We start from the raw sequence: 115,343 nt of genomic DNA, 5'->3' as shown, positions 1-115,343 counted from the left end.
CTTTTATATCTGGAATATTTGTCCGCAGCCCTAGAGATAACACCTCCAGCATAATCATGTTTTGATTTAAGAATCATGCAACCTACATAGATATTGTAGACGGGGTCGCTACATGCTTTACCAAAATCTAAACCTAGATTACCAGTAATTTCTTTTTCTGTTTGCATTAATCCAACACAGTTAGAAGAGTTTGGTGTTTTAACGTGGTCCCCACCAGATTCTGTTGCCATAATTACTTTAATCATGAGAGGGTTTACACCAGCTTTTGCTGATTGTTCTTTAATATGCTGATTCCATTGATCAGTACCAGCTACCTTGCCTTTAAGACCGTTTTGGTAGACCCCTCCGTTTAGAAGTTTGTCAGTGTAAACGTCTGGTCCAGTGTATTGAGCAACTGTAGGTAATTCTCCATTGAAGTTTACTCCGGCACCTCCACCTGATGCTGCAACTTCTCCACCGCCATCTTTTGGTTTCTCTTTTTTCTTTTTGAGTGAGAAATCCTGTAGAAACTTCTTACGTTCCGCATATACTTCTTTCGCCGCTTTTATTTTCTTTATATACATTTCTGTGTTATAGGTTTGTTTGTCTTTTTGTGCCATATAGCTACTCCTCCTTATTGTGATAAGCTAACCATTTATTTTGATTTTCGCTATAGTTAACAAAAAAAAAAGAAGAGGCTATGCCTCTCCCTTAATTATTGTGATTGCTGTTTCTTAGCTAATTCATTTAGCTGGTGGGCTTTCTCAGTTTTTGCATATACACCTTCTTCTCCACCTGAGCCAGTAAAGAAGTTAGCTAGTTTTATCAAACTACTACCAAAGAAATCAGATTCCTCTTTACCATCAAAGAACGTTGCATTGAACATGCTATCGTATCGACCTGGTGCATCACCATAAATCATACCTGCATGGTTATTAATACCTGCTGTCAATTCTTTTCCTCTATAAGTTAATGGCATTGCCACAACACATTGAAGATTTTCTTTGAAACGGCGATAGTGTTCAAACAGCATTTCTGTACCAATCCATATTGATGCGTTAACAATAAGTCCGATTGGAGTAAATGAAGCTGCCCCTCGAACAATATTTATGGCACTTTTACCGATCTTTGTTATATCGTCAGAACTTGATAAGACTTTTGCAAATGCAGTCCCCGATTTTAGAATAGCCTGCTTACTTGTGTTCTTAATAAACCCTGTTTTCCCTGCGGCTTTCGCTGCAGCCTTACCTGCATCCTCTCCTACTTCTTTGGTCACTTTTTGAGCTGCCTCTTCGAAGTCTTGTACTAGTTTTTGTTGGAGGGCTTTAACGTCCCCATCCCCTTTTGAAATTATATCATCGAGGGTTTTTAGGATTTTATCCATATCTCCATCACTATTTGCCATCCTTACTGTATGCCTTAAGCCTTTTGTTGAAACCCATTTCCCAACTTTAGCAGGGACACTATTAGATTTTGTAATCCATTTAGTCACGTTTCTTCCGGCTTTATTTGCTGCAGCACGGATTGCAAGTGTAGCGGCAACGGATTGTCCAAAACTCATATACCACTTACTCATTTCAAGAATCACTTGATCGTCATTTACAACCAGTAAATCCGGTTCAATAGAAGTGATAAATCCAGTTTCCATACTGAAGTGATGTGTTACAGACTTAATTAACGCATTTCCTTGTAGGTCGTTAATTTCATCATTAATATACATCATATCATGTGGTTTAGCAGTAGGATCTCCTAGTACTAATAGATTTCCTTTGTACATATCTTTCATACTATCGCGAAGAGTTGAGTGTCCAAAATGTGTCGCCATAACTTCTGAAGTATAGAAGTCTCCAAACTTTGCTACAATATCCGCTTCTACTACTCGTGTTTTCTGTTTGTCATAACGAATATCGGCATCCGCATAAAGTACAGGCGTTTGTTTTCCGTCATAGTTAACAATAACGTTTGTAAAGACATTATCCTCGCTGGCTTTAATATTATTTTCTATAATATCGTAAGCCGACATGTAGAATTTATTTTGCATATATGGTCGTTTTGGTTGAGATGTAAGGTATCTCTTCCATGTTTTATCCGCTGCTTCAAATTCGTATCGAGAACCGTATTCAAATGCACAACGCCAGTACGGTTTCCCGAAGAACAATGTGGAGCGTAATTCGAACGGATGAACAGCAGCAATATAATCCGGAGTAGAATACGTGATAGTTTGGATGATATCCCAAACAGTATTGTTATAAAACTTAATAACTACGTTGTCTTCATCACCTGGGTTGAAAATTTTAAACTTATTATCCCATAGACGCTTCCAGCTAAAGTCTTCAAAGATATTATTTCGCTCTCCATTTGGATGCAACCATTGAGAGAATGTAGGCGTACCGTTTGAGGAATAAATGTTTTGAGCAACTTCTCCATAGTTATCGTTAAACCATACTAGGTTACCCAATGGTTTTGAATCGATGGAACCGTTAGAGTCGAACGGTTGACCAAAATGCATGATCCCTAGAGGGTTGTCTTTAAACAATCGCTCATCAACTATACCATTCATGAAGTCTTTAGCCCAACTTCCTTTCGAACTCATAAGACTACAAATTAAATCTCGTGGTTCGGTTACATTGAATAAGCCATCGTTATTATCCTCAGGGTCTCCAGATACTACGTTACCTAATTCAATTCCATCACCTTGAGCAACAATTTCAATTACATCACCAAGCTCCAATTCTGAAATCGTACCATTAAACACAATTGGTAAATCACTAGCTGTAGCACCATATCCCATTCTTAAATGGATGCGCGCTCCTGTTTCTAGGAAGAGGTTCTTGTGAATTTCGTTTTCCTTTTTATCAATTAAATCTTGAGGAATCTCATTCCAGATGTAGTTGTCCCACCATTTCAGCTGACGGTCTACATAGTCAACATCAGTACGACGAGTTGTTAAGTTCGAATAAACATTAGTCATGGAGATTACTGCTGTATCTGCAGCTATCTTACGAGAACGATGAACGTCTATGCTTTGGATAGCGTTGAATCCGTACATATTGTCCCAGAATTTGTATTTCCCGAAGTAATCACCTTCATGGATAATGAACATTTGGAACCCTGGGAATGCACGAAGCATTCTTCCGCGTTGGTCATGGTATCTTAAGTCATAGAACATTTCTTCATAAAGTACACGTGGATCAACATCGTTATACAAACGCAGGTCTGTAGATTCTGTTGAAGCAGTGGCTGTCTTATCAACATCACGAATTGACTCGTAAAGCTTAGCGGCTTTTTCAAAGATTTTTCGTGAATACTCGTATCCATTCTTATCTTTTTTACTCCCTGCGATTACATCTGTTGCTTTATCAACCGCCTTGCCAGCTTTACCCAAGGTTACAAGATTTACTGGATTCCATTTCCCGAAAAAGTCTACACCTTTCTCCACCCAGCTATCCTGTTTGCTTAGCTCATACAAGAACTTTAGATGCTTCTCATAAGTACTGTACAGTTCTTCCTTGTCCATCTTTTCAAGGTGTTCTTTCATAACCTTCTTGATATTTTTCTTATCAGAATCGACTTTTAATTTATTTGCTTTTAATACTGATAAGTCATAGTATTCAAGATCAAGAAGTTGATCAACGTAGTCATCCTTATTACCACTACCAATAGTAATATATTCTTCCATACTTAACCCTGCTGAACCCTTGTACACATCTTTATTGTACCCACTAAACGTATTAAAAGGCTTAGTCGCGTAATGGTTGAATCGACTCATAACACCGCTTGCCATACTACTACCTTCAATGTCTTTAGTAGTTTTGATTTTCGCGTCCGTTTTTTCATATAGAGCAAACATTGCATCCCAAGGACGAACATAGACTTCATAGTTCTCACAATCTTTGTCTATTTTCTCCAGCTTCTCATAGTGTTCTGCAAGTTGTTTAACTGCTGTTTGTAAATTATATCTCCAGTTATACATTAAGCGTTTCACTTCATCGACCTTCATGTCATTTGAAGAAACGTCTACTTGCGCTAATCCTATACGACCAGTTTTACTTACTGAAGGTGTTTTCCCTTTGTAGTGTTTCCATTGGCTTGTTTTGTCTAAGAATGCTTTCATAAGTGTCATGAAGCGCTCTTTGGTGATTTTCAACTCTGTGTTACGAAAGTCTTTCGTACTAATACGATCCGTTTTTTCAGGTTTTTTAAGTACCTCTTTTTTAATTAGATTATTAATCGTAACAGAGTCGCTAGCTGGTAACTTACTGCGTTTTATTTCAAAACTCACAGAATAAAGATCTTCTGCAGGTTGATAAGAGACTAGCTTTTTAGATTTATCCGCATCTTTTAAGTCCCCACGACACTCTTCAATGAATTCAGGGAAGGAATAATACTTCTTGAAGTACTTATCAACTAAGCTATCAATTTCTTGATAAATAAGTGCTTCATCACCGCTAGGGTTTTTAGAGAAAGTATCATACTCGTTACCACCATCAGGGAAAAGTGCTTTCCATTCTTCCATAGTTGGGAAGGTTTCGTAAGCAAATTTATTATCTTTTTTCTCTGTTAAAAACTTTTGGACGTCTGCATTCTTTACGGATGCCGTGCCACCTTGATCAGCCATAACAGGTCCTGCTGATGTATTTGGAGTATCAGATTTAGCAGCTTCTTGCTCTTTGCCCCATCGGAATACCCAACCAAGAGGTTCTACACCTTCTGTTTCTTGCAGTGCCTTAAGTTTCGCCCAGTCTTCATCAGTTGTATCAAAAAGCTTGTCTGTTGACATATTGCTTGTATAAGCAGCTACACCTGAAGCATCAAACATGTTTACTTGATGGTTCCCCTGATAGCTTGATTCGATCAGCTGTCTTAATGTGTTACCTGTAGAGAAATAAAAGTCAGGGTCTAAATATGTTCCGCCTGTCAAGTTTGGATATTCTTTTGCACCTGCATCTATCTCTGGTAATACAGCGTTAATTTGAGCGTAAGTAGGAAGCTCCATATCTGGATAAACTTCTAACTTATGAAGTCTTGCTTCAATCATACGGTCGTTGGCAAATGCTATTTTATTGATCTTAAGCGTTTCAAGATCCATCTGCTTGCTGTTTCCAGGTAGTGCTGTAAGTTCTTCACGTTGACGCTGTGTTTTATCAAACGCGATACCTTGAAGCATAATTTGATATCTTCCAGGGAAGTTAGGAACTGTGTTTACAGAAATACTTTCAAACATTACATATCGAATACCAAATAATTGAGCAAGGTCATTCTCAATACCGATATATCCATTTGTGATACCTTGATTGTATGTCTTAGCGTAGTAATCAGAAGTTGAAATAAGATTATTGAAATCTCTTGCGCCACTTTCATCCACTTCTAAGATTAAGTCAATATAAGGATCTCCACCACCCATGTATTGGAGGGATGCAGCTTCACTAGATAGAACATGCGCCATGCTAAACTCGTTTGAGAAACGAGCATTCATAGAAATAGGAATAACCTTTCCTGAAATCGGATACTCTTTCATTGGAATTTGACGCTCACTAGCTTCGATAACTCTCATGTATTCATTGAATTCATCTTCATATTTATCTACTTCTTTTTCCATTTCCTTTGCGCCATCTGCAATTTTTTTAAGTGCTTTTATTGCATCATCATCAGCTGGAATAAAGAATTTTTCTTTCTCGTAATACTCCTTAAATTGCTTTTCAAGCTCTTTTTGACTACCTGCATCCGTTAGTTTCTTAAAGATAATAAGACCCTTTTGTTCTTTTCCTTTGTATGCTTTTTTTGAATAATCTACCGGAGGATCTTCATCATAGTAATTGAGCAACGCGGACGCATCTGACCATTCAAATCGAGTCTTAAAGTATAAGCGAGATTGATATGGAATAAAGATTTCGTGATTACGAAGATTAGTAAACGAGCCCTTGTATTTACCATCATAAATTTTAGAGAACAATTCTGCTCCTTCATGTAGAACATTTTCTGCCTCTTCTGTTTTTAATTTGTATTTCTTTTTGAGTTCGTTAACCATGTACCACCAGTTAACATCACCGAAACCTTTTCGGGTGTCGTCAATAATTGTTTCTGGATTCATCTTAGAATCTTTATAGCGTTTATATTGTTCCAAGATTTCGTTAAGAACTTTGCTATCTTCTGTTTTGTTTTTGTAATCCTCGTTCTTATTTTTTAGATTGATTTTTCTCTGCTCTGGAGAATCTGCATTTTTCATGTAATTGATAGCATCCTTACGTGCAGATAGGTAAGTTTCGTCAGCAAGAGTGAATTTGATGTCACTTTTAATTGGGCCTTCTAATCCCTTGAAGAAACGATACTTATCTCCGCGAGGCGCTAGGGACTGATTGTAGTACCATCTTAGCATTGGGTAGTTGATAGAATCGCCCAATGTACTGTGATCCATTAAGTATGCCTCTGAATTAAATTCAACAAGCGTTAATTTAGCAGTTAAAGACTCTGGGAAATTAGGAACCGTTGTTACTTCGATGTCTATTAAAGCTACATCTCGAATACCTAATACGTCATTAATGTAGTAGTTATCAATCGGAACGAATGGTGCTTTAGCGAATTGCCCAAGTAATGGTCTAAGTCCATCCACGTAAAAGTATTTAGCCTCTTCTCCTTTTGCGTATTCTTTCTTCCAAGGTTGTTTCTTACCATTAATTGATTCGATATCGTGAAAATAAAGATCCATGCTTAACGTAGTAAGCGTTTGACCACCGTTAACTAATACAGAAGATTTTGTACGAAGTGTTTTTATTTTGGAGATATTAGCGGTTTTGTTTACCTCAATAGAGATAGGTGGGATTGTAAGAATTACATCCCCGATTCTAACCTTTGAATGTCTTTTTAAGTCATCTATTGTTTTGATACCATTTGTGAAAACAGACAACCTGTCATCATACGGCTCAAAGAAATCTAAGGCATTATGAGTTGGCCCTGTTGTTCCCCCTATATTAATCTCTTCCTGATTAATATTTTCATCATACGGCTCATCACTACCGATATCAGGAGAACCTGCTTCACTATTTGGATCCTGTGATGGAGAAACAGTGCCAGTGTCGTATGCTTTTAATCCTAACTCAACAATCCAATTCAACGGATTAAGAACAGTTAAAGTATTTGCATACTCAAATGGGAAAATACCAAGAGGGATATTTGGGAACTTCTCAGATTTTGTTACTAAAAGAGACTTGTTTACATGTACAAATGGTTTCCCTTCTTGAACCTTGTCCAAAATGATATCAGCACTTTTTTCATTCGTAGCATAGACATCTGCTATGTAGCGACCATAACCAGCGTCTTGTTTAGGTGGATCTCCACTTTTATTGCGGTCAAAATGAATAATCACAAGTGGTTTTTGAGATGCACTTCCTCCTAAGATTGTCTCATTGTATTTATACGCTTCTTCTCCGATTGTGTACATGTCTTGCATTTTAATACCATATGTTTTTCCAAACTTAGCGTTCTTAGGGTCTTTGTATTTCTCTGCCCCTGATTGAGCTTTTTCTGGTGTATCTACACCGTTATATCGAATTGTGACTGATTGATTTACTTTAAAATGTTTAGATAAATAGTCAGATAGCTTTATTAGATTCACATCAATTGTATCACCATCTGTAACTTTCTCTACTCTTCCAACCGCAATGTAGTCTGAAGAAGTAATTGATTCTTCGTGTTTTTCCATCACATTAAATAACCCATTGTTTTCTTCCGGCTTTTGCTGTGCTAATTCTAATGGATTAGAAAGTACGTGTTTTTCATAGTAGAAACGAGCACTTGATAATAGTCTGTGTGAATTATAACCACAATCAATGTAAATGATTTGGTCACGCATCATTGTTACTTCCATTTCTCTATTGTCCTCAATCGAATAGAAACTAATATCTACTGGATAACGAGATACTTTCTTTTCTACCTCCGAAAGAAATATGCTGAATCTTGGACTAGTTGCTATGTTCCCTTTATCACCTACATTAATAAATGTATAGCCTTCGTTTATGTATATACCAACACGCCAAGGCGCATTTTTTCTAACTCTTGTTAGAGAGGTAATTAATATTTTTTCTTTCACTCTGGTCACCTCTTTTTCTGTAGTAAAACAAATGAGAGCTAACAAAATGTTAACTCTCATTTGTCTATTAATATGCATAACCCTTATTCATCGCATTTGCAATAGCACTCTCTAGCCACTTGCTGTCAATTTTTTTCGAATTGTCATTTACGTTAACACTCGTGTTCATTTTGACATTCGACATTGCCATGATTTCATTGTTTATCATCGCTGCTAGGTTATTATGATTCATTCTCTTACTAGCCGATGCCTTTACAGAAATGTTAATGTACTCACCATTTTGATTAGGTGTTATACGGGCTGTAGGAGACCCTAAAGTTTTAGGTGCTACTGGTGCCATTTCTTGCAGGCCCTCTGGTGTCGGTGTACCTTTCATTAGAGCGTTTGTCGCCCATAATTCACCAAATCCTATAGGCCCATCCCCAGTTAAACTTATAGCACTTCCACTGAATGCTTTCTTACCAACAGTCGCAATATCTGATAGTGATTCATTCATCTCATTACGCATTGTATGATGAATTGGCACTGCTTCATTTAAGAAAATTTCTGGCCCAACAGCTCTTCTATTATCCATTACTTCTTCTGCGTTTTGACTTGAACCTTCTGTCTCATTAAATGGTTCTTTTTTTGTTTCTGCCATCATCATAAACGCTGTAGACATTCTCATACGTGTATTGTTTACACTGCTAATTGTAGAAGAAGTAGCACTAGCTAGGATTGATTTTTCTTGTTCGGCCTTACCTATCCCGTGTTCACCATTCTTAACTGTTCCCCAGTCATTATTTACGCCCGTACCTTTAAGTGATTCACGGATTTTTTCATATGCTTTAGCACCATATAGATTTCCAAGAGTGAGGTTCTCAGCGCTATTCTCTGAGAAGAACGCTTCGGAAGCAGTGATTACATCACCCGCTAATTTGTTATTCGCCTTATCAGAAACATGTAGTCTAGTGATATCATTCATCACAGCATTTCTTTGTTTTTCCTCATTTATACCATAATGAGGAAAAAACACTGCTAAATTATCTCTGCTGAAGTTCCCAGAAATACGCTCAACCACACCCTCTTTCGAAGTTGAATTACTAAGATTTGCAACAAGATGAGAAACTTCTCTATTAATTTCCGTTTCTAGAACTCCACGTCGCGTCGCCATATCGCTTGCGGAAAACTTATCTATTGTAAACAAATCATTGTACTCTTCTGTTTTTCTAACAATAGAAGTATAGTTGCCTTTTAATGTATCTAGAAATTCCGTTTTCTCGACGTAATTAACATTACCAGGTAGTTTCATTGAGTTGATATCAAGAAGAGGAATGTATTGATTCGCTGCAAATTCTGGAAGTTTCAAGTATGCTGTTCCTTTTGTGCTAAGTAAGTGTTCTTGAATCTTCTTACCTTTAACACCAGACCCTAAATTAAACTCCATCAATCCAGCATTGATAACAGTTTTGCCGTAATCCTCAACAGTAAAATTTTGGTTGTGACCAAATTTTCGAGGCCTCTCTTCAAATGAATCCTTACTTATATGAAGTACCCCATCTTTCATCTGTGCATTTACATCAGTCATTAACCCCGTACCATCAGACGTGTAATCAATAACTACATCTCCTGTTTTAGGTTCCCAATCATTTTCATAGTTACTAACAAACTTAACCATTTTATTGAATACTTTTTGCTGAGCTTTAATTTCTGGCTTTGTTTGAGAACTATAAACCAACTCATGGATAAAGTTAGCATATATAGAGGATTCTCCCGGAACATATAATCCTGTTCGAATATCAGAATTGTCTAATATACCAATCCCTTTAACCGTGACCTTATCACGGTTAATTCCACCCTGACGATTCCAAGCTTCATGGGCCATTGTGATGTCAGCAAACACTTCACGATTAAGGCCTAATTTATCCATCCACTTAGACGAAAGCTTCTTGCGTCCTTTATAGTCTAGCTGTTTTCCATCTAAACCAAAGTTAGAATCCACTACATACTGACCATCTTTATTAGTCGTTTTAATACCAAGCATTTGTTCAACATCCTTATAGAATGAAGATAAAGCTCTTTCTTCATTAGCATAGTCAGTAGTGATTTTATCATTTGTCACAGAACCACTGAATTGTTGACGAATTTGAGTATCGTAACCACGAATTAATGCTGGTAAGTCAGTAGCTTCTTTCTTTTCCACTTGATAAGAAATCACCTGTTCTACCCCTTCTACGCCGTATAAATCACTCATGATATCACCAAGCATTGGAGTCATAGTAGCACGGAAACCACCCTCAGTTACTACTTTAAATCCGTGTCCTGTTTTACGTTGTCTACCTAATACAAGCGATCTTTTATTAATGTCATCTGTGTCGAATCCAATGATAGATACCGTATCACCTTTCTTAAAACGGCTTTCATCAACAATTTCATTTTTGATATTGTTGATTTCATATTTTCCAAGGGTAAGATGATTCTTCTCATTGAACATAGAATTTATATCAATCTCTAATGGTTTATCAAAAGTAATTCCTTTCTCTTTCCATAAACCTTTTGCAAGACCTTGTTTTTCAGCTTCTTTTTCAATAGCTATTTCAATAGAGTTGTTAAACATTACTTTTTCAGCGTTCATATTAATACGAACCTCGTCCATTCCATCAAAAGCTTTCATTAACTTGTAATCCATAAACGCCAAACCTTCACTAGTAGAAATCATACATTTGTCTAAAGACCCCTTCATTTGACTTGCTTCTACAGGAGTGATTTGTTTTTTAGATTGAGCTGTATCAATCATACACTTGTATTTCATAATAGTGTTAGCATCATTCAGCTTTAATGTAATTTCTTCATTTGTCATATAACCGGTTTGCATTGTAATACCACGAACCTCATTTACATCATCAAGAGCTTTGAATGCAGGTGATGAAATAAAGCTATTTTTCGTGCGGAACGACTGATCTTTACCCGAGTTACGTAACACTCTTGAAGCGACTTCTTGGTCTACTTTTCGGTAGTTAATTGGTTCATTTGGATTTTCTACTGTATGAGCATAGTAGTTACCTAATGCCCTGTAAGTACGAGCATCTGTATTTGTAGTAGCAATAAAACCTTTTGAAGCAGAACGTGTATTAATACCAACCATACTTCCTTTTAATCCAGAAGCACCTTTTGCAAAATTGAGAAGTTCTCCGGCAATAGCGTACCCTTTGGCTCTTTGTCCCATCGCTTCAAAGAATGTGATTCCTTTTTCAATTGCATTTTGAGCAATAATGTCGGCAGAAATACTAAATCCTAATCGGTTAGAATTTGCACGATACCATGACTCTGCATATCCTGTGATATCCCATTTGCTTGAACGGACTTCGTCACTCATAGCTGATTTGATATCAAACGTTCCCTTATCATCGAAGTAGAATTTCCGACTTGCATCAGTAGAAACTGGATCTACTTGCCTTTCAACACGATAACGAAGCCCTTGTCTTATTTGAACAAATGCATTCTTGCTATCTATACTTTCAGCTATCTCAGACAGCTCTTTAGCTTTCTTGGAGTAATCAAGAATCATATTAAGAGCATCTGTTACCGATGTACTATGATAGGCACCTTTTGCACCAATACCTGAACGAATAACAGAAGTTTTTCGGTTTCCGCCGTATTTAACCTTCATATCCTTATCAAAGGATGGAAGCTCAATAGTGAATACTCTAGGGTTTCGAACCAATTCTTCATATGTTCTTACTTCGCTTAAATTCATGATACTCTTCTTACTAGCTAAAATAAGTAGAGGATTACCACCATCCATAAATCGAATTTGAGTGTTGAAGTATTTGCTGTAAGCTGACATGATCTTATCAACAAGTTCTTCATACTTAGCAGCCATACCACTTGTCCTACTAATTATGTCTAGATCATTCATTCCATGTGTACCAAATTTCTTCTCAAACAATTTCTTAATACGGTTATCTTGCTCTTTTAAATATTTCTTTAATGGGCTATTACCATTTAATATTTCATTAGCACTTCTGAATGAACGAGCATTTTCAATACTTTCACGCATAACATTTGGTAGGTTCTTCATCAAACCTTTAATTGCGGTTACACGGCTATCTGTCATCTGATTGGTTACTTCACGAACAAAATTGTCTGTACCCATGTTTTCTACCTTTTCACGAACGAGGTTAGACATTTCATTCAAAGCTATTTCAGTTTTATTTCCCGACATAACTTCCTTCTTCATCTGATTCACAAGATATTTCACATCATTAGAGGCTTTTCTATCTGGTGAAAGTTTGAAGTTATTTATGATTAATTCTTGCAATTCATCAATACGAGCTAACTTATATGACTTTTCCAGATTCCCGATACGATCCCCTCTTCTATCGTTAATATAAGAACGGAAAGAATCTTTAATTGAATTCGTTTCTTTTGCATTAAATATTGTATTGTATTCTTTATCAAAATTAAAATTAAAAAATCTATTCCCCTTAGCAGTTACTTGAGCTTTATTATCTCCTTTCTCATCTAGCTTGCTTTTAATTTGTCGCAGTGCAATTGACTTCTGCTTGTCGCTTAATCCTGAGGCTTTTAGAGTACTAATAGCTGTTCCCCAGACATCTCTTTCTCCCTCTAATCGTGCGACCATATAAGGGAATTTCATAGCTAATTCTTCTGTCCCACCATTTTTGATAATGTATGATCTCCAGTCGAAATCTTCTTCTACACTACCCGCTTTCTCTAGGTAGTTATAGTATTCCTTCATCTTTTCCCATCCATTATTGTCAAACATTCGTTCATATTCACGGAAGGAAGCGTCATGTTTTACTTTTAAGTCACGTAGATTTCTAGAAATTGCATCATCCATTGGCATGAATGAACTATGAATTTGCTGTGCTAATCCCTCCTGCGTTTCGGAAATTAATAAAAGAATTTTACCCTTTACATCTTTAGAATCAAGCCTTAAGCCAAAACCTTTTTTATCTGTACCTGTTAATGCAACATCTTTGAGGAATTCTCGAATTACGAAGTTTTCATTTGAAGGGAGTGACGTGTTTAAATTTCCCCATCGAGGTACTATGCTTTTTCCGTCTTTACCAAGTTTACCCACAAGATTGTATTTGTGCTTATCTTTGTCGAAGGAACTACTTTGATAAGAAAATAATTCCTGACCTAGTTCTAGAGTATTTTTCTTTATTGCTGATGAAGAAAAATCATAAGTAGGAGACTCTTCTGCTCCTTTAATAAATGATTTAATTTTTTGATGAGTAAACCCGGCAATATCAATATTTGCTTGAATATCATCTTTTGCTAAATGATATAGAAATAAAGGGGGATTCCCGTCAATTGCTTCTTTACCGGCTTTAATTTTTCTTTTTGCTAAAAGAGCTTGATAAATATGTTCTTGTCGTAAACTAGCACCGGTTAATGAATATGGATTTTTAACTGTTGCAGAGTATCCATGAAAAAAGTCTAATGAATTTTTCGCTGCATCGTTAAAGAATTTTTTTGTACTTGTGTCCTTTACTATCCCAAGAATAGCTGGTAAATCGTAGTGGTGGATATTGTATCCACCTAATTTTGCATTACTAGACATAATGTGGCCTTGGAAGATAGATAATGCATCTTCAAGTTTTGTACCTTTATAAAACAAGTTGTTTAGACCACGTTCAATTTCTTCTATTGTATTTCTTGTAAAGGCAGTGTCTATAGAAGGAACTCGAGAATGCCCTAATAGAGACATATAGGATTTCCCATTACTTGTAGCACTCTTAAATTTACTTGCATCAGTATACTTAGCTAGATCCAGTAATGTACGATGCATGTCTTGTGAAACTGACATCATCGGATTCTGCTTTAATTTATTAATTTGTTGTTTTAATCGAGCATACACATCTTTTTCAGGAGCGACTGCCATTGAAACAATAGCTCCTTTCTTATTAACAAAGTCTTTTCCATTAAAATTAGTTCCACTAAAAGCTAACTCAGTCATAGCAAATAGATCTAACCCTTTATTACTTCTCATATGTTCAGGTGTACCGATTGCTTCTATATCAAAGAATAATACATGGTCATCACCTTTTAATTTCATAAAAGGGTCTAATGCTCGTTGAGCATTTACATTAAAACTATTCAGAGTACGAGCCAACTCCCAAATACCTAATGTACTAATACGATTATCTTTTGTTAATTCATTATATGTTTGAGCTATTGCGCTTTGTCTGTATTTTGCTGCTGCATGTTCAGTTTGATTTTCTGTTCTAATTTTACCTAAACCGTCTGCTGATTCATAAACGGGTATTAACACCCTGTTTTTAATAGGCACTTTTTTAATATCTTCCATAATACCCTCCTAATAAATAACGGCGCTCGTCTAAAAAGACTGAACGCCGCTTAATGTATTCTAGAATAATGAGGAATGTACCCCTGCATTAAGGCCATCTAAAATTTCATTTTTCACATCTTTCATGATGTCAATGGAAGTATTAATTCCACCTGGTCCTTCACCATAAGAAGTAGTTAATTGGACATCTACATCTGATAGTCCCATTCCTAATAACACATCACGCAAGCGACCGATATTGATCAAACTACTCAAAGGGTGTATTTGGATTTCTTTTTCTCCTGTTTTTTCCGCTCTAGCTTGATCCTTACTCCAATAACCAGAAGTGGTTGGGTTTATCCCCTTCTTCTGCATAACCTTAATTTTTATACCATCGAGATTTGTACTTGCGTTCCATCCAGTCCAATTTTCAGCTGGTAGATAATGAGTATTAAAGTAATCTTCAATATCTTCTTGCTTATCTACTCTAAGCCCCCAACTATCCTGTGAAATTTCTTTTGTGTCCTCAGGAACATACTGTAGAATCTCTTGACCTTCTTTACTGCTAGTCGTCTCAAGGAATTGAGGAATGTATTTTTTCCCTTTTGGTGTTAAGGTTCTCCTTAACGATCTGCGACCAGAGTCTTCAGTCTCACCCATACTATAAAGAGTACCTTCATATTCTTGTCGATACTTAATAGCTAAGGGTATGTACTTACCTGCTTGATTAGTTTCTTTTGTAGACGAAATACCTCCTAATCCATCGGAGAGTTCATCAATTTCTGATTTAACGGCTTCGGTGTCACCATAACCCATTTTTTTAGCCCAGGACAATGTTTTCTTCTTATCTGTTAAGTAACGTTTTAATCCTATGTTATTTCGTCTTCTTCTTGCTGCATCGTCAAAAAACTCTTCTACACTTTCACCTTCTTTACTTTGAGCAAGTTTACTAGATTTCTCATAAAGATCATAATACTTAACGTAACTTAAGCGATTAAAGTGCTGATTAATTTCTCGTTCACCTTCACGCACTTGAGGAACCGCAACATTACCTAATCGAGAAAGAATTCTTCCTGCACCGATAGCTGTCATTTCCTCACCAGTAATGATTGGATTTTGAGAAACAACCGTATTTATCATCGTATTAATCCAACCCTCGTATGGCTGGGGCCAAGGTCCCCAATCTGAATCGTATACTTGGTCTCTCTTATAACTTTCAATCGGTGTACGTTCCTGTAAGAACTTATCGTCTAATATTCCGGCGAAAGGCATCTTAGGAACAATATCATGCGTTAACATTTCAGAATATTTCCCAACGGCTACCATGTTGTTTAAATTAAAAGCCTTTGTAGAAGTGGAGCTACCATCATCGCTAATCTGAAATGGATTCTTCCAAATACGATTACCAATAAGAGCATTAAATGATTGACCTTTACTAGTCTTAAACCCAAAATGTCCATCTTCACTTCTATTCGTATATACAACAGCATCCATTGAGCCATATGTATTATTATTCTTTCGAGCAACAAGGTCTCTAGTAAAACCAATTTTATCTTTTTCACCGAGTTTAAAATACTGCTCCATCCAATAAATAACATCTCGGTTATCTTTCTGAGTTAATTTAACTGGAGTGTCAAACTCTCGAACCATGAACGTATTTGCATCAATAATCTTAGAGCCTGTTCCACTTTTTTCTTGAATATCGGCATTTGAGAACTTCTTGTCATACCAATAATATGTATCTTGATTATCCTGAATCAGCTTTGTAATCTCATCAAACTCTTTATCCATATTTTCTGTAAACCCACCAGATTGACGTAATAACGGAATTTGATGCTTAGCTACTTTGTACTGTCCACTATTAGGATTAGTTTCTGCCAAGATAGGGAATCGGTTAAACATAACGTCGTTTACAAACTCATCAGAACCTATTCCGTCCGAATAATGCTTAACAAGTGTTTCATATACTTTACCAAGAAGTTTTATTTCATTCTTCTGTATTTGATCACTAAGCAATAAATCTGTTGATTCACCTATTATACTAGTCAAACAATCAGACATCTTATTTCGGATTGGTGAATAATAAACTTTGTTAAGGCCACGAGAAACATAACGACGACCAATCCCTGGTAAGGCACTACCATGGTTCGCAACTAAAAAATCATGACGTGGATAAGTCCTTAATATTGATGATACAAGTGTTTTCCCACGCCAGGAATCTTTATACCCAACTCCTGTTTTCGTTAAGAAACCATAGATATTACCTAACTTTGAAGCAGTATAAAATTCCTCTTTAAGAAAATCTGATAACTCATCAATTCGACCAATATCTTCAATATCTTGATTTGAATTTTTTACGTTTGCTAAAGCGTCTCTGTAAGTATGTCTTCCTACTAATCTATCTTTTGAAACAGCTAGTTCTTGCTCAACTAGGGTTGATGCCGCATTGCTAGCATTCATTTTTGTGTTAATCGCTAGATCCCATCCATTATCAATCGCTCCATAATTCTTCAGGTTGTTGATATTAAAATCTGATACAATTTCTTTTTCAACTTTACCTTTATCGTTATTCATAACATCCTCAAGTAATATCTTTGCTTCACGAGGCCTTGCATCAATAGTATGGATATTGTCATACCCCTGAAACTCGGTTAATGTATCTAAACCTTTCATATTCTTTATATCTAATTCAGATAAAATTCTCTTGTTTCTTGCATCCTTCTTCACGACATCCTGCGTAAAGAAGGATGCCTCATTATCTAATGCCCTTAAAGCGAATTGATGGAATGAACGTCGAAGTTTTTCGATTGCAGGGATACGTACTACATCTTCACCAAATGTAGGAATCATAAATTCCATTAAGGTTGGTAGACTTTTCTCAACTGCCGCTTCCCTTAAAGAAATAAACCCCTCAGAGAGATTTATATACTTCCATGTTCCTTTTCCTAATTCTTTAACAGAAGTATCCTCGTATAGTTGCGAGGCATCCCTACCTGTTAACTCTTTTTTATAACCAGAGCGAGCATAAGACTTATCCATACGTGAGAATGTACCGAATTGTGATGACGCTAGATACGATCCTTCATTAATTAAATCTCGCACGCCAGATTCTGTATAAGGAAAAACATTTCCACCAGTATAAAAATGGTCACTATTATTTAATGGATTACGAATATATCCTTCTTGATTCGTTTTAGTTACACTATCAAACCCTTTTTCATCTAAGTTGCTTACGAATCTATGGAATTGCTCTGAATCTACTACCTGTAATTCTTCTTTAGATAGACTAGAATAAAAAGCTTGCCAAGATTTTAAATCCATTGGGCTATTAATAAAGAATGGGACTTTAATACTTTCCTGAAAAGAATCTATTGCTCTAACAGCACCGGCTTTTAAATGTCTGTTATCAATTATTTCACCTGTTTTAGCATGAGTGTATAAATTACTATCAAGAATCATATTTTCAAAGACGAAAGATATTCCCTTTTTACCTAACAATGCATTTAAATCGTCATTGTGTTTATTGTTATCTAAGAATTTTCGTAACTCCCCAGTAACATCAATAGATTTCTCATTTCCTTTTTCATCAATGTCATCAATGATTAACCCATACTTACGCTTGGTAGCTGTATCTAATTTTTCAGCATCTTTTAATGTAGTGTAATTAAAACCTGTTTTCTTTAATCGAGTCATTAATACGTCTGTTTGATTAATTGCATCTTGGATAAATTCATAAGTAGACGCGGTTTCCATTGTCTTAGCTTGAGATAAGATTGTACCTTTATTTTCTTCAAATACTTTTTTAATATCCTGGTACCACTCAAGAGTTTGAAGCATTTGCTTCTGAAATACATTTCGTTGCGTATCGTCTAGGAATTTAACTTTAGGAGCGTATTTTCCATTTTCGAGTTGCTTTATAAAGTCATTAATGTAATCGGCAGGACTATTGAAAATACCTTTATTCTGATTGTGGTATTGGATAAGGGCGTTGAGAATCTTGTCCCCACCATTATTTTTAATAGAAGATAGTTTTAGAAGGTTTTCAAGGATTTTATTTTGACGGAATGATTGAGTAGCTGCGTATTCAAACTTGTTAAAACCCCACATATTTCTTTTGTGGAATTCTTTATAATAACGGTTAACGAATTCGATATTGTTTTGAGCTAGATGATTCTTAAGCATCTGCTTTTTTTTAATATTTCTACGGACATAATTTTCTAATTTTTTATACATCTTTTCCTGTATATTACCATCAAAACCACCGCGTAATTTTCTACTAACATAAGCAGTTTCACCAAGAGCATCAGATTTACCTATCATTGGAAAATTACGATATGCCATTACCCCTCCACCTTTAAGAGAACCTGTTTTTGCTATATTACTAAGCAAATGATTTTTCTCTTTCTCTTCACCCATATAACGTTTATCGGCCATACGTCTTCACCACCTTACGGTTGCTATTGTTGAACTTCTTCTTCACTTAATAATTTTAATCCCCGTATATTTTCTAATAACCATTTAGCTTTGACATAATACTCTGCTGTTTTAGCCATTGTCCATGATTCAATTTCGCTTAATGGAATATCTTGAAATGCTTCTTTTATTATTAATGGAAGTTGATTTTCTGCTTCTTCCATATATTTTTCCCATCTAGCTATCATGATTTTAACTTTTTGAGCCTTTGTATAACCTGACTCCTCTAAGATAGAAAGGCAAAGAATTTCCGGAACACCTGCAAAAATATCTAACGAGTAGTCTTCAATAATTGGCTCTATAACGCAAGTTTTACATATATACTCAGTTCTTTCATAGTCGTCATTGTATACTTCCTGTGCAATTTTCAATTCTTCTTTACTTAATGCACGGAAGAAAAATAGTACATCGCTTATTTCTTGCATGAAGATATGTCCATGTTTCTCATGCCAAATACGCAATTGTTCCTTAAAATCTACCTCTTCTTCATATGTTTCAAATTCAATAGGTAATTCTTTTACCTTGTCATCTAATAAATTAGGATCGATTAGCATGTTGTTTCCTCCCTACAATAAAAATAGGAGGCGATAATACGCCTCCTTAGCTCTTAGCTTAAGCGCATTGCGCCTGTTTTCGCTGCAAACCCTGATTTCTCTAATACCAATTCGTGTAATAGTGTCGGGATACCAGCTTTACCATTTGTCATTTGCATAAATCCATAGTTAGCAGGGAACAGAACTGCTTTTTCACAAATACGCTCTTCTTTATAGAAATTATCTGCATTTGGAATTTTAGCAATATCTTTGTATTCTTTACGCTTAATTGGTCGCCATACAAAAATGTTTTCTTCATCGAATTCAGTCAAGTATACTTCTCCTGCATACATTGACTTCCATTTTTCAAGTTCGTTATAAGTTGGACCACCTGGAAAGATTTCTTGTTCCGCTTTTGAAACGTCATCTTCATCAAATTTGTCTCCTACTTTAACAACCGAAGTTTCTTCTTGAGCATCCTCCGTAAAAGCTTCTTCTTTTTCAAAACGTTTTGCCATTATGCTTCCTCCTCTTTCTCTCACTATTATAAAAATTTAAAGGTTACAATAATTTAGTTATATAAACCTTATAATTAAACTAGTACGCTTTTTGTACATTCCCTGAGATATCTTTTGCTATAAAAGTATATACTTCAGAAATAGGATTCCCGGACGGATCAACTCTTTGTGAAACACCTGTTAGTTGTACCCCAACTATTGTTTGAACGGTCTTGTAGCTTCCTGCTCCTCTAACGGCACAGGGGTTATTTCCGTAAGTTAGTAAGATATTGAAACCATGTTCTTTCAAATTCTTATTTTTTTCATTTTCATTTGTGCTATAAAAGAATGTGTCAGTTTTACGGCTATCTATTAACTTTGAAGAGTTAGAGTTTGTTCCCCACAGTGCATTTTCGTAATCATCTGCTAATGCTTGAAAATTACCTATAAGGTCTTCAACCTTTGTATTCTTATGAGCACTCTGACCATTTTCACCATTAAATTCTGCTAGGCTAAACCACTCATTTTCATCTTTCATTTCAGAACTTAAACTATTAAGTACAGTTTGTAAATAACCAGCTTCTTTGAAGTTAATAGAAAAGGAACCCTGAACCAACCTATTTCCTCTAGCTACCTTATCCCAGGTATAAGAAGCATATCCGTAGATTGGCTCTAATTGTTCTTGCATTGTCCATTCTATTTCTACAATTTCATCTATCCAGTTATCTCCGAAGTAGATTCGGATATCTGTTCCTGAGTAATAATTCGCATAACCCCTTTTAGGTTTACCTGCTGGTGTATAAGCCCCATCACTCATATCTCTTACCACCCTTCATCAAAAACATCTGGTTTCATTGTTTCGATATCTAGTGCAATGAATTCCATTGTGTTTTCTGTAATCATGTCTTCAACTGACATTGTTTGACCTTCGGAGATAAGGTTAATTCCATATATTGCCAATTTCGAAGATTGCCCATATTCATTCATAAAATTAATTGTTATATCAAATGGTGGCAGCTCGTCACTTTTATTAATAGGACAACTGTTTCCATTCGCATTATGATCTTTCATAATTTCGTATAATACATGGCGGTCAAACACTGTGAAAATTAAGCTTCCTGCTACAGTTCTTGCACCACGGACTACACCTTTAGCTGCAATTTGTCCTAAAGCAAATACTGGAGCTGTTGGTCTATACACAGAATAAGAGATTGTTTGTAATTGACCTAGCACTACAGATTTACCACCTTCAGGAGTTACAACAGCAACAATATCTGTACCAGCAAAACTCGTATAAGTCTTCTGATATTTACTACTCATGAAGACACCTGCCTTTCTATTTTTCTATAAACAGAACATAACCACTCGATAATATTTTTGCTACCAAATACAAAAAGAGATGCCGAAGCACCTCTTTAAGTTTTATTATTCTACTTCCCAATCATCTTGTGGGCGCATCTCAACAATATTACGAGCAATGAAAGTACAAGCTTTTTCTGTAGTGTTGTCATCTACACTTAAGCCCATTCCTTCGTTAAGAATCTCTACACCGTAGATTTCCATTTTACTAGCTTGTCCATATTCGTTAAGGAAGTTGATAGTAATATCAAATGGAGGGATTTCATCGATGAAGTTGGCCTTACGTTTTGTCTGCCATCCCTGTACTAAGTCATTACGCTGAGTTAATGCTGCAGCATTTGCATCAGTATCTAACACTTGAGTAGAGGTACTAGCAAGTGCATCCGTTTGGTTTAGGCCATGACGGTGAACAGCAGCTTGTTGCTTAAGATCAAATAGTGCATCACGGTCGAAGATAGTAAATACTAAACTTCCTGCGATACCACGTTTCGTTTACACCGTCTCTTTCGAGATACTTTAACTCTGTTTTACAGACGGACTAGACTATATCTTCAAGTTAATAACACACCTCTAAATACTTTTCTTTTTTCCTTTTTAAAAACAATTTTTAAAATGCTGAGCCATCATGGTGTTATGAAAATTTAAAATTTTGCTTGGGAGTTCTTTTTTATTTCAATCGTTTTATCCGGACAAAGGATGTCTCTTACATCTGAGGCTAACATTCTTGCAATATACCAATATTCTGGTGAATCAATGTTTTTAATAAAGTTACTTTTGTAGTTATATTTTGGTGTGAATTCGCCCATTAAAGCATCGCCATTTTATATGGGCTTTCAACTTGCTCCGCACTAATAAGTCTCATTACCATTTCAGGTAGTACACTCTAGTCGTTGAACCTTCTCCATCCTTTCGGAACAGGAGCTTGGCTGCTGATTGCCCATTATTTCATATGCCATAAATTTATAAATTCATAACATTATTATAATTATCATTTGTTTTTTCAACATTCACGCTTACCATTTCTAGTTACGTTGTAGTAACAAAAGCTTTAGGGGTTTCCAGCAGTTCACGGAGTTTGTCATTCTATGTCACCATAGAAAGGTGGCTACATCTCAACCACGAGAGAAAGATTTTGGGTTTGGATCACCCATTACATACACAGGTCCTTTTTCACGAGTAACTGAGTAAGTAATAGCTTGTAATTGGCCAACTACCTGTCCATTAAATGTACATACGATGTCAGAGCCACCGTAAGTAGTGAAAGTTTTACTATATCGAGAAGCTGTTGTACTCATAGGTTAATAACCTCCTGTTATTCTTTTATATAAGAGAGGGGCTTTGATCCCCTCTTCTCATTAATAGTTCTTACTTGCTAAGGCCTTGTAGCATATACTCAGGAGGAGTTAAGTTAACTTGAACTTGTACACGACGTAATTCAAATGCCGGGATGATTTCTAAAGTTACAGTTACCTCATCTAAGTATACTCCAAGGTTTTCAATTGAGAATTTATATCCTTGAATAGCGCCTGCTTCGCGTATTTTCTCTAATGCAGACTTGATCGCAGTGTTCATTGCGTTATATTGTGGCATTTCGTTCGCTTCACCAATAAATGGTTCTACTGCTTCACGAACAACTTGGATAGCAAGCTGGGTGATACGAAGCGTAGATAAACGAGCAAAGTCACTTTCACGTACTTTTCCGGCCATTACAATAGATGGAGCAGTTGTGATTCCGTCTGTAACAACTAGTTGAGTTGAATCTTTCAAACGGAATGTAACGATTTTCTTGCTAGTCAGTTTAGAAAGTTGGCGAAGAGAGTAATCAAAGCGGATAGCTTTAACACCTTTTATCGGTTTATTTGTAGGTGCACTTTCTTTTCGAAGAGTCGAAAGTAGTGCAGCGTAGTGAGTCGCACCATTTACATAGTGGATTGAGTTTGTTGTTGGCATGATTACTCCCACTTCAGATCCCACTACTTGAAGATAAGGAGAGATTTCTGTATCAATCTTAGATAGTTCGTCCACATATTTGCGGATTGTAGAAACTTTCGTATCTACTGGAGATTTAACCCCAATGTATCCGATCGCGGCTGATTTCATTAAAGTCTTCATTGAACAATAATCAGCAACTGTTTGAGCGAATGAACCGCGGTGAATTACACCAAAGCTTGTTTTCTTCCATGTTGCTACTTGCTTATCTAATTGAAGACCAGCAGCTGTTGTACCAGCTTGGATAGAAGCAGGAGCATCGAAGTAAAGGACGATTTTACCACTGTCTTCTCTCACATTAACTTTGATACCAGTTGCATCTGCATCGATAACAGCCTTCAAGTCTTTTACTAGGTCAGCTATTGTTAATGAACTGCCATTGTAAGTTTTAGCAGGAAGCGTAAATGTTACATCTTTGCCATCAACCTTTACTACTAGCGTATCGCTTGTACCAGTTTTGATTTCTACTGGGTAATTAATAGAGTGAGACTCAATTACATAAGAAGAAGTAACCATTCCACTAATGTAAGGGAAATCTTCAGAGTTTGGAACTTCAGTGAAAAATTCCCCAACTAAGTTAGTAGCTTCGTCCTCAAGTGTAACCCCTTTAAGAACTACGTGATCCACAGTGAAATCAAGAAGGTCGCTCATTAGCATGTCGTAGAAATAGATAAATTTTCGACGCATACGAACAGCTTCTGTAGAGCCAACTAAAACGTCTTTGAATTTAGCTTGGGCATCTACTAGTTGGTTTCCTGCAGCCACATAAGCATCAATTGCATTTTTCTCAAGTTCAGCAGCACGCTCTAAGCTGATTTCTTTAAGGGCTACTAGGTAAACCATTCTAGCTCCTGCATCAGTAGCAGCTTTCCATTCTGCAGCAATTGGGTTAACTTCTCCTGCAACATAGAAGTCACCGAATCCAGCTTGTACAAGTTCAGTTGAACTACGAATTAATACTGGTTCTTCAGGAGCATCTTTCGCAAGAGATGGAGCAATGATTAGGATCGATTCTGATCCGCCTCGTTCTGGGACAATTAAGCCACCATCTTTTAATGTGACATTAATGCCAGGAAGATTTTCATAAAGCATAGGTTTGCCTCCTCTTTATTTTGTTATATTTGAAAAGCGACAAGCGCTATTCATCCAGTTGGATTTTTTTGTTTCTTAACGTTTTTGTGGTTTCCTGAAGTTTCTGTTCTACAACATCTATCACACGAAGGATATCTACAGGAACTTCTGTTAATTCTTCAAACTTAGCAAAATAAACAAGTCTACGAACCTTACTAGCATTACTTATATTTGTTTTTGATAAGTCTGTTTCCATCTTTACGAATTGAAGTTCTTTAAGCCCCTTCTCTTTAAGGAATCCCGTGAATGTTGCAAGCGTTTGACGAAACTCCTTTGTGAGCTTGTCTACTCGCGCATTGGTTTCTTCCCAAATCTCAAAAACAACTTCTGCATCAAATACCTGACCATAAACCTTAGTTGCAGGTGGTAGAGTTCCTTTAGGATCTTCATTAAAAGCAAGGTAACGTTGGCGAGGTTTAATTTCTCTGATGCTTTTACCAATTAGTCCTGGTTGCATTAACTTAAGGTAATGCATGATAACTGGATATGCTACAGGCTTGTCAACTGTCACAGTTGGTTCTTCCGGAGTAAAGCTTCCCCACTGAGTTCCCCAAGCAGCATCTAGTAAATGCTTAATTGTCTTTGTCATGTCTTCATAGTCCATAGAACCATTTGCTTGGGTTGGCTTATTGATTTCTACTGCCATGAAACACTCACCTCACTTGACGAAATATAAGTAAAGGAAGTTCTAACCGTTTCAATCTCCCCATATAACTCAAATGAAATAGATAGAGTAAGATTTTCTTGATCATAATGTAAGACTTCCATTTTTATATCTCTGTAGATTGGATGATCTTCTGCAAGACTATCAATGAAGGCATCAACTTGTGTGATGATAGATTGAAGTAATACGAAGCTTAATGGTTCCCCAATGTATTGATTAAAGAATCCAGCAATTCGATTAACATCGTAACCTATACTCCGGAGATAATGAGGTTTTGAATAAAATTTGTTTTGAGGGTAAAGATTTCTTGAGGAATAAGGAACAAATCCTTTTTTAATTGATGGTACTATACATATATAACCACTACTTGTTAAATTAGCAACTTCCACCTTTTTGAGTTCTCTATTTTGTAATGTATTTATGTTTAGTAGTTGTTTATTTGTAGCTGAATTATGGAAATTCGGCAGTTTATATCGCATACAAGCATAATTTGCTGCAACTGGCATAAAGGAATATTTAGGGTTCTCAGAGTTTTGTATACCAACTACAACTTCTATGTGCTCTAAATGACGATGTTCTTCTGTATTAATAGAGGCTTTTTCTACAAGTGATTGTACTTGAGTCTCGTATGTATCTTCTCCTGTTACCGTATAACGACTTTTAGAGAATAAATCAGAGCATAAAACAACTGAGCAGAAAATAGATTGTTCAATTGTCTTAGTCTTGGCAAATTCCCCAAATATAGAGGATAGCTGTCCAGGTGCTTTCTCGTAAGGTATATCTGTAAATAGGAGTGTATCTACTTGAAAACTACTTAATTCTCCTGTAAAGAAAACCTCACTTCCATCTTCAGTAATAAAACTATCTTTTAATAGCTGTAATTGCATTTGAATCTTATCTTCTGAGTCTGGATTGCTATGATTACTTACATAATGGAAGCCATCATCCGCCCCAGTAAATCTAACGTGTTTCTCAGAAGTACATAATCCTTTTATTGGAATTTGATTGATAACTTCTACATCTACTTCTCCCGATCCAAAATAAAGATCTTGTTTGATAGCAAAAGCTAGGTCATCTACTCCCTTGTAATCAGCGAACAGGTATGAATAACTAGTGTTTATGCCTTTAATAATCATATACGTTGGAAATAAGTGAATAGCTATGTTATTTGACTCATCTGTTGCTTCTAATGTTTTAAATCGGAAAGCTGGAGTATTAAGTTCATCATGATTAACAACGCATTCTCCATGAGACCCATTTAACCGAAGGATTAGTGGGGTGATTCCGTATTTTTTTGCCATTCTTACGTTTTCCGTCAGGCGACAATCACCAAGAATATAAGATGGCTCTATGTTATCTCGAATGATAAAAGGTGTCCCTACTGGCCCATTTAAAGAAAAGCCCGCTAATACTAGAAAACGAGTATTCTTTTCCATATGAGAAGGGAAAATAAGTTGATTGTACGTATACATTCTTACCCCTCCATTAAAATATTGTATTGTTTAAAATCTTGTATTTCTGATATGCGGATAGCACGCATCTTACTTCTTACAGATTCTACCTTAGTATAGTAGATTTTGTAGATAGTTTATTACTTTCCTAGATCTTGAGTATGATCCACATTTGTTATTTCCATGTACCTTCATTTTCATAAGAAGGTTGTCCGAATTTATCCCAATCTGCTTCTACATTTAATTTTTTTACCAGTTATTAAGTTTTGTTGAAAAACACCTTCTACCTACTTTTAGTACATCCCAATAGTATGTTTTTCAGCGATGAAAAAATAATTCATCTCGAGATAAACTGAACAATCTGGATTCACCTCTTAGGTCACTTTATTTTCTTTGTCTAATGTCACCATATTCAAAAGGAATAGAGCCTCCTATAAGTTGGCCAGCGTTTTCTCATCTACCCTTATATGGATTAGGATGAAGTAAACCTCTTTTATAGGTACTCTGATACCAAAGAATAACCTGCTCTTGCATTTTCCTTGTTTAATGTTTTATCGATTTTTTCTTTTCTTACTTCGTATTCAGACATATACATTGCATATACATCTTGTAGAAATGAGTCATACTGTTCTTGTACAAGACTTAATCCCCCGGCCATTTGATTTAGGAATGATTCCACACCAGGTGCCTTGCTTGGAGATTCCAAATGTTGCAATGAATCGTACATGTTTAGGTACATCGTATTTCGAAGTTCCAATGCCATTAATAATTCATCATGCGCACGCTTTTTACGAGAAAGATTGTTAATGTTTTTTAACACGTCTCGATATTGTTTCTTATCTTCAATTTGTTGATTAAGTTGTAACTTCAATGATAGCTGAGTTAATTTGAGCAAACCGGTAAGTTGTTCTTTTGTAGAAGCCTGATTTTCTAATAAATTCATAACCCCTTCACCATCAATCTCGCTACCTATAGCTAATCCAAATTTAATAGATTCAGAACAATCTTGTGAACCTATAAGAAGACCATCTATAAGAGAACTCACCTCATTAAGTGTCTTTTCTTTACGAACCACAACGTCATAAGGGCGCTTTGTTTTTGTATATTCATCACTTATCTTGAAGAATTCAGGTGAACCGTACTGTGTTCTTAGGGCATCATAATATTTACTCTCATTGTTCCTATAGAGGTTTGTAACTTGATCAAACCATTGTTTTTGCTTCTTGACTGCTTTTTCAATTTGCTCAGTAAAACCGTTATTGCTTTCTGGTGTCTTAGGAATATTTCCATCAAGATAATTCTTTAAAACAGTTTCTTTAAATAAGAAATATCCTTCCTCTACTATGGAATGCAACTCTTTTAGATCTTCATAAAATTCTAACTCTAAGCTACCCTCCACATCTTCTGCGTACGAATGAACAATATCTTGAATAAGTGAGTTTGCAGGTGCTTCTGGATTTTCAAAAGTTTTCTGATATGTTTCAAAGTCAATGAAACCTTCGTCCCCTATATCTTGTTCAAAAAATGGTTGTGACTCATATAACTTCTCAAGTTCTTCTATAGAAATAGGAACTTGTAAGCCTTTCATTTTTTTCTCAATATATTCAATAAGTTCATTAATAAGCTCTAGTGTACCTACAAATTTATCATATTGTTTAGCTGGCTTTTCTTCCGGAATAAACGAACCATCTTCATCGAATTCCTTTTGATCTTCCCCTATGATTTCTTCTGTTGGTAAATTAACAGTAAAAGGTTTATTTGGTTCATACTTTACGCGTGGTCTGTATTCAATAATGGAACGCTCTAATTCGGTATCCAGTTCAACTTTTTTTCCTAATACTTCATCCATATTGTTGTCCTCCTTCTTATAAAAAAAGCAACAGGCCCAATGCGGATACCTGTCGCCTTTATTATTACCCTCCGCGGGAAGGCATGTTCATATCGGAACCACAAATACCTCAACCCCAAACTTTGCAAGTTCTTTTTTAAATTTGGGTGGGTTTTCTTTCTCTATTTGTTCTAAATCATTAGAACTAACTGAACGTTCCTGCTGTTTACACGAATTGATAGATATTTTCTTTACCTTCGTTATTTTCATAGTGTTTGATATATTAATAAAAATTATAGTTCATTTAGGTTATTTATTAATGAACACTAATAATCCGAACAATAATCCATTTAAAACATGTTCGTCTAAGCAAGTAAATGTGGGCTTACCTGCTCAATAATCTCCTTAGCTGAATTACCTGATGTAAACTCCGCTTTAGAAATTTTAACACGGCTAATAAGTTGAAATTCCCCAAATAATATATCTATTTTCCAAAACTCTAGTCTTGTATGATGAAAATCGTAAAGATAGTATTGAGTAACAACAACTTATGTAACTGCTCAATTTTTATCCATTCAATATCTATAGCAAATGGACTATTATGAGTTAGTAATGTAGTATAGTTGTAACCAATGCTTGCTGCTCCGTCAATATATTTTTATTAAATACTTAAAATTCAGTAAGTACCTCATGTTCATAAGCAACCCCAGTAAGGTAGTATGTCCTCATATCCTAAACGTTTTTTATTCATTTTTACGTCTTTATGCATTTTCATTTGAGTCTATGTTTTGAGGAATGTCCCTCTTCGGCATATTGGAGTAAATAGGATTATAGATGCTTCTTTGATAATGATGAATATAGATTCAAAATTTTTATCACTCATATAGTCTACTTCTGCTATTTTCTTAAAACACACTACCATTTTATTATTTCCTCATGAACTGTTCATACTCTTACATGATGCGTGACTCTATCATCTCCCCTAGATATAGAAGAAAATCGTAATGCTCTGAATCAATGTGCTTCAATCACCCGTATGGACTCAATTCTTGTTGACGCATTTCACATCCAATGGAATTGTCGTTGCACCTTGTTATTTATATTAGGAACGCATTTAATACAGCTTCGGATTAGGGGGTTTTTTCCTTTTTTTAAAAATTAGAGTTTCCCTACGTTCATCACGTTACCAGCAGGAATGATTACCTGAAGGGGCATTACAAAGGTGTTATATATCGTAAAGATGTTAGAAATTGTAGTAGCAACACTTACTCTTTTTTTCATTTTTGTATTCAATTTCTATCTATGCAAAACATTTGTACATGGACTAAATACAAGAATATCTTCAACAACTAAGTTATGATTCTCTGGAACAAACACATCATAAGTCTGTCTCTTACCATAAGGAATGATTTCTACTACTTCTTCCCATAATACATGAGAATCAATTAAGTAATGTAACATTGCAAATTGTAAGTTCTCTGCATATTCACGAGCGTTACTTAAAGAAATACCTTTTTCTGTACGATAACGACGATTCCCCTTTCCTACCACTTCAGCTTTTGTCATTCCTTTAACAATTCGTTCCTTTTCAATGTATTTCCATACTTCTTTAGGGAGTGTTGGTTCAGAAGGTTTCATTTTCAGTGCTCTTTGTTGGACTGCTTCATAATTACGCTCTGGTGTAGCTAAATGTTCGAGGAATAATAAAATAGAGGAACAGTGATAAACCATAAGATGGTAATAAACAGAACCGTTCATTTCTTTTTGAAGTAAATTCGTTTGGATACCAAAACGTAATAGTAAGTGTTTTAGGTCTAATGCAAATTGTCGACACTTAGTAGCATACCCGATTTCACTAATACGCCCGGCGCAAAACCAACCACCTGCAGAATACAGACTTCCTAAGAAGAACGCTAAGTGATCCCTATCCAACTCGTAAATAAACGAAGGGATTTTTTTTTCTTCTAACTCTCTGTAAAACTCAAAACTTCTAAAGTCCATTAGATAGACTGTCGCCTTCTTATGATGCTCATGATACGTTGTAATACCAATTGCCTCACAAGATTTTTGCAACGACTCACCAACACCTTCATAACGTACTTGGAAGCTAATGCTATTCTTATTTAAACGTCCCGCAGCGAGCATATATGCAAGAATTCGAAGTTTATTCTTTTCTACTTGTTTTGTGCCATACACAGTTAAGAACTTAGGTGTAGCAATTCTTTCTCCGATATGGAGTGCATCTACTTCTTTCCATCCATCGACTGTTAGTACTGGATGATTTCTTGTAAGGGTAACTCGTGCTCCATGTTTTGTTACAACAGCGAACGTATCTTGAACACCGTTATCTTCAATGGAAAAAGCTTTACTGTTCTTTAATTGATAGAACTCATTCAATGTTAATAATGGTGTAGCGATACCATCTAGTTGGGACTGATAAAGCTCTCCTATCGACTTATATTCTCCCGTGTTAGGATTCATAATTCGTTGGTTTTCTTCTATACATTTGCCGGCACGCTCACCACAATGTAAACCTTTGCGATGATGTGACTGTCGAATAATTTGCTCTTGATACCAACTTGGGCTTACCCCTAGGTGGTGTTCTCCCCTTTGAACAGGATCGTGAATAATTTGGAGCATTTCACGTTCAAGATTAATAATTTCACCCATATTTCCAATCCTCTTCTCTAATACCTTCTAGATGTGTAGAAACTTAGTAAGGGCTTAATATTTTTGCTTCTCCACCAAGTGCACTTCTTGCATTCATCTTACTTCCTTGGATAGCCTGTACAGCTGCTTGTCTCATTGTTTGAGCCCCTCGCGTATCTAAAAAGTTACCCCCAACTACATTACTTGTTGCATATTGTGCTTTCCACCATTGCTCACTTTGGTGATTGAATTCTAGTAACTTCCAGTAACCTTTTTGCGCATAGTATGCACCTGACAATCCTCTATACAACCAAGGGCTGGAAGCTGCAAACATCCCCTTAACAGATGCTTTAGCCACCGATGTACCAAGACTGTCACCGTTATATAAATTATATGCAACTCTGTTTCCAAATGTAACTGGTGGTGAAGTCGCTGCCCGGTGTATTTTTTTAATTTTTTCAAATGCCATCTAGACTACCCCTTCCTATTATTGTGAAGACCAAATACAATACTTCCATCAACGTTTAAATTTTTAGAAACTCTTTCTTGTCCTACACCGTCATACATCATAATTTCTGGCGATCCAATATACTGATAGTCATTCATGGTTGCTCGTTTAAGAGGTCCCATTTGATATTCAAAACTCATCTTAGCTTGATTAAAAGCAAGATATCCCCCTCCAACAACAGCAAAGTGTTTTGGATTTATTCTTTTACCAGTGTAAAGATTAGCCAATGTCTTTTTCTTATTTTTTGTATCAATAAAAGTGCTCTTAATAATATTATTTGGAGCATTTTTAACACCATTTACGGCCTTTTTTGTATTTAGAACACCTATTTTAGCAAAATTTTTAATTGAATTTAAAATAGCCATTTTTTATCCTCCTATTTATTAGATTAAAAAATTCCTTCTGTTACTTGAGACATTTGTTTTTGAGGTAATACTTGTTTTAATTCGCTAGATAGGTCACCCCATAGTGATCTTTCTTGCTTTTGTATAAATTCTACATATTTGCTTAGTAGTAGGATCCATGTCTTTCGAATCCCCCATTTGCGTATGTATACGCATTTAATCATTAGTTTCAAACAACCACTAACTAAAGAACTACGTATAGCACCCGTTTGTACTAATCGCTACTTATCACTTTACCTACTGCTTGAAGAGTATCTATATCAGCCCGTTTAATAGCCTCTACCAAAGAAGTGCTTTCTAATTTTTCTTCTCTAAAAATTTTTAACTGATGAATTTGTTGGATTATTTACTCTTGCTTCTAGATGGATAAATTTCAAGATTTTTTATACCTACTTTTAACTTCTGAGTCACCATTATATTTGATGCTCAATTATTGGGACCCGCATATCCAATAGTAGACATACTTGAACAATTTGTTTTAGAACGAATAAACTTGTCTACATCAATTACTTTTTTTTAAGGAGTTTATTAGTATTTTTCATGCTTCTTAACAAGTTATCTGCAATTGAAACCATACACTGCTCCACTCTAATTAAATTTAGCATTCCCCATCTTATGATGACCTGTTCTGGATTCAAAAAGATTAAATACGACTTCTCCTTGATTTATGTTCCCATATAAATTTCTATTCTTCTCTCTTTGCTTCTTCATTTTTTTCCTAAGTTGAAATTCTTGTTCTCCTTTAATCTCTTCTGTATCATCATATCCTTCAATTCGGCGTCCTACATCTAAAACAGTAGCAGTAACAGCATAATGTCCCTTGCCGATAGCAGTTCCAAGCTTCTTTCCAGAAAATTGCATTCTACTTCCCTTTTTAGCTTTCTTGAAAATTCCTTTTTCCTCATCAAAAATTTCACTTTTTACTAAACCTTGCACAGGTTGAGTTTGTATTAAGTGTTTCGCTCCATAGGCAAAACCACCAACTGCACCCATTGCAACCTTTGACCTGTTCTTTTGTAGAAAACTAGATGTATCGTAAGTTTCAATTTCACGCTCTTTAGTAGCCATAGATAGTACCTACTTTCTGTATATGATAAAAATGATTTGACTAAGCATTACTAACCAGCGAATGATCTAACGTCTGCTATAATGGATTCTCCTCATCAAGGAAATTTGTCTACGACACAATTAACACTATTCTTAAAGTTTTTTGCCAAAGCTAAAATTAATACTTTTCGAAATTCATTTTGATTCCTCATGTAGGTGAGTTACTTAAATAAATGTTATTTCAAGGTTTTTAAGTATGATTCATTTTGAAAAGGTTAAAACACTTAAGAGCATAGATTATCCATCAAGCGCTTCTCGTTTGACTTAACACCTAAAAGGTACCTTCATGTTCAATGTAAGCTACAATATCAGCGATTCTTTTAAGCGCGTCTTTTGTAGCGTAATAGACACCTAGTTCATAGTCGTACTCATCTGGATTCATACAAGCTGATTGTCCAACTACTTCAAATCCATTGTTCATTTGAAGACAAACAACAGTAGTCTTTAGTCCCACCTTTGCTGACTCCTTACGTTTCACCCAATGATCAAGTAAGTTTTGTTCAAATCGTTCATACCTAAGCCCTTCCATGTCCTCGCCCTCCTTTCATGACTTCAGGCATAACCTAACCAATTTGTCATATTTTCTCAATCAAATACTGTTAGATTCATCACAGAATCTCCTATACCTAACTTGGTACACAGGCGAATCTTTTGTACTTTTTGAATTACAAAATGGTATACGGAATTTGCAATGAACAAGTTCACGACTATGAATCCACAACAAAAAATGCATCCTCAACAGATTGCGTTCTTTTTATTTTCAGCTTAATTATATAAAGCTGAAATCCCGCTAGAGGATAACTCTCGGGTAGAACTTTTAAGAAAGATATTGAAACAATTAAACACATGTTGACTAAGCTAACGTCTGGTGTGAAACAAAATTAAGATTTAAAGAATAACCACTCTCTTTTTTTAATATATAACTACCAATTTCTATTTCAATATCACATTCTCAAACATATTACAAGTCTATAAATTTTCCAGTCAGAGGGTTAGGTTAAGTCGTCTATTAAATAGAAGGAGATTATCATGAACGAATTCATTACTGTCACTATGAAAAATAACAAACTGTCATATAAACAAATAGAAAGATGATTACATGAAAAACTATCCAACGAGAGTATCCGTTATCAAAGTGGATGATAGTTCCTATTATATAGGACTGCAATTCTATCACTCTGATACATGGATGACATTAAAATATATATCTCATCGCTACTCTTCCTATGAAAAGGCTGCGGCATCTTATAGAAAACTTGAACAACTTGGTTACATGGATTCGGTCCTATATAAATATGAATTATATAGATAACATTAAGATTGTCAGCATGAACCTGAATTGGATAAACGTATCCGTCGTCACTTCAAACAACTGACTCTTGGAGAATGAAACAAACATATATCAAAGTGAAGGTTTAATAGATATATTTGTTTGATATTTTTAATTCGAAAGGAAATACAATTAATTTCTCCCTAAACAACACAACGAATTAAAAGGCTGCAAAGCGCTTTTTCAGGAAAGCTTTGCAGCCTTTTCATATTTCTAATCCATAACACATAGTAGAACACGATAATCCCTTTATAAAGAAGCAATTCCGTCTATATTAGAATTCAAATATTTTCACACAGCTTTATCCATTCTTTCCAGAGTAGAAATCGTGCATATGATAAAAAAAGAACAGCTTAATTTACGAGATCAGCCTATCAAAAACGACCAATAATGCATCAATCAATTATTTAGACTTCTACCATAAGGTGAGATTCCGTTAGGAATATATACAATTTATTCTCTTTTATTTTTAAACTAGGATTATATCCCTTAAGATATATAGTAATTTTAAGATAATATAAAACAGTTCATAAAAAATCTAGAAATAAATTTAAAAAATAAAAAAAGGGAGCCGGAGCCCCCTCTTTTCAACTAATTTTCATTAGTTCACGAACATTTACTAGTCCATTACCGAACATATCATCGGCACCTTTTTCTCCAAGGTCAACCGAATGCTCACGAATTAGTTGCATGATTTGATCAGGAGTTAATTTTTTGCCAATATCACGATAGTAAGCTAGAATAAGGGCGATTACCCCCGCTACCATTGGTGTAGCCATAGACGTACCAGATAGTTTTGCATAGCGATTGACAGGATATGTACTATAAATATCTACACCTGGAGCAGCTACATCTGTTTCACTGCCGAAATTAGAGAAGGTGGCTCTATCAAGATTTCTATTAATCGCTCCCACTGCAATTACCTCATCATATGATGCTGGCCACCCAACATGAGTATTTTCATTACCAGTAGCAGCAACAATAATAATACCTGTCTCATGGGCACGTTTAATTGCATTTTGTAGGACAGGACCAGGATCATTCGAAGAACCTAGACTCATAGAAATGATATCTACTTGTTCAGAAATAGCCCAATTAATTCCCTTTACAATTGCCTCAACTGAACCAGAACCATCGTCTGCTAATACCTTAGCAATGTAAAGCTCAGCTTTAGGAGCAACCCCAACGATACCAATTGAGTTGTCACACCCAGCAATTATACCTGCACAGTGCGTGCCGTGCCCCTTCCTATCCATTATGTCAGTAAAATTATTTGTAGTAAAATTCATTCCTTTTTTGTAATTGGCAGCAAGATCCGGATGGGTAGCATCAATACCGGTATCTAATATAGCAACCCTAATCCCCTCTCCTTTTGTAATTGACCACATTTGAGGAGCTTGAATCAAATTAACACCCCAATCAATTACTTGTATAGGTGCCACTGATTGAATATCAATTACATCTGATTGGATTTTAAACTTCATTGAAATCCCCCTATAATTATAATAGTTACTAAAGATAACCATTTTTTTTAGAAGGTTCAATAGGAAAGTATTTTATCTCCTAACTACTTCATTACAAGATAAAAGTATAAATAGGAGCACCTTGAAATTGATGGTCTTCTTGTCATTAACATTAAGAAAGTAACACCAAAAGTAAGAATAAAACATAAATAGTTAGCAACTTACAGGTCAACTACTTGGGTAAAAAGATTCAGTTAGCCTTTTTATAACTCGACCGTTTAACTTTATTCAACGCTATTAATTGTTCACAAGTGAGATAGTCATGAGGGAAAATATCCCCACCTTGGTTTGGAAAAAGATCAATACCTGCTTCTTTTAAAATCTCATCCACCAGTTCTGTACAAATAAATTTATTCCTTCTATCTAGTTTATCTATTAGTTTGTTATTTGGAAATTTCGACTTTAAATATAGAGAAATTAATCGGAGCCAATCATATCGCAAACCCTTTCTCTGATATGAAACCGCTGTAGAGATAATAATATCTTGTTGTTCTTTCGTTAACGCATTCTTATTCCTTAACACCATACATTCTAAATTACTAATAGAATATTTCTCCCTTACTATAGAGGATTTAGTATTCCAATCTATCTCTATGATATATCCTCCACCAATATACAAAGCTACATGTGTCCACTTAGAACCTGCCACCTTTTGAATTATCTTTGAGATAAGAGACTTTCCACTTACGACAATAATATCGCCTACTATCATATTGCAAACCACCTTTCCAATTTTAGCAAAAAAATAGGGACCTCTAATTAGAGGCCCCCAAGAAGAGAGAGAAGTAAAAAGGAGTAAATAACATAACAAGCACATATGAGGATTCAAATCATATGATGAACGCTACATTATATATAAGCTATTGCTTTATAACACTCAATCTTCTAAACCACGAGCTCTCGACTGGATAACGTCGACAATATTATCCCAGTAAGAAGGGTTCTCTTCCCTTTTCCATCAGCAACTAAACCTATGCAAATTAAAGTGATGATATTTTTCTTCATCATATATTCTTTTTATTTCCTTTTTAGTTCACTTATTAAACACCCATTGAAAAATTCAAAAACCTTCCAAGTAATGTGCATATGTACTACTGCGGTATAGAATTACTCTTTATTTCTTAACAAAGATGCCATTTTTCTTTCTTGGAATCTTTTCAATCCCAATGCATGTATATAAAGATGGCCCAGAAATTCTTTTATCTTGTTATAGTCCCTCTACAGTACTTCTTTGCCTGCCTCACAAATCATCTTTTGTTACATAAATGATTCCATTGTCTTGATATCAGAATTTACATTAAACAATAGATTCAACCAGATCCTACCTCATTTTTCTCTCCATAAGCCAATGGGAGAATAAACAAAATTATGGCTGCGGTGATACGAAGAAGCACTCCATATTCATCTATCTCACCAATTTTGTAAAAATAAGCCGTACCTATAACTCCCCCTAATGCCCATCCGTAAAAGAAATATCTTAATTTCCATAAAGGTTTCTTGCAGCAGTCAAGAATTTCTTTTATTTCTTTTTTTAATGACTCAATAAATTTCTTCATATTTCATTTCTTCCTCTCTCTCTATTTACCATTTGAGCGTAGTACTTATCTCCTGCTCCAGAAACTTCCCTCAAATATGCCATTTCAGGTATGAATTCGAAGAAAAGTCTCTCTCTAAAACTACTCAAATTATTTTTAATAATATGAAACTCATAAACTGATTGTTTATTTTGGATGTCAGGTCGCAGCTAATAACCTGTTGATTGTTGGCCACGTAGCAAGATACTTCTTTGTAGCAAAACATTACAAATTTTACTTCATATAGAATCTTTACGGATTCCAGTATCTTGAGGTAGATTCACTACATCTAACCCACGCCATTACGTGTAGCCACATTTCACTACACAAGTTGAGACTATATCACGCTTTTAAAGAGAAAAATGCCTCCCATTCGGATTTAAGAAATGCTCACCTGCTCACTTGAACCCTACTCCTTTTGCTGAATCCCAATTTCATTAATAACTTATTTTTCATAATTAGAGTCATAGTTGTTTTTTCTGTGAGGATCTTTTTAATCTCCAATTTCATCCATAACCCTTTAAGCAAGGACAATCATTTGATTATTCATTTTAGTCTCACCTTTTTCTTCTCTCACAGGAGCGTTTGTAACATAACCTTTTTTAGAAGAAAGTCAAGATAAAAAAAACAAGCCGAACTCTTATCCGCTTGTTTTTTCATAAATATAGAATTATTCTGACTCAACGTCTTCTTGAATCTTTTCTACTTGAGTCACTTCTTCTTGAATTTTTTCTTCTAACACAGTCTCATCCACTGGTTCTTTAACAACTTGTACTAAGTCAGCATTCGTTAAAATAGCTTTGTACATTTTCAATTCTTCTTCATCAATATGACGAAGTACGTAATCAAAGACATATGCATTTAGCTTTTTGCCTTCTAACTTATCAATAGCATTAACAAAGCTAACATAATTCCTTAAACGTTTATTGCTGTCATTCTTAGTAATGGACGGCAACAAAGTTAGAGCTGGAAGATATAATGTTTTATTCTTTAAAAGAACTAAAAGTTTATCAGCAATCTCGTTGTCCTGGTTAGTTGCAAAAACAGCCGACTTTGCTTCATTTGTAGTTGCACTAATTAAATTTTTGAATAACTCAATCGCTTCATCAATCTTCTTCATATAATTCATTTTCAACACCACCTCTCTACAATAACTTATTACAACCTTTCCTTTATTAAAAAATCAATACTAAACATGAACTACAGTTAGGAATTGTCCAAACAAGAATTTGACAATATACATTACTAAAGGTTGTTGTATACGTGTAAGAGAGGTGATAAAAATTGAAAAGTCCAAGAAAAGAATATGAATTTTCAGAAAAATGGGTGGAATGCTTAAACTGTTCCCAAGAGTACGTAATCGAGTATGTAATTGATGAGAGAGATACAAAAGGTTGCCCAGTTTGTGGTTCTTATGCTCATGAAGATCCCGCAAGTGAATATAGCAATTGGAGCGCTTAAAAAATGATCGAATACATTGAAAACAATAATTCAGATAAACCACAAGTTAATATATATATCGGAGAAGACGAATGGGCGAAATATTCTTTTCAAAACAAAGTTCGATTATTGTATCGACTTAAAAACTCCGACAATGTACTAGCTAAAGAATTGGTAAAATCTATTTCTTCATTAATAGAAGAAGAACAAAAGATGAGCGAGATTGATTACGAAGCAACAGTAAAACAATGTGAAGATACGATTGAATGGTTTGAATAAAAAATACGTACCAATATTACTTGATTTTTGAAGCAATTAGACACTTCTTACCTTCACGTATACGAATAAACCAACAACAAACATCACAGATTTTAAATCCGGGTATAGAAATTATCTATGTTTTCTGCAAAGAAAACATAAGATATCCCGAAATAACTATTCCCATTTAAGACAACCTATTCCTAGCAGACGAATTTAAACTGATTGGAAAGTTCATTAATTGAGTCACACAATTATTGCTTGATTCAAATTACTAATTTTAAAATCAACAATAACAAAACAGATACTTCCTCTAAATTTCCCCTCAGACATAATCTATGAGTAACTACTATTATCCTTTTCATGAACTATTCTAATCCACGCTTGATTAATTCTTTTATTTTTACATTGCACAGATAAACATTTGTCTTTATATAGAGACGAGAATAAAACAAAACGCCTTAAGGGCGTACTAAAAGGAGTTCGTACCGAAAAAAGCAGGTGAAGTTTCATGTGCAAACCTTGCCCCATGATGAACTACTGCGACGGATTACAAATTTAGCTCCAGATAAGGAGGTAGTCGCTGCATGACTCCAGATGAAATTGGCATTATCGAAAAGATTTTTGTTAGCATTACTGAGGGTGATAAACCTTTTATGGTTCTCTTTGCGATTATCATGCTATTTGCTATCTTTATGTCCATAAAGGTTATGGGATATGTTCGTAGTGTTAGTGATAGTCACAAGGATCAAATGACCTCTATGAATGAAAACATGAAAGAGCAGCGTGAAGACCATTATAAAATGATAGCGGAAGATCGGCTTCGCTCTGACAATCGTGAAAGAGAATTATTCGTAAACTTAGAAAAGAACACCCAACAGCTTGAAGGTATTGCTACAACATTAAAAGAGGTACAATTCAATTTCACTAGCTTAGAAAACAAAGTCACTCAAAACTTTGATTATCTAGAGAAAGAAATTGAAAGTGTTAAGATTAAAGTTAGTAAAAAAGAAAACTACGAGTAATCGTGTTTTTTTATTATACCTAAATTTTAAAATGCTTTAATACCAAATGGTTTGTGTTCATTTTCCATCCCTTCTGGTATTACATTTTTTAAGGTAATTAGAATAATAATTCGGGCAACCAATTATATTCATATGAAATTGAATATCTTCTGTTTCAAAATTACCTTGAATATGATCGTGTCCGCAAACTCAACGGCCTGCATTTATACAAAGAATTGCAATACTATATTAAGGATTTAGCTCAAATCCTATAAACAGGTTATACACTATTGTAAGATACGAAAGAAATACATCATCACCAGCATAATTAATCGATATGTAGCTTAGAATCATTTAATAGGTTCTTAAAAAATCCCCAATCACCTCGTATCTTGAGAAGATATCACCTGGCATCTACTGTATACACCTGAAGTAATTAATGTCATTAGATTAACCATAATATGTTTTTAATTGACGTGTTTTCTTTTTATAAGATGCTCATATTAGTACCACGTAAAATACACGTCTATATGTTATTTATGCTATGTTGGAACATAAGCTTCTTCATCGAAATCAAAAATTTTAGTAACTGCACCAATATGAGTCTGTTATTCATTACGGTTATATTTTGTTTCGATACCTCAAAGTCACTTCAATACACAAAGTTAATGTGCTTTAAACAAGCAAGTGTTATGAACTGAAAAGTATAAGTCAAATTCCTTTTCTAATTGTTCTTATCCCCACAATTTAATTTCCTTTTGATTAAACCTAGTATTTCTAGGCTGTAATTTCCCTAAATTTATTAACTCCGGCGACCGCATCAATAACTATTTAATTAATACTTTTTATCTATTTAAATAAAATTAATAAAAATGTTAGCGTTAAACACCAACAGCTGATAATCTTGTACCAACTCTATATGAAATCTGTATTTTTTCCACATCTTTCTTACTCTCCATAACTAATTTATTTCTTATGAGCTCTTCTTGATCAAGTAATCTATTCAATTCAGAACGTTGCTTGTCAGTAAGTTTATCCAAATTCTCATTTATCCATATAGATTGCTTATTAGATAATGGGTGGAATAGACTTTTAAAAACGTGGCAACCACTACACCCCTCTTTACTTGACCAAGGATATGTGCCAAATTTTAAAAATTCTCCCCTAGTTGCAATTTCGTTATAGTTCGTTTTATTTTTTATTTTATATTTTTCAATAAGCTCATTGGCAAGTTCGCTATGCTTACCGTAATCACATTCATAGAAAATACCATCCGGTGCTAAATATCCCGATAACCCATATCTCATTTCTCTCATTTTTCTATTCCCTCTTGTTCTGTTAATTTATGATTTTTCTAGCTTTTACGAACTGATGTTCTTATTATATAAAAAATAAGAAGAAATTAAAACAAATTTTTGATATTTTTTACCAAATAAATAAAAATTTAAATTTCTTTTCTCTTTTTAATTTTAAGATGTTCTCAAAAAGGGAAAAACTCTATGAATATAAATTTTCTTAATCCTTTTGAAGCATACTCTTCTTTACTGTTTCCACTATTTTAATTTCACAATGAGGAAAATATTTAAACCTATTACCTAAATATTTCATTACAACACGCACTGTTGGACTTGATTATAAAACACTCTGCTTTCTTCTTGTAAATTAGCTTGTTCGCATAACTTTTCAATTTAAGAATTAAGAGGAACAAACTCTTTTTGATTTTAAAGCGTTACATTCTAACTTAGAGTTATACCAGAAATTCGCAAACCTTATATTTTCCTCAAAATAAAAGAGAGACGTAAATACGTCTCTTTCTTTCAAGTATAGTTCATTTATAGTGAGGTACATATCAAGAAAGATAAGTCTTATACTCCTATAATAGGACTCAATAATTAAATTTTGAGACTTTCAAAAAGAGTTACATAATAATTCCCCCTTCTCTTAGGTACCTCTACTCTCCAAAAAATTCTCTGCTGGTGCAAATCTTGCCTCCAACAGTATGTCATTGATAACAAATCCAATATTGAATTCATCGTTTTCCAAATCTAAATAAATGGGTTTAGCTTTCAATTCTTTTTTAATATAGAGTTCATCCATATCTTCAATATTATCCTCTGTAAGTAAGTGTCTTCGATCTTTATTAGGTTCTAACACTGCTATGCCTATAGATGGAAAATACAAAAGAACATTAATTGAACCCACTTTAACATTTTCTTCGAACATTAAATGATAAAAAGAATTCTTAATGATCTCTATCGCTTCTTGCTTATTCATGACTAATTCCTCCCTCAAGCACTCCATCTTCCTTTATACCACATTTGCTAAAAAGCTAAAAGGTACCTTTTCTTATAATTGCTAAATTGAGCTAACTCACCTTTAAATATTTTAGATAATACTTTACACCCTCATTTCTAATGGTTCAAATTCTTAAAATAAGTTAGTCCAGGAAGGAATTATTGTGCTTAAATTTATTAACGTTTGAGGTGAAAAGTTATAGAAATGACAGATAACGACGATATAACCGTTTTGAATTAAGATTTAAAAATTCTCTTCTTGAAAACTCTCTAAAAAGAAAATACAGAAGAATTGAGTGAATTGAAACTCTTTTTGAGAATATAAAATTTCTAAACCCTTTATAAGGACTAATCAATTAATTTAAACATTAATACATTAAAAAACTAACAAAAGCTTTGGACACAATACTTTATCTTATAAAAAAATATAGGACTGAGATAGAACCTATCTACACGATTAGTTAGCGTAAAATCTTTTATAGTACCGGTAAAGTAAAGAAATAAGACACTTCCTATAAAATTATTTTCATCTATAAATTAATAGATACAGAAAGTAAGAGATACAATGATTTCAGAGATGCTGTCTATGTTAGGTATGTGTAGACTTACATAAGGGAGGTGTGGTTGCTTGAAGATTTACCGTGGTAATATAGGGGTAGATTTATCTCTTGAAGAATTCTCTAGACTTATAGTAGATGAAGAGAAAATTGATGACTTGCTCAACCTCATATATACATTGGAGATGGATGAAATAATGAACTATAATAGAGATGACATTCAAGCTCTTGAAGAAAGCCTATTCCAAGAAATTGCAGAATACCAACGCAAACAAAATTCAAATGACACAACTGCAAAAATGGAGTATATCTTAGCCCATTTAAAAAAATACGAGCGTTAAAGCTCCACAAGATGAATACATTCAATCTCTATTGTTTGAATGTACAGCAAGTTTGAAGTAGATTGGGGTAGAAATAGTCCAGCCCTAGTTATTATCAAAAAATATTTTCCAAATTACTCCAACAAATACTTTGCCACCTAAGATTAATGTATCTATATAATTATTATTTCTCACCATCAAAATAAAAAGACTCAGGATAAATTTCCTGAGTCTTCTCTTCTAATGGCCTTTGGAAAACTTAATATAAAAGATGTTACTCCAGCTGCTGTGCCATGAACAGTTATTCTACCTTTATACAAATCCATTACTTCTTTAGCTATGGTCAAGCCTAAACCAGATCCTTGTTTTGAATTCCCCAAATTTTTCCCACGATAATAACGATCAAAGAGAAAAGGAATCTCTTTTTGATCAATAACAACCCCCGTATTGGTAATGGAAATATAAACCACATTATCAGTTCTTTTAGAAATAGTATCTATTTTAACTATATTTGAATTCATTGAATACTTAACAGCATTATCAATAATTGGACTCATCATTAAGAAAAAATGGTTCCTGTCTATAAATATCTCAACATCTTCAGAATCATAGTCTGTCTCAAAAATAAAACTCGGATAGGTTTCTTGCTTAAATCTTAACAAGAAATTTACTAAATATTTCACGTCATAGTAATTGGCACTATCAATATTTGGGATTTGTTTCAAACGGGCTAGTTCCAGCGTAGTTGATATAATGGCCGTTCCTCTAATTATATTATCTTCAATAGCATTTAGTTTTTCAGCAACTAGTTTTTCATCACTTTTTCCATATAATTTAATAACATCAACAGATTGTTTGATTGCCGTAAGATATGTCTTTATCTCATGCGATACATCTTGCATGGAATTAAGGTTGTTTTGTACAAGCTCATGCATCCTGTCTAATACTGCATTAAAACGATGAACAATTTTTGATATTTCTTCTCCATACAAAGGATCTTCAATCCTTGTTTGATAATTATTATCTACTACATTTTCAAAACTTGAATCGATTGCACTTTGTAATGGTTTAAAAATAAATTTTAAACATACTAATACTGACACAACTGAAAAGAAGAAAAACCAAATGAACATATATAGGAAGTTTTCCATGCTATTAACCATTTGCATCTTCAAATTAGGTGTTATATCTTTTTTTATGATTATCGTGTCATAATGACCTTTATGTTTAAAAGAATGTAAAATCTCACCATATGCTTTATTTTTTTCATCAATATAAAAATTATAACTATCTTTATCTGCAGTAGCATCTAGTGATTTCATATGTGCTTTAATAGAATCAAAAAAGGTTGGGACGAATAAGGTCAGTATTTGAGCTTCAAACATACCAAATTTATCATTCTGTTCATACTCAGCTGCATAATGATAATCTTGTGCTCCTTGTTCACCCATGCGAATTTTCATTGATTCACCTGGATAGCTAATCTGCTTAAAGAACTCAGAATCAAGTTCCTGTGATGCACTTATTCCTGATAAAACTATTTTGTCCTGTATTTTCTCTACCCTGGAAAACATAGATTCAAATTCTCTTTGAGTTGTTAGTTGTAGCTCATTATAAATAGAAAATAAATTGACTGGTATTGCTGAAACAAGAACAAGTATAAGGGTTAATAAAACTACTTGCACACGTAGTTTATCACGTTTCACAAAATTATTGAGAAATTTCCTAATCTTATTTCCCATTAGGTATCACCTCTCGATTCCTGATGCAAGGGTATGATTAATGTAAAAATGTTTTTTCCATCTTCATAACTCTTCACATGAATTTTCCCCTTATATAAATGCATCACTTTTTTGGATATTGTTAAACCCATTCCGAACCCTTTCATTGAATTTTCAATATTCTTCCCTCTGTAATATCTATTAAATAACTGTGGGATTTCCTCTTCCTCGATTTGAATACCCCAATTAATAATATCAATATATACGTAGTTTGGATATTTACCTTCTCGAATATGAATGACTATCTCATTACTATGCAATGAATACCTAACTGCATTTTCAATGATAGGATTTAAGGCTAATACAAAATGTTCTTTATTAAAATGAATAATTGGCCATCTTACATCATATTTACTAATAAAATCAAAATCAGGAAAAACCTTTTTTATATATTGTAGGTAATTCTCAATCATTTCTTTTACATCCTGAGATTTTGTAGCATCCATATAAATTCCCAGGTCTAATTTTGCAAGATCGAGAAATGTAGACATAACTTTTGTAATTTGTTCAATATTATCATCTATTGACTTTAGTTTTTGTTCTACAATTAGTTTATTATTTGTTCCGTAAAATCGTAGCACATCAATAGATTGTTTGATTGAGGTTAACTTATTGTTTACCTCATGTGATACATCCTGCATGGACTCTATATTAACTTCAATATTATTTTGCATTTGCTCCATAATACCATTGATTTGATGCTGAACAGTGCTTATTTCTTTTCCATAACTATCCTTTATGTCTATTCTAGCCTTGTAATCCTTTTCTTTTAACTCCACAAATGATTTATCAAGAGCTTTCCCAAGGAAACGAAATACTAGGCCAAGCCCAAAATAGTTAAATATACTTATAGCAATAATAAAATACAATAAGTAAATAAAAAATTCTTTTTGATATTTCTCTATTAGCTTTATAACAATTGGTGTTACGTTTCTTTTTACTATAATTGTTTCATTATTATCTCCATGTTTAAAAGTATGCTTATAAGTCATATAATAAAGGCCGTTTGTTTCATCGTTACGAATTGATATGTTACCTAATTTATTTATTTCTTTTTGATGTCTTTTAACTAAAGTTTCTATTAAAAACGCTGCAAAGTATTTATCTACACTACTTCTTGCTTCTTCGTTTTGTTTAATGTAGAAAGTGTAGTCAGTGTTATTTGCTGCAGATGAAACTTTTATTTCTTCATCTTTTAATAGAATTCCATCAAAAAATTCCTGATGTATCTTATCAACTCCGCCAATTCTCCAAGCTTCATTTTCAATCTGAATCGCCCTGTACTTGATATGACTAAACGCTTCTTCCCCATTTTTTAAAACAACAGAAACAAAAAATAGTAGCTGAATGGGTATTGTAATTAAGGTAACAGCAATGACTGCCACCGCCATTATCTTCATATGTAATTTATTATTTTTTATCCTTCTAGCAACTAGAAACTTCAAGAACATAACCCTTACCTCGAACTGTTTTGATTATATCAACATCAAGTGAATTTCTTAACCTACGGATATTTACTTCCAGAGTATTTGTTTCTTGAAGTTCTGAAGGATCATATCCCCAAATATTTTTATATAATTCTTCTTTAGAAATAATGTGTCCCTTATGAATGATGAAGTAATGTAATAATTCGAAAAGTTGTTTAGTTAAATGAACATGCTTACCCTCAACAATTACTTTGTGCGTTAATAAATTAATCTCAATATTACCGCATCGAGTAATTCCTCCGTTAGAAATATCGTTACTACAACTTCTTCTTAAAACTGTTCGGATTCTCGCAAGCAACACCGTTAAGTCATATGGTTTTGTTATATAATCTTCTGCTCCCATATCTAAGCCTTGCATAATATCTAGCGGTTCGCTTCTTGATGTCAGGAGTAAATATGGAATTTTCTTTTTTTGATTCACTAACCTTGCAACTTCAAGGCCATTTGAAATACGAGTATTTAACTCTCCCACTGTTTTCTTTAACATGACATCTAATATCATTAAGTCATAATCATTAGATACAGCAGCATTGACTGCTTCATCACCAGTAGTAAACCAATCAATATGATAATTTTCGCTTCTTAAAATCATTTCAAGTGTGCTACCGATTTCAACTTCATCTTCAAGTAATAATAATCTGTACAATTTTCTCCCTCCCACAGGTCTTTTAAGTGCGAAATGTTTGAAAACAACGCAAAAAATCTCCTGTTAGAAGGCGAAATTAAGCAGTGAATTCGTTTATCTTTCCATAATTTTTTTTGTACATAATGCAATTAATGTCTGTAAAAGGTACTACTTACGAGTAACGTTCAATCTTGTAAGTATCATCCAAATTCCTCATATTATTTTTTAACCTTTATACGTGAAACACTTTTTATAACTACATGTACATTAACTTTTCTGCTTAAATCCTCTTTTAAAACTTGGAGTAATTCTACATTGTGCTTCATTTTCTCACTTTTGTCGTATTCCTAAAATTCTGGCCTACCTATTCAAGATTGAAAGCATACTTATAAATGTTTACACACCTCAATCATCTTTCACGACATATTTGCCACGAATGAATTTAATCCTACATTTAAGTACGTCATCGTATAGAAAAAATCTAATTAATTCAGTATTTCTGCCAATATAATCGATAGCTTTTTCTTATTTACATACCAATCTGAAATAGAAGCAATACTTTCATAATCCATTCTTAGTCAAACACCTAGCATACTCGGCATTTCAACTACCTGTTTTAAATGTTGATTTAGGTCAAGTTCCATTTTATCTTTCAATTCTTCTGATGTATAGACTTTTATTTCATTTAGTCGAAAAACGTTTTCCTTCCTATTTATATTACATACTATACTCAACTACCTACACTTTCACTTCGTTTAGAAGAGAAAATTCCTAAATAAAGATTTCTGTGGAATTCTAATTTATTAGACCATCTTCACAGTCCATGCGGTTAGAAACCTTATCGCTTCATTCTTTAATTTGAGACTTTGTCCAAATAATTTTCCATATATTAATGAATTCTAGCTACCTTTACTAGCTGTTTATTTTAATGAGAAGATTCCTTCGTTCTTATTAGATTTGAAACCCAGGATACTGTTTAGTTTTTGAAAAAGTGTGTATATGCATCCGCAATGTTGCAAATAGACGACTGAATCGCAATACTATCCACTTCTTTTTGCAAAATAAACACTTTCTTCATGGCAGAAAGTTTGTGAAAGCATATACCATATGTCAAACCTTTCCCTGTATCTTTGTATACGTTATCCCAAAGAGAATAGAAAGTGATTGAATATAACATGTAAATAGCCAACTATTTTATTAGTTACCAGTGCCTGTGCTTAATTTGGTTAGATACAAAATTTAGATACTTTATTGCGCCTCATTTCTTTCACCTCCATTTCGATATACGTCTATTATACACCAAACATACATTCGGTATATAGTACCACTTTATGTATGCGGAAAAATTAATATAGCTCCTGTCATCTCTTGTCCGAAACAAACTCATCTTCTCTTACTTACTTCGCGTTCTTTGAGGAATGCATAAAAATGGCCCATCAAATAATACAATGGGCCATTTTTATACAACTTTTTTAATTTTATTTTTCTTAATATAAAGTATTACGCTATTCATTGTACTTCTTTCAGTTTGTTTACCTAAATAATAGTTATACCAAAATTACTTTTCCTTCTAATGTTCCCCTGACTTTCTCAGCAACCGTGCCCAATGATATCCATATCATCAACTAGTTAAGAAATTCTATCTTGATATCTCTTCGTCCAAAGTCATTCATTCTGTCAGCATCTGTCATATAAATGTCTACTATGTTCCCTTTTATAGCACCACCTCGATCTTCGACAGTGTAAATTCCGTTAATATATGGATAAGAATCACATGTAATTCTTACTCTTGTTCCCATTGGAACCGAGCGATCCATTGCAATCATACCTGGTTGTATTGTCTTACCTGAAGCTGTTATACCTGTAACTCCTGGCTCGTTTAATGTATAAGCAGTACCAATCCCCATAATCGTTCTAGAAACACTAGTATCTTTAGCAGTAGGAGGATCAGATTTGTCTGATGATGGTTTTTCAGGCATCACTGGCCTGGCAGATTCCTTCGCTTCGCGCAATTGCTTAGCTAAATCTGCATTCTCTGCTTGAAGTTTCTGATTCTCTTCTAGAGACTGATGTTTCCCCTGGTTAATAGCTTCGTTTTCATTTTTTATTTCTTCTAATTCAATAGAAAGCTGTTCTGTATTAGCTGCAATTTGTTTTTTTTGTTCTTCTAATACTTTGTTGTTTTCATTCGCGGTTTTTAATTCTAGGACAGTTTGTTTATGGTTTTTCTCTAAGGATTTCACTTCTTTGTTTAACTCTTGAATCTCATAAAATTGAAATCCTACACCGCTAGCCACTACGGTTGCTGCCGTGACTTTTAAACAGTTCTGTATTATTTTTCCCTTTTTGATTTTTGTTTTCATTTTGAATCAAGTCCTCTCATTATTATATTTCTGTTGTTACAGTAGTGAGAAGGTTAGAAGTTTTTATAGAGAAGTAAAATAAAAAAGAGCCCTCCTAAAAGAACGGACTCTTTATACATTATTTTTATTCTTTAACTTCAGGAAACTCTTTCTTTTCGAACCACTGATGACGGCAAGCACGCTTTAAGCATGTATACTTAATCCTTGTTTTCCATTCATCTTTATATGCACGAGGATTTTGACACTCCGGGCATGTATTCTCGACGTAACGTTCTTTGTATGTATTCCCCTTTGTCTTATGACCTCTTGATTGTGCATTATATGATACGATTTGTTTGTTCTCCATATAAACTACCTCATCCCTATGCAAATTTTTAACAGTTGTTTTACCTTAAAAATCATTTACACCATAATATAAAATGTCCAAACAGAATATAAGCACTTACACTTGATTTTACAAGTCTTTATTGTAATTTTTTATTATTTTGATATTCTAAAAAATCATAGAGGATTGACAGCCGCTTTCCTTCGAGGGTTTGAACGAGTTTAAAATCATTTTTCACTGCCTCTACATTATAAATATCTCCAATAATGAAACGCTCGATATCTTCCATTATTGTGGCTAATTCCTTATGAGCAGTGCCGAATTTATCTTCAAAGTCTTTTGCAAACAGAATTGGAAATGAAGCATAAATTCGATTAAATTCATTAATCATATAACGATGAATATACAGCATGTACTCCTTCATTTCCCGAATTTCTTGTAAACCAATAGATACAGCCCTTGATTCTTGTTCTCTATTAATAGGAGGTAATGGCATTTCACCTACAAACTCTTCCAACTTTTCATCTTTAATGGAAGGAGAAATATATCCCTCAGTTGATTCCCCCCTATCTTCATGCGATAAGATTTTTTTCCCTTCTGCTCTTAACAAGACCTCTTCTAATTTATCTCTCGATTGATCAATCACCGCATCATTCTCTTCTTTGTTGTTTTCTAGTAGTTCACCAAATGTTTTCTCAAATATATTTGATTTATCTTTGTTTGACATTTTATTTACTACTCCCTTGTTATATGAATAAGTATGGTGAATTCGGCTTCTTTCAGTAATATTATTAAAACCTACTACTCTTCCAACTGAACCTTGTCTAAAAATTAGAAGCACATGGACATCTTTTTTAGATAGACATTCCCGCTTACACTTCTTGTAAAATTATCCCTTGGATATAATTACTGGTACCACTTAATTTTCCTATATCATACATAAAAAAACTAATTAAATTAGAATGAAGATTCTATGATATTTTATTTATTTACAAATAAATCTGATTATTATCTATAAAAAGAAAGCCATCATCATAAAGATGCCTGCCCTCTTCATTAATTATCTATTCCCACCACCAAGAAATACTACTAATAGACATCTTAGTTGCAGCCATTGAAAGATTAAACATCATTTTTTTGAGCATTCGTTTTTACCTCCTTAATTGTTTTGTCAAACTGTTTTTCTGTCCGTTCTTTTTCTTATGGAAAATATTAAAAGTAGAATAAATACTAAAGTTGAGCTAATAGTTAAAAATATTAAATTCAAATCAGTACCTTTTACATGTGTCATAAACATTGAAGCAGGTAGAACAATTGCCGCAACAAGAGAAATTCCTATCACTATATATTTCTCATATTTAAAACGTATTTTTTCGAAATCAAATTTAAAAGTCCACTCTTGAGAATAAAGAACAAATGCTAATAAAGCATAGCTAAAACCAGATGTAATATCCATTGCATAATTCCTCCAAATATGCTCTTTCAATTCAGAAGGACTAAAAAATCCAAGTGAAGCAAATATGATCATAATTTGAATAATAAGAGGTATAATGACACCTCCTGCAACAGTCACTACAAGTGCCCAAATAATAGAAAGCTTCTCTATAGCAGCTAAATAAAGGAAAGTTATCAGCATTCCTATAATCGGTACTAAATAACCAATACCTTCTTGTTTATTAAAATAGATGGAGTAATTAATAATACTAGTCAAAAATGAAAGTAGAGAAATCACCGTAATGTTTCGATGGAACCTTAAACAGAATATGGCGCACATAATTGCATAACTGCCAATTCCCAAAATTGTTTGAGATAAAACAAACCAACCCAAGTTTGCTGAATTCAAATTTTTCACCCCCTAAGATATAAAAACATATGTATTACACTCTAATAATTTTGCCATACTCCATTTTAAGATACCAATTAACTTTACATAAACATTCAATGAAATTATTGTCATCTTTCTAAATATTCTCACTAACTTATTTTTTTATTTCCCTCCCGGATTTTTTATTTCTTGATTGAATGATCTCACTAGATAAATAAAGTAGATATGTTTCATCAAAACGAAATAACGCAGTGGGGTCAATTTTCTCAAAACGCTTCAAATATATATGTAAAAACAAATACTTAGGATTAATAATTATTTTTTAAAACTTATATTTATAGCTTTTTTATCTTTTACCATTAAGTAATCCCGGGTTTTAAATCTGTATTTTTCTAAACGGCATTCCCAGCTGTTTGCTTTTCTTTCTGGTTTCTAATTTCTAGGCCCTTCCTTGAGTATTCTTATAAATCCGAATCTCTTTACATAATTTACAAATTGCTGCATTCTCATATTCGCCATTTGTTTCTTACTACACTTATGCAACAAGACCCAACTCCTGATCACAACGAGTTGTATACTTGTAGTTGGTAACATCCTCTTTCAGACCAGTGATAGTAACAACTCTAGATTTGCAACAAACAGCTTGGTATCTAGATGTTACTAATATATAATGATTCTTAACCTTAGAAGGTTTGCGGTATTTTACATCACGAGCAAGATCTCGATTAATTTGCATTACAACACGTTTCTTAGAAGCAGTTCTTTTTCCAACACGTTGCTTATACCTCCTGACGGCATGTTCTGTAATTATCATCTTGAGCTTCCCCTTTCGGTTATACAAAAATATTTTCTATCTAATTGGTTTCTATTAAATTTTCTTCACAACTCTCAATAGAAACGTAAGCAGTTAATTTGAAAACGTCAATAAGTCGGTAAAAAAATAAGACGAGCATTTAAGCCCGTCTTACAAGATGACATTATTCCTTAAGTTCTTTTGTCTTTGACGTTACCTTGTTATCATTTATCAATGTCAGCACTGATGCGATAAATGTAACAACAGCAGCAACTTCTGCTTCACCTAATACAGGTAAAGGTTGATAGCCTTTAGAAGTCAAATACTGATTCAACCAGGCTAGTACAAAGACAATAATTCGAATTAATGCCCCCTTATTATCCATTAAAATATCTTTAAACATATGCAACACCCCAAAAAAGAAGATATGGTACTTAATCACCATAACGAATTACAGAGATTAGAGCCATATCCTACTTTTTCTTCTCCTAACTTAAATCACATTTGCGAAATCATGTTCTTAAGGGAGAGTAAACAAGTTCTATTATTGTTGCTATTTAGCTTTCACTCATTGGTGCATACAATTATCATAGTTTACCTTAACCACATATCCAAGTTCCACAATTTTTAAATCCACTATTTTTCTCAAGGCTAGTAGGAATTTTTAATTGCTCGTAAGCTTCTATTAACTTATGAACTATATCCTCTGATGCAGCTTCATCCCCTAATTTGAATTCCCTCTTTCAAACATCTCTTTAGAGTATTAAGCGAGGGATTTCAATGTAGCGGTTTTTAATATTGCTGTTGTTAATAATTTTAGGAAGCCAGGTTAGCCCCTTTCTTGTTCCTTATAATCATGATTAACTGGTAAATTTAAACTTGTATACATATATAAACCAAACAAGTGACTTACAAACATCTTTACCCTAGTACATTTACCTTTCTCCCTACTTTAGTTAAGGGTATTAACTCTAAAAAAAGGGAGCCTCTTTCAAGGAGCTCTTGAACTAATTGGCTAAGACTTAACAATCATTCATGATGTTTGAAAATTGCTCCGGAGTCGTATGCTTAGAAATAGAGCGGATAAGACATGATAAGTTAGGTTGTTGTTTTGCAGCAAACACTGCTTGATCAATTACTTCCATATACCCTTTCCCTTTACACATACAGCAAAATCCTTTCTCCGTTATACCGGTGCTATCACACCATGAACATGAACGATTCTTTAGCATAGCTAACCCTTCCTTTCAAAAAATATATACTGAACGAATGATCGTAATCCTCACTTTTTTATAGCAGGAATGTATTTTAGTTGACCATTCCGAACTGTCTAACATAGGAAAGTATGAATCTACTTCATTGAGTGTATTATGAATGCGCGTAGAATAAAGATGAGAAACTATTGGTAGGAACAATTTATATGTTTGCTGACTAACAATAACAACAATATCTTTATCCTTTAATTGTTCACCCCTAAATTGAATGTAATCAAATCCTCCAAAAACAAAGTTTACATCTATTAAATAGCAATAATCTATTTTCAAAGGTATTGGACTCTCTTATAGGAAGTACTGTATTAAATCAATCTTTAATGTTTTGTGACTGAGTAAAAAAATTTTATAATCCATAATTAATTTATCTTTCTTTGTTGATATGAAATGGGTCATATCATCTTTTAATCGACAAAACATTCTATTATCAAAACCAAGACTTATTAATTGTAGACATTAATTTTGTAATATTCATTTATTATCCTTCCCCGTTTCGTATTTTGTAACAAGTTCCTGTGCACGCAATAGAATTTCCACATCTTCATACAACTCAAACTGTTTTACGGGGTCCTTTTCATCCTTAGCACGTTTTTCCACCTTTTCAAGAAGGCTTCCAAGATTAAAAGTTTTTTCTTGTTTCATAACTTGTTTAGTTAAATATTCATACTCTTCTATTAAACAGTTGGATAATTGTTCTACAGATTTTTCATGCGATAAAGTTTGTCTATAAGAATTATAAAGGGTCATCGTAAATTGATGGAGCCCTTGTTTTAACTCCGACCGTAACCTTCTCTGATCACTCATATAATCACCTCCACCAATAAATAATCTATTTTAAAATGGTAAATCATCATCACTGATATTTATGTCATCAGTGAACATTTCAAAGTTATTTTGTTGTTGATTACTATTATTATCAAAGGTAAAAGATACAATGTTATTTGCGCGTAATTCCCAGTACGTAGTTTTATCCTTCTTAGAAGATTTCATTTTACCGATTACTTGCACAACAGAACCTTTCTTTTGGTATCTTTGTACCTTTTCACCCATTTTCCCCCAAACAGATACATTAAAGAAATCAGTAGTTTTTTTATCTCCATACCCATCATCTACTGCTACAGCAAAACGACAAACTGTCTTTTCACCATACGTATTACTCTCAGGATCACGAGTTAAGCGACCTGTAATTGTAATAATTTGATGCATAATAAATTACCTCCAACTAATGTTTAATTAATTTGGTAAAAATGTTTCATTTGCCACATAGTCATGAAGCTGTTTTAACGACAGAAATACAGCCGATTTAGTGGAGATTTTACTTTTCTTTAAAATCCTGTATAAAAACTTTACTTCTATTTATGACAAGTGAAGATTGCATTTCTTCCCTATTTTTCTCTATAAGTTTATTAAAAGGAGACTGCTGATAGTTTATTTACTATCTTTTTGAAAGAAATACCTACATATTTCTATTAAAATATGATTATCATTAGTAGTGTCATGACTTATGAAAATAGAAGTACTCCTTAAACATTTCATGTTATAGGAAAATGTTTTTAATGAAACAACGTCAAACTGCTTTTATGAGTTGTTAATAAATAACTCCTCTCAAAACGTAAGCACTTAAAAATTAAAAATCAAGGTAAAAAAAGAGCTTTCCCACGTAGTTTTTTTCTACACAAGTAAACTCTTTACATTAGGCGTATATAGTATTTTAAATATATCTAATCTGTTAATAGTACGAGTGAGAGAATAATCATAAGTTACCAGAAAGAACAGGTTACAAAATCGCGTAAACCTTACCAACTACTACCCACCTAGCTAGGAATCCTCTTCGACCATTAGTATATCTGTAGTATTATCGTTACATTAGTTACCTAGTACTAATTCATAACCTAGCCAATAAATAATTATTGTATTTCTAGTCTCATAAACCCTTGGGACTAAGTTGCTTAAAAATGTTTTCAACTAATATCAAACTCCTTTTCGTTTTATTAAAAACAAACGACCCAAACGGTATTTTAATCCGTGCTACCGCATAGGCTATGCAGAGCTATAGAACTATAATTTTTTAAAATGACGAACTTGAACCTGTAACTCTATGTGTGTAAGATAAGCGCTCTAACAGCTAAGCGAAGAAGAAATAGTATTTAAAATCATAAGTACTTCTCTTTTATTTTCCGGTATTTACTTTTTATATTTAAATTAAGGGCTCCTACCACTCCCCTAATCTAGTATCGAATACTAGGGTCTTCTTCCTCACAGCGAAGACCATCCTAAAATCTATTAATTTAATTTTAAATATATTTGCTAGATTATTAATAAAACCCTATGATCAAATGAAGTCAATAATAACTTTTAAATTATCTAAATAAAAAAGCAGACACAACATGTGCCTACTTTTTTGGAAATTAATATCTTGTTAGATTTGCATAAGATAGAGAAACCCAACCATCATGCACTCTCGCCCATCCGCCACTAATATCGTAGATATTCCACGTTTCTCCATTAGGGATAGTACGAATAATATCCCCATCTGTAGAAGATTGTGTACGAACGTTTAGATTTGCAGTAGTTGTAATTTTCCCAATTGGATCACGTTTTCCCGCTAGATTTTCTGGATTTCCATTAGAACTTCCTGCAGGAGTAAACTTAACATAAGCAGGACCTGCTGACACCCACTGGTTTCCTCCAACATTGTATAGACCATTAGATAGTCCCCAAGTTTGATACATTTCACCTTTTTTCACTGTCTTAACAACTCGTGAATCAAAGCTAGCAAATTCCCTTACATTAAGTTCTGGAACAAGAATCTCAACAACACCAATACCATCTGAAGATGGGGGTTGAGTTACTGGTGGTGCTATAGTTGCACCCGTACCAGTAAGTTCAGCTTGTACTGCTGCTAAGAAACTATTCCAGCGCCCTTCATCTAAGATACGGTGTGGGCAATTCTTAACTGCTCTAGAATTACCGTTTCGAACACCAATCTCTGTCCAACTCTTATGAGTACGCACACGATCAATTCCCCATCCGCGTTCTCGTAACAGTTGAGCAACGAATTTAATTGCTAAACTTTCAGCTTTTTCGTATCTTGGACCACCAGACAACGAGTAACAGATTTCAACACCGATAGATTTTCGGTTTCCATTCCCACTGCCATCTCCACAATGCCAAGCATTACGATTAACTGGAATACCCTGAATAACTTCAATATCATCTACTGCAAAATGAAATGAAACCTCATTGTTATTTCCAACCATGTAATTTATTTCGTTTTTTGCAGGAGCATCATTATACGTATTATGCACTGTAATATACTCTGCGTTCATAGAATAAGGAGCTTTGATTGGATATTTACTTGCAGCCACAAGATTTTGTATAACTGGAATGGCCATAGTCGTACACCTCCGTATAGATTAAAATGCACGACTAAATTAACCACTTCCTATTTTTAGTTCAAGGTTAAACTTAATCTACTTTATTGAGCGCTCCTAAATGAAGAGAACTGATATGTCTATTTTTTTCTGTACCGCACTGTTTTTACCATTTGTCTACTACACTATTTCCAGAAAACAAAGGTAGCCTTTTCCATCCTATATTCTCTTTAATACCTGGCTATTAAGCTAAACCTGCTACTACCTTATCTTCTACCACCTCAAAGGATAGTTTAAAGCCTTCTTCTTCAACTAAATAAGTAGCAAGTTCACTTAGGATATATGCTGTGTATTCGTGCTTGTACTCTACAGACTCTTTAAAACCTAACATATTTGCCTTTTTATAGAAAACAGAAGAAAATAGAATTTCGTAAACCTTAATTCCACTAGGGTCTAAGCAAACTGTTTGACTAGCAGCTCCGTCTTCAATGATTTCGTTAACAACTTCATCAAGGATACTTTTTATTTTTCCCTCAGTAGTCTTAGCAGGTCTTTGTTGTTCTACTTGATCTTTAATATTTGCAGCAAAATCTTCTTTGGTATTCACTTCGAATTGAGCCTTTATGTCTTCTACAAGTTTATTGAAAGCAGCTTGTTCCTTGATGAAAGCTGCAAGATTAGCCTTTGGTTCTAATTTCATGTAAGGAATCATTACTGAAAAATCCATATCTACTTTCGCTACTTGTTCACGAATTTGTTTAGAAAGTTGTTGAGTTGAAATTTGAGAAGCTAATAAGCTAGCAAGAATTGGTTCTTGTATTGTTTTCTCTTCAGATTCAATTCCTACAATAGATAAGAGTTCTGTCAATAATGGATCAGTGAAAATACGAGAAATTACTTCGTTAATCCCTGCATGAGTTTCATTACCTTGTGGGTGTGCATTTAATACTGTTTTAAATTCTATTACCTCTCTTGGAGATGTTTCTAATAAAGCCTTTGCTACAGATTCAATGTATTCTTTAGCTAATGTTTTTTGCATAGTTAAAATCCTCCTGTATTGTCTTAGTTTGCTTAGTTATTTGTTACTCGATTTATATAGCGCTCGCTATCTGCAATTTCAAAAATATGAAAATCCACTCTAGTTAAGAGGTGTTTATTAGTGTTTAAGAAATCTTCTTTTGTTTTTAATGTAATGCAATCTAATGTATAATTCCTCTAACTAGAAAACCAGATACGTGAGGAACAACTACATCTGGTACTGCATCCAGAACACTACCTTCTACCGGTCCTAATTCTTCTGTTGTCAATCTGTTCATATTCCTTTTGAATTCTTTAAAACTACAGACTGTATTTTATGAAGTGCATCAGCCCACCTCATCTTACCTCTTATTTTGAGTCGCTTTAAGAGGATTCGACGTTATATTTTTTTGTATGTACAAACAAAACCATTTGAGAACAAAAAGTCAATAGGTCAGAAGAAAATTGTACACTTGTAATTTTCATTAAATCAATAAGACGTTATCCAACGCTTTATTCTGGTAATAATTTAATTTCTCTCACTAACACACGAAAAGGTTCAAATCCATGTGAAACAATAATATCTGTATTTGCCCTTGATTTGAATTTACAATCTCTTTTTAAGGCAAACATTTTCCCACTCGCAATTACAACATCACCTTTTTTAGCACTGAGTTTCTGCCATAAAGTTACTGGTACTACAATTAGTAGCTCACCAAAACCATCATTAAGTGTTACATAGACAATATTAGCACTCGCAGTATCACTTAGATTATTCATGTTTACAATACTCTGAATCTGTCCACCACAAACAATTTCCTTCTCCTGCATTCCACTAGATTTTAAATTGTAGGAGAATTCGCTAATATGAGATTGTAGTCTCTTCATTAGTTTTGCTGCTTCTAACACCTCCGTATTAGTGTCTACTAGTACATCTAGTTCGTTATTTACATAAATTTCTTTTAGTATATTTGTCATTTGAAAAATCCTTTATCACATAGTTTTTTGTTTTTTCAATAGATTAGATTATATTTTTATAGAGGAATACAGTAGAATCCACTAAAAATAAAAAAAGACCACTGATTCGATAAGTCAATTCTCATCCAATCAAAACAGGTCCTTTACGATCTATTACTCCGATTAATAACTTCAAATATGCATTGAAAATTGCGAACAAATGCTAAATATGTCTTAATAATCAAGTATGTAATTACAGTCTACTTACTACATTAGTCAATCCCTCAATCACAGCAAGTTCGTTACTACACTTAATATGTCCCAAAGTACCATATGTTCTTTTACCATTGAAATATTTTCTAACATCCGTTCGTAACTCATTCAGCTTACCCTGCCAATAATAAAGACCTAATACTTCCTATTAGGTAATGATTTCAATTCTGTATAGATAATTAGAAAACCTTCACATACTAAGGATTGGTTAAAATCTTTATTGACAATACAATGCAAAACAATATTGCAATTGTTTCTAAAAACTTGATATATTCTTCAAGAATTCGCCATACTAATCTTCACACTTAACTTGTCCCTTATGAATTCTTCATGTATGTAATGTTGTATAACTAACAAGGTGATTAATTATATCTTTAACCCTACTAGTATTAGGAATACACTAAAATATTTCAGTTAAGTCGAAATTTTTTTCAAATTACTACACATGATTAGTAACTTTTATATTCAACTAGCTTCCTCGTACTCGATTTGTGCTTCTGGTTTTAAGTACATCTTCCGTTGTTCTTGCTTTCTTAAATGTCGTGGAAGGAACATCTTCGTACCGTTTAGCCCAAATGCAATCCTGTTCCAGTCTGTCAAGATAGTTGTTTTTAGCAACTTCGGATTTTGAAGAATGACATTGTATGCTTCACGTAACGTTAAGTCATCAAGATCAATCCCTTGTTCAGTAAGAAAATCAATTGTACTACCACGTTGAGTTAATAAGTCATCTAAACCGTTGTCTGTTAACGCTAACAAAGCTTTGAACTCAGTAAATGTAAAACGATCTCGTACAATATGTTTATTTGTCGCCATTAAATCGTACTTGGCTAATTTTTCTGCAACCCTTTCTCCTTCTGCACTGTTAATTGTATAAATAGTAATATTAAGGCTTTTCAAAAATAATTCCTCCTAATGTTTTCTTAATGTAGGTAACATAAACACTTGATTTAAAAAATGCTAGTAATTTTATCAAAAGCACCACTTCATTTCAGAAAAAAATTGTAAACTTTAAAAACACAAGAAAAGTAGGAGCTTTAGCCCCTACTTAATTACAAAAACCATATCTCACTTAATTTTCCTATCTTTCAGATAAATGACATTATCGACATATTTCATTCATGTAACAAATAAAAATATATCCTATTTTGTTGAATAAACACTAGATTAACAAAGTTAATATTGTTTTTTAGTGAAAATAACATTTTTGTCATTAAATAACTAAAGTTAGTATTTGTAAAAAAGTTGATTGCAATCGCTATTTGTCCCTTGTATGATAAAACCAAGAAAAATAAACATCATTAAATTCAATTTGTCAATACATTTTCGAGACATTTCATAAAAATTAACCTAAAAAAATAGGCTGCGATGTTCGCCACATCGAGCCTAGGACAAAATTTAAAAGTAAGGACACTTACATTTTCGTTTTGAGTCTAAATTGGAATGCTTAAAATAATATTTCAATTTGTATTTGTTCTATTATGAAAATCTATCATGTTTAATAATACAAAAATACTGCTCTTTACCTTTTTAATCTTTTGTCCTTTGCAAACTATTATACTACCAATGAATCTGGAGGCTTTTTTATGTTAAAAAAGAGAATTAATATAAAAGATATACCAAACGAAGAGTTCTACAAACTACCTAAAGTTTTCATTTGGAAAAAACAATATCGTGAGAATTTAAGTATCGGTGCGAAATTACTATACATGTTAATAAGAGATCGATTTAATTTATCTATATATACAACACAAATTTCAGTTGATAACGGAAACGACACGCCTGCCTTCGTAGATGAAAAAGGTGATATTTATTGTATTTTAGATAATCAAGAAATCGAATTCTCATTAAATATTTCAAACAAAACTGTTACGAAGTTTATGGAAGAGCTTATAGCTGAAGAACTTGTATCCACAGAATCAGTAGATGGAGGCGCTAATCGAATCTACTTGAATGAACCCGATCCTAGTGGAGCGTCATTAGCACATTTCCTAGGTGAGAAAGAATTCTACAAACATGTTAAGATGCGTAAGAAAAAGAAGAAAGAACCATTAAAAACATTAGAAGAGTGTATAGCTACAGCTATAGATAAATACGGTGTAAAAAAAGTAGATAAGAAAAATTCCATTACTAGGGAAGGAGAAATTCCGGTACCTAGTAATGGAAAAAGTACACCCCTTAGTGAGGAGAAAACTCCACCCCTAGGGGAGGAAAAAGTACATCCTAATAATATTTATTCTAGTTATCTTGACCTTAGTGAGATTTATCCCAACGAGAATGATACAAACCCAAATAAATCTTCTAAATCAAAAATAGATGAAGAACCAATAGAAGAACTTAAAAATAATATTGTTTTACAAAAAAATAATTATGCCTTATTAAACCCTATCCTTGAACAAGTTGGGATTTGTCCCGATCTAAAGGCACTTAATGTTGTGAAGAAAATACTTGCAGAAGCTGGAATTACAACATTCCACAAGGTAGATGTATTAAATGCAATAGGTAAACATGCTATGAACGTCAAAAAGTATTTATCCCAAGGCGAAGTAATTGAATACGAACCTGCATTTTTCGCTAATAATCTTGTAGACCGTATTAGAGAGAATACTCTTAAGCGTCAAAACGAAGTGAAAAAACTGAAAAAGATAGAAAACCAACAAACCCATGAAACCACTTTTCATTTTTCTTCTTACAATTGGCTTGAAACAAATTAAAAGAGGGTTCAGTTGCAAAACATTTGATAGAAATATAGACCCAATAAAGCCTATTTAATGACAGATTATGATGCACTTCCAAATAACTTATGTATGAACCTAAATTCATTTTAAGTAGATTTCACCTATAAGTTAAGTTGGCCTTCATTACTTGCGTAACTTCAACGCCGTTCAATATACAAGTGGCTATTTCATACATCTTAAATTTCAAATCAGAACATACACATTTCTTAATGAAACAGAGGTCCTATTTCACTATATTATTATAATATTTAACTTTAATTATTTATATACTTTTCTCTCCTCTTAACTCATGAATTGCTATAGGAAGAGTTCTTGTTCTATAGCAATTCAAAAGTTGAGAAAATAAAAAGACACTTTTTCACAATCTTTAAGTAAAATTCTGTATTTTAGACATACGTAAATAGAACTTCCCTTAGTGCATCTTTTATGAAGTCACTGGAAGTTGCTCCGTTGATTTATTATTCCTCATTCAATTTTAAATACATTTTTAAAGCCTGCATTTCAAAATTGAACTTTTGTTCTTCATCAGAACAAAATATTATCTTTCCTTTATGTATAATTTGGACCTAAAGAACTGTTGAACTCTTTGATAAATCAACATATCAATATCTATATGAATCATATCTACCAACTCCTGGACTCATAAAACGTTTAAAAATCCCTAAAGTTATGTCTCTTAAATATGCTATATCAATATCATTATCTCTCCACTACTTTTTTATTGTTAGGGATTTTACCCCTTTGTTACATATTCTTCTTAACAAAAAAAATTAATTTTAAGAAATTTTTAAAACCTCTTTATAAAAGAACCAACGTTCGTGTATAATGAGAACAGATGTTCTTTTTGTTTTTAAAAATAATTACAATGTACAATTATTTAATCCTACTGAATAGGGTCATCTTAGATGTCGATTTTCACATTTTTTATCATTTTAACCAAGATGACTCCTTCTAAAGAATGCAACGATAAGGCTTCTAACCGCAAGGACTGTGGAACTAGCCTAATAAATTAGAGTTCGATAGAACTCTTTACTTAGGAATTCCTTCTTCTAAACGAAGTAAAAATGAGATAGTTCAAATCAGCAATATACTAGCGAAACCATTCGTAGCACAAACATATCCTTAACAAACCTACTTCAAGAAAGAGAAGAACAAATTTCACTTTTTGATAATGTCACGCAAAGAGAACAAGAGATAAAGCTAACGAAAGTAACGGATGAAATACGCACAAAATTTGGAGAGAATAGCATATTAAGAGGAATTTCGTATACAAATAATGCAACAGCAAGATACAGAAACACACTGTTAGGGGGACACAAAGCATAAACAACGCTAATATGCAACAAGGCCGAGGAATGGTAAAATGGGCGCGATTCGCCGGAATTCGTGAAATGATTAAAGAGAAAAATAAAGTAGCATCTCCTATTTTAACCTCTGAAGAAAAAGAACTGATTAAGAACATGCTTTTATGTTCCTTATTGTCCGAAGAAGAAATACTAATTACATATTATGAAGGCGGCTATTTACTTACTAACTATATGACCATCATCGATATAGATTCGCTAAATAGCGCTATCATATGTACGGATGCTTTTTATAATAAGTTGACACTACAATTTTCGGATATACTGGATGTAAAATAGAATAGATTTAAACGTTTGTATTGTTATAAAGGAGTGTATAAAATGCAAGGGAATCAGATACGAAAGAACGCAGCAAGAACAGTTATTCATAATGATATAAATAACTATCCCTATTTAAATATACCTATGATTATCAATGAGAAGGATGGAATAATTTACGAGGTTTTAAGCGCTGGTTTTCATAATAATGATGCAGTAGCAATGATAACAACTGACGGTTTTACTACAACTAGGGTAAATACACCAATCGTAACAGTAAAAAACGATGATAGTAGTATCCAAGTATTCCGTTTACCTTTAGAATTGGATTATTGGGTACTTTCATGTATGCGTGCTGCTTCAACAGGAAAAAATCCGTTCCCATGTAAAGTTGCTTTTGGAATCATTGATACTAAATGTCATGTGGAATTCAAGTGAAAAAGGAGTAAATTCATTTGTTCCTTTTATCGTTTTTGGAACAGTTATTTTCCTTAAGTTGATGGGCATGTAGCGGTATCCCTCACTATTATATCGTGTTTGCTGGGAAAACAGATGCTTATAATTCATACTTGAGAGAATGGAATTGCAGGTAGATAAATATAAAAACGAGAAGTCTGAAGCATTAAATAGTAAGTATCAACTATACAATGACATTCATGGTCTATTCAGCGGACTTATGTTTATGGGCTTCTTCGTTGGAATTGCGTTCTTAGCAATGATGGCAAGTTGTCTAATGTTTAAAGTTTTGTCTGGCGCATCAAAAGATAGAACGCGTTATCAAATGCTTCATAAAATCGGTGTTCGTCGGGAATTGTTAACAAAATCGATTTATAAAGAGTTATTCTTCGTATTACTATTCCCAGCAATTGTGGGTATTACGCACATACTAGTTGGCATGAACATGTTCAGTCCTCTTTTAGTGGATCCATACTATCGAATTTGGTTACCAATTGTTATTTTCATAGTGATTTACTATTTGATTACAGTTCAATTGTACTTCCGAAAGAAAATTAGTGTAAAGGGTTTACATATACGAATAATCAATATAATCTGTCCCCATTTATTGGTCATTCTAAATGGGTGCAAAAAATTTCAAAATAATAAATGTCATAGTACTACGACCTGCGAATAATTGATTCTAGTGTAAAAGCTCTACAATTGTATCATTTATTTAAGAACAGACTATTTCAGTAGTCTGTTCTTTCTACTTTTCATACAAAACGGGGTTACTCTTATACAGCATATCGAACTCAGTATTTTTTCGAATATTCGTTTCCTCTTCAGGGGTAAGATCTACTAGTTTCGGATTTTTTTAGCTTACTTCTTGATTTCAATTAATTTCAACATATCTAATTACCATCCACTATTCTCGGTTGTCAAGATTTTGCGTATCTCCGTATACTTCCCGAAGTTTTTGCTGCAGTATATCACGATCCCATAACAGTACATTGGTACTCTTCGCCTGATTTTGTGCCTGTTTCGTGTAATAATTATTTGTGATAACTAAACCCTGATCTAAATTGTAGAACGCAATTCCAGCAATCACCTCTTGTACGGCCTTGTTTGGTACTTTATCACTATACCGCTTTGCCTGTATTCCAATATTTAACCCTTTTCTTCTCGCAATAACATCTATACCATAATCTCCTGAACTACTCGTTACCTCTGTCTTATAGCCCATATTTTGAAATAACTGTGCAACAAACTCTTTAAACTGATATCCATCCATTGCATCTATGACTTCTATTGTTACTGATTCATAATCTTCCACATCAGCTAAGAGATCGGATTCATAATTTTGTAGAATCTGCTCTTCTCCTTGTCATAGAATGGAATAACTCTCTCATCTTCATTTATACAATCAGAAGAGAGTATAAAATAAATAGAAATTAAAAACATGGTGAACATTTTTGATGGTTCAAGACTTTGAACAGATTTTTCTTCAGCATACGGAATATTTAAACCGTAATTTATATCCCGATAAATACCTAGTTGTTGTGAACCATAGCGTATACCAAACCCATTCATTCTCTTTAATTCTATTATCTCAGGTTCTTTTTCTGCATTAGAAATTTGTATATACGCTATTTTTCTAGACAATTTATCTAGAACAAGTACATGCTGCAAATCTTCACTTACAAATTCGAAGTCAAACTGAAAATCTGATAATACCTATCTTGATTTCCGAAGAACATCCTCTTTCTCTTTAAAATATATTTCAAATCTTTCTTCTTTCGACAATTTATCTGGCTTTTTCCGTTTAAAAAATCCCCACATCCCCCATCACAACCCCCTGCACAGTTTACATATACGCTAATACTTAATATGTATTATAAACGTTGAGATAAAACTGAGTAATTACCTGTTACCCTTTATTTTATATATACTTTTCTTTAGCTTTGGCTTCTTGTGTAACCGTACTTTAGTCCCATTAATATCTAAGTCAATCTTTTCTTCCTCTAAAGCCTCCATTTTCTCTTTATGTTCTTTTTCAATTCTATCTCTTTCTTCTTTTCTCTTAGTCGCTTTGGGACCAATTACAAACAGAATTAAGAATATACTCACCATTACAACAAAAGTAGTCACTAGTACCTCTCCCCCTTTGCCAAAACTTCATACAACAAAATTCTTTTTAATGTATTAGACTTAACTCAGAAATCTAGAGGAGAACGAGCACTAGCATAATTACACAGAAACATTATAGAAATTACCTGCACTATTCCTCCTTCCCCTATATAAACAAAGATTATAAATGACGCAGCAAGGCCGGTACTATCAATGTCATTACAAATATAAAAATTGAACTATATCTCAAACTTGTACTCCATTTTCCATATTTGGGATGTTCAAATTTCTTATAAAGCATACCTAATGCTAGCGATATTAAAAACATTAATACAGCTGTCCCTAAAATTATAGAAGTAATTAAGCCCACCATATTACTCATAAAGGTTTGAAAATCAAAAGAACGTGTTGTCAACATTAACACTGGTAGAATCCTTATTAATAGAATGAGAATAAACGAACCTACTCCAAAATATATAGATCTTTTTTTCCACTTTATATGTTTAAACCATAAAGAGGCTCCAAAAACTAATAATGAAATTAAAATTACTACAGAAAGAATAAGGAAAATCACATCAAAAAATGCAGGCACACTCGCATGGACTACACCATCTACTTTATTTCCCCCATCTTTTATTACATCACTGCCGCCATTAAACAAAGAACCAAACCAGTCTACAATCCAATCGGTCATCCAGGAAATATCAAATGGTAAATCTTCATTTTTTATTTGTTTAGGAGCAACTGAATTGAGCATTTTCAAATTCTCCTCCCCCTTCATTAAAAATTACCCCCTTTACTTTAAGTATATAAATTTCCTTAACCAAAACTAAGAAAGTATTAAATCATACTTGATTAAATAGAAGAACCACACTTATGAATAGAAATTTCATTTGTTACATTTGTACACTCGCGTTTTGATAACGATCCGTTGCATTTAGCTTTGTCCCTATTTTGGAATAAGTAAAAAAATACCCATCCAATTGTTATACACATAATAATTGGATGGGTACTTCATTACACATTCTTTATTCTGTTTTTATTGACATAGACGAGTTTTATACATTTCATGGTGATACAAACTATAGTACCAAATTAAATAATTTTAAAATATTACTACGTAATTCACTCAATTTAAGAAAATAAAATTTCACAAACCTTTGATGATAGCTTCTTGGTTTATCGTATAGAACATACGCATGGGAAAACGCAGCATAATATCGGTTTTTCTAACCTTTTAAATGACTTAATATATATCTTTGCGTATTTATGTCTTGGCATTTTAATGCCGTTACTAATTCTCGATTAACATCTGATACAGGTAATGGTTCTCCATATGTATCAAATAATCTTATACCCAACTTACTTAAAATCCGTGTATTATTAAGATTCCTACTCTCTTGTGTATAACTAATAATAGTGCGTAAATTAACCCCAAAACTTATCATAAACCAACTCTCCCTCTTCAATGTAAACAGATATGGATATACTTCTATTTATTTTCGAGGAATCCCTTGATGCTTAATAAGCCCTACGTATTTCTCAATACCATAACAGTATAAGCTCTCTCTTTTTCTACTATAGTGCTACGCCACCTCTTATAAGAAGTATTCAATGGTAGCAATTGCAAAGTTAGTTTTTATCGGAAGATATCCAAAAAGAAAAACTAGAAAAAAGAGCACTAACATTCCCATCATTAGAATCAAATACTCTAAATAATACTGTTTATCTAAATTTCTTTTTGTTTTAGAAAGAAGTGCTATACAAGATATAGAAATAGCGATTAATCCTATGACTAAACTCATTCCTAACTTCGTTGTTTCTTTTATAACTTCTTCTAGTTTAGATACATCTTCTGCAATTGCAATTGCTACTGTAGGTATTATTATTACAGATAAAATACCCGTAAGACCAATAATCATCTTTATTTTTTCAAAATAATCCTTCCTTCTATGTAAAAATGTAACAGAAGAATATTTCAACAAATAAATCACAAAAATAATATATAAAGATTTAATACACCGTAATAACAATGTTCTTATAAATTAATAAAACATATACGGTATATTAAGTTTTATCCTATATATATAGGTGACTTTTATACGACAAAAAAGAGCTCTTCTATAAAACAGAACAAAAGAAAAATAGATAATCCTAAAAAATAATACAAATTATTGATACTTTCAAAAGACAAAATTTAAATTCCCATCACAATAATACCTATGTTTAAGTATGAAACATTCTACCTTCACTTATAGCTATGGATATCCTTATTTTAGAATTCCATAATATCCAAAGAGCTCTTTGAGAGATACTTCAATACCAAACCTCTTCAAAGAACCTTTTCTTTGTTCAAAAAGAAGTTCTAAAACTTTTTTCTTATCTTTGGCTCTTCCAAAATGAATTAACCTATGACAGTTCGGACATATACTAACTATATTTCCAACAACATCTAAACTATTTTCAAAATCATGTTGCATTCTTAACGGTATTAGATGATGGGCCTCCATATAATTTTCTCGGCTGGCTTTCGATACAAATGTTTCATGTGTGTCATCTATTTCACATTTAAATTCCGCCTGTTTAATAGCCTGCTTAGCTTTTTGGGAATCACGTGGCCATACTTCTTTACCAGCTTCCATTTTCAGGATTTTTCGTTTTTCTGGTTTACCCTCTTCCGCAACCTTTACATTACTATAATCCGAATCAATATTAGCCTGATACATATCTGCCTCTTGCTCATCCTCAGAAAGAATAAAACTCTCATTCAACACTTTAATAATATTATCAATAGATTTATATTTTGCTAATTTAATTTCTAATTTTGTTGAATCAATATTAGTAAATCCTTGTGGTTTATGGTTCAATTTGTAGCCAAAGAAAGCTGCGAATTCTATTGCTTTAATATTTACAGGTTTTAGATCCTTAATAAAATAGATGTATTCCCACGTTTCACCGTTATCGTTGGTTCTCCAAATTTTTCTAGCTACATCTGGGTTATGAGTCTTAGCAAAAATTGTCCCGAAAAACTTAAATTCCCCTTTAGAATATGCTAAAATCCCGTCACCCTCTTTTAACTTTTCCCATCTATCAACATTTGAAGAACCATGAGTTGCTCCCCACATACATACATTCTCATGTAATTCATTATCCTTAAGTTTAGTTACTGTATCGGCATCTAAATCTGCTAAACATGTAGAAATAGGATATTGGTTTTTAATAGTGGCTTCCAAATTTTTTATAGCACTATCATTACTTGCAGTAAAAAGATATAACATATTTAATTCCACCTTTTTCAAATTTCATTATATTTCTTTTTAGAGTCTCGAAATTTCTCTACTGGATATTTTTCATTGTTTTTTTCTATTTTGTTTAAAATAATCTCTTCTAAATCAATATCCAATTGATCTGCTAACAGCATTGAATAAATGAGTACATCTGCCAACTCATCTTTCATGTCTTCTTTTTTGGTTTCTACAGCTTCCTCACTGCTTTTCCACTGAAAATTCTCCAACAACTCACTCGCCTCTAAAGAAAGAGAGATAGCTAAATCTTTAGGATTGTGAAACTGCTTCCAGTTCCTATCGTCCCGAAATTTTAGGACTTTCTCTAAAATAGTTTGATTCATTTTTTGAATCCCCCAGTTACTTTTCATTGGTAAACTCTTCTATAATTATATATAACCATTTACTTCCATTGCAATAAAATATGAATATACAAATGTAAAAGATTAAAATATAAATAAGTACACATGTTTTATTAGGGGGGTATATGTATGTCCAACAGCAGCTTATGGTTAGATGAAATTATAACAATATTAACTGAATTAGATGGTACTGGCACACTGAATCAAATTAAAACAAAGGTTATGGAGCGTATTAAAATTGACTTGAGTAGATATCAATATGAATAGTCTATAGCTGCAAGAATTAGAAAGACCATTTATCAACATCCAAGTGAATGTGATATTTACAATGGTGAGCAAGATTTATTTTATGCTGTAAATGGTAAAGGAAATGGTTTATGGGGGCTTAGAGATTACGATAATAATAGTAATTCTGATTTAATAGACGGCGAAGAAGGATTTTTTGAAGGCAGACAAATCCTTAAGGTACATCTATCTTTCGAACGTAACAGCAAAGTGATTAAATTGGCTAAGGAGCGATTTAAACAACTACATGGTGGAAAACTGTTTTGTGAAGTTTGTGGTTTTGATTTTTATAAGGCATACGGGGAGTTAGGGAAAGATTTCATTGAAGGTCATCACATTGTGCCTGTCTCAGAGCTTAAAGAGGGCTCTGTAACCAAAGTAGAGGATATTGAAATGGTATGTGCAAATTGTCATAGGATGCTGCATAGGAAAAGGCCATGGTTAAGTAAGGACAGTTTAATATTTTCAATCAAAACAAATTTTTATTAATAAACTTATATAATCGAATATTCACTCTTGAATTTTATAATAAATAGGATAATAACCTTATATCTTCAAAGTTATTATCCTATTTTAATTTAACTTGGAAGACGAATAGACTCGCGGCTAAGCTTCCGATTATATACTGCTCTTAAACTACTTATTTCTGCTTGATGCTTACTCAAGAATTCTGCAGTAAGCTGTTTGACCATTTCTCGATAAGGTCTTTTTGGATCATTTATATGCTCAATGAGATTATCATATAACATTATTATACTTTGTACACGCCTCTCAAACATTTTTTCAAAATTAGGATTATTTTTCAACTGAGCAAGTTGTTTCAACTCCTCTACCTCATCACATATCTGTACCATTTTAAAATTAATGTCTTTAGCTAATATGGCTCTTTCATCGGTAAGTTCTTTCCTGTATAAACCATAAATATCAATAGACTTTTCTCCTTTATCAGAGCCTTCTTTAAACGTAACAATTCCCGTATCTATAAACACAAGATGTTCACTTGGATTATCCACACACGGATTTAATAATAAAGGCTCTTCAAATACAACTTCTTTTGGTCCTTTAGCTCGTTTACTTTCATTAGCCAAAGGAAAAAAATTTTGTTTATATGACCTATTACATCTCGAACATGATACCAAAAGATTATCCCAATCCATAGCTAACCAATAATAACCGGGATATACCAATTCTGGTTCTCCCTCTATTTTTATCGCCTTTTTAGGTCTAAAATGTTCAATATCTTCATATGAAGTCACATCAATTCGGCTTTCACAATATCCACATTTCCCATTAAACATTTCATTTAAAATTCTTTTAACATTGGCATTTTTATATGCCTTAAATTTAAATTTCGAATCTTTTGTAAAAGTTGTTTTTTTAGCATCTTCTAATTCTTTATATCCAATGGAATTTGGATTAGTTAAATTTAATTCTGGTGGCTGCAACTTTCTTTGAATATATATCATTAGAAATCTTACCTTTCTAAATACTCAATAGCTTCTTTTATAGTAGCACTAAATTCTTCATCACTTAAATCCACGTTCCTTTTTCTAGAATACGCGAAGTAATAATCTACCGCCTCATAGAATTTTTGTTCTCGTAATGTTTTTCCTACCTTTTCATATTTCGATAATTCACCTTGTAATCTCGTTATTTCCTCTTTTTGTTCTTCACTAGGACTTGGATTGGATAAAAGTAAATAATATCGATCAAATATTTTGTTTAGCTCCGGCATGGTATCATACAAGCCAAAGAATCTAGACGTTAACAATCCTTCTATATTAAATCCTTCTTGAGCAGGTAGATTTTGATTGATATATAATTCTCTCTCTTCATCCTCTAATAAAACCGCAACTTCACCGTCTATAAGCCCGCGAAGTGATAATGGATTATGAGTAGTAGAAATAAATTGGACTTTCGGAAAAGCTTTCTTTAATCGACGAACAATTTCTATATTCCATCTTGGATGAAGATGTGCATCTATTTCATCAACTAAAACAATTCCTTCAGCATCAAAGTTGCGCCATCTATTCTTCATAACCATCATAATATCAACGGCAAGAGCAATAATTGTCTGATATCCATCACTTAAATCCTCTAATTTAATACTAGAACTAGGAAAATTAAAATATATTTCTTCATTAACTCTATCACGTTCGATTACTACACTTTCTAAAAACAGAGACTCAATAGCTTGTTTAACAACTAGAAAATCATCATCTAAATATAATAAATAGTCTCTTACATTAACTAACGGAATAAATGGATTAAAAAGATTTTCGGTTCTTGCCCAAGTGACTTTTAAATCTATATTCATATCCTCTCTTGGAAGTAAACGTGTAGATCCATATCCTAAAATTAGCACCCTAGGCTGTTTATGATTTTGACCACTAAAATAATTCTGTTTTTCATCTAAAACAAGGCAAATAGGCTCTATCATTCCAGACAAATATACCTTTACAAACCCTTCACATGAACCATTACTCAAGTATTCACTAGGTTTCTTTTTAATAATTTCCCCTCGTTGTTCCTCGCCCATTAATGTTAATGCTATAGCCTGCAAAATTGAACTTTTTCCTACTCCATTTTCTCCTAGCAGCATTAGCCAAGGGGCATTACTACTCTTACTCTTCCTCAAATCAATTTTCAAATCTTTTATACCCTTAAAATTATGAATCTCAATCTTTTCAATAAAACGCTGTTTTACATAATACTTATTTACGTCTCTTTCGTTTGTTACATCAAAATAATCGTTACTCTTTTCTATATTAAAATAACGCTTCTTTTCGCTATCAAAATATTCCTTTTCATTCCACTCTTCAAGCATACTTTTTAATTGATTTTTGGATACTGTGTTGTCTATAAATTTTTTAAACTCTTGTAAATATGGAATTTCCCTGTTTTTAAATACCCAATTAAAAAGTATAAACCTTTTTAAACCAGTAAACATTGAATCTGAATTTAATTCTTTAAGAATATGGTCAAGAACATAATCTCCTCTTGTTTCGGCAAATAAAGAGCACAATTCATTAAATGTACTATATTCTTTGGAACGAAATTCCACTAATCTACTGCGGTTCAAATTTAAAACATCAATAGTAAATTTTCCTTTTTGGCTTCTATGATACATCATTCCATCCTCATCATAAATAAAATGTCTCTCAGGATAATCTCTACTAGGGTGTACCAATAGACGCTTTTCATCTGATAATTCTCTCGCGTCAGCATTTATACGAGCTAAACGCCCTTTTACGGGAAATCGATTACTTTTTGCCCTTTTACATTCTACACAAATAGAAAATATGTTATCATCTTGATATTTCAACCACCAATAATGATCAGGATAAAACTCACCGTCTACTGTGTTTAATGCTCCCTTTATCGGTCTATAAAAATCAATATCTAATGGTATAGCTTTCATTGTAACTTCGCAGTATGAACATTTCCCATTAAAATATTCATACATAAATCCCTTAACTATATTATCATCTGTAAAATTAAATTTCTGTAAAGACTCCTCTTCTATTAACTCTTTATAATCCATATCAAAATAGTTATCTTTATATATTCGAATCATATTAGTAATCCCTTCAACAAAATATTGTTGGTATGCCCTATATCTAAACCACATTAAATTACATATTTAGATTAATCCACTTAAATCATTCTCTATATAATACTATGCTTGCTGGGCAATGTAGTTGAAAATCTGACGGTATCCGCGAATGAAACCTTTCCAAATTATGAAAAATACTGGCGATAAAGCTCATAGTTGTAGTTTTTCCTACACCATTCTCACCAACCAGAACAGTAAAGTTCATATCTCCATAAAACTCTTTAAATTCTTTTCTAAAATCTCTATTTCCACCAAATACAATCTCGAGATTTTTCAATTTTTTATATTGTTTTATGTACAAATATCTTATAAACATATTATCTCCTCTACTTTACTCATACAGAGTTAATAACTTTAAATCCATATTTAATTTTTTTGAAAAATTTCCTTTCCTGAGCTTTTTAATGACTCTACATAATTTTCATACCCCATGTTATCCTTAGCCTTTGAGGCCAAATCATCCATATATTCTTTCCTTTTATCATAAATAAGAGGTTGATTCTTTTCGAAAGGCACGGCTTTTAGGACTTCAAAATAATTATTTGCTATTTCTTTATCCAGTAATTTATAGTCACCTTCAGGAAACGTAGGACTTGTTCCAGTATTTGTCCAATAACTATAGTTTTCTAATAGTTTCTTTCCATTCTTATTTCCATTCTTCTTTTCATCCTCACCAGAAAAAAACATTGCTATAAACCCCATTAACATATCTCTCGGTCTAAATTTCTTCCTCGGAGAGAAAAATGTATTTCTTTGATAACTCCCAGTCCCCCAGTTTATCTCTTGTTCAAACATCAATAAACCTAAAGTTACTAAGGCCTTTTCCTCATCTATATTCTTAGTTAGCGTTGTTGGATCTTTTCCCAGCCAAACTTGTTTGCAATTTTTCAAACTCGAATGTTTTAGCAAATCACAAATAACTTTTTTATGTGTAACTTTATAATTTTTTGTTTCTACTTTTACCTTGATATCAAATAATCCTAATTTAGGTTTATTTTTATAATATTTTTTTTCAGTAGGATTAGCCATTAATCCACTATAATCTCTCATATATTTAAACCCATAACTCATTCCGTCTATAAATTTCCAATTGTATTCATCATCTAAACCTTTATTTTCATAAATATCCCTTAATTCCCCACAAAGCCCCACATATATATTAGTCATAAGCCACTTCTCCTTTAGATTTATATTCTAACCATAATGAGCTTTCCTATGGCAATTTGGACATAAACCTACAGCATTCTCAATAGAATCCTCTCCCCCATGAGAAAGAGGAATGGCATGATGAACCTCTAGGTATGGCGTGCCATCCTTAGCTCTTTTAAATGGTGCCTCTTGCTTGCATTCTTCACAATATCCGTTCGCTCTCTCTAGTACCTCAGCAATAACATCTGGATTTCTTTTGTACTGAGTAGTAATCACTTCAACTAATTCAGGTTTCCTAACCGCCTGTTTTAAGCGCTCTTTACGAGCAGAGCTATTGGTAATTTGAGATTGTGTTACTTTTATCTCCAAGTCATTCTCATATTCTTGATTAGTTAAAGTATGTAAAGTTTGATAATGGTCAATCTTTTCTAATTCAAACCACTTTGATCCATCTGCTTCTTCAACATACTGTACATATTTAAATACACCATGTAATAGACACCTAGTATCTTCTTTAATAAATACATAGATTGGTACATCCATGTCTTTCGTACTATAAATAGCGAAATTATCTTGATACTCTAACTTAAATTTATTTGCTCTATTTTTAAAATAATATTTCAGGACTCTGTTTTCTTCTAACCATTCATTAGCATATTTCCCATTCTCTAAAGTCACTTTAATAAAAATTGCGCTTAAATTGGAGGGCTCTCCTATTAAATAAATACCTTTTCTATTATCATAATCTCTAGCAAAATTAGAGATATCCCACGATGTATATGTCTTCCCTATAACAAAATCATTTAAGACTGTAACATCATCAAAATAACGTTGAAACTTCTCTTTTAACTCAGGATATATATCCTCGTAAGTTTTCAGTCCTTTATTCTTTAACGAGTTATACACTAAATCATTTCCACTCTCAGGGGCATCCGAAAATCTATTCATATAAATTTTCAAATCACCTATCTTCTTGAAAGAGTTAATTCTAACCTTAGTATTTGTAACTTTATACTTAATCTCCTTACTTATCTCAGGATGATTAAGTGCTGGTACGTCAACTTCAGATAAAACAAAGTCAATTGCCTTTTCAATCATATTCTCACTCCTACGGTAAAAAACGAAAAGTAATGAATAATTTACCATATATATTTTACCTTATTTTCTAAAACATAAACAGATATTATCATATATATTCGTCAATATTTCCCCACTAAACCTAAGATATTACTCTCTCATTGTAAATCTAGTAGAAATCAGATTTCTTAATTTATCTACCTATTTTCTTTTCTTGAATACTCTTCCAAGTTTTTTATTTTTGTTATATTACAAGAACGTACGTTCTTAATATGCGAATGGAGTGAAAATATGTTTCAATCGCAACCCTACTACACAACTTGAAGACTCTATCCAGCACTTGTACCAATCCATATCTATTATTGTTCCCGAGCAAATTGATATGATGGAGATTGCGAAAAAGTCAAACATTTGGCTGTACTTTGCTCCATTTGGAAGTCATGCAATGGAAAGAAATCAAATAGCTAACTTAGTTATTGATGATCGTATCTCTCAGCAAGAACAATGGGAGGATTTTGGCCATGAGACCTGTCACATCCTATTTCATTCTGGTAATCAATTATTAATGCATCAAATGTTTCTAGATTATCAAGAAGCTAAGGCTAAAAACTTCGCACAACAATTTTGTGTACCTACTTTTATGTTACGAAAGCTTCCTCCCCTACAGTTAAAAGCATATATAATCTCAGAAAAATTCAATGTAACAACACAATTTGCTCAAAAAAGGCTTTTACATTATGAAAATCAATTATTAGCAAGTAAATTGCAGAATCAAACATCACAATACTGCAATTTTTAAAACTAACAATACAGGAGGTGTTGAATATGAAAGGAAGTTTTCGTAAACGTGGAAATACGTGGTCTTTTATAATAGATATCGGTATAGATTCGACCACAGGGAAACAACAGCAAAAAAGTAAAAGTGGATTTAGAACAAAAAAAGAAGCCCAAAATGCTGCTGCAACGATGATTACAGAGATAGAGAAAGGAATATATTTTGATGAAAAATAATTAACTGTTTTAGATGTATGGGAAAAGTTAAAGCCTCTTCGTAAAGCTGAATTAAAAATTACATCTTATGAAAAAGACATGAGCTTAGTTAGGCTCTATATCCTTCCCCCATTTAGTTATAAAAAAATTAAAAGTATTAAGCCCGTAATGATTCAAGGCTACTATGCTGAACTTAAGGAAAAAGGACTATCATATGGTACAATCAGCAATATCCACCGCTGCCTAAGATGCATTTTCAAACATGCTGTAGAATGGGAAATCATTCATGACAATATAATGAATAAAGTTAAAAAACCACGTGAAGTGCAAGGTGAGATGAATACATGGTCTAGCGAGGAATGTAATCGATTCCTCCAGTATCTAAAAGAAAAAAATATTAAGTACCATATGTTCTTCTTACTTGCAATTTATACAGGTATGAGACGCGGAGAATTACTTGCACTAACATGGAAAGATATTAGCTTTGATAATAAACGTATCCTGGTTAATAAATCACTTGTAAAAACAGAAAAAGGACTATTTAAAGCTGCCACAAAAACTAAGTCTTCAAATAGAAGCATTAGTATCTCTTCTTTTGTTATAGAAAAGTTACAATCCTACTACTCCTATAAAAAGAAAGAATTTTTCCGCTGGGGTATACACTTAAATGAAGAAGCTTTTATTTTCACCGGCAATACGATACATTCGCCCTTACATATAGATGCTCCTCATCGCTTTTTGAATGATCACTATAAAAAAGCTGGTGTTCCTCGAATTCGTATACACGACTTACGACATACTCACGCTACACTCATGCTTCAGGCTGGGGAACATCCTAAAATCGTACAAGATCGCTTAGGGGACTTTAGACAAGTATAGTCACATCACACAGAACATGCAGCAACAAGCAGCAGAAAACTTCGAGAGCATAATAAAATCTAATGAAAACACCAGATAAAAAATGAACAAATTTAATGTGAGCATCGAGATAAATCATCACTTATAAACCTTGATACAACAAGGTTTCTCATACTATATCGTTGAATCTTGGGAGAAGAACAACGCCCCTATTTAATCCTGTTCTTCTAGATTTTTTATCCGTTCGCACAACACTTAGTAATATTTCACCCCTTCCACCACAAGTCTTCGCATTTCCCTTTCATCGATGTCCTCAAAAAATAAAAATTGATTGATAAATACTGTCTCTCCACTCTTTTACATTTAAAATTAAAAAGAATAAGAAGATCCATGCGAGTAAACACATTAGAATCTCCTTATTTTCCCATACACACTCTTGACTATAATTGGTTTACTACTTTTATTAGATAACCCCCTTTTTCATTAAACTTACATAGCTGTTATCTCCAATGATGACATGATCTAGAAGAGGAATACCGATAATAATTCCACATTCTTTTAATCTCTTAGTTACTTCAATATCTTCTTGAGACTCCACACTATGTCCTGATGGATGGTTATGAAAACATATAATAGAAGTTGCATTGTTTAAGATTGCCGTGCGGAGCGTCTCGCGCGGATGGATGAGCGATGAATCAACAGTTCCTTCGAACACAATGCTACATCCAATAATTTCATTTTTTGTATTTAAGTTAAATACACCAAAAATTTCATTTGGTCTTGATTCTATATCAAATATAATCTGTGCAAAACGTACAGCATCCGCTGGACAAGTGATTTTCTTCTTCTCAATATCATAAATACGATTACTATCTTTTACCAACTTTACAGATTGCACCATATTTTTCTTACCCATGTCCTTCTCCTTTCGAAATAAAATAAGACGAGACTTCTCTTCTCATCTTTTTTCACCTTCTTTTGTATTTTAAAATTCAAAATTCTTACTTCTCCACTACAATTCTTAAATAGTTAAGACATCCTATCACATCCTTGTTAGTTCATTACTAGTCCTATTCCTACAATGCAAAAAAACCTCTCAGGAATACATTCATATCACAACGTAGCGTATATGTTATATACACTTACTTGTAATAAAACGTGAACCCGAAAGGTTTATGGTCATTATGGAATAGTCTAAAAAGGAAAAAATTTCTTAGTTCCATTATAAAATAAACTGAATTTACTTTCAATTATAAATTCCGGTAAAATAGTCTAGAATTTTGTAATAAAGGAAATTACTCTTTTAACTTATCTTATTTAACCTATAATTCTAGTTTGAGTTACATTCATTTTGAAACCAATAGCTCAATGAAAGCTAAATCATATACTAAGGAAAATTTCCAACTTTGTTGTTTTTAAATTGTTATCGCTAGCCTGTAATTCCTCTTGATCTAACTTAACAATTTTTCTTATATACTCTTTATTAATGTAAAGGGCTTTTTTCTTTATTTTTAACCCATTTGGTAATGTTACAAATACACTTTCACCTGAACCCTTAGGACGAATTTGAAATGGCGGATAATCCGCTTTTCCTCCAGGTAAATTATCAGACCATCTCCCATGTTTACCTACTATTTCATCAATTTCTACTCTTACAGAATTCGAATTAAGCATATTTTTGATTTGATAATAAAGTTCTGATGCTTGCTCTATTAGTTCATCATCAGGGATCCAAATCGTATAATCTTTAAATCTGTTTTTACCCACTTCATATTCATCCCATACGGTTAGTATATATTTTGTTTCTCCAAACCAACCATACCAGGTAGATTCCTCAAATTCATCATTTGCTATTTCAGTAAAATCAATATTGGGAAATGACATATCTTGATTTTTTGTGCTATCTTGTCTATCACGAACAGTTTTTATCGCATAGCCTTCCTTCAAAAATTCCTCTGTATGATTCAGATTATCCCCATTAGTCCCAAACATGAAACCAATTAAATTGAATATTTTACTCTTCCCATTTACTGCTTTTTGTGATTCAAATTGAATTTCTTCATCCGTTTTACCGACATATTTATCTAAAGTTTCAGTAACCGTATCAAGAAAGCTTTTTTGAGGCGGAATATGAATATGTTCAACCTGTTCAGGTGTCATTAGATTTCTAAAATAAGCAGACATATAGCCAACCTTATAAGAGTATGCCCGTGATTTCGCTTGTTCTGTAGAGCATGGTTGGTCAAGCCAGTCCTTTCCTTTTCCTTGCCCTTTTGTGCATGCTCCCATTATTTTTTGTTGCTTCTCACTAATTTCATGCGCTTTTCCTTGCTGGATATTATCAACAATTGTTTGATAATCTAATCGTACTTGCGCTTCATCTGATTTTGGTAACTGAAAACGAGCTGTCTTAATGATCTTGAATTCTTCAACGGGCTTATTTTCCTCATGAAGGTAAAAAACCAAAAGCATGTTTTGTGCCTTTTTATTTACAATACTTTCTTCAAAAGGAATTTTATAATCTTCCGTATAGTTAATCATTCCTAGTACAAGGCGTTCTTTTGAACTGTATCCAGCCTTTACTTTCTTAAGAATAGGTGTTACTTTCAACTCGATGTGATGATGTTCAAAATCAGCACCTTTTATTGAGTTTGCTGGAATTCCGAAAAAATCAGATTGAATCATATTTCCAATATTACCTTTATCTTTTTTCTTTTTTAACCAACCCGATTTATCTAAATCTCTAAGTTTTTTTCCGACAAGCTCTTCTGCTACATCGAATATTTGTTGCTCGGTCCAAGATTCAGAATAAATATATGACATTTTATCACCTCATATTATATCGATGTTATAAATTTATTAATACGTTTTTCCTCCTCTATGAAAAATCAAGTTATTCTCTCACGCACTGTTAGTGAATCACCCGTCTTATTCCTTAAACGCGCAAAAAAACCTTTCAGGAATATATTCGTATCACAACGTAACATGTATTTTATATACACATACCTGTAATTAAACGTAAACCCGAAAGGTTTATGGTCATTATGGAATAGTCAAAAAAGGAAAAAATTTCTTAGTTCTATTATATAGAAGCCTTAGTATTCTTACAATTTAAAATTTCATAAAATATAAAAGAAAACTCTTCATTTTAAAACAAAATAAATAGAAAAACTATTACACTATACAATTGTCTTGCACTCACTCCCGGTGCATTACCCTGCTGAATTGTATACATCCAGCATATACCCCTTCTTTTAGTAAGTGGTATTATATCACCTTTATATAGCCACGTTCTAGCAATATGATTATGCTTGGCAGCAGGTATTACTCGCCATCGAATAAAAACTCATGCAACAAACTATGCTCAACTCGATACTTACGATTCGCTTCACGGCTAAGGTCCTTATTATTCTCCAATGTTAACAATTCCCTCAAAATATGTTCACGCGTGCGCTTCTCACTAGATACTTCAGCTGCAGGAACAGGAAAATCTAACATTTTTAAAACTTACGAAAACACTAGTTATTTTATATTTTCCATTTAACTATTAACAGAATTTCTTTCTATAAACTTTAATTCCACAGCAATATCTCTAACAAGTTTAGAAAGGATTTTTTTATCATATTGTTTTAAATCTAGGTGGCTAAACAGAAGCATCTCTATGACTTCCTGTTCAGAACCAAATAATTCTGGATGTTGTTTCATTAAAGACTCAATTGCATCGTCACTATGTGATTGACGGATACGAATCATATTAGCAACAATATCTTTATGCATATTATATAACGGAACAAGTTTAAAAATTTCCTTGTTTCGTTCTGCATTTTTCCAGAAATCCTCACTAACATCAATCTTCTTATTTCTATCTAGCTCTATATTAATTTTATCTTGATCCGTAAATGATTCTACTTCCTCAATATTATATGTAAATATAACCTTATCTTCAAAACCTTCCTCATATGGATGAATATATTTACCATATTCAAATTCCTTAGAACCTTTTAGCGATGAGTTACACACTTTACATGAGGGAATCAGATTATAAAAAGATAAGGATAAAAATGGATAAAGGGTTTTAGGGAAAAAATGGTCTAAATCTCCTCTTGTCCTTCCCTTCTGTGAATAATATGTTGATATATATTGACGGTTACAATACGGACATACATTTAGCCCTAACTCCATTATTAGTTGATACGGCCCCCAGTCAGTACGGTATTTCTCTCTATATTTTCCAAAGTTTAATAATGTAATTTCATTTTTTTCATCAAATTGTTTTATAGATTTATTAATTTCTGTTTTTATACTCTTTCTGACATCATCTATCTTTAATGGCTTCTCATCCAAGGAAACTGGTAAATTCCCAATTCGTTCAAGTAAAGAGCTTATACTTTCCAATGCAAAACCGTCACTCTCATTTACGAAACTAGAATTAATTTTATCTATTATATTTATTTTTATTTCAATGAAGAATGGAATTATATTTTCTTGTTTTATTCCATTGCGCATTTTTTGTTTTTTTGTAATATCTATAATATTCTTTAGCTTTTCAACCTCTTGCGTATAGTATGGTTTCATTTCATGGTCACAAAACTTTTTATAGTCAAATATTTTTAAGATATAATTAGTTACTGGCTTTACCTTAAGAATTTGTTCCTGCTTAAGTACATTAAAAATGACAGGGTTATCTGTTTCAAAATCCTTATTCATTTTATTTAATACAGATGGTTTTCCCATAACAATCTCCGATAAATTCTCTCCAAACCACTCTAGCATTTCTTTTACCTCATTATGAAGACTAGATGCCAACTCAATGTATGTTCTTTGTTCTAGAGCATCACCTATTCGTTTGTTCAATTGTGGCTCTAAAAATTCCCAATGTTTACTAGCAATTTGCTCAATGTCTGTACTAGTACTTTTGCTTATTTGAATCATCACTTTCATCCTTTTGCTTAGATAATCTAATCTTTTCTCTTTTTTCTTCAAGAGTTTTAATTTGCTTTTCTAGGTCTAATATCTCGGCATTTATAGAATCTTCAACTGTTTTTACCTTATCAAGATAGTCAAAAAACAGTTGATTTAACTTCTCACGTATAACTGGTTCACCTATTAGATTGATTAATTTTTTGGCATATTTTTCAAATTCAGAATCTATTTTCTCACATTTCATTGAGTCGATGATTTCATTAATTTTCTCTTTTGCATAATCTCCAATAAGCCCTTCTTTGATAAAAAAGGAATCCGCAAATAATGTATGGAAGTTAGCAGCAAATGTTGGTTTCCCTTCATTGAATATTTCCTTATCTTTTTCCTGCTCTCTCTCTTTATCAGATTTCTGCCCGAGTAATATAACATTATTTGGTGGTAAATCTGATATTATAAATGGAGAATGTGAAGTTAATATAACTTGAATATTCTTTTCGAAGAAAATATTTGTTAAAAACTTCAAAATATCTCTTACAAAACTTTTCTGCCATTGTGGATGAAAATAAATATCACCCTCATCAATTAATACAAGTAGATTTTTACTTAGAGGCTTTTGAACAAGTGAATAAAATCGGGAAAATACATTAAGAAGCGCTTTTTGTCCAGAGCTAATATTTCCCCATGAGACTTCAAAAATAGGAATAAATTTATTAAAATCAGCATAGAATTCCCAAAAATCACTAAATAACAATTGGTTGTTATTTGTTTTTTTATACAAATAAAGATTAAACACTCGATAATTTACAATTTGAAATTCAAGTAACTCAAGAGCATCATTTGCCAACTTTGAGAGTTGATAGAAATCATGTCTCGCCCTACCATCAGAAGCTTCGAATTCATGTTTAAAATAATGCCTTAGCTCCCTAAAGAAATCGATAATTGCATCACAATCATAAAAATGATTATTCTCCTCTAGCTTTCTATCAATAACACTTATTATACTTTTTGTGACCAAGGCTTCTTTCTCATAATACTCTGTAGTAAGTATATAAAGATATACATTAAATAAAGTTAGCGCAAAATCATTTTTAGTCAGGTGTATATTGCTGGGGGGGATTATTTTCTCTAAACTATTTATTCTTTCCACAAATTGTTGAATAGAAGTATGAGGGGGGGTTTTTCCCCATTTTCTAAATAACCAACTACCATCTAACTTTATTAATTTCATACCCACCTTGGATGGTAAATCAAAATCGATAAAATTCTTTACCGTAGTACTATTAATAAGTAAATCATACTGTCTAAAAAAGTCGGTAATTCTATGGGCATCCACATTACTTTTATAATTTACTTCTAAACCTAATTCTTCGTAAATGTTAATATCTTGTTTTAACAAATAGTTTGTTGAAATATCAAATACACCTCTTAATTCAAGATCCTCCTTTCTCTCCAAATCTTTACTAAAAATAGATGCATCGAAAATGTTAGAAAAATATATAATTGATATATCTTTAAGAAGATTTCCGTTATCCAATTCCCTTGGCAGCCTAAATGGTTTTTGTATTACAGTAATTTTCTTATTAATTTTGTCCTTAACCTGTTCATAATTAATATCAGATAAAGAATGTACGATTATTAACTCTCCTGATTCTACATTATGTAATACAGCTAGCATTTGATGGGGCGTAGAATTATATAAAGTTAATTCAGAAAGAATATGATTCAATAAAACACTTTTACCAGCTCCATTCTGTCCAACAAGTGCTGTGACATTAACAAGCTTGCTATTCCCCTTATCCCTATCAAAAAATTCAGCAAAATAGTCTTTATTTTCATTGATTTTTAAAGTACCATTAGGTTCTAATGTAAACTCATATTTACCTCCGAGATTCACCATTTTCCCCCTCGGATTAATATTATTTTGTATCCATATAGATAACAATTCCATTATATTCCTCCTTAAACACCTAAAATATGCTCTATTTACCATAACATTTTAAAGCAAATTAGAAACACAAATAAGTAAACTTTCTGAAATTACTTCTCACTAAGTTCTGTTTATCAAAAAGCAAAACTTTTACATCTACATTCTTAAACTCAATCGACTATTATCCAAAACACTATCTATCTCTGACAACCAAAAACTCAAAAATCAGCTTCTTTTTGACAACATATGTAAAACCCTCTTAATTTCAATTAAGTTCTGGTCGTACCAATTCTGAAGAAAATCATAAGCACCTATTATTTCTTTATTTTTATCCGCATCAAAAACTTGAAAACCCGTACACAATTATTCTAACAATTTTCTATTCTCATCCCTATTATGTATGTTATAAACTCTGTAATTCCTCAAATACTACTTTTTTAATATTGGAAGATGTAATAGATATTAAATCAATTTCTTTCCAAACAACATCTTGTATCCCAAAATACTTTCCCGATACTTTCTCATCTATGGGCACGCTCTTTGTCTTTCCATTTTCAAGAGTAATATCACTAAAATTCCCCTCATCATATAACGGCCAATAATACTTCCCGTGATCCGCTACCTTCGCTCTAGGGATACTCTCCATTAGAGGCGTGAACTGTAGCCTTAAAATAAATTACAATTAGAAATATCGTGTTAACCCGTATTCTATGATAAATAAAAAGATTCCAGTAGGTTTACGCTTCGAATTTAATAAAAAGTTTAATTATTCCCCACCTCTTGTTACTCCAACAAATTAGACTTCCTTGTCAAATTAAAACTTTTTATAAACCTCTGTGTATACAATTTCCAATTGCTAACATAATTTTTTATCTTCTTCCTCTAATTTCTTAATTTTACGTTTAAGTGATTTAATAGGAGCTTCCTTCAAAATAAATAAACTGCGAAGTAAAAGCTATACATTCTTTACTTACACAGTTTATTGTATATACCAATTACATTTGTTTGGATATTTTTTTAAAAAATTAAACGTTTTCACGTTCTGCATATCTGAATAAAATATCTAGAACAATAAACTCAACATTTAAAATTTCATTTAATCCTCTCACAGTCTTGGGAAACCTATCAATCCTTTATACAAGTACAATTTGAATGCACCTTAATAGTGATAACTGAATTGTTCATTCTCTTATTCTAATCAGGCTCACTTCCTCTACAAATACCCTTAGGAAATGGATGTTTCTACTAAAATAAATTATAATGTCTATTATTAATATAAACTGAATGCCATATATGCTTCAATAAGCAATCTAACATCAAACTTACAGTCATTTTAAATAAGATAAATTTTATTTAATAGAAAGAATCAAGATAAAAATAACCAAATAAATTTCAAAAAAATCAGAATATAGTGCCTGAAGTACAAAAGCAACTTATCAATCTAGATGTACTCTACATATAATTTTCGAAACCTATCCAATAGTTTCAAAAATTATATGATGGTCAAATTTAAGTCTTTATTAGGGAGTGAGCTAGTAATACAACTTTGGAAAATTGGTTACACACCTGCGGATAGATACTTATCTTAATTTTGGGAAACTAAACTTTGCTGCTCTACTTTCAAAACTATATATTTCTATTAGAAATATAAAATATGAAAAAGACATAATAACACCCTTTGATTTTTAATTATAGAGAGATAGTTATTATGATACCATTAAAATAATATAGTATTCTAGCTATTCTAAAGATGTTAGAAGATGGAGGAAATATATGAAGATAAATAGAATTCGGATCAAAAAAAAGGTAACCTTAAAGACTTAGACTTAACATTCGGGACTCCGATAAACAAATATTATGGTGATAAACTCAATATATCTGTAATTGTTGGAGAAAACGGAACTGGAAAGACTACTATACTTCGTTTTCTATCCCAAGTTTTCAATCCGGATAAGTTTAAAAAGGAACTTCCAAGGGAATATATTGTTTCTTACCAACTAAATGGATTTCAAAACGATATATCGTCCACTGAGAATGTGCATATAAATGGATTACCAACACGAGTTATTGTTTCTACTTGCTCTCCCTTTATGCAATATAAATCTGTTCAGAATCCGTATAACCTACCAGTACCATATTTTTTAGTAGGAGCAGGTGGAATTATTTCGAGGCTGACTACAGTCTATTTACCAATCATCGGAACCTATTCTATGCGTAATAGGAAAAAAGGAGAAGCATTTGAAGGTTTGCTTAGCGTACTAGGGTATTCTAGATCACCTTTTATCGAAATTAGAGCAAATAATAGTAAATTAACAGAGGCTGCTATGTATGATGAGATCGTAAATAGGCTGTTAAATCATTATGAAGAATACAAGCAGACTAGATTGACTGAGGAGAAAAAAAAGGTAAAAGGAATGAGTATTAGAAATTTAGAGCTATATGAAGGAGGGGTTGAAGGTTGGCTAAACGATGTAACTTATTTAAGGGAAAATATGAGAATATCTTTTATCAAATCATTATGGTTTCCTAAAAATGACGACCTGGTTAATATGTCGAATTTAAGTTCTGGAGAGCTAAGTCTATTTTTTCGATTCTTTAGCTTACTTGAAGTAATTGAAGATGATTCACTGGTACTGATTGATGAACCAGAGACTCATCTCCATCCAAAGTGGATACAGAAATTTATGATAATGCTTTGGGAAGTCTTCAAATCCTTTAGAGTTCATATTCTTATTGCTACCCACTCCCCATTTATTGTATATGAAGTTCCTAAGGAATGCATCGTGAGCTTAACTTACAATGACCAGGGAAGAGTACAGCAAGTTCCAATTTCCGAAAGAACCTTAGGCAGTGCCCCTATGGAAGTATTTCAGGAAATTTTTAATGTTAAAGAATATACTGGTAAATTAACAAAGGGCATTTTTGAGAAGATTACAAAATATATTGACGAGGGCGAATTGGAGAAGGCAGAACTTCTGTATAATGATCTTGGTAATTCTAGCAGGAAATACGCTTTATTTTTACTGTTAGAAGAAGCAAAGGGCGCTAGGGGGAAATAGGGAATTGTGGGAATTCAAGATTCGTGGACAACTAAAAAAAATTCAAAGCGCATATGATGAGTTTGTTAAGGATTTTCTTGATTATTCGGATAAAATACACAGAAAACTTGATCCGGAACTTTCATGGTTAGTTAACCAAGCTCCTGATAAACTTGGTATTTTAATTAATAATACAGAGAAAGTAAAGGAGTATTTATTAGAATTTTCAAAGATAGAAGACTTAAGCTGGGTAAAGGCTACTTATAGTCAAGCAATTGCGAACTATAAATCTATGATTAATGAGGGATATGTTGTAATTATTCCTTGTCAATCTTGTCCTAAAGGTAAACTTTGTTCTAATAAAGTCTGTTCTAGAAAACTGGTTAAAGAGGCTTTTGTTTATTTCTATAGTTTGATTGGAACACAAGCATTTATTAAATCTTATTTACCACACCTCTCTACAAGGGGCACCGATTCAAAAAAAATATACAGGGAAGAATCATCCAAATTACGTAGGATATGTCCATATTGTGATAGAAATTCCATAAATCATCATTCAGATAGAAGTACAGATCATTACCTTCCAAGTAAAAAAGTTCCACTCCTTTCAATTCATTCCATGAATCTTGTGGTAGCTTGCTCTTCATGTAATGAGCGGTTGAAAGGAGAAAAAATCGAGTTACCTTCCTATCATCCTTACCTCCATCAAATTGCTGATCAGTTTACATTTGAATTTCAATTTTCAACTTTTAACGAAAATCCTGATGTAAATATATTAATTCAAGGAGATTATGTGAAGATGAACAATTACCTGAAGGTCTTTGATTTGCAGGATGTATATAGCTCAGAGTCTTGGAGGATTGCAAATAAACTAGAGGAATTCTCTAGGGAGGTAAAGCGTAATTACCAACAAACCATGCGCATTCGTCAGTTGTCTGGGGCAAGAATCCCTAACCACGTTGATAACTCTATTTTAAAAAGAGTGGCTAAAAGACATTTAATTAATAAACTAAAAGAAAATGCTGCTAAACGGGCTGAAGAAGATTTCATAAAGTTTACTAGGGACTTCTATCTATATCTGTATAAAGATTTTGATCAAATAGTCAGGTATATTTCTACTAACATATAAAAATATAATAAAAAGTACATTTTGGATAGTACTCTAATTTTTTTTAATTCATTTTAATGTTGATTATAATAATTTGATAAGATACTTCATATATTTGTGATACTACTTTATTTAGTAATTAGAAATGTAAGGAATTGCAATCAAGAACATTCATAATACCAACAAGTAATTAAATATTCCTTATGGAGCCTGACATGGAATCCCAATGATTATGATGAAAAGCAAAAGGACAATCTGTATGATTTAGTGGCAAGATATGCCTATCATAGGTATATGATGAGGCTTATCTTGCTTCCAGTAAGGATGACGAGACAATTGGCTCAACTAAGTTTCTTAGTAGATGTTTTGTCCGGGCGTCGAAATATTCACCACAATCTCCCAGCAATAATAGGAATTGAAACGAGTCAAGCTGTATATAAACAAAACGAAGTCTTTAACTAGACTCCTTCTTCTTGACGTCCAATGAATTGCAACATTTACTAGGCACATTCTAAATGTTTCTCCTCATCAATCAACTTATTAATATTTTAGCAAACTCCGCAACAGACTCAAATCAACTATTCCACTGCTATTAATAGTGCCCCTCACTAGAGGTTAAACTTGCAGACTACTTTGATTATAAACTTTCATAATCTTTCCAGGATGCACCAAGAATTTTTCAGAACTAATCCCAACGATTCGCTCAACACTAAATGTAACCCCTGGAAATTCCGGGATGCTGAAAATTTGATATCCTTGTGAAAGCAGATTCTTTAAGTCAGAATTCTTGATGACTTGGTTAGCATATTGCGTCACCAGACTCCCAGCCCGACGGTGAGCAGCTAAGATACGGCTGGAAGCTAGTAGGATTTGTTGAACCACGTCATCGTCATATTGAAGTGCTTTTAAAAGTTGTTCCATATTACGTGGTAAAATCGTTGTATCTCTTAACCAGTAATTCACATTTTGTGGCTTAGCGGCATTCATGCTGTATTTACTAGAGAGTATATGACAGACTGCTTGTCTACCGTTATTATCGACCCAATCTTGTAGCCGATCCTTCCATGATTTTTGTATATTCCTAAGTTCTTGAGCTTGTTCCTTTAAAATCTCGGAGTCTGCAACAGTCGCTAGCATTTCTGTTTCCCTTTCATGAAATACAAGCAGGAAGTCATCCAGCTCAAGCATGTTAAAAGGTTTTGAAGTAACATGTTTGGCCTTTAAATCAATCTCAACAACTTTATATCTCCCATTAACTTGAAGGAAAAGAACATGATCATTTTCTAGTGTAATGAACCTGGCTTCCACTGGTTCAATCGAGTCAGCACCACTTTCGTCCAAGTCTTCACTAGCAGCTAATTGCTTTCCTAGTAATGATAACGAAGGCAAGTCTTCTTCTATAAGTATCTTCGCTGTGGTAGTTGGTCTTTGTTCTAATTTATTTTTAATTCCTTTATATACAGTCGAAACCGGCTGAAGTGAATGTAAAACCTCCATGTTCTTAAAATAATTAGAAAATACATCGTATGAGATAAAATATGTTTTACTCGCCCGCGGACAATTGTTCGCATAAGTTTCAAACAGGTTTTGACTACCGATAAATAGAACTTCATCAAAAGTATCAGAGGATTTTCTGAACATGGAATCGTTGAAGAAACTTATATCCATGGCATTCTTCGTAAACCTTTCAAGAAGTGCGTATATTTCTTCATCTTTTAAGTGCCTTTTGGTGACAATGGCCCTTTTACTAAGTTTTGGTCCGTTGACCAATTCAAGTACTTTTTCTATTAAAAGATTATGTTCCTGTTCCAGTAGCTTCTTTATTTGCTGGGCACCTTTCAAAAAATCTTGATAGATGTTTGGATACAAAACTTTGAGTTCACGAAACTTATATCGTAAGTCCTGCAAATCAATCGACTCAATTTGATGAAATGGGACTAAGCTAGTCGAAAAAATTGTTAAGCTCCTCTTAATCGTAAGATACATTCTATTCAAAAATTCATCTTCTAATCCATTTTCGTCCACTATTTGTTTTAGAATATTGCATTGTTCTCCCAGCTCTGAAAGTAATGGGTCATGAATTGAAAGGTAATATTGCTCATACGAATTCGAAATACTAAAAAGTTCATTATCTTTCCAAAGGTCCATTATTTTTCCCTCCATGCCAACAATTCAATCCCATTCGGGCATTTTTCCATTCCGCCAAGAGAGTCAATTACCGATTCTGTGATGATTTCTGTTTCTTTTTCTAATGTTCTTCTTTTAATATCTAAAACCACTTCATTATTTCGATCACCAGCGTCCGTTCGGTTTAAAAAGATAATGGAAGGATTATTTGAAGCTAAACGGGCTTTGTTTAAGTAACTTAAGGCATCCATAAAGATGATTGGTGCATTTGGCTCAAGTTCTTCCTCATTTTGCCCCTTTCCTACATTAGAGATTATTACTGAATGATAATACGCACTTTGTTTTCCCTTAAAACATAACAATTCCGCGAATGTCCCTTTTAATGCCTGGTAGCTTAACGCCTCCTCATTTGACAATTCCAAGATTTTCGCATTATTTCCAATGATATAAAACTCCGTCATATATTCACTTGCTGCATTCAGTAATTTTTCTTTTCCGTATAGTTCTTTAAGAAACGCTGAACCAAATCCAAACCCTTTCATTTGCCTTCTTTTATATTGCTGATCATTTGATGCAATTTGCAGATGTGACCAACTTCTTTCCGGAATCATCGTGGTCATCCCCTTTGAAACTAAACGTGCACATCTTTCATTTTCAAATATAGGATGAGGATGTGTGATAATATCCTTGAAAGTATAAATTTCTCTATTATTTTCTCTTGTCACAAAAATTGTTTGACCTTCTGTTAATGAATTGATACGATCTACAATCGTCTGTTTCAATAATCCACGGTTAAAAATAGTATCTGACATACCAGCAGCCGTTACCAAAGGTACAAAATTTGCACCTGGTAACGACACTGCTATATGTGTCTTGTGATGGTTCGCTCCTGGATTCCTAATTAAATAAGCACCCAGCGAAGAGAAAAATCTAAACCAATCTGGAACAGGAAATATCGCTTTTGGCCCAATACAATAGAGTTTATCTATCTCCATCTTTTCTTCCCCCATTTTATTTCTCTATTATTGCTTACTTATATAATCAAAAAATCCAATCTCAGGTTGTTCAGGAGTTCCGGTAAGCATCGCACGATCCAGAATCATATTAAATTCTTCGCAGGATGTTTCTGGAAGATAGGAACAATTATGGCAAGCAGAAAGATTCATGTGATGGTATCCTTGTCCAGATGTTTTTCCAATGTCGCTGCAGACTGGATCGGAGGAGCACCACGATGATTTACGAATAGCTCTGTCCAACAAGGAAAAAATCGAATCCTTCTTGCCCATTCTTACCAATCCACCCATTGTTCCCTCCGAATCACCGGATGAAGTGTAAATCATAAATCCATTCATTTTGTAGTTTCCGTCCGTATTTACATAAATTCTTTCTCTCAGGGAAGCCGCGCTATACCCGCATTCAAAGACAAGTTCATTAATCAACATATGTGCCAGTGTATGAACCAGTATATACCTTGGACTAATGCGCATTTCCTTAATTGTCTTTTGGCTCACTAAATGATTATATCGTGCTTCAAGCTTATGAAACCTGGCATTCATTAAATCATTAGACTCTTCCCATTGATTCAGCAGGTCGTAATCCAGTTCAATAAAAATCCCTTCACCAAATACAGTATTGACAGGCAGCCAAGAATTTTCGGAAGAATCTGGGTTGTTAAATAATAATTCCCGGCCCTGACGAATAGATTCCTTTGTCAGTCCTGTATTGTTTGTTTCAAATCGTGAAAAACCGTATAGGACCTTTGTTTCTCTTAGTTTCGTTATAAGGTTTATAGAGTTTATATATTTGGCAAGAATATTTTCATCTTTATCCAATTTCTTCCATTCACTAATAACCTTTAGTTCATCCGTATCCTTAGGATGGATTAGCGCTACATGTTCTTCTAATCGAATTGATTTTTCAATCCCATCAAAATTAATATCCTCATCGTCATCATCCCCGTTCGACAGACGAATTCTCAAAGCTTGCAGAATACTACTATCTTCGTAGCCATCTAGGTCAAAGGTAAATAGTGCTTTGGCAGATTGCAGTCGAGCTTCTTCATCCGGGATATTCGAAACTGCTGATAATATGCGATTCCCATGGGGAGTTTCGAACACAGTCAAAATTTTCTCAACATCGGTCGATCGTTTTCCTGGTAAGTAAATCGCACTTAATGTTTCAGGGAAATAAATATTTGAAGAGCTTTTTAGGGCTGCAATAATCGGCAATCCACAGGACTCTTTTTTGTCACTAGGGCCAAACCATGGTCGAGATCCGTCACAGAGAAATGGTTCCCCTGACTTAGTATCAAGCCGTTTGCTTAAAACAGTCATTTCCTCACCCTCTTTTGCATTTACCCCCATAAGACTGCGATGTTTGTCACATGTAAGACATTTAACATGCATCGTGGAAAGAGTTGTCCCACCAACAGAGACAAGCTTTAATTCCCCGTTGCAACGCGGATTGGCTGATTCATGTACCCATTCTCTCCACGGAAAATCATTTAAATGACCATCTTTACATATCGTGACGAAAGGTACCTGAATCAGGCGCCCTTTCTTATCGCAGTCACATCTCCTCGTGTTTTTATCGATTAACGTAAGCTGTTTCATTTTTTTACAATACTCGCAATAATTCCAAGTTGGAAATCGAACCATCGGCAAATAAAGATCTTGATTCGGTGCAGGTTCTTCTTTCTTATAACCAGCCCGATAATCGGGTGGAAGCCTTAATGATTGAACGTCTAAAATTTTTTTCAATCTTGGTTCCTCAATTTCAAACTCTGAAAGGTGCTTACTTTTTTCTCTAGTACCTGGATTGATATACCATTTATCTAGGCCGCCCATCAACATCGTAACACCATCATGAGAAATAGAAAGAGAGCCTGGTCCAAAGGGAGAAATAATTTGCGCACGTCTGATAGGAATATTTGCCATTTAAAAATCATCTCCTTGATCTTCTATGTCCATAAATAGGCTTGAAATTGTTCCAACACATTGTGCATCAACGGATCGCATGGACATTAATATTGGTGTTCCTACTCTTTTTTGTTCATCACTAACGTAGGAGCCTGCTTGATACATAACTCCGATATTCAAATCATCGTCCTTCTTCTCCCAAATGATAAAACCACTGTTTAAGCGTCTGACAAACCGGTCAAATTCAGCCTGTACTACATCTTTTTGCATTGGATCAATCAGCTCAACCCGTTTCAAAAGCTTTTGCTTAAATGATTCTAATTCGTTTTCATACTCAGAAATTGTTTCGGGTGATTTCGCTATTTGTGCATCAAGCATCTGTCTGAGGTAAGTGATAATTATCGCAGGCAGAACCTTTTTGATTGATGGGTCTGAAAATGGTGTTACGCTGGTTGGTTCAACTTGTGCATATAGTTGTTCATGATACTCACGGAAATGTTCGAAATGAGATTTATCTCTTGAGCGTCCATTTGCAAAGAGACTCACAATCAACCCTGGACGCTCCCACCATTTTCTTCCTACTCGACCGCTGACTTGAATGTATTGTGCAGTTGTTTTAGGCTGTCCAACAATTGTCATTAAGGAGAGTCTATCAATATCTATACCCACTTCAATAATATTTGAGGCCAGGCATATATCAATGGCATCCCTTTCCCCTATTTCCTTTTTAAGCTGTCCAATTGCGCCCGCCACTTCCCCGCTTTTCAAACGTGAAGTCAATTCTGTCGCTTGATTAATCCATCGGTATCGTTCTTTATCACTAATCGCCTTTTTAAAGCGGACTTGGTTGAAGTAGTTCGGAATATCGGTTTGGGTAAGCGTCATTCCGCCGCCAAGTTCCCTAATTGAATTATAAAAGGACAATAAAGTCCAGAAAGGATCTTGCTCTTCTTTAGGTAGCAGTTTTACGCTTTGTAATAAAGTTGCAAATGTCTTAACCTGTAATGTCATAAGTTGTACAGTCGGGCTATAGACCCCAGCATATAATCTTCCAGGCTTGTTTTTCCCATTTTCATCCTTTGCTGTTTGTGCAAAAAAAGAGTCGTCGAAATCGAGACCTGGGCTTGGGAAAAGCTGTGAACCCGTTCTGCCATAAAGGTTCCTAATCTGTTCTTCAAATCTACGAATGGTTGCTGTCGCACATACAATTTTAGGCCTTTTCGGATTTTGTGAGCGATAATCTGTGCAAAGCTCTTCAATCACTGTTTCATATAGTCCTGCCACAGTTCCTAATGGCCCTGAAATTAGATGCAATTCATCTTGAATAATCAAGTTAGGCGGCGAAACTTCCCGTTCCCCGTTTTCACCCAATCCGAACAATGTCCTCGCTTGCGGCCTCCAGGCTAACATTGCAAATTTATCGATGGTTCCTAATATGAATGTCGGTTTTACTTCATATATCATTTCATCTACGATATAAATTGGCAGGTCATCATAGAACTCACATGTGTTATCCGGACAATAGATGACCATTTTTTTATTTTCTTTTTTGTAACCATGGTAAAGCGATTTAGTTCCTCTTCTTTTTTTCTGGTTATGCTCATGGTGCTTTCCGAGTGAAGCACCGCACCATGGACAAAAGCGCACAATAAAGTCTTCCTTCTTTCCGCCAAGGCTCAATGTGGTTAACTGTTTCAAAGCTTTATCATTTGTATTGGGGGTAGTATCGCCACCAAGCCATATTCCTATTGAATATGGTACTGAGCCAAGCAGGTCTTCGCCTTCTTTCCTTCTTATATGCTCCATAGCACAAATAAGTCGGGATGATCGCTGGAACTGATCTGCGGTTAATAGCCTTAAAGTGTATCTCATGAGGATATCTGTCCCAGTATCCTCTGGATTCATAATCCGGCGATAGAACATGGAAAAGGCTGAGAGCCCTAAATAGGCTTCCGTTTTTCCGCCCCCAGTCGGAAACCAAATTAAGTCAACCACTTCTCGTTCAAGCGAATCACCACTTACAACTGAATCAAGTGCCATAAGTATAAAGGCAATCTGGAAGGCCCTCCAGTTTCCTTTACCTGCGTTTTTTAACTCACTTAAGTTATCTAAGGTCAATGTTCCGTTAGGTTTATCGTATACTAAGCTTCCTTCTTTTACAGTACCTGTCCGAATCTCGGTGCCATTTAATTGTTGAAGAATCATCGCTTGGTTCGCAAGTTGAAAAGCTTTCAGGATTTTCGGATTTTCTAGAAGGTCTAACCCTTTCCTCATCCGACCTAGAGACATCCTACATTTTTTCATATGTTCATTCGCAATTGGCTGATAATATGCATCGAGTATGGTGCTTTCTTTTTGGCTAATCCAATTTTCATAGGAATCGACGACTTTATTTAAAGCTGATTTTGCTTCTCCTCCACCCCTGGTTTTCCCTGATAATTCCAACATTGAAACAGAAAAATCTTTACCCGTTTCATCCTTAATATCCGGGGTCATACTCTGCATTTCATACGTTGGTAAAAATGTTGATTTTAAGCTTTTAATCTCATCATCTTCCGCATTCCAATCACAGGAACAGTTATGACCAAGTCCGTAGATAGCAGCATTTTTGTATAATAGCTGATTCGATTTTTCCTCTTCGTCTTCCAGCCCGGTTTGAACTCTTGGATATTTTAAAAACATCCCTTTGGATAGCTCTATCTCCATTTCACTTTGGAACAACGAAAATTTATCCATTTCGTCATACGTCTTAGATGTAATTTCAGTACGATTCGTTAAGCTGGCTGTGATTAAATATTGACCATTTTCGCGTTTCCGACTTAGAATCTGTATTTCAAGTTTCATATCATTTATATTTTCGGCTTCAACAGTTTTATTGAATGGTCTTTGATTGTGGCTTATCAACTCATCTGAGTTTACGATTACTTTTGCTTGAACCTCGCGGCGGAACCACCAACGTTGTTTTTGACTATTATCAAGTGTGAATATCGTTTGCGGCAAGTAGCGTCCGCCTCTAACATAAAACGTGATTGAACCTTGTTCTGGTAGCTTAGTATAAAAACTCAACCCTAAACTGGATGGAAGATACTCATTTTTTTGAGGAATTAAATCATCGTCATTTTCCGAATTCTTTTCAAGCCGAGCTTTACTCTTGCTTAGTTTTTTTATTGCTTCTTCAGAAATATTTATTTCCCCGATTTCATCCTCTTCTTGCGTAAGATTTAGTTCATCTCCTACACTGGATTCATTCATTGAATCTGTTGGTTTGCTATAGGGATATAACATTCCTGAAACATAGTGTGCAGAAGGGTTGTTTCTTTGGATAATTTCCTGCTTCGTTTCCTTTTGATAGTACCGTTTATAGAAATCATCTTTCGTTGGCAGCTTGATATCCCCTACGGTTGAAAGCGGTAACATTTTTTCGTTAATTGAAATAGGACCCATGATATCTTCCTTCAGTGATCGAATAAGCTCTAGTCTATTTTCAAGATGCTTTTCCAGCTTAGACAATGAAATTCCTCCCTTAAATATATTTTGTATAACTTTAAAATCATCAGAAAGAGTTGAATTTTTAAATTTTTCATCTTGCTAGTATTTAATACAATCTCTATTAAAATAACTTAAATAGTAAAATCATACCATTAAACTAGACTTAGTTGTAGCTATGGATTAAAGTTCATGTATATTCACATACTAAAAGTTTTTACTATTCATACCACAAACTTATCGCTCACATCAAAACATGTTCCACGCCTAGTATATTGTTATAATTCTAGAGACTGATTCCTCACCCCTATAAAGAAAATATTTCAACTTCTTCTAAATTGAGATACTGAAGGTAGTCCTTCAGTATCTCATCAGTAATCTATAAACGGAAATATTTACTATTCGTTCGATGATTCGAGCTTCTATTTAAACTTTTATTAAATTAACAATATAAACATTAATAAATATGTAATGTTTATATCTTTTCGATAACATTATACTTACCTAATTTTTTATACACCTAGTTTAACCACTTCGAATCCTATTTCTTCCATTACCGCCGTAAATTCTTCTTCAAACTTTTGAATACCATTATAGCAAACATATACATTTAATTTTTCTTTCGCTCTAGAACATCCCACATAGAATAATTTATAAGCCAAAAGAACCCCTTCTAGACGATTTACAGATTTTATACACTCTTTAAAAGCTGTAACTGTTTTTTTTGCTTCAAATACTTCAAATACTTCAATAAAAAATTCTTTATATAGTATTTCGTTTTGCGTAAGGCTATTTTTTAAACTTATTATAATTTCTTCACATTGCTCATTATATTGTGTAAAACTCCCCTTATTTAATTCCGCAGGTTTTATACCTACTGAATCACTAAAAGACTGTTTATACCCCTTTATTATACTATCTAACGTCATTAATTCTTGATATCCAAATACCCCTTTAGATAACATTTCAAAAAACAAATAAAGTTTCACATTTGGATTACTGCCATCTGAAGCCTTAAAAGTAACATAGTCATATCCTTCTCCTTTCACCGCATGTTGCGTGGAAAAATTAGGATTTCTTATTTCTCTGTAACAATTTGAAAATTCTATGAAATAAACCGAATTAATCTTTTCCTTAAAATCAATATTTTCATCCATCCCTTCAATAATTCTATCAATAAACTCAGTTTCAACAATTTTATTTCCCCGTAAAAATTGTAGCAATTCTCTTATTGTTATTTCTTCTCTAATTTTGTTACTCAAATCCTCTAAATATTTCCGGATTATTAACTTGTCAGAATGTTTCTTTATTTTCCAAATTTCCTTGTTTGCAAATTTAAAAGTTGTAACTTTCTGGATTAGCTTGCTATATTGTCGAGTTTCATAGAGATTGCTTATTTCCGTAATAAAAAGTAACAGTACCATTAAATCATCTGGATTTTCCAACGTCATATCTGATAAAATTTCTTTTGCATTATACTTATCAAATAATTTATATCTGCAATTATAAGCACTATATAAATTATACGCATCAATTTCTTTAAATAAATCACTATTATATAGTACCAGTTGTAGATTATCTGCTTCTACTGAAACCCCCTTTACATCATCTACTATATGTACCTTTGGTTTTTGTCCCTCACCCCTTCTGGCATCTTGCTTATATAAGGAATCAAAATATAAATTATTTAAAACATTAACAATAGGCTTTCGTGATCGCCAATTATTTTTTAAGGATTCGTTTTTAATAAACTCGCTATCTATTATATGTTTAAATCCTTCAACCCTTCCTTGATAAATTTGCTGCATCTCATCTCCTAAAAGAACTAATTTGGTTTTACTTCCTAAAGTAGCTCTATAAAATAATTCTAAAATTTCTGCCTGAGTATCTTGATATTCATCCACAAAAACATATGAATATCTTTGAGTAATTATTTTTTTTAACTTAGGGAATTTTTCCAAAGCTTCTTTTGAAAATATTAATAAATCATCATGTGATAGTTTCCCATACATAAAGGAAGAGAATGGGGTTTCTCCATAATCAATAGAAGAGATATTTTCCATTATAGTATCCTTAGTAACTATGCAATCGCTATCCAGATCATTTAGATTTTTGTATCTTTCTATTCTTTCTAATCCTTTTTCATCTTTTCTATTTAATATAGCTTCTATCTTTTCGTGATAAAATTCTCCAAAATAATCTATTATCGATTTATTCAAAAAAAATGGTCTCATGAAATTTCCAATAAATGAATGAATTGTACCAATTTCTACACGTTCATCATCAATTTTCTTAGCTAATTCTTCTGCTGCTCTATTAGTATAAGTTATACATAAAATTTTTTTGATTGGCTTCTGTATAAGACTTTTAATAGTTTTGGAAACCGCAGTGGTTTTTCCACTCCCAGCTGGGGCGTTAACCAAAGTGAACTGGTCTTTGATTTCTAATCCTTTAGCCAATTTAAACCCTCCTCTATATAATTAGGAATAGCTTTGCTAATTTGTCCATTTTCAATTAAAGCGTACATAAAATCTGTTTTATTTTTCAATTTATCAATTCGATCCCTTAATGTGGTTTGATTTTTATTTGTATTGGATAGTAATAAATTTCTTTCACTAATTACTGATGCAAAATCATCTTTATCTATTTTTGAAAATACATTTTCAAAATTTAGTAATTTACATAACAATGCATCTTCTAGAGTACGCGCATAACCATCCTTATCTGTTTGGAATTTCACACAAATATCTTTATTCTCTAAAAACGTCCCTTTCTCAACAAGCGCTTTTTTATAAATTGTATCAATAATTGATTCTTCTACAATTTTTTCTATTGTCAAATTTGTTGTTTTTCTTTCCTTTATCTCTTTAATAATTTCTACAGCTTCTTTGTTAATATCTTCTTTTTCATAAACATAATCTATATCCGTAAATATCAAAGATTTAATTTGCAGATACTCAATTAACTCTAAATATTTATAAGCGTAAGCCCCACCTACTTGAATATACGATATGTATTGAGATGAAAGAGCTTCGTATTGACTTATATTTGAAATAAGATATTTTAATAAAAGTCTTTCTGCATCTCCTTCAAATAAAATTACTTTATCTGCAAATACTATCTCAATCATATTAAATTGAAAAAATTTTTGATAAAAGCTTTTATTTTCATCGCTTAAACTTATCATAAATTTATGTAAATCATATACCTTCGATTCTGTATGGCCAATTGGTCTTAAAACACGTATATTTTCCAAACTAATTGTTTTCGTCATCTCACTAGAATGAGTTGTTATCAACATTTGAAAAGGCATATTCTGTTCTTTTGTAGTCTCCTCTGCCTCTGTTGCAGCTACTTCTTCTACCCCTTTTGCTACTACTTCCTCTACACTTTTTGCTACTACTTCCTCTATACTTTTTGCTACTACTTCCTCTACACTTTTTGCTACTACTTCCTCTACACTTTTTGCTACTACTTCCTCTAATTCCCCTACTTTATTAATATTATTTATATATCTAATAAATATATTTTCCATTTGTGGATGAAGGTGGGCTTCTGGTTCTTCAAAGACAAGTAAATTTACTTTTCTTTGATCAATTTTTTCACTAAATATTTGCCCTTCTAATAACAAATAGATTAAATTACTATACCCAAGTCCTTGTTTTTGTTCTTTAATTCTGGTCCCCTCATCTTGCTCAAAATAAATCTGGATAAAATCTATTAATACTTTTTCTATATCCTTGTTTTCTAACTTGAAATCAATACCTAAATTTCCTGTATTCCCACCATTTGTTTTAGAAAAACTCTCCAAAGTGGATTTTATGTGACGAATTGTAATCTCATCGATTTGACTCGATAAATTTTGGTTATTTAATAATTGGTTAATATTTAAAATTAATCCCTTTAAATTTTCTTGCCACATTTCATTATTTTTAACTGTTTTAAGTAAGTGTTTACTCAAAAAATTTTGTTTTTCATCTGAGGTATCTGATAGTTTCCTTATAGCATACACACAGTGATAATTAAATAAATTGTAAAAATCCATCTTATTAGCAATTTGAACTTTATTCTCAAATTCTTCATCACAATAATAAACTTTTGACTGTAAGGAAGAATATAATTCTTTAAATTCCTTCGTTCCTTTAAGCATTTCCTCAATATCTTGTTCTTTTGCTGGAAGATACTCATATTCTATCAAAAAATAATAATTTTTTTTTGTCTCATCAACATCAGCTAAATAATTTGAAAAATACTCAAGATTATCATTATCATCGTCATATTTAATAGCTATACCAATCATTATTTTGTTAAGTATTTTATGTATAGATGCTAACTTTCCTATTCTAGTTTCTTCATCTATATCCTCATTATAAATAATTGCATTTAACGTTTCTTCATCTTCTTGACGTGCCTTGTTATTTAAATCTTCAATATTAATTAAATCTCTTTTTTCTTTCAAAAAAATAGTAGATAATAACTCTACTAAAGACGTTTTTCCTGCATTATTTGCACCTGCAATTGCAGTTACTTCATTGCTCATAGAAAGTGTCTCACACCGAAATTTCCTATAATTTTCAACTATTATTTTATCAATTGCAATCACTCTAATTCCTCCAGTTGTTTTAATCTAATTTTTATGAAAAACTTTACAGCCCCTACATTTATGAGAACTACTTGTTTATAAACATAAAATGTAACTCAACTATACATTGCTTAACTATACTTCCAAGATTAACTTTAATATATTTCTTTACTTTTTTAAATATACATCATCCTTATTTTTACTAATTCAGTAGTATTTTTCTTTATTAGCTATAGTTACTATTAATCTGTTCTTTCTAATTCTATACACTATCTCTATGTATACATTCTTTGTTGCAACACTGTCATTGATGCCTCTTTCAAGTCTTGATGTATGCCATAAAAATAGTTATTTTTAAAGATCCTACTTCCAATTTGTAAACCACTGATTCTATAATGAAGTGATCAAGTACAAATAATTTTCAAGTTTTACCTAACACTATAAAGAATTAGGTAACAGCCTATCTCTATTCAAAATGAATCTCTAGTTTTTTTGAATTCCTCCTGAGGTAAGGTAGCTATTTTATAGCTGCCCTCTTGTATGAATTGTAAATATTTGCACAAACTATAAATGGAATACTTGAATCATTTTCATTGAAAATGTTCAGCACTTCCGCGCCTTAAAAGAACAGTCTACGCAACTGCTCTCTTTTTCATTTCCTTTTTTCCTAAATATAAAATGAAAAAGCATAGTTAACTCTGCAACGATCAATATCATTGAAACATTCTCAACGTTCCCTCTACAATTTCTCAAAATTTTTCATGGACAATTGCACATCTTCTTTTAGTATTTAATATCTTAATATTAAATACTAAAAGAAGGTGTTGAAAAATGACTTGGTTCATTATTTTAGGATTTATGCTTATTTTAAATATAAGCGGTTTTCATGCACATAGTATTCATATCATTTTCAAAATAGATTCAGATGCAAAAGCTGTGCCAGTCTGGTCTTTCGTTAATAGAATAAACTTCGAAAATTTTAAAGAATTAATAGAAAAATACAAAAGAAATAAACTTAAAAGCCATGCAATAGGAGAACTTGTTATCCCTTTAAGTTTATTCAATCAATTATTTAGCAAATAAACAGACCACCTCATACGGGCGGTCTGTTTTAAATCAAATGCAATTAACAAAATTGATACACCCAAACGTGCTCTTATAATGAAAAACTGACAATATGGGAAACGTTTATAAGTCATTATCTTTTTAGCTACTGATTTACATTTACTACATAGAAAAATTCACTTGCAGGTATTCCATTCCTAAAAGTTCCTGATATATTCTTTATTCCCTATATTAATTCCATACTTATCTCTCACACATGAACGTTATTACATATTATACCCAACATATTTATAGATTTTAATAAAATTAATTACAAAAACTTCCTAAATTGAATAGGAGGGCCACTTTATTCTGTCAACTCCACCTATATTGATAAATATGAAATATACGATGTTTATAGCTCTACAAAATAGCCATGGCAAGATTGAAATTATCACGATTAAACCTTATCAACTCTTCAATAAATACTCTTGAGTCCCTAACCATCTCATCATATTCTGATGCATATATCTGAATTAATACACTCTAGCAGGTCCAATCCCTTTAATTCAAATTTGCCAATTCACGAAATCTAGATTTTTTTCAATCTAAGAAAAAGAACAAATGGCTATATACTACTACCCATCCCCTACAGGCCAATCTATATGTTTTCTTCCATATTCCTTCTGAGAAGACCATTAAACCAAGAAGATACAAAATCTTTCTCTTCTCTTTTTTTATTTTGGATATGATTATTTATTACGTGATATAAAGTACTAAACAATTTATCATTTCCTGCATCTCCGTCAAAAAACGATTCATACTTACCTCCTCGATAAGCAAATAAACCTAAATCTAATATACATATAATATCCAGACCTGGGTGGAACGGTAGCTCGCCATCCTTCTCGATAAAATTTTTATTATCATTTAAATAATCAAGGATAGTTTGTTTTTGCTGTATATCAGTTGTATATGCAAAGAGGACACACAATGGAAACTGTTTTGGTTTTCTAGAAATTAAGTCCTCCTTACTATAAGGGAAGTATTCGGAATATCCCTTATATTCCGAATCGCCCCCCTCTAACTCTATATATTCTTCATTATCAAATCCTCCAAGAGAAATACTTTTAACTTTGTTTGCACTCTTTTGAGACGTCAATACGACATCTTTACTATTTCTATAAGTAAGTTTTGTTTCTATAACTACATTCAATGAATCAATATGTATTATTGAGTTCTCATACCCTTGAAAAATAGGAGGTATAGAATGGGGATCATAAATCATAATATCTAGTTGATTCAAATGATTATCAACATTATCCATCACAAATCCTGTTCCAACACTCACTCTTTGTGGAAGCATCTTACTTAGAAAACCCTTTAAAATCCCTTCTGCCTCTCGCCCTTTTTCACCATTATGTGAAAAATCTTTAATCAATTTTACTTCAGTACATATTTGCTCAACATGATTCTCTAAAGTCTTATATGCAAAGTTATACATTTTACTCATTGTACAAATATCCTCCTATTCATTGTATGGTTAATATCTCAAAAGACCTAATTTAAATACTATACCCTATTGTCTATATACTTCCTCCTTTCCATTTTTGTCACCACTCATTAATTTAGAAAGGTCCATATCCTGATTTCTATTTTATCTCCAGATAATGATTATTGACCCTATTTACATTCCCTTCATTATAAGGTATTCTTTAAAAAATTTAGCTTTTAAATCTATTCCACTTATACCGAACCAAAAACGTTTGCTACATCTCAATCATACATATTATATTTCCAACATTTTTCATACAGGTGAATTGTACTATAATAAGCGATAACTTAAGCTTCTATTCTTAAATACAAAAGTATTTCCAAGCCTATTGTGACATACGAAAAGAGCAGCAACAATTTAGCCCCTGCTCTCATCCTTCTAGTATAATAAAATCAAAATTTTATTATAACTTAAATTCTAATTTAATATTTTAAATATTAAGATAAAAAATTATGCTAGAATGTCTTGAAAATACCTAATGAATCCGAAGTTATATCTAGGTCGTTCGAGTCATAAAATACTCCACCCGTCTGAATCGTGCCATTTAACTGCATTAGGTATTTTATAAACATAGGCTTAATTGGTTTCCCTTGAATTTGATAGTCTCTTTTTAATATAAGCTGTTTAGGTTTCATCCTATTATAAAAATCGATGTATTTATACTTTGATTGATAACTTGCGTGATGATTTATTTTAATTGAAATATCATTGTTTAATAAATTACTTTGATTAACTAATTCCCTTTTTGACTCTATTAACTGTTTTTTGGATGCATCACCTGTAAAAAAGGTCGATCCTATTCTACAAATTAAACTCATTTCATTTTTTATTTTCTTTTTAATAATTGCATTTTCAATTTCCTTCCACATGGTTAAATAGTCTAATTTATTTATTTTGTATTTTTCTTTATTTAGTACTCCCCCCATCCTTAAGTCAGAGATAAGTTGATGTTCGTTAATGGAGTCAAGCCATTTTCTACTCCCTTTTGGATAGCATTTAACTCTTTCTATAAAATCATTAATTAGTCTAAAACTCATTATTACAGAAGATGTCGGGAATGATTGAAACTCCATCAGACCGTTACGAAAGTTCAATTGCCACGGTAACGGATTAGATTTAGTTCTCCTTCTGATAGCATAAACAGTAAAATTGTCAAAACCATTAAATTCCGGAACCTCAACTATATTATAATCTCTTCCAAAAAGAGAACTAATCCTACATCTTGAAGGAGTAAAATTAAAACGGAATTTCTCTAACACATAAACTAGAGGTGAAATGATAATAATTTTTGGTTCTAAATTTTCAATAACAAAATTAGCTAACTCAATATGGTCTTCATCACCATGAGTAATTACAAAGCAATCTAGATGTTTAAACAACCACCTGTATTTTAAAATTACTCTCTCGCCTTTTTTAGTTCTCCCGGCATCAACTAGATATTTATGTGTTTCTTGTACTAAAAATGATTCAGACCTCGATGCATAATTTGTTAAAATTCCCCATCCCATTTTCTTTTATTCAACTCCATTAGTAAAATAAAATTTAATAACAATTTATTTAGCACTTTCAAATCTTTCTTTCCTATGCCAATTCATATACCGTCGTTGTCTATGATTCATTCTAATTCTCATATTTTCATCGATATTCAAAAATATCTTTTTATCCTTATCCAAACTAGCTGAAATCATTATTGTTCCAATTTTATCAAAACTAATATCTACCTTGTCAAATAAAGCGTCATGATTTGAACACAAAAGCAATCCATTGTTGACATCTAGACCCTCTTGATTATTAGACTAACTCCAAGGTTTGATATAACTGGCTAATAGGAAATGTTCATCTGTTACGCCACTTAATCTACATTTCTATTCAACTGCTAAGAGAGCCTTTTTAAAAGTAGATTGACCAATTCTCGACTTAATAATTAAATTTTTTTCTTTCTTCTAAAAAATAGGTGAATCTATATCTTTTTCAATTTTTTTTATAAATTATTTTTTACCTTTGTCTTCAAGCTGAAATTTTTTTTCAAACTTCTTCAAGTAATTGTAATACTTCTTTTGAGCATTATCTACAATATAATTAAGTAACTTAGATTGGTATTCTTGCTCGTTTCCATGTAAATCGAATAATTCAATCTCAGTTGGATAATTTGTACTAATATATTCGTCAAATGCATATTTGTTTAATACCTACTTTACTATTGTAAATTTAACATAAACATGATTCCTTCTTTCCTCCAAGTAATAACATCTTTGCAACATGACTTAGCATTTTGCTAATAGTTAAATGCTCCTATCCTAAATCAACATCTTTTCATCGCTTTCCAGTCACAAAAACTAAATAATAGACAATAGATTATCTGATATCCTGCACAACTTTTAAAAACAGCTTTACTTCCTGCTCGTTCCACACAGTTAAATCTTACTTATCACATTTGGACAACTTCGTTTTAGTTACAAAATTTTTCCCATTCAATTTGATAATATAAGAAGTATAAAATTAATAATAATTTTAATACTTCCTATCTCTCAATCTTTTTATCTAATAAGAAATATTAACTACTACAAAATACCTTCAGATCAATACCAGTAGTTTCTTTAATATAGTTTTCAGTAACACCAAGTAAGTTTAAAATATCTTCACTAACATTACTCTTAGAAATACTTGGTTGGACTATAAAAATTTCAAAAATCATTGGCATCTTTTTTTTTGCTTTCTCTTTTAAAATCTCTAATTCTTCTTCGGAGCCCTTCTCTATTCGACTACATGAGGATTTATTATGATTTTTCACTTTCCTTCTTAGAAGGTGATTAAAAAATTCTTTCCCATCTTTATACTTCCAATGTGTAGATTTTTGAGCTTGCCCACATACTTCATATAAATTACCTATATCATTTGAAACCTTTCCCTTTTTAGCATACTTTAAATGATACATTTGAATTTTTATGCTTTGATTCTCTTCCTTTATGGTAACAATATCAGCTATTTCGCCATTACCATCATCATCATAAATAATATGGTAGTCTTCTAATTTAAGCTTATTAATAAAATGATACTGTATCGAATCAGTACGTCTTGGCTTAACTTGTTGTGATTCTTTTGCAATATTTGTAAACGACCAATCATGTGGAATCAATAACTCTCTATCGTATAAATTTATAGTATGCTTTAATTCAACATATTCACATCCTGTTAAGGATGAACCATCCGCAAACCAAATAGTTGGTGTATATGTTTCTAAAAATTGAATCAATGAATATTTCCTAGTTCCATACTGTACTATAATTTCTTCTTGTGCTAATAGTTCAAATCTATAATCAGGGTATGATGAATCAGATTCTGATTTTTCAAAAACTTTATATCTAATTGGAATCTCAAAGATGTCTGACTTTAAAGCTAGTATTATCTCAGATCCTAATATATACTCTTTAATTATAAGATTTACTTCCCCTAAATTAAATGACGAAGATTTCCCATATTTAAATTCACATTTAGTTTCTGCTTTACTATAAATTTCATCATCCCAGTCAACGCTTATAGGGGTAATTTGAGGCATTTTTGTAATCATTGTAGGAACTAAGCATTCCTTTAAAACTTCATTCGCATCAATATTTGGATTTATTAATTTCTCTCCGATATTAGTACACCAATCTTTTAAGTGTTTTATATTTCCTTGCATCTTTGTCCAGATTCTGCCCTTGTATGAACAACCAATATTTACTGGATTTCCACCTTCATATCCAGCACCTACAATATAAGCTTTCTGACTACGCTGTTTTTCAGTTAATGATAATGCTTCACCAATATCACTGCCCACACTCATTCGATATCGTATATCTTTTCCAAGAAATAATTTCAAACCTACATTTTGTAACTTAATACGTTTAATATTATATAAAGCTTTAAAAACATCCATTTTATTAATTAAAATAGGCTCTGATACTACAATTTCCGCCAATTCCTTATATAAACCCTCATTATCAGAACCATTAATAAAGAGCAACTTATGTTCAGGGTTCCAAATGAAAATCAATAAACTCCATGTTAAGTTGTACGCATTTTTATCACTAAGCCAATCCAGTTTATTTCTTTTCGCATAAACGATCACAGCAACATTTTCGCTTTCATTTAAATCAAAGAAGGCATACTCAAAATTAATTTCTTCTAAAAACTGACTTTCTAATAATTTAGGAGACCATTTTCCTACCTTACTTTTATATACTACTGTACTTAATTTCGGTTTAATATTTTGAAAAGAAAAGATAGATGAGTTTAAATTACTAAAACCTTCTAGAAATTCTTTATAATTAACTTCATTTTCTATGCTAGTACTACTATAGTTAGATAATAATTCATTCCAATCCGCATCGCTACTATACAAATTTTCTAGCGCACCCGATACATTTAGATCGGCGATATTGGCTATGAAAGCCGCACTACCCAATTTTAAATCATGTTTAGTTCTTGTAAATCGCCCTGTAAATTGTAATGTAATGGGTAAGCTTTTTTTTATGTCATGAAGTGCAGCTACTTTTAATTCAGGTAAATCAAATCCTTCTCCCAACATATCTACACAAACAATGATTTTATGTTTCTTTTGTTTAATATCCTCAAGGATTATTTTCTCATTCTTAATTTTTGAATATATAATTATTGGATTTAAATGTTTATATTTTGCATATATTTCAAACACCTTGTCAGCCCTTCTTTTGTTTTCACATCGAGCCATAAGAATATGTGGTAATCCATTATTGATATCAGTTTCTAATCTTTTAACTGCTTCTTCCGCAATTAATAAATCAGCTTTTTCACGATCATATTCTTTTACAGAGATAAAATCAATTTTAGTAAAATAACCATCTTTTTGTGCTTCACTTAAAGGGAAATTAAAAACAATTTTACCATCTAGGTTTTTCCCATCATTTCTAAATGGAGTGGCTGTAAACTGAATTACTTTACTATTATCAAAGACTTTTCGAAATGAATCCCATGTCTTTGCTTTAACGTGATGAGCTTCATCAATAAACACATTAGTGCATTTATTTGAAAATAAGTCTTTCATTTTTTCATTTATTGATGTTAATAACTGCATTGTGGTAATAATAACGTTACAATTATCAAGAAATAATTCTAATTCTTTTTCATTTCCGAATTTTTCATAGATAACACCCACTTTAGGGAATTTTGCATCATTTCCTAAAATTCCAAATTCTTTTAAAATACCTAAATTAATAAACTTACTAGAGATTTGAGATCTAAGTGCGTCACTGGGTACAGTTACCAATACACATTTACAACGTGCTGCAATCATAGTGGACATCATCGTTTCTGTCTTCCCTGTTCCCGTTGGCATTACAACTGTTGCAATATCCGTAGAGACTTTCATATGACTAAGGATAGAATATAATGCCGCAATTTGCGGTCTCCTTAATCCTTTAATTTCTTCTTCATAAACTTCTTCTTTAAAATCGAATTGTCCATTCCAACTTTTCACAATTTCTTCAATAGACTCCACTTTTTGATCATTTGGATGTTTCAACCAACGTATTACTTCAACTTTTCCGTCTAATTCTTTAGATATATTTATACTATTAATAAGCAAAATATAAGGTACAGTTTTATCTATATATTTTTTATCCGTAGTAAAACAATACAAGTTACCTTCACTTTTTAATAAAAAATATTTTTCATTAGTATCGTGTAGTTTCCCCTCAATTGCTTTAGCATTAACAATTAATTGTTTAATAATATTTTTGTTTCGTGGTTTCTTATAAATAGTCTTCTCATAAGCTGGTAAATTTATTTTTAACATAATTCACTACTCCAATTTTTATTTAGTAAACTACTTCAAAATTCATTAGATTAACTGTCCATCTTTTCTTAGAAAAATTAACATGTGTATAAAATTAATATTACATTATTCATGCTAGTCACAGATAATTAAGTCCAACTTTTTATATTAATTTAACAAGTATTAGGGCTAGCTTCACACTAATAATAATTTCACTTTATTAGTTAGAAACTGACACTAATTCATTTTATAGTTAATGAACTGCAAAACAATAAAATTTCACTATACTTGATGTAGTTTCTTTTCTACAGGATACAAAATCTCAACTTCACAGATATATTTGTGCATTATGTAAAAATGATGTAATACGAGTATGGTTTTCTATATTTATGTTAATATCCATTCTAGAATAATTTTTGCTTTTCTTCTGCCTATTTAACTCAGGAGAAAAATAATATATTAACCCTGACTCAATATTATCCAAAACTTTAGAACTGGTTTCATACGGATAAATCCATTCTAAAGGTAAGTATTCTTTATTTTCTGTAAGAAACATAATGCTACCAACATATACATTCTTTTTTAAACCCTGATACTGTGGTGAATGTAGCTTTAATGCAACTGAATGACCACCATTAAATCTAGATTTAGCATTTATAGATGTTTTTCCTACATAAACAACCCTTTCATCTTCACCTGTCCCAACTGTAACAATATAAATTGGGTATGCTGGAGCTGGAGGTTTCCCTAACCTATACTCTATTTCATAAGCAATTTCTCTATCAATATCGATAAAATACTCACCCGTTATATAAGGTTCTTCGAATCCCTCTACAACTTCATAAGCTTCCTCTAAATATTCGTAATTTTTCCTCCAAGCCTCTTTAAAAATCTCGTTATCTATATTTTTAATTTCATGTAGAGGAACACAAATATCTAATGCTAAAAAGTAACCTAATTCAGTATCTGGTTGAGCTTCTTTTAAAAATTTATAATGTGGTAATTCTCTTCTTTTATTTACCCAGTAAGAAATTGGTGAATATTTATCAATCCTATTTTTCCAATCCTTTAGAACATTTTCCATAAAAAGGCCCCCTTATTATAAGTAAAAATTAATAGTTTTTGTATTTCAAGTGACATGACTTTACTTCATAACCTATTTCTGTAGGCACAATTACACAATAATAAATTAAAGTAGTTAGATTTACAATAATAAGTCCCATCGAAATACAGTACTTTTTCACGTAAAAATTAAAGTAACCTTTCTCCCTCTTTATATCCAAATGTTTTTTATGTTTTATTTTAAAATACCCAACAATAATATATAATATTAATATACAACTATATTGTTTTTAAAAATGGGAGTAACAAATATGATTAATAGATTAACATTAGGCGAAACCGCATATTTTTATCATTTAAATTCTTCACTTTCCAATAAATTTATAGAACAACTTTTTATTAAAATTTCTAAGCATAAATCTGGTGCTTACATAGCTAGAGAAGTAAAGAAAACATCTTCAACTCATACTGATCTCACATATTCGCTATGTATATTCAAATTCAAGGCGAAGCCAAATTTTTTAGATGCACATGGTCCTGAAGAAGAAATTAAATACGCTTTCTTATTGATAGTCGAATACTCAAATATGCTTATTATAAATAAAAAAAATATTAGTGCCCTTAATTCTTTCTTAAAGGACTATATTACTGATGTGGAATATACTACTATTTCTCGTCTATTTTTAAGTGATACATCGAGTTTTGAAAAACTTTCTATGCTAAATATGGATATTAGTAATAACTCTGTGAGAAAACGTAATATTGAAGCAAATGATTTGAAAAGTTCATTTTCACCTATATATTCGAGTAAGTATATTATTAATAACTTAAGAGTTAAAGAAAATGAAAACAGGATCTCTTTAGCTCTTAATACCTCCAAAATTAATAAACTAGGAAAAAAAGTTTCCATTGAAGACTACTTTAGTTGGGGGATTGATGTGGTTAATAGAATTGAATCCTTCGAATTAAACGAATCTTATTTAGATAATTTCTCAATACCAATAAGTAACCAAGAACAGTTAAAAGAATTACACCCCGCCTCTATACTCTTTCTTTTTAATGATTTACTAGAAGAATTAGCTGGGGAGGAATTTATAGAAGTAATATATAATTCGCCAGAAACAAATAAGGAAAGAAAGCTCAACTTTCAAAAATATCTAAGTGAATTTGATACGTATTTTGAAATTGATTTTAACATTCAAAATACGAATACGTACTCAATTTTGAATTCTGTTGATAAAAAATTACAGATCAAAAAAAATAAGGAGATGGATGTAATGAATGAAAAATTATCAACAAACTTTCAGGAATTAACTGAAAAAGAATTACAAACAAATGGTGGTGCAATTAGAATTTTATCTAGAGTTTATGAAGCTGCCAACCATTGTTTACGCGATAACTATTGTCGTGGAAGATTAGGTAACGATATGGCAAATGCCGGAAGAATTGAAGCTGGCCATTATGGTGGAAGACCATAAACTAAATAAATAAAATTCAACAAAATCCAATAACTAGTTATTGGATTTTGTTGAATTTCATAACTAAGGAGATATAATATAAATGTTCAGGAATATACATAATTTTCTTTCTAATTTAAATAAAATTCCATTTATTTTACTCATGACCATAATTAGTTTTTTAATTACTATTCCACTTAATTTATTTTTACCACCTTCACAAGCGAATCCATCAATAAATGAGTCAATTATTGAACACATTTTATTAGTGTTAATTATTGCTCCATTTCTTGAAACTTTACTATTTCAAAAAGTACTTTTTTTCATTTTACAACTAAGCTCATATATATCAGAACGTAATATACTTACTATTCTTATAGCGTCAATCATATTCGGATTAACTCATCAATTTGATATTACATATATAGCTGCAGCAACACTTATGGGGATCGTATTTAATTATTCATATTCTATATATCAAGAAAAAAATTATAACGACCCAAAAAGTATGTCTGCTTTCTGGATTGTTTTTTGGATACATGAACTACATAATACAATAGCATTCTTAATAATAGAATTTGGTCAAAAGTTATAAAACTACATAATTAATACCAACATAAAGGCACTTTTAAAACATTAAAAAGTGCTTTTTATGATTCTGATGCAAAAATGATAGTTAGAAACATAAAGTAGCAATTATTTTTTTGCACCAAAACCATTGTACGTAATAAAACGTGAAAAGCAGCAAAAAACTACATGAAATTTAAATTGATTGGCCTTTTGCTGTACTTCATGTATGCAAAATTGCATAGCATTTCGTATTGATAATAATTATCGTTGTAACTATAATGGTTTCAGTAGGTGATATTTTCACTTCCTTTTCAAATCTCACAATATATTAAAGGAGGAACTAGCATTATGAAAAAAGTTATTTTAGCAGGGGCACTAGGAATTGCAGTACTATCAGGTATGAACTTACCAGGAGCAGAGGCACCAAAAGCGAGTGCAGCAACTACAAATTTAGAAATTCAAGAAGTTACAAAATATTACTCTATGAGTTCTTACGAAGTGTCTCAAAAGGAAACATTTAATCTCAATAAAGGAGAAGAACTTACAGTCTTTGTACAAAATTCTGGGTTCCCAATTTCTTATACGGTCTTTGATGCAGATAATCAAATAATTGGCACCTACAATGCTAATTCACCATATGGTCGCGTATTCAAAGCACAAAAAGATGGTAATATTTCTGTACAATTTCAAGCAGGTGCAAATTCTTCGTACATGAAGAAGATGAATTTCACAGCTAAATTTGCAGTTTCTAAGCTTAACTAACAATCAAAATTTCATTATCCTCTTTCAAAAAATTAAAAAGGTATATCCCTTCAACGGGATATACCTTTAACTTTAGTGAATTTTATATTGACCAGATAATTGCTCTTGCGCCATACGCACTAAACGTTTGGTAATTTCTCCACCTACTGAACCATTCGCTCGTGCTGTTGAATCCGGTCCAAGTGTAACACCAAACTCCTGAGCAATTTCATACTTCATTTGTTCAATTGCACTTGCTGCAGCTCCTACCAAAATCTCGTTTGAATTAGTATTTTCGCGAATTTGCATTCCTTACACTCCTCCACTGATTTTAGTAATATTATGTTTCATTTACGGAAAAATATGTAAATAATCTCCAAAACAAAAAAAGACACCTTAAGATGCCCTTTTTCAATATGTTCATGTAACGCTTAATTTATTTTTAATTGTTAAAGCAAGTAAAGGGTCCACTGAAGTACTTTTCTCCTCATGATATAAAGTTACTACAATGTTCTCCAAGGTAATCATATTTCAAAGATTTGTGCTTTTATAAGTCTAGAATTCCCATAACTTCTTTCGTAAATAGCTTAAAGTCTTTTAGATGTTTTTCAATAATTTGACGAACAATATCTAAGTTTACACTTTGATAATCATGAACAGCAATATTTCGAAACCCAACCATTGCTTTTAACTTACTTGCCAGTTCTGTACTAAGTAGATCTGCATCAACCAACAAATCAAATGCCTCTCTACTAGATTGAGGTAGTCCCAACTTCTTCCCTGCAACAATATGCATTGCTAAATCAATACTTGCTTTGCATGCTCTTTGAATATTTAATATTATAGAATCTTGCTTTGTATAATCCTCTAAATTATCAAGGTTATTTCCATATACCTCTTGAATTCTTTTTATACAACGCTCTATTGTAGAAATTTTATTCAAAATTACTTCATTCTTCATATATAGAACCTCTTTTCTTTATATCCTCAAATACGATTTTGCGTTCCTCATTCAATTTTGAATACATTTGTGAACTACCCGCCACTTAACGTCCTAACGGACTGTTTGAAGTGGGGGCTTCTCGGTTAATCATTACTTTTGATAGCTAACGAATTCGTCC

87 protein-coding genes and 10 pseudogenes (1 of these 97 running past the window's edge) are annotated in these 115,343 nt (G+C 32.8%); 20 read left to right on the top strand and 77 right to left on the bottom strand.

Annotation, left to right across the window (positions count from 1 at the left end):
* From MKY90_RS28400 to MKY90_RS28310, 19 genes are all read right to left on the bottom strand, one after another.
* Window positions 1-599: the 5' portion of a transglycosylase SLT domain-containing protein gene (locus tag MKY90_RS28400; RefSeq protein ID WP_341093492.1), read on the bottom strand. Its footprint begins 1,453 nt before the window's first position; 599 of the gene's 2,052 nt are visible here — the first part of the coding sequence; its start codon is at window positions 597-599; the stop codon falls past the left edge of the window.
* A gap of 95 nt (window positions 600-694) precedes the next feature.
* A complete protein-coding gene (locus MKY90_RS28395; RefSeq protein WP_341093491.1) occupies window positions 695-8,065 on the bottom strand; it encodes a thermonuclease family protein in 7,371 nt (2,456 codons plus the stop codon).
* Between the two features lie 67 nt (window positions 8,066-8,132).
* Window positions 8,133-14,384: a hypothetical protein gene (locus MKY90_RS28390; RefSeq protein ID WP_341093489.1), complete on the bottom strand. Its 6,252-nt coding sequence runs from the start codon at window positions 14,382-14,384 to the stop codon at window positions 8,133-8,135.
* A gap of 60 nt (window positions 14,385-14,444) precedes the next feature.
* Entirely contained in the window at window positions 14,445-18,797 is a 4,353-nt protein-coding gene (locus tag MKY90_RS28385) for a hypothetical protein (RefSeq protein ID WP_341093487.1), read from the bottom strand.
* 23 nt (window positions 18,798-18,820) lie between these two features.
* On the bottom strand, window positions 18,821-19,390 hold the full coding sequence (locus tag MKY90_RS28380; protein ID WP_098168846.1) for a tail chaperonin: 570 nt from the start codon (window positions 19,388-19,390) through the stop codon (window positions 18,821-18,823).
* A 53-nt stretch (window positions 19,391-19,443) separates the two neighbouring features.
* Window positions 19,444-19,887, bottom strand: coding sequence for a tail chaperonin (locus MKY90_RS28375; RefSeq protein WP_098168845.1), 444 nt, complete (start codon window positions 19,885-19,887; stop codon window positions 19,444-19,446).
* A gap of 79 nt (window positions 19,888-19,966) precedes the next feature.
* On the bottom strand, window positions 19,967-20,683 hold the full coding sequence (locus tag MKY90_RS28370; RefSeq protein WP_341093485.1) for a hypothetical protein: 717 nt from the start codon (window positions 20,681-20,683) through the stop codon (window positions 19,967-19,969).
* 5 nt (window positions 20,684-20,688) lie between these two features.
* Window positions 20,689-21,186: a virion structural protein gene (locus MKY90_RS28365; RefSeq protein ID WP_098168844.1), complete on the bottom strand. Its 498-nt coding sequence runs from the start codon at window positions 21,184-21,186 to the stop codon at window positions 20,689-20,691.
* Between the two features lie 105 nt (window positions 21,187-21,291).
* Window positions 21,292-21,582 (bottom strand): hypothetical protein, encoded by a 291-nt coding sequence (locus MKY90_RS28360; protein WP_040963215.1) that lies wholly within the window; start codon window positions 21,580-21,582, stop codon window positions 21,292-21,294.
* 755 nt (window positions 21,583-22,337) lie between these two features.
* Window positions 22,338-22,520: a hypothetical protein gene (locus MKY90_RS28355; protein ID WP_000108095.1), complete on the bottom strand. Its 183-nt coding sequence runs from the start codon at window positions 22,518-22,520 to the stop codon at window positions 22,338-22,340.
* Between the two features lie 70 nt (window positions 22,521-22,590).
* Window positions 22,591-24,306: a hypothetical protein gene (locus MKY90_RS28350; protein ID WP_012259965.1), complete on the bottom strand. Its 1,716-nt coding sequence runs from the start codon at window positions 24,304-24,306 to the stop codon at window positions 22,591-22,593.
* Window positions 24,307-24,352: 46 nt separating this feature from the next.
* Window positions 24,353-24,991, bottom strand: coding sequence for a hypothetical protein (locus tag MKY90_RS28345; protein WP_098168843.1), 639 nt, complete (start codon window positions 24,989-24,991; stop codon window positions 24,353-24,355).
* Window positions 24,982-26,481 (bottom strand): hypothetical protein, encoded by a 1,500-nt coding sequence (locus tag MKY90_RS28340; protein WP_341093481.1) that lies wholly within the window; start codon window positions 26,479-26,481, stop codon window positions 24,982-24,984. The genes MKY90_RS28345 and MKY90_RS28340 overlap by 10 nt, the downstream gene beginning before the upstream one ends.
* A gap of 472 nt (window positions 26,482-26,953) precedes the next feature.
* Window positions 26,954-28,309, bottom strand: a complete 1,356-nt coding sequence (locus MKY90_RS28335) for a hypothetical protein (RefSeq protein WP_098168841.1) — start codon at window positions 28,307-28,309, stop codon at window positions 26,954-26,956.
* A 1,275-nt stretch (window positions 28,310-29,584) separates the two neighbouring features.
* The gene (locus MKY90_RS28330; protein WP_098168840.1) at window positions 29,585-30,958 is read right to left on the bottom strand and encodes an LAGLIDADG family homing endonuclease; all 1,374 of its coding nucleotides are present in this window, start codon (window positions 30,956-30,958) and stop codon (window positions 29,585-29,587) included.
* Between the two features lie 43 nt (window positions 30,959-31,001).
* Window positions 31,002-31,406 carry a hypothetical protein gene (locus MKY90_RS28325; protein WP_098168839.1) on the bottom strand — a complete coding sequence of 135 codons (405 nt, stop codon included), beginning with the start codon at window positions 31,404-31,406 and terminating at the stop codon, window positions 31,002-31,004.
* Between the two features lie 5 nt (window positions 31,407-31,411).
* Window positions 31,412-31,810, bottom strand: coding sequence for a hypothetical protein (locus MKY90_RS28320; protein WP_098168838.1), 399 nt, complete (start codon window positions 31,808-31,810; stop codon window positions 31,412-31,414).
* 627 nt (window positions 31,811-32,437) lie between these two features.
* Window positions 32,438-32,917, bottom strand: coding sequence for a hypothetical protein (locus MKY90_RS28315; RefSeq protein ID WP_012259958.1), 480 nt, complete (start codon window positions 32,915-32,917; stop codon window positions 32,438-32,440).
* A 310-nt stretch (window positions 32,918-33,227) separates the two neighbouring features.
* The gene (locus MKY90_RS28310) at window positions 33,228-33,485 is read right to left on the bottom strand and encodes a Gp49 family protein (protein ID WP_000398755.1); all 258 of its coding nucleotides are present in this window, start codon (window positions 33,483-33,485) and stop codon (window positions 33,228-33,230) included.
* 570 nt (window positions 33,486-34,055) lie between these two features.
* On the opposite strand from MKY90_RS28310, the gene MKY90_RS28305 reads away from it, so the two are divergent.
* Together MKY90_RS28305 and MKY90_RS28300 are read left to right on the top strand one after the other, a co-directional pair.
* A complete protein-coding gene (locus MKY90_RS28305; RefSeq protein ID WP_141507014.1) occupies window positions 34,056-34,268 on the top strand; it encodes a hypothetical protein in 213 nt (70 codons plus the stop codon).
* A 24-nt stretch (window positions 34,269-34,292) separates the two neighbouring features.
* Window positions 34,293-34,677: pseudogene (locus MKY90_RS28300) on the top strand (DDE-type integrase/transposase/recombinase); the annotation flags it as partial.
* A gap of 196 nt (window positions 34,678-34,873) precedes the next feature.
* Here the strand turns inward: MKY90_RS28300 and MKY90_RS28295 are convergent.
* From MKY90_RS28295 to MKY90_RS28280, 4 genes are all read right to left on the bottom strand, one after another.
* Window positions 34,874-35,770 (bottom strand): S8 family peptidase, encoded by an 897-nt coding sequence (locus MKY90_RS28295; protein ID WP_098168837.1) that lies wholly within the window; start codon window positions 35,768-35,770, stop codon window positions 34,874-34,876.
* 229 nt (window positions 35,771-35,999) lie between these two features.
* Window positions 36,000-36,521, bottom strand: a complete 522-nt coding sequence (locus MKY90_RS28290; protein ID WP_341093475.1) for a hypothetical protein — start codon at window positions 36,519-36,521, stop codon at window positions 36,000-36,002.
* A 598-nt stretch (window positions 36,522-37,119) separates the two neighbouring features.
* Window positions 37,120-37,365, bottom strand: a complete 246-nt coding sequence (locus tag MKY90_RS28285) for a hypothetical protein (RefSeq protein ID WP_098168835.1) — start codon at window positions 37,363-37,365, stop codon at window positions 37,120-37,122.
* Between the two features lie 688 nt (window positions 37,366-38,053).
* Window positions 38,054-38,512 carry a hypothetical protein gene (locus MKY90_RS28280; protein WP_341093473.1) on the bottom strand — a complete coding sequence of 153 codons (459 nt, stop codon included), beginning with the start codon at window positions 38,510-38,512 and terminating at the stop codon, window positions 38,054-38,056.
* 155 nt (window positions 38,513-38,667) lie between these two features.
* Here MKY90_RS28280 and MKY90_RS28275 point away from each other — a divergent pair, with 155 nt between their 5' ends.
* The 3 genes from MKY90_RS28275 to MKY90_RS28265 all read left to right on the top strand — a co-directional run bounded on the left by MKY90_RS28275 (window position 38,668) and on the right by MKY90_RS28265 (window position 40,106).
* Window positions 38,668-38,844: a hypothetical protein gene (locus tag MKY90_RS28275; protein ID WP_341093471.1), complete on the top strand. Its 177-nt coding sequence runs from the start codon at window positions 38,668-38,670 to the stop codon at window positions 38,842-38,844.
* A gap of 3 nt (window positions 38,845-38,847) precedes the next feature.
* Window positions 38,848-39,102 (top strand): hypothetical protein, encoded by a 255-nt coding sequence (locus tag MKY90_RS28270; protein WP_098168833.1) that lies wholly within the window; start codon window positions 38,848-38,850, stop codon window positions 39,100-39,102.
* Between the two features lie 566 nt (window positions 39,103-39,668).
* Window positions 39,669-40,106, top strand: coding sequence for a hypothetical protein (locus MKY90_RS28265; protein WP_012259950.1), 438 nt, complete (start codon window positions 39,669-39,671; stop codon window positions 40,104-40,106).
* Window positions 40,107-40,966: 860 nt separating this feature from the next.
* Here the strand turns inward: MKY90_RS28265 and MKY90_RS28260 are convergent.
* Window positions 40,967-41,401 (bottom strand): hypothetical protein, encoded by a 435-nt coding sequence (locus tag MKY90_RS28260; RefSeq protein ID WP_341093468.1) that lies wholly within the window; start codon window positions 41,399-41,401, stop codon window positions 40,967-40,969.
* Window positions 41,402-42,026: 625 nt separating this feature from the next.
* Entirely contained in the window at window positions 42,027-42,359 is a 333-nt protein-coding gene (locus MKY90_RS28255) for a hypothetical protein (RefSeq protein ID WP_341093466.1), read from the bottom strand.
* Between the two features lie 648 nt (window positions 42,360-43,007).
* Between MKY90_RS28255 and MKY90_RS28250 the strand changes: the two genes are divergently transcribed.
* Entirely contained in the window at window positions 43,008-43,277 is a 270-nt protein-coding gene (locus MKY90_RS28250) for a hypothetical protein (RefSeq protein WP_012259948.1), read from the top strand.
* Between the two features lie 191 nt (window positions 43,278-43,468).
* Here MKY90_RS28250 and MKY90_RS28245 read toward each other — a convergent pair whose 3' ends face one another.
* The 18 genes and pseudogenes from MKY90_RS28245 to MKY90_RS28160 form a co-directional block, all read right to left on the bottom strand.
* A complete protein-coding gene (locus MKY90_RS28245; protein WP_341093464.1) occupies window positions 43,469-44,998 on the bottom strand; it encodes a sensor histidine kinase in 1,530 nt (509 codons plus the stop codon).
* Window positions 44,998-46,488: a sensor histidine kinase gene (locus tag MKY90_RS28240; protein WP_341093460.1), complete on the bottom strand. Its 1,491-nt coding sequence runs from the start codon at window positions 46,486-46,488 to the stop codon at window positions 44,998-45,000. The genes MKY90_RS28245 and MKY90_RS28240 overlap by 1 nt, the downstream gene beginning before the upstream one ends.
* Window positions 46,463-47,170 carry a response regulator transcription factor gene (locus MKY90_RS28235; protein ID WP_098168829.1) on the bottom strand — a complete coding sequence of 236 codons (708 nt, stop codon included), beginning with the start codon at window positions 47,168-47,170 and terminating at the stop codon, window positions 46,463-46,465. The genes MKY90_RS28240 and MKY90_RS28235 overlap by 26 nt, the downstream gene beginning before the upstream one ends.
* Window positions 47,171-48,093: 923 nt before the next feature.
* Window positions 48,094-48,357 (bottom strand): annotated as a pseudogene (locus MKY90_RS28230) (hypothetical protein); the annotation flags it as partial.
* A gap of 417 nt (window positions 48,358-48,774) precedes the next feature.
* On the bottom strand, window positions 48,775-49,446 hold the full coding sequence (locus MKY90_RS28225) for a 3D domain-containing protein (protein WP_341093458.1): 672 nt from the start codon (window positions 49,444-49,446) through the stop codon (window positions 48,775-48,777).
* Between the two features lie 190 nt (window positions 49,447-49,636).
* On the bottom strand, window positions 49,637-49,858 hold the full coding sequence (locus tag MKY90_RS28220) for a hypothetical protein (RefSeq protein WP_000428645.1): 222 nt from the start codon (window positions 49,856-49,858) through the stop codon (window positions 49,637-49,639).
* A gap of 118 nt (window positions 49,859-49,976) precedes the next feature.
* Window positions 49,977-50,564 carry a hypothetical protein gene (locus MKY90_RS28215; protein WP_012259942.1) on the bottom strand — a complete coding sequence of 196 codons (588 nt, stop codon included), beginning with the start codon at window positions 50,562-50,564 and terminating at the stop codon, window positions 49,977-49,979.
* A 444-nt stretch (window positions 50,565-51,008) separates the two neighbouring features.
* On the bottom strand, window positions 51,009-51,680 hold the full coding sequence (locus MKY90_RS28210) for a hypothetical protein (protein ID WP_341093455.1): 672 nt from the start codon (window positions 51,678-51,680) through the stop codon (window positions 51,009-51,011).
* 517 nt (window positions 51,681-52,197) lie between these two features.
* Window positions 52,198-52,476 carry a hypothetical protein gene (locus MKY90_RS28205; RefSeq protein ID WP_341093453.1) on the bottom strand — a complete coding sequence of 93 codons (279 nt, stop codon included), beginning with the start codon at window positions 52,474-52,476 and terminating at the stop codon, window positions 52,198-52,200.
* Between the two features lie 163 nt (window positions 52,477-52,639).
* Complete coding sequence (locus MKY90_RS28200) at window positions 52,640-52,858, bottom strand: phage holin (RefSeq protein WP_012259940.1); 219 nt, start codon at window positions 52,856-52,858, stop codon at window positions 52,640-52,642.
* Window positions 52,859-53,477: 619 nt separating this feature from the next.
* Complete coding sequence (locus MKY90_RS28195; protein ID WP_098168826.1) at window positions 53,478-53,687, bottom strand: hypothetical protein; 210 nt, start codon at window positions 53,685-53,687, stop codon at window positions 53,478-53,480.
* A gap of 15 nt (window positions 53,688-53,702) precedes the next feature.
* The gene (locus MKY90_RS28190; RefSeq protein WP_238536160.1) at window positions 53,703-53,870 is read right to left on the bottom strand and encodes a dihydrofolate reductase; all 168 of its coding nucleotides are present in this window, start codon (window positions 53,868-53,870) and stop codon (window positions 53,703-53,705) included.
* A 327-nt stretch (window positions 53,871-54,197) separates the two neighbouring features.
* Window positions 54,198-54,530 carry a hypothetical protein gene (locus tag MKY90_RS28185; RefSeq protein ID WP_098168824.1) on the bottom strand — a complete coding sequence of 111 codons (333 nt, stop codon included), beginning with the start codon at window positions 54,528-54,530 and terminating at the stop codon, window positions 54,198-54,200.
* 30 nt (window positions 54,531-54,560) lie between these two features.
* On the bottom strand, window positions 54,561-54,932 hold the full coding sequence (locus tag MKY90_RS28180) for a single-stranded DNA-binding protein (protein WP_098168823.1): 372 nt from the start codon (window positions 54,930-54,932) through the stop codon (window positions 54,561-54,563).
* A gap of 1,202 nt (window positions 54,933-56,134) precedes the next feature.
* Complete coding sequence (locus MKY90_RS28175) at window positions 56,135-57,121, bottom strand: N-acetylmuramoyl-L-alanine amidase (RefSeq protein WP_341093449.1); 987 nt, start codon at window positions 57,119-57,121, stop codon at window positions 56,135-56,137.
* A gap of 223 nt (window positions 57,122-57,344) precedes the next feature.
* Entirely contained in the window at window positions 57,345-58,139 is a 795-nt protein-coding gene (locus MKY90_RS28170; protein ID WP_341093447.1) for a hypothetical protein, read from the bottom strand.
* Window positions 58,140-58,630: 491 nt separating this feature from the next.
* Entirely contained in the window at window positions 58,631-59,095 is a 465-nt protein-coding gene (locus MKY90_RS28165; protein WP_012259934.1) for a hypothetical protein, read from the bottom strand.
* Window positions 59,096-59,812: 717 nt separating this feature from the next.
* Window positions 59,813-60,247, bottom strand: a complete 435-nt coding sequence (locus MKY90_RS28160) for an ArsC/Spx/MgsR family protein (RefSeq protein WP_000838805.1) — start codon at window positions 60,245-60,247, stop codon at window positions 59,813-59,815.
* Between the two features lie 686 nt (window positions 60,248-60,933).
* Here MKY90_RS28160 and MKY90_RS28155 point away from each other — a divergent pair.
* A complete protein-coding gene (locus MKY90_RS28155) occupies window positions 60,934-62,061 on the top strand; it encodes a replication initiator protein A (RefSeq protein ID WP_098168819.1) in 1,128 nt (375 codons plus the stop codon).
* Window positions 62,062-62,543: 482 nt separating this feature from the next.
* Here the strand turns inward: MKY90_RS28155 and mntA are convergent.
* Window positions 62,544-62,789, bottom strand: a pseudogene (gene mntA / locus MKY90_RS28150) (type VII toxin-antitoxin system MntA family adenylyltransferase antitoxin); the annotation flags it as partial.
* Window positions 62,790-63,162: 373 nt separating this feature from the next.
* On the opposite strand from mntA, the pseudogene MKY90_RS28145 reads away from it, so the two are divergent.
* From MKY90_RS28145 to MKY90_RS28130, 4 genes and pseudogenes are all read left to right on the top strand, one after another.
* A pseudogene (locus tag MKY90_RS28145) lies at window positions 63,163-63,411 on the top strand (DNA repair protein); the annotation flags it as partial.
* The gene (locus MKY90_RS28140; protein ID WP_098000088.1) at window positions 63,408-63,728 is read left to right on the top strand and encodes a YolD-like family protein; all 321 of its coding nucleotides are present in this window, start codon (window positions 63,408-63,410) and stop codon (window positions 63,726-63,728) included. The pseudogene MKY90_RS28145 and the gene MKY90_RS28140, both read left to right, overlap by 4 nt.
* Window positions 63,729-63,770: 42 nt before the next feature.
* Window positions 63,771-64,145: a hypothetical protein gene (locus tag MKY90_RS28135; protein ID WP_012259930.1), complete on the top strand. Its 375-nt coding sequence runs from the start codon at window positions 63,771-63,773 to the stop codon at window positions 64,143-64,145.
* 95 nt (window positions 64,146-64,240) lie between these two features.
* A pseudogene (locus MKY90_RS28130) lies at window positions 64,241-64,704 on the top strand (ABC transporter permease); the annotation flags it as partial.
* Between the two features lie 366 nt (window positions 64,705-65,070).
* Here the strand turns inward: MKY90_RS28130 and MKY90_RS28125 are convergent.
* The 8 genes from MKY90_RS28125 to MKY90_RS28090 all read right to left on the bottom strand — a co-directional run bounded on the left by MKY90_RS28125 (window position 65,071) and on the right by MKY90_RS28090 (window position 69,900).
* Window positions 65,071-65,478 carry a restriction endonuclease gene (locus MKY90_RS28125; RefSeq protein WP_341093442.1) on the bottom strand — a complete coding sequence of 136 codons (408 nt, stop codon included), beginning with the start codon at window positions 65,476-65,478 and terminating at the stop codon, window positions 65,071-65,073.
* 5 nt (window positions 65,479-65,483) lie between these two features.
* Window positions 65,484-65,834, bottom strand: coding sequence for a hypothetical protein (locus MKY90_RS28120; protein ID WP_341093439.1), 351 nt, complete (start codon window positions 65,832-65,834; stop codon window positions 65,484-65,486).
* Between the two features lie 231 nt (window positions 65,835-66,065).
* Window positions 66,066-66,293, bottom strand: a complete 228-nt coding sequence (locus MKY90_RS28115) for a hypothetical protein (protein ID WP_000206853.1) — start codon at window positions 66,291-66,293, stop codon at window positions 66,066-66,068.
* A 160-nt stretch (window positions 66,294-66,453) separates the two neighbouring features.
* Window positions 66,454-67,053: a hypothetical protein gene (locus tag MKY90_RS28110; RefSeq protein ID WP_341093437.1), complete on the bottom strand. Its 600-nt coding sequence runs from the start codon at window positions 67,051-67,053 to the stop codon at window positions 66,454-66,456.
* Between the two features lie 448 nt (window positions 67,054-67,501).
* Window positions 67,502-67,720 (bottom strand): hypothetical protein, encoded by a 219-nt coding sequence (locus tag MKY90_RS28105; RefSeq protein WP_341093435.1) that lies wholly within the window; start codon window positions 67,718-67,720, stop codon window positions 67,502-67,504.
* Between the two features lie 150 nt (window positions 67,721-67,870).
* On the bottom strand, window positions 67,871-68,254 hold the full coding sequence (locus MKY90_RS28100) for a hypothetical protein (RefSeq protein ID WP_341093433.1): 384 nt from the start codon (window positions 68,252-68,254) through the stop codon (window positions 67,871-67,873).
* A 288-nt stretch (window positions 68,255-68,542) separates the two neighbouring features.
* Window positions 68,543-69,550: an HNH endonuclease gene (locus MKY90_RS28095; RefSeq protein ID WP_341093431.1), complete on the bottom strand. Its 1,008-nt coding sequence runs from the start codon at window positions 69,548-69,550 to the stop codon at window positions 68,543-68,545.
* 17 nt (window positions 69,551-69,567) lie between these two features.
* The gene (locus tag MKY90_RS28090) at window positions 69,568-69,900 is read right to left on the bottom strand and encodes a nucleotide pyrophosphohydrolase (protein WP_341093429.1); all 333 of its coding nucleotides are present in this window, start codon (window positions 69,898-69,900) and stop codon (window positions 69,568-69,570) included.
* Between the two features lie 147 nt (window positions 69,901-70,047).
* Here MKY90_RS28090 and MKY90_RS28085 point away from each other — a divergent pair.
* Window positions 70,048-70,692, top strand: a pseudogene (locus MKY90_RS28085) (HNH endonuclease).
* 89 nt (window positions 70,693-70,781) lie between these two features.
* Here the strand turns inward: MKY90_RS28085 and MKY90_RS28080 are convergent.
* The 5 genes from MKY90_RS28080 to MKY90_RS28060 all read right to left on the bottom strand — a co-directional run bounded on the left by MKY90_RS28080 (window position 70,782) and on the right by MKY90_RS28060 (window position 76,066).
* The gene (locus tag MKY90_RS28080; protein WP_341093427.1) at window positions 70,782-71,669 is read right to left on the bottom strand and encodes a hypothetical protein; all 888 of its coding nucleotides are present in this window, start codon (window positions 71,667-71,669) and stop codon (window positions 70,782-70,784) included.
* A gap of 8 nt (window positions 71,670-71,677) precedes the next feature.
* On the bottom strand, window positions 71,678-73,780 hold the full coding sequence (locus tag MKY90_RS28075) for an AAA family ATPase (protein WP_341093425.1): 2,103 nt from the start codon (window positions 73,778-73,780) through the stop codon (window positions 71,678-71,680).
* Window positions 73,781-73,865: 85 nt separating this feature from the next.
* Window positions 73,866-74,135: an AAA family ATPase gene (locus MKY90_RS28070; RefSeq protein ID WP_341093423.1), complete on the bottom strand. Its 270-nt coding sequence runs from the start codon at window positions 74,133-74,135 to the stop codon at window positions 73,866-73,868.
* Between the two features lie 50 nt (window positions 74,136-74,185).
* Window positions 74,186-74,986, bottom strand: coding sequence for a hypothetical protein (locus MKY90_RS28065; RefSeq protein WP_341093421.1), 801 nt, complete (start codon window positions 74,984-74,986; stop codon window positions 74,186-74,188).
* Window positions 74,987-75,013: 27 nt separating this feature from the next.
* On the bottom strand, window positions 75,014-76,066 hold the full coding sequence (locus MKY90_RS28060; protein WP_341093419.1) for an HNH endonuclease: 1,053 nt from the start codon (window positions 76,064-76,066) through the stop codon (window positions 75,014-75,016).
* A gap of 270 nt (window positions 76,067-76,336) precedes the next feature.
* Here MKY90_RS28060 and MKY90_RS28055 point away from each other — a divergent pair.
* Both MKY90_RS28055 and MKY90_RS28050 read left to right on the top strand, forming a co-directional pair.
* Window positions 76,337-76,844: pseudogene (locus MKY90_RS28055) on the top strand (ImmA/IrrE family metallo-endopeptidase).
* 26 nt (window positions 76,845-76,870) lie between these two features.
* Window positions 76,871-77,993: pseudogene (locus MKY90_RS28050) on the top strand (site-specific integrase).
* Between the two features lie 363 nt (window positions 77,994-78,356).
* On the opposite strand, the gene MKY90_RS28045 reads toward MKY90_RS28050, so the two are convergent.
* The 6 genes from MKY90_RS28045 to MKY90_RS28020 form a co-directional block, all read right to left on the bottom strand.
* Window positions 78,357-78,809 carry a JAB domain-containing protein gene (locus MKY90_RS28045; protein WP_341093417.1) on the bottom strand — a complete coding sequence of 151 codons (453 nt, stop codon included), beginning with the start codon at window positions 78,807-78,809 and terminating at the stop codon, window positions 78,357-78,359.
* Window positions 78,810-79,273: 464 nt separating this feature from the next.
* The gene (locus tag MKY90_RS28040) at window positions 79,274-80,716 is read right to left on the bottom strand and encodes a Sau3AI family type II restriction endonuclease (protein ID WP_341093414.1); all 1,443 of its coding nucleotides are present in this window, start codon (window positions 80,714-80,716) and stop codon (window positions 79,274-79,276) included.
* Window positions 80,717-81,217: 501 nt separating this feature from the next.
* The gene (locus MKY90_RS28035; RefSeq protein WP_341093413.1) at window positions 81,218-81,391 is read right to left on the bottom strand and encodes a hypothetical protein; all 174 of its coding nucleotides are present in this window, start codon (window positions 81,389-81,391) and stop codon (window positions 81,218-81,220) included.
* 42 nt (window positions 81,392-81,433) lie between these two features.
* Entirely contained in the window at window positions 81,434-82,825 is a 1,392-nt protein-coding gene (locus MKY90_RS28030; protein ID WP_341093411.1) for a hypothetical protein, read from the bottom strand.
* On the bottom strand, window positions 82,800-84,764 hold the full coding sequence (locus MKY90_RS28025; protein WP_341093408.1) for an AAA family ATPase: 1,965 nt from the start codon (window positions 84,762-84,764) through the stop codon (window positions 82,800-82,802). The genes MKY90_RS28030 and MKY90_RS28025 overlap by 26 nt, the downstream gene beginning before the upstream one ends.
* Before the next feature lie 382 nt (window positions 84,765-85,146).
* Window positions 85,147-85,389 carry a hypothetical protein gene (locus MKY90_RS28020; protein ID WP_341093406.1) on the bottom strand — a complete coding sequence of 81 codons (243 nt, stop codon included), beginning with the start codon at window positions 85,387-85,389 and terminating at the stop codon, window positions 85,147-85,149.
* Window positions 85,390-86,953: 1,564 nt separating this feature from the next.
* Here MKY90_RS28020 and MKY90_RS28015 point away from each other — a divergent pair.
* Together MKY90_RS28015 and MKY90_RS28010 are read left to right on the top strand one after the other, a co-directional pair.
* Complete coding sequence (locus MKY90_RS28015; RefSeq protein ID WP_341093404.1) at window positions 86,954-87,802, top strand: ATP-binding protein; 849 nt, start codon at window positions 86,954-86,956, stop codon at window positions 87,800-87,802.
* A gap of 4 nt (window positions 87,803-87,806) precedes the next feature.
* Entirely contained in the window at window positions 87,807-88,910 is a 1,104-nt protein-coding gene (locus MKY90_RS28010) for a hypothetical protein (protein ID WP_341093401.1), read from the top strand.
* A 594-nt stretch (window positions 88,911-89,504) separates the two neighbouring features.
* Here MKY90_RS28010 and MKY90_RS28005 read toward each other — a convergent pair.
* The 6 genes from MKY90_RS28005 to MKY90_RS27980 all read right to left on the bottom strand — a co-directional run bounded on the left by MKY90_RS28005 (window position 89,505) and on the right by MKY90_RS27980 (window position 102,023).
* The gene (locus tag MKY90_RS28005) at window positions 89,505-91,037 is read right to left on the bottom strand and encodes a hypothetical protein (protein WP_341093399.1); all 1,533 of its coding nucleotides are present in this window, start codon (window positions 91,035-91,037) and stop codon (window positions 89,505-89,507) included.
* On the bottom strand, window positions 91,037-92,011 hold the full coding sequence (locus tag MKY90_RS28000; RefSeq protein ID WP_341093397.1) for a hypothetical protein: 975 nt from the start codon (window positions 92,009-92,011) through the stop codon (window positions 91,037-91,039). The genes MKY90_RS28005 and MKY90_RS28000 overlap by 1 nt, the downstream gene beginning before the upstream one ends.
* A gap of 27 nt (window positions 92,012-92,038) precedes the next feature.
* Window positions 92,039-93,952 carry a DUF1998 domain-containing protein gene (locus MKY90_RS27995; protein WP_341093395.1) on the bottom strand — a complete coding sequence of 638 codons (1,914 nt, stop codon included), beginning with the start codon at window positions 93,950-93,952 and terminating at the stop codon, window positions 92,039-92,041.
* Window positions 93,953-97,444 (bottom strand): helicase-related protein, encoded by a 3,492-nt coding sequence (locus MKY90_RS27990; RefSeq protein WP_341093393.1) that lies wholly within the window; start codon window positions 97,442-97,444, stop codon window positions 93,953-93,955. It abuts the gene before it with no gap.
* A 488-nt stretch (window positions 97,445-97,932) separates the two neighbouring features.
* The gene (locus MKY90_RS27985) at window positions 97,933-99,879 is read right to left on the bottom strand and encodes an ATP-dependent helicase (protein ID WP_341093390.1); all 1,947 of its coding nucleotides are present in this window, start codon (window positions 99,877-99,879) and stop codon (window positions 97,933-97,935) included.
* Window positions 99,864-102,023, bottom strand: coding sequence for an AAA family ATPase (locus MKY90_RS27980; RefSeq protein ID WP_341093388.1), 2,160 nt, complete (start codon window positions 102,021-102,023; stop codon window positions 99,864-99,866). The genes MKY90_RS27985 and MKY90_RS27980 overlap by 16 nt, the downstream gene beginning before the upstream one ends.
* Window positions 102,024-102,833: 810 nt before the next feature.
* Between MKY90_RS27980 and MKY90_RS27975 the strand changes: the two genes are divergently transcribed.
* Window positions 102,834-103,085 (top strand): hypothetical protein, encoded by a 252-nt coding sequence (locus MKY90_RS27975; RefSeq protein ID WP_341093386.1) that lies wholly within the window; start codon window positions 102,834-102,836, stop codon window positions 103,083-103,085.
* Between the two features lie 622 nt (window positions 103,086-103,707).
* On the opposite strand, the gene MKY90_RS27970 is transcribed toward MKY90_RS27975, so the two are convergent.
* The 5 genes and pseudogenes from MKY90_RS27970 to MKY90_RS27950 form a co-directional block, all read right to left on the bottom strand.
* Window positions 103,708-104,559, bottom strand: a complete 852-nt coding sequence (locus MKY90_RS27970; protein ID WP_341093384.1) for a DUF6602 domain-containing protein — start codon at window positions 104,557-104,559, stop codon at window positions 103,708-103,710.
* A gap of 497 nt (window positions 104,560-105,056) precedes the next feature.
* The gene (locus MKY90_RS27965) at window positions 105,057-106,109 is read right to left on the bottom strand and encodes a hypothetical protein (protein WP_341093382.1); all 1,053 of its coding nucleotides are present in this window, start codon (window positions 106,107-106,109) and stop codon (window positions 105,057-105,059) included.
* A gap of 45 nt (window positions 106,110-106,154) precedes the next feature.
* Window positions 106,155-106,376, bottom strand: a pseudogene (locus MKY90_RS27960) (HNH endonuclease); the annotation flags it as partial.
* A 779-nt stretch (window positions 106,377-107,155) separates the two neighbouring features.
* Window positions 107,156-110,413, bottom strand: a complete 3,258-nt coding sequence (locus MKY90_RS27955) for a DEAD/DEAH box helicase (RefSeq protein ID WP_341093380.1) — start codon at window positions 110,411-110,413, stop codon at window positions 107,156-107,158.
* A 307-nt stretch (window positions 110,414-110,720) separates the two neighbouring features.
* Entirely contained in the window at window positions 110,721-111,476 is a 756-nt protein-coding gene (locus tag MKY90_RS27950; protein ID WP_242243358.1) for a hypothetical protein, read from the bottom strand.
* Between the two features lie 289 nt (window positions 111,477-111,765).
* Here MKY90_RS27950 and MKY90_RS27945 point away from each other — a divergent pair, with 289 nt between their 5' ends.
* From MKY90_RS27945 to MKY90_RS27935, 3 genes are all read left to right on the top strand, one after another.
* On the top strand, window positions 111,766-112,932 hold the full coding sequence (locus MKY90_RS27945) for a hypothetical protein (protein ID WP_341093378.1): 1,167 nt from the start codon (window positions 111,766-111,768) through the stop codon (window positions 112,930-112,932).
* Between the two features lie 82 nt (window positions 112,933-113,014).
* Window positions 113,015-113,506, top strand: coding sequence for a CPBP family intramembrane glutamic endopeptidase (locus tag MKY90_RS27940; RefSeq protein ID WP_002069055.1), 492 nt, complete (start codon window positions 113,015-113,017; stop codon window positions 113,504-113,506).
* 323 nt (window positions 113,507-113,829) lie between these two features.
* A complete protein-coding gene (locus tag MKY90_RS27935; protein ID WP_070147096.1) occupies window positions 113,830-114,243 on the top strand; it encodes a hypothetical protein in 414 nt (137 codons plus the stop codon).
* Between the two features lie 72 nt (window positions 114,244-114,315).
* On the opposite strand, the gene MKY90_RS27930 is transcribed toward MKY90_RS27935, so the two are convergent.
* The 3 genes and pseudogenes from MKY90_RS27930 to MKY90_RS27920 form a co-directional block, all read right to left on the bottom strand.
* Window positions 114,316-114,531, bottom strand: coding sequence for an alpha/beta-type small acid-soluble spore protein (locus tag MKY90_RS27930; protein ID WP_341093374.1), 216 nt, complete (start codon window positions 114,529-114,531; stop codon window positions 114,316-114,318).
* A 238-nt stretch (window positions 114,532-114,769) separates the two neighbouring features.
* Window positions 114,770-115,183 (bottom strand): type VII toxin-antitoxin system HepT family RNase toxin, encoded by a 414-nt coding sequence (hepT, locus tag MKY90_RS27925; protein WP_341093372.1) that lies wholly within the window; start codon window positions 115,181-115,183, stop codon window positions 114,770-114,772.
* A pseudogene (locus MKY90_RS27920) lies at window positions 115,173-115,253 on the bottom strand (type VII toxin-antitoxin system MntA family adenylyltransferase antitoxin); the annotation flags it as partial. The pseudogene MKY90_RS27920 and the gene hepT, both read right to left, overlap by 11 nt.
* Between the last annotated feature and the right edge of the window lie 90 nt (window positions 115,254-115,343).

Origin of the sequence: Bacillus sp. FSL P2-0099, from assembly GCF_038007445.1 — a bacterium.
In the GTDB taxonomy this organism is placed as follows: domain Bacteria; phylum Bacillota; class Bacilli; order Bacillales; family Bacillaceae_G; genus Bacillus_A; species Bacillus_A mycoides.
The sequence above is the reverse complement of the archived record's forward strand: the minus strand, read 5'-3'. Positions and strand labels throughout refer to the sequence as shown.

Bases quoted from the DNA above. Each gene is read 5' to 3' on its own strand.
- MKY90_RS28155 (WP_098168819.1), top strand. From the start codon at position 60,934: ATGTTAAAAAAGAGAATTAATATAAAAGATATACCAAACGAAGAGTTC.
- MKY90_RS28220 (WP_000428645.1), bottom strand. From the start codon at position 49,858: ATGGAGAACAAACAAATCGTATCATATAATGCACAATCAAGAGGTCAT.
- MKY90_RS28035 (WP_341093413.1), bottom strand. From the start codon at position 81,391: ATGTTAGATTTTCCTGTTCCTGCAGCTGAAGTATCTAGTGAGAAGCGC.
- MKY90_RS28260 (WP_341093468.1), bottom strand. From the start codon at position 41,401: ATGAGAGAAATGAGATATGGGTTATCGGGATATTTAGCACCGGATGGT.
- MKY90_RS28290 (WP_341093475.1), bottom strand. From the start codon at position 36,521: ATGATAGTAGGCGATATTATTGTCGTAAGTGGAAAGTCTCTTATCTCA.
- MKY90_RS28135 (WP_012259930.1), top strand. From the start codon at position 63,771: ATGCAAGGGAATCAGATACGAAAGAACGCAGCAAGAACAGTTATTCAT.
- MKY90_RS28025 (WP_341093408.1), bottom strand. From the start codon at position 84,764: ATGGAATTGTTATCTATATGGATACAAAATAATATTAATCCGAGGGGG.
- MKY90_RS28075 (WP_341093425.1), bottom strand. From the start codon at position 73,780: ATGATTCGAATATATAAAGATAACTATTTTGATATGGATTATAAAGAG.
- MKY90_RS28195 (WP_098168826.1), bottom strand. From the start codon at position 53,687: ATGCTAAAGAATCGTTCATGTTCATGGTGTGATAGCACCGGTATAACG.
- MKY90_RS27955 (WP_341093380.1), bottom strand. From the start codon at position 110,413: ATGTTAAAAATAAATTTACCAGCTTATGAGAAGACTATTTATAAGAAA.
- MKY90_RS27995 (WP_341093395.1), bottom strand. From the start codon at position 93,952: ATGGCAAATATTCCTATCAGACGTGCGCAAATTATTTCTCCCTTTGGA.
- MKY90_RS28005 (WP_341093399.1), bottom strand. From the start codon at position 91,037: ATGGACCTTTGGAAAGATAATGAACTTTTTAGTATTTCGAATTCGTAT.
- MKY90_RS28270 (WP_098168833.1), top strand. From the start codon at position 38,848: ATGATCGAATACATTGAAAACAATAATTCAGATAAACCACAAGTTAAT.
- MKY90_RS28030 (WP_341093411.1), bottom strand. From the start codon at position 82,825: ATGATTCAAATAAGCAAAAGTACTAGTACAGACATTGAGCAAATTGCT.
- MKY90_RS28370 (WP_341093485.1), bottom strand. From the start codon at position 20,683: ATGAGTGATGGGGCTTATACACCAGCAGGTAAACCTAAAAGGGGTTAT.
- MKY90_RS28045 (WP_341093417.1), bottom strand. From the start codon at position 78,809: ATGGGTAAGAAAAATATGGTGCAATCTGTAAAGTTGGTAAAAGATAGT.
- MKY90_RS28105 (WP_341093435.1), bottom strand. From the start codon at position 67,720: ATGATAAGTTTTGGGGTTAATTTACGCACTATTATTAGTTATACACAA.
- MKY90_RS28040 (WP_341093414.1), bottom strand. From the start codon at position 80,716: ATGTCATATATTTATTCTGAATCTTGGACCGAGCAACAAATATTCGAT.
- MKY90_RS28365 (WP_098168844.1), bottom strand. From the start codon at position 21,186: ATGAGTAGTAAATATCAGAAGACTTATACGAGTTTTGCTGGTACAGAT.
- MKY90_RS28215 (WP_012259942.1), bottom strand. From the start codon at position 50,564: ATGTCAAACAAAGATAAATCAAATATATTTGAGAAAACATTTGGTGAA.
- hepT (WP_341093372.1), bottom strand. From the start codon at position 115,183: ATGAAGAATGAAGTAATTTTGAATAAAATTTCTACAATAGAGCGTTGT.
- MKY90_RS28200 (WP_012259940.1), bottom strand. From the start codon at position 52,858: ATGTTTAAAGATATTTTAATGGATAATAAGGGGGCATTAATTCGAATT.
- MKY90_RS28185 (WP_098168824.1), bottom strand. From the start codon at position 54,530: ATGAGTGATCAGAGAAGGTTACGGTCGGAGTTAAAACAAGGGCTCCAT.
- MKY90_RS27940 (WP_002069055.1), top strand. From the start codon at position 113,015: ATGTTCAGGAATATACATAATTTTCTTTCTAATTTAAATAAAATTCCA.
- MKY90_RS28245 (WP_341093464.1), bottom strand. From the start codon at position 44,998: ATGGGAAATAAGATTAGGAAATTTCTCAATAATTTTGTGAAACGTGAT.
- MKY90_RS28345 (WP_098168843.1), bottom strand. From the start codon at position 24,991: ATGGCAGTAGAAATCAATAAGCCAACCCAAGCAAATGGTTCTATGGAC.
- MKY90_RS28060 (WP_341093419.1), bottom strand. From the start codon at position 76,066: ATGATTGAAAAGGCAATTGACTTTGTTTTATCTGAAGTTGACGTACCA.
- MKY90_RS28280 (WP_341093473.1), bottom strand. From the start codon at position 38,512: ATGAATTATATGAAGAAGATTGATGAAGCGATTGAGTTATTCAAAAAT.
- MKY90_RS27975 (WP_341093386.1), top strand. From the start codon at position 102,834: ATGACTTGGTTCATTATTTTAGGATTTATGCTTATTTTAAATATAAGC.
- MKY90_RS28180 (WP_098168823.1), bottom strand. From the start codon at position 54,932: ATGCATCAAATTATTACAATTACAGGTCGCTTAACTCGTGATCCTGAG.
- MKY90_RS28325 (WP_098168839.1), bottom strand. From the start codon at position 31,406: ATGGCATTTGAAAAAATTAAAAAAATACACCGGGCAGCGACTTCACCA.
- MKY90_RS27965 (WP_341093382.1), bottom strand. From the start codon at position 106,109: ATGGGATGGGGAATTTTAACAAATTATGCATCGAGGTCTGAATCATTT.
- MKY90_RS28295 (WP_098168837.1), bottom strand. From the start codon at position 35,770: ATGAAGTTTAAAATCCAATCAGATGTAATTGATATTCAATCAGTGGCA.
- MKY90_RS28255 (WP_341093466.1), bottom strand. From the start codon at position 42,359: ATGAATAAGCAAGAAGCGATAGAGATCATTAAGAATTCTTTTTATCAT.
- MKY90_RS28080 (WP_341093427.1), bottom strand. From the start codon at position 71,669: ATGATATATATTCAAAGAAAGTTGCAGCCACCAGAATTAAATTTAACT.
- MKY90_RS28340 (WP_341093481.1), bottom strand. From the start codon at position 26,481: ATGTATACGTACAATCAACTTATTTTCCCTTCTCATATGGAAAAGAAT.
- MKY90_RS28020 (WP_341093406.1), bottom strand. From the start codon at position 85,389: ATGGAGAGTATCCCTAGAGCGAAGGTAGCGGATCACGGGAAGTATTAT.
- MKY90_RS27930 (WP_341093374.1), bottom strand. From the start codon at position 114,531: ATGCAAATTCGCGAAAATACTAATTCAAACGAGATTTTGGTAGGAGCT.
- MKY90_RS28380 (WP_098168846.1), bottom strand. From the start codon at position 19,390: ATGCTAATCGATCCTAATTTATTAGATGACAAGGTAAAAGAATTACCT.
- MKY90_RS28265 (WP_012259950.1), top strand. From the start codon at position 39,669: ATGACTCCAGATGAAATTGGCATTATCGAAAAGATTTTTGTTAGCATT.
- MKY90_RS28350 (WP_012259965.1), bottom strand. From the start codon at position 24,306: ATGCTTTATGAAAATCTTCCTGGCATTAATGTCACATTAAAAGATGGT.
- MKY90_RS28390 (WP_341093489.1), bottom strand. From the start codon at position 14,384: ATGGAAGATATTAAAAAAGTGCCTATTAAAAACAGGGTGTTAATACCC.
- MKY90_RS27945 (WP_341093378.1), top strand. From the start codon at position 111,766: ATGATTAATAGATTAACATTAGGCGAAACCGCATATTTTTATCATTTA.
- MKY90_RS28065 (WP_341093421.1), bottom strand. From the start codon at position 74,986: ATGACTAATATATATGTGGGGCTTTGTGGGGAATTAAGGGATATTTAT.
- MKY90_RS28335 (WP_098168841.1), bottom strand. From the start codon at position 28,309: ATGGATGAAGTATTAGGAAAAAAAGTTGAACTGGATACCGAATTAGAG.
- MKY90_RS28320 (WP_098168838.1), bottom strand. From the start codon at position 31,810: ATGGCTATTTTAAATTCAATTAAAAATTTTGCTAAAATAGGTGTTCTA.
- MKY90_RS28305 (WP_141507014.1), top strand. From the start codon at position 34,056: ATGAAAAACTATCCAACGAGAGTATCCGTTATCAAAGTGGATGATAGT.
- MKY90_RS28095 (WP_341093431.1), bottom strand. From the start codon at position 69,550: ATGTTATATCTTTTTACTGCAAGTAATGATAGTGCTATAAAAAATTTG.
- MKY90_RS28330 (WP_098168840.1), bottom strand. From the start codon at position 30,958: ATGGGTGAAATTATTAATCTTGAACGTGAAATGCTCCAAATTATTCAC.
- MKY90_RS28090 (WP_341093429.1), bottom strand. From the start codon at position 69,900: ATGAATCAAACTATTTTAGAGAAAGTCCTAAAATTTCGGGACGATAGG.
- MKY90_RS28310 (WP_000398755.1), bottom strand. From the start codon at position 33,485: ATGGAAGGGCTTAGGTATGAACGATTTGAACAAAACTTACTTGATCAT.
- MKY90_RS27950 (WP_242243358.1), bottom strand. From the start codon at position 111,476: ATGGAAAATGTTCTAAAGGATTGGAAAAATAGGATTGATAAATATTCA.
- MKY90_RS28165 (WP_012259934.1), bottom strand. From the start codon at position 59,095: ATGACAAATATACTAAAAGAAATTTATGTAAATAACGAACTAGATGTA.
- MKY90_RS28355 (WP_000108095.1), bottom strand. From the start codon at position 22,520: ATGAGTACAACAGCTTCTCGATATAGTAAAACTTTCACTACTTACGGT.
- MKY90_RS27935 (WP_070147096.1), top strand. From the start codon at position 113,830: ATGAAAAAAGTTATTTTAGCAGGGGCACTAGGAATTGCAGTACTATCA.
- MKY90_RS28110 (WP_341093437.1), bottom strand. From the start codon at position 67,053: ATGAAGGGGGAGGAGAATTTGAAAATGCTCAATTCAGTTGCTCCTAAA.
- MKY90_RS28240 (WP_341093460.1), bottom strand. From the start codon at position 46,488: ATGTTCTTGAAGTTTCTAGTTGCTAGAAGGATAAAAAATAATAAATTA.
- MKY90_RS28170 (WP_341093447.1), bottom strand. From the start codon at position 58,139: ATGCAAAAAACATTAGCTAAAGAATACATTGAATCTGTAGCAAAGGCT.
- MKY90_RS28015 (WP_341093404.1), top strand. From the start codon at position 86,954: ATGCGTAATAGGAAAAAAGGAGAAGCATTTGAAGGTTTGCTTAGCGTA.
- MKY90_RS28315 (WP_012259958.1), bottom strand. From the start codon at position 32,917: ATGGCTACTAAAGAGCGTGAAATTGAAACTTACGATACATCTAGTTTT.
- MKY90_RS28175 (WP_341093449.1), bottom strand. From the start codon at position 57,121: ATGGCCATTCCAGTTATACAAAATCTTGTGGCTGCAAGTAAATATCCA.
- MKY90_RS28375 (WP_098168845.1), bottom strand. From the start codon at position 19,887: ATGGCAAAACGTTTTGAAAAAGAAGAAGCTTTTACGGAGGATGCTCAA.
- MKY90_RS28000 (WP_341093397.1), bottom strand. From the start codon at position 92,011: ATGGAGATAGATAAACTCTATTGTATTGGGCCAAAAGCGATATTTCCT.
- MKY90_RS28205 (WP_341093453.1), bottom strand. From the start codon at position 52,476: ATGATAATTACAGAACATGCCGTCAGGAGGTATAAGCAACGTGTTGGA.
- MKY90_RS28385 (WP_341093487.1), bottom strand. From the start codon at position 18,797: ATGGCCGATAAACGTTATATGGGTGAAGAGAAAGAGAAAAATCATTTG.
- MKY90_RS28070 (WP_341093423.1), bottom strand. From the start codon at position 74,135: ATGTTTATAAGATATTTGTACATAAAACAATATAAAAAATTGAAAAAT.
- MKY90_RS28285 (WP_098168835.1), bottom strand. From the start codon at position 37,365: ATGAAGAAATTTATTGAGTCATTAAAAAAAGAAATAAAAGAAATTCTT.
- MKY90_RS27970 (WP_341093384.1), bottom strand. From the start codon at position 104,559: ATGAGTAAAATGTATAACTTTGCATATAAGACTTTAGAGAATCATGTT.